Source organism: Actinopolyspora mortivallis DSM 44261 (genome assembly GCF_000384035.1).
Lineage (GTDB): Bacteria > Actinomycetota > Actinomycetes > Mycobacteriales > Pseudonocardiaceae > Actinopolyspora > Actinopolyspora mortivallis.
Genome location: NZ_KB913024.1, coordinates 201,088 through 316,430, shown reverse-complemented (window position 1 = coordinate 316,430; position 115,343 = coordinate 201,088). Strand labels below are relative to the sequence as shown.

Genomic DNA, 115,343 nt, shown 5'->3' with positions numbered 1-115,343 from the left:
TCGTTTCGGCCTATCCTGGCGCGGCAGTACCGCACCACCAAAGGACGGATTTCGGCGAGTAAGCGCTCGATCGACTGGCGGTCACCGTCGATGGAGGCGCTGACAAGCGCGTCCAGCCCGTCCCCCACGTTGCTCATCGCAGACGCCAGCCTCGGTGTTACGCGTTGACTCGAATCGAAGTTGCCCGGAACCGGCCGGCGCGTCGAGCACGCCGATCCCGTGGTCACACTACCGGCCGGGCGTAGTGACCCGTACACCGACTGGACATCACCCGGAGGGCGCGGAAGACCCCGCACGGCGGGGCGGCGACCGCGGTCGCGCTCGGTCCTCGCGGTGGCCCACAGCGGTGGGCAGTCGGCCCAGCTCCCCGCACGGAGCGGGGATGACCTGCTCGAACCACCGCGCGTACTCCATCGGACACGAAACGGGCAGTCGGGAGCCCACCTCGACACCCCCTCCCCCGAGGAGGCCCGGACGGCGGGCACACATCCCAATAAAAGTGAGTGATTTTCAACACATTTCGATTGTGGTGCGCGATCACACGCCGGAAAACTGGCCACAGGCTCGACGGGACGAAAACTCCGCCCGGACCGCGGAGCGCACCCCGGCGAGCCGGTGACGCGAATCGCACCCACGCACGTGGGACCCCGGCACGAAGGCGGACGTCGTTCGGCGCATCCGCCGCCCGTTCAGGCGACGAGCCCGCGGCGGAAACCGTGAGCGACGGCCTGGGCACGGTCCCGGACCCCGAGTTTGCGGAACAACCTCCGTGCGTGGGTCTTCACCGTGTCCTCGGACAGGTAGAGTTCACGCCCGATCTGACCGTTGCTCTTGCCCTGCGCCATCCCGCGCAGCACCTGGAGCTCGCGGTCGGTGAGCTGCACTCCGGGGTCGGAGGGCTGGCGCGGAGCGGGCACCGAGGTGCTCGCCAGGGTGTGTGCCAGTGCCGCCACCAGTTCGGGACGCGAGGCGTCCCAACGCAGATAGCCACGCGCCCCACCGGCGATGGCCGCGGCGATGCTCCCCGCGTCGTCCGGCGCCCCGAAGACGATCACATTGGCCTGCGGGTGCGCGGAGACGAGCCTGCGGGTGGCCTCCACTCCGTTGGGCACGGCACGCTGGGTCCCCACCAGAACGACATCGACCGCCTGCCGGGCAAACCGGGAAAGCAGCTCGTCACCGTGGGCCACGCAATCGATTCGACTCACTCCCGGTACGGCCGACATCACACGAGTGAGCCCCTCCCGGACGCTCCGTCGGTCATCGCAGATCAAGACCGTCGTCACGGGAACTCCCTTCCTACAGGCGAGTGAACGTTCCATCTCCCCCATCGGACACAACCGGACGGAGCTTGACCCACGCGACGAGCCGGCTCTCCACTTTCGGTGGACCGAGACCGCCTTCATACTTCACCGGAACGGAGTAATCGAGCCGTAAGAGTTTCACCCGTTTCGGGGTAAAAGACACAACACGCCCCTCACCTGCGGGATCGCCGCGCGCCGCCCGGAACGGAAGTCCTATCAGGACAAAACGGGCCACGCCGCACCACGGAGGAAAAAACAGTGTGATCTATACCACTAGATCGTCTCGCGCGGGGCGCACTCCGCGAGTCGGGCGAAGGCCTCCTCCCAGGAATCCAACCGGTCGACGTGCTCGGGCAGGCTCTCGGCGGACCATCCCGGCCCCCCGGCGAAAACCCGGACCCGCTGGCGGGGTCGCGGCAACCCCGTGACCAACTGGGGGTCGGCGAACAGGGAGTGCTCGGACCAGACGAGCACGGCGGCGGGGGCCGCCCGGCGGATGGCGGCCTCCAGCCCCTCCCGGGGCAGGGCCGAGGTGAACAGCCGGTGCCCCACCCCCTCCCCGGACAGGGCGGCGGCGAGGGCGACCAGGTCGAGCGAGTGCGCCTCTCCGGAAGGACTGGTCAACAACACGGGACGGGGGTTTCGCGGGGCCCGCGCCCCGGCGATCACGGCACGCAGCACGGTCAGGGCGGAGTCGGTCAGCAGACTGGGCATCTCCGCGCCACCGCCCGTGCGTTCCCGCAGCTCGGACAACGCCCTCAGCACCGGACACAGCACCCGGCGGCGCATCGCGGCCACCCCGTCCCGCTCGATGCTCTCCAGCATGATCCGCTGGGCCGCCGGAGCGTCCAGGGCGAGCACGGCCCGGCCCAGCCCGCGCGCGGCGGGAGCGGCTCCGCCCAGGCGCAGACCGCGTCCGCCGGTGTTGGCGGTGTCCACCCACTCCGTGGCACTCCCCTCGCTGTCGAGCACCCCGGAGACCAGCACCGCCCCGTCCGAACCCGGCCCGCAGGAGACAGCACCGGAGTCCGCGGCGGGACCCCCTCCGTCTGCCCGCTCCTCGGCCTCCCGACAACGCACGGAGGCGGCGTGGGCGTACCGGGCGGCTTCCGCCGGGGAGGCTCCGCGCAGCAGCGCGTGCTGCATCAGTTCGAGACGGGCTATGTCGTCCGGACCGTACTTCCGGTGTCGCCCGGAAGAGTGTTCCGTGGGTCCGAGTCCGTACCGCCGGTCCCAGGTACGCAACGTCGCGGGCGCCACTCCGAGCCGGCGGGCCACGGCGGCCACCGAGAGCTTCGGGGCGATCTCCCCGGCTTCCTCACCACCGACGCCCGTCCGTCCGTGACAGCCGTCGGACTCGTTCCTGTCGGGCTCGTGCGCTGCGACGGAGCCCGTTCCACCTACGGACGATTCGGCGTCCACAGCCGACCACCTCGTCACCTCGACCACATCATCACGGACATGTTCGTGGTAGCGCACGCGTCGAGGCAAGCCGGACTCGATCAGCACAGTGTCACTCCAACGTGCACCACCTTTACCAGCGACAAGGGTTGAACAAGCTTTGACTCGGTTTTAGTGTGATCCGTGCGAGGCTGCGGTGACACACCGTGGCAGGGAGGGGACCCACCGAATTGGAGGTGGTTGTCGCAATGGCGGACACACGACGTCTTCCGGGGCCGAACGCCGATATCTGGGACTGGCAGATACAGGGCCTGTGCCGGGGGATGGACAGCGCGTACTTCTTCCACCCGGACGGGGAACGCGGCCCGGCCCGGGCCAGGCGCGAGGCGAAGGCGAAGGAAGTGTGCCATCGCTGTCCGGTGCTGGAGCAGTGCCGTAGACACGCACTGACGGTGCAGGAGCCCTACGGAATCTGGGGCGGCCTGTCCGAGTCCGAACGCGAGGTCATCATCAAGAACCACCGCAAGGCGGACACACCGATACCCGTGTGATCGGACGGCGCCGGGCAGCGTGACCGCCGCGACCACCATCGGCCCGTTCGAGCACCGGGCCACCGGCGCGGCGACGGTCCCGCCCCGGTGGCACCACGAGACCGTGTCGTGGTGGGAGTCCTTCCGACGTGTCGGAGTCAACGGGGGGAGCGCGTCGCAGGACTCCAACGACCGCGACACGAAACCGGGGCGGCACCCAGCTGGGTGCCGCCCCGGTTCTCGTGGGCTTCACGCGTGCCACGCGGACGTGTCAGTGGCTGTGGCCTCCGGAGGAGTCCTCCTCCTCTTCGGGCTTGTCGACCACGGCACTCTCGGTGGTGAGCACCATCCGGGCGATGGAAGCCGCGTTGGACACCACGGAACGGGTGACCTTCAGCGGGTCCACGACGCCGGGGCCGGTCAGGTCGCCGAAGGTGAGGTCGGCGGCGTTGAAGCCCTCCCCCCACTTCATGTCGCGGACCTTGGAGACCACGACGGCGCCCTCCTCGCCCGCGTTGCTGGCGATCCAGAACAGCGGGGCCTCCAGCGCGCCGCGCACCAGCTGGACACCGGTGGCCTCGTCACCGGAGAGGCCGAGGTTGTTCTCCAGCACCTTGGAGGCGTGCACCAGGCTGGAACCACCGCCGGGGATGCTGCCCTCCTCGGCGGCGGCCTTGGCGGCGGCGACGGCGTCCTCGATGCGGGACTTGCGCTCCTTCATCTCGGTCTCGGTGGCGGCGCCCACCTTGAGCACCGCGACACCGCCCGCGAGCTTGGCCAGCCGCTCCTGCAGCTTCTCGCGGTCCCAGTCGGAGTCGCTGGCCTCGATCTCGTTGCGGATCTGCTTGACCCGCGCCTGGACGTCGTCCTTGTTGCCGCCACCGTCGACGATCGTGGTGTTGTCCTTGGTGACGGTCACCCGACGGACCGAGCCCAGCACCTCGGGGCCGACCTCGGAGAGCTTGAGTCCCACGTCGGGGGAGATGAGCTGGGCACCGGTCACGGCGGCCAGGTCCTGCAGGAAGGCCTTCCTGCGGTCACCGAAGTACGGCGCCTTGACGGCGACGACCTTGAAGGTCTTGCGCACGGCGTTGACCACCAGGGTGGACAGCGCCTCGCCCTCGACGTCCTCGGCCACGATCAGCAGCGGCTTGCCGTCGTTGGCCACGCGCTCCAGCAGCGGCAGCAGCTCCTGCATGTTGGAGATCTTGTCCTGGTGCAGCAGCACCTGGGCGTTCTCCAGCACGGCTTCCTGCCGCTCGGAGTCGGTGACGAAGTACGGCGAGACGTAGCCCTTGTCGAACTGGACGCCCTCGGTGACCTCCAGCTCGGTGGCCAGGGTCGAGGACTCCTCGACGGTGATCACGCCGTCGTCGCCGACACGCTCCATGGCCTCGCCGACCAGCGCGCCGATGTTCTCGTCCCGGGAGGAGACGGTCGCGATCTGGGCGATGTTGTCCCGCCCCTTGACCGGGGTGGACTGCTCCTTGAGCGACTCGATCACCGCGTCGGCGGCCTGCTGGATGCCGTTGCCGAGCGCGGAGGGGTTGGCACCGGCGGCGAGGTTGCGCAGTCCGCCGCTGACCAGCGCCTGGGCCAGCACGGTCGCGGTGGTGGTACCGTCACCGGCGACGTCGTTGGTCTTGGTCGCGACGCTCTTGGCGAGCTGGGCGCCCAGGTTCTCGTAGGGGTCGTCGAGCTCCACCTCACGAGCGATGGTGACACCGTCGTTCGTGATCTGCGGCCCGCCGAACTGCTTGTCCAGCACCACGTGGCGACCACGCGGGCCCAGGGTGACCTTCACGGAGTCGGCGAGCTGGTTCACACCACGCTCGAGGGCGCGGCGCGCCTCCTCCTCGAAGCTGATCTGCTTAGCCATTTCTCCACAGCCCTTCAGCGCGAATGCCGGGATGTCTGTTCACCGAACGGGCGCGCAGTCGTACACGAGCGCGCGGTCGGAGGGCCTCCGAACCGACTGCCTGCGTTCGGTGAAGGGGGTAGCAGGCGACCGCCCCGGGGTCCACGCTCTCGGGACCGCCGGGGCGGCAGTTGCCCGCGAGGACGGTCACGTCCCCGTTCCGCAGGCGGGGGCTCCCGCCGATGCGAACGAGCCGGTCGTTCAGTTGACGACGGCCAGCACGTCGCGGGCGGAGAGGACCAGGTACTCCTCGCCGTTGTACTTGACCTCGGTCCCGCCGTACTTGGAGTAGATGACGACGTCGCCTTCCTTGACGTCGAGCGGGATGCGGTTGCCCTTGTCGTCCACACGGCCCGGGCCGACAGCGAGGACCTTGCCCTCCTGCGGCTTCTCCTTGGCCGTGTCCGGGATCACGATGCCGGACGCCGTCGTCGTCTCGGCCTCACTTGCCTGGACAACAATCTTGTCCTCAAGCGGCTTGATGCTCGCCACGGTCTTGACCTCCACCTTCTGGGGCCTTCGAAGCGTTGGCTGGATGTCTGACGGCTCCGTGGCTCCCCGCCGTCGCGGGTGCCGGGGCGCTCCGGCGCCGTTCGTCTAGCACTCTACCGGTGCGAGTGCCAACGTTCAACACGGCCCCCTCCACCGTGGAGAAATTCGCCCCTCCGTGTTCGGCTCACCCGGATGCCGGTCGACAGCTCCCCGAACACTGTTCACGCTGTGATCACGCCATACACGAAAAATGCTCACTTCTGTGCGCGAGGATCCACGCGTGGAACGCACACGGCGAGAGGTGCCCATGAGCCGTCCCAGCGGAGAACACGCACGTCCCCTGAACCGCAGAACGCTCCTGGCCACGGGCGTGGGAGCCGCCGCGGCGCTCGGAGCCGGAACCGGCAGCGCCGCCACGTGGCACACCGGAACCCGCGACCGGGGCAACCCCTTCACCCTCGGAGTCGCCTCCGGCGACCCCACCCCCGACGGGTTCGTCCTGTGGACCCGACTGGCCCACGACCCCCTCGCCGAGGACGGGCGCGGAGCGATGCCGGACCGCGTGATCGACGTGGAATGGCAGGTGGCCGAGGACGAACGGTTCCGCAGAGTCGTACGCACCGGAACCACCCCGGCCCGCCCGGAGGGCGCGCACTCCGTCCACGTCGAGACCGCCGGACTGGAACCGGGCAGGGAGTACTACTACCGCTTCCGCGTCGGACGTCACACCACCGAGACCGCGCGGACCCGCACCGCGCCGTCCCCCGGCACGCTCCACAGCCCCCTCACCCTGTGCACGGCCTCCTGCGCGGCGTGGGAACACGGTTTCTTCACCGCCTACCGCCGGATCGCCGAGGAGGAACCCGACCTGGTGCTGCACCTCGGCGACTACATCTACGAACTCGGCCATCTGCAGTACCCCGTCCTGTCGGGAATCGCACGCCCGGTCGCGGGTGGGCAGGCCCGCACCCTGGCCGAGTACCGCCAACGGTACGCCCAGTACCGAACAGACCCCGACCTGCAACTGGCGCACCGCACGGCACCGTGGGTGGTGGTCTGGGACGACCACGAGCTGGACAACAACTGGGCCGGCGACGACCCCGAACTGCCCCAGCCGGACTTCGGAGCACGGCGGGCCGCCTCGTTCCGGGCCTACTACGAGAACATGCCGCTGCGCTCCTCCAGCAGACCACGCGGTGGTGACATGCGGCTCTACCGCCGGATCCGCTGGGGCGGGCTGGCCAACTTCCACATGCTCGACACCCGCCAGTACCGCGACGACCAGACCTGCGGCGGCCTGGTCGGCCCCTGCGGGCTGGAGGACGATCCGGACAGGTCCATAACCGGGCGGGAACAGGAGGAGTGGCTGCTGAACAACCTGCGTGCCTCCACCGCCCGCTGGGACTTCCTCGGCCAGCAGGTCATGTTCGCCCACCACGACACCCTCGGCGGACCGCTGACCATGACCAGTATGGACACCTGGGACGGCTACACGGCCTCACGGCGGCGGATCACCGAGGGGTGGATCTCGGCGGGAGTGCGTAACCCGGTGGTGCTCACCGGGGACATCCACGAGCACTACGCGGCCGAGCTGAAGACCGACTACTCCGACCCGGACTCCCCGCCGGTGGGCACCGAGTTGGTCACCACCTCGGTCACCTCCGGAGGCGACGCGGACCCCGACGAGTTCACCGGGGACCCGGACAACCCGCACATCCGTTTCCACAGCGGAATGCGCGGCTATCTGCGCACCCGGGTCGAGGCCGAGCGGGTGACCGCGGACTTCCGCGTGCTGCCCTACGTCTCCAGGGAAGGCGCCCCGGTGAGCACCAAGGCCTCCCTCACGATCGAGGACGGAGTCCCGGGGTTCCGCGGCACCGACGGCTGAGCGGTGGACACGCACCTCCGGCCACGGGGGTGCGTGCACCGTGATCAACCGTGTGCTCTAGGTTGCCCCCCATGACCACCCCGACGAGACCCACGAACCAACCGTGGAAACGTCACCCCCGGCCCTCCCGTCCTCCCGGGCCGCTCGGTCCTCCGCGACGTCCCGTCAACCGACGGGCCTGAAACGCCCGGAGCCCCGGAACCGGAGCGATCCACGAACCCACCCGCCGGGAGCCGTCCGCCCCGGCGGGAGAGACGGGGAACTCCACTGTGGCCCGCCCGTTGTCGGGAGTTCACCCGACGACCACCGAACACCGGTGGCGGGCGTACCCACCGGGCGAGAGGCTGTTCGGCGGTTGGTTCCCGAACATCTGTCAGGAGGAACGGGATGTCCGAATCCACCGGTTCGCACGGTTCTCTCGGCCGCCGTTCGGTGCTGCTCGGAGGGGCGGCCGCCCTCGGAGGCGCCGCTCTGGCGGGCACCGCGAACGGCATCGCCCACGCCACGGGAACTCCGGGAGCCGGAGTCGGCAGGCTGAAGCATCCGTTCAGCCTGGGCGTGGCCTCGGGAGAGCCGCTGCCCACCGGAATCGTGCTGTGGACCAGACTGGCTCCCGACCCGACCGCCCCGGACGGCGGCGGAGGCATGCCGAGCCGGAGCTACCCGGTGCTCTGGGAGATCTCCGAGGACGAGCGGTTCCGTCGTTCGGTTCGGCGCGGCCTGGCCTGGGCCAGGCCGGAGTACGCGCACAGCGTGCACGTCGAAGTGGACGGACTGCGGCCCGGAGCCGAGTACTTCTACCGCTTCCGCGTGGGCAACGAGGTCTCCCCCACCGGACGCACCCGCACCGCACCGCCGCCGGGACACCTGGGGGACCTGACCCTGTGCTTCGCCTCCTGTGCCCACTACGGACAGGGCTACTTCACCGCCTACCGCAGGATGGCCGAGGACGAGCCGGGGCTGATCCTGCACCTCGGCGACTACCAGTACGAGTATCCCGCCGCGGACGGTGACGTGCGCACCGTGCTCGGCCCGGAGACGAGGACGCTGGCCCAGTACCGCCAGCGCCACGCCCAGTACAAAACCGATCCCGACCTGCAACTGGCGCACGCGACCGCGCCCTGGCTGGTGGTCTGGGACGACCACGAGCTGGAGAACAACTGGGCCGACGAGGTCCCGGAGGAACCACAGGAGGAATTCCTCGCGCGCCGGGCGGCCGCCTTCCGGGCCTACTACGAGAACATGCCGCTGCGCTCCTCCAGCAGACCACGCGGCATCGACATGCGGCTCTACCGCCGGATCCGCTGGGGCGGGCTGGCCAACTTCCACATGCTCGACACCCGCCAGTACCGCGACGACCAGGCCTGCGGAGACGGGTTCAACGTGGAGTGCCCGGAGCGCTTCGATCCCGAGCGCAGCATCACCGGGCGGCGGCAGGAGGAGTGGATCCTCGACGGCTTCCGCACCACCCAGGCCCGCTGGGACGTGCTCGGCCAGCAGGTGTTCTTCTCCAAACTGGACCTCACCGCCGGCCCCGGCGAGGGGTACAACATGGACGCCTGGGACGGCTACGTCGCCAACCGCGACCGCATCGCCCACGCCATGGCCGACAGCAACGTCCGCAACGGCGTGGTGTTCACCGGTGACGTGCACCGGCACTGGGCGGCCGAGATCCGTGACTCCCACGAGCACCCGGACTCCCCGCCGGCGGGCACCGAATTCGTCACCACCTCGATCACCAGCGGCGGCGACGGCAGCGAGGACACCCAGCGGGGTGTGCTCGAGGACAACCCGCACGTGAAGTTCTACAAGGACCGGCGCGGCTACGTGCGCACCCGGTTCAGCGCGGACCAGCTGCGGGTGGACCACCGCGTCCTGGACCACGTGACCGAACGCGGAGCACCGGCCAGGACTGCGGCCAGTTTCGTCGTCGAGGACGGGGAACCCAGGCTGCACCGCAGGAGCTGAAGCCGTGTGGCCCGGTTCGGGGGAACCGGGCCACCACAGCGGGTCAGTACGCCACGACGGTGCTCACCGGCATACCGGGGTCCGCCGAGATACCCAGCGAGGAGGGCTCGACCCCGGTCGCCATCACGTGCGCCCCCACGGCGGCGATCATCGCGCCGTTGTCGGTGCACAGCCGGGGGCGCGGCACCCGCAGGGTGATTCCGGCCTCCGCGCACCGCTGCCTGGCCAGCGCGGACAGGCGGGAGTTCGCGGCCACACCGCCGGACAGCACCAGCGTGTCCAGACCGAGCTCGGTGGCCGCGCGCACCGCCTTGTCGGTGAGCACGTCGGCCACCGCCTCCTGGAACGAGGCGGCGATGTCGGCGATGGGCAGCTGGCGTCCCGCGTCCCTGGCCTGCTCCACCCACCGCGCCACGGCGGTCTTCAGCCCGGAGAAGGAGAAGTCGAACTTCGGGTCCCGCGGACCGGTCAACCCACGGGGGAAAGCGATCGCCTCCGGGTCCCCCTCGCGGGCGGCCCTGTCGATCGGCGGGCCACCCGGATAGGGCAGTTCCAGGATGCGTGCCACCTTGTCGTAGGCTTCACCGGCCGCGTCGTCGATCGTCGAGCCGATCTCGGTGACCTCCTCCGCGACACCGGAGACCGACAGCAGCTGGGTGTGTCCGCCGGAGACGAGCAGGGCCAGGCAGTGCCGCGGCAACGGCCCGTTCTCGAGCGTGTCCACGGCCACGTGACCGAGCAGATGGTTCACCCCGTACAGCGGGACGCCCAGCGCGGCGGCGTAGGCCTTCGCCGCCGACACGCCGACCATGAGCGCACCGGCGAGACCGGGGCCCGCCGTGACCGCGACGGCGTCCACGTCGGCCAGTCCGATCCCGGCCTCGTCCAGGGCCCGGCGCACCGTCGGCTCCATGGCCTCCAGATGCGCCCGGCTGGCGATCTCCGGAACCACTCCCCCGAACCGCGCGTGTTCGTCGACGCTGGAGGCGACCGCGTCGGCCAGCAGTCGCACCGAACCGTCCGGTTCGAGTCGCACCAGTCCCGCCCCGGTCTCGTCACACGAGGTTTCGATACCGAGCACGATCCGGCCGGGACCACCCTTCGCACTCATACCGCCTCACCTTCCTGCTCAGCCGTGCGGGGCGGACGTCGCATGGTGTAGGCGTCGGCCCCGGACGGCTGGTAGTAGCGCTTGCGCATCCCGACCACTTCGAAGTCGTGCCGCCGGTACAGCCCGATCGCGGGCTCGTTGTCCGTGCGCACCTCCAGGAACACCTGGGCACGTTCCTCGTCGGCACGAGCGAGCAACCTGCGCAGCAGCGCCCTGCCCACCCCCCGGCCCTGCGCCTGGGGGGCCACTGCGATCGTGTGCACCTCGGCCTCGGCTTTCGGCCCCCGTGCCACGAACGCCAGTCCGGCGTAGCCGATCAGCTGTTCCGCCCGGTCGTAAGCGCCGACGTAGAAGTCCCCACGGTCCAGTGCCGCCACGAACGCCCCCTCCGGCCAGGGGTCGTCGGTGGGGAACAGTTCGCGTTCCAGTTCCGCGCAGCGTGGGACGTCCCGCCTGCGGAGCTTGGCCACGAACGGAGCGGCGGCGCGTGTTTCCGTCTCCCCCGTTCCGGGGGATCCGGCGTGTCGGTGCTCCGTCACGTCCTCCCCCGCTCGGCCGTGACCGTCTTCGGGGGGCCGGGTGCTGCCGCGTCCGGTCTGCGCAGGTACATGGGCACCAGCGGGTGCGGCTCGGTGCCGGAACGCAGTTCCCGTCCGGCCGCACTCACCAGCCCCTCCGGGGAGGGATGAGCGGGATCGACCGCTTTCAGCCCCAGGTCCGGAGCGTGCGCGGCGGCCAGTTCCCCCGCCGCGGCGGCGACCGGGCTTCCCTCCAGTTTCGTGACGAGATCCCGGGGGCTGTCCACGGTGGGCGGGGTCAGCCGCCGCCGCGTTCCGAGTTCCGTGGGGGAGTCGTAGGTCGCCCAGTAGACCTCTCTGCGTCGGGCGTCGGTCAGCACCAGCACCGGGGAGTCCTCGACCACCCGGTTCGCTATGGCGTCCAGACTGCTGACGGGATACACCCTGATCCCCGCCGCGTGGCCGAGGGCGGCGGCGGTGACCATCCCCACCCGCAGTCCGGTGAACGGCCCGGGGCCGGCTCCGACGACGACGGCGTCGACCTCCCCCAGCTGGTGCCCGCTCTCCGCGAGCACGTCGAGCAGTTGGGGGGTGAGCAGTTCACCGTGGGCACGCGGATTGACCGTTGCCCGCTCGGCCAGGGACTGCGGCCGGGAGTTCGCGAACTCGACCAGTCCCGCGGTGACCGCGGGGGTCGAGGTGTCCAGCGCGATGACGAGCACGGTTGCCCAGAATACTCCCACCCCAGGTCACCGGGGGAACACGGGGGGAATTCGCCGGGTCACGCCGCCGCGCGCGGAAAGACCCGCGGCGGGGCGGGAGGGGTCCCCGCCCCGCCGGTTGCTCAGTGTGCGGTGGGCCGCAGCACCACCGAGTAGATGTGCGTGCGGTCAGGCCGCACCCGATAGCGGTCCCGCACCGGGTTCGGGGTGTCACCGAGGCCAGTGACGTCGGCGGAGACGTGCAGGGTCACGAAGGGGTCCTTCCGCAGCTGGTGGGCGAAGTCCGTGCGGTGCGCGGTGGAGTACCGGTCGGCGGAGACCGCCAGCCCGTCCCCGGCCACCGAGATCCCGGCTCGCTCACCGGACAGGTGCACCCACTCGGTGTCCACCTTCACCCCGTTGTCCTGCGGTGGCAGGAAGTCGAACCACTGCTCGTCCACGCTGCCCGACCAGCGCCCGACGTGCTGGGCGCTCCTGCGGTCGGGATAGGACTCGCCGGGACCGCGTCCGTACCAGCTCAGTTGCCCGAACGAGTCGGGCACGCGCAGCGACATCCCCACCCGGGGCAGCCACGGCAGCGAACGCATCCGCTCCCCGTAGGCCCGCACCCGGTGTTCGAGTTCGACCCGGCCACCGGCGTCGATCCGGTAGGTCCAGCGGCTGTCGAACCCGTTTCCGGAGACGTCGGGGGCCGAGGAGCGAGTGTGCACGACCACCCGGGCCCGTCCCGCTTCGTCCCGGTCCACCCGCACCGAGCGGACCTCGCTCTCCAGCCGGTCCAGTCCGACCGCGCGGAACTTCGCCTCGGCGTTCACCCCGCTCCAGTCGCTCCACTCGTTGCCGATCGGGGCACGGAATACGTCCAGTTCCGGGCCGGAGACCAACCGCCGGGCCCCGTCGGGGGACAGCGAGCTCAACGTCCCCTCGGCGCGGTCGAAGGTGTAGTCGAAGTCCGCGCCGCGGACGTGGATCTCCCGCCGCGTGCTCTCCACCGACAGTTGCCCGTCCGTCTCGGCCAGCGCGGTCGTGCCCGGTGCCGCCGGTGGCCTGCTGCCACCGGCGGCGAGCTGTTCGGAGGCCACGGGATGACCGGTCGGGATTCCCCGCGCGGCCTCGCGCAGCTCGGCCCGCAGCACCAGGAAGCGTTCCGTCCGCTCGGCCGGGGGCAGGTCGAGTTCGACCCGGCGGCTCTGCCCCGGCGGCACCGTCACGTCGATCGGACCCTCGGCCACGGTCCGGCCGTTCTCGCGCAGCTGCCAGGTCAGGTCGTAGACCGAGGTGCTCAACGTGTGGTTGAGGTTGCGCACCACGAACCGGCCGTCGGCGGCGTCGGGGGCCCCTTCGACGGTGTCGAACCGCACCGGCGCGTGGCTGTGGGCGAGTTGTTTCAGCTCCGGCTGGGGTTCGCGGTCGGCGTTCACCAGCCCGTTGGCCACGAAGGGCGAGGCTCCGTAGGTCCGGTAGCTGCCCCGCTCGCGCTGCCGGTCGAAGTTCAGCGCCAGCACCGCCCGTTCGGTCGGGTCCCTGCCCGCCACGAGCTGCCCGACGGGCAGCGCCCGGTCGTAGATCCGGGCGTTGTCGACCACGGCGTGGGCCGTGCGCCCGGCAAAGTTGTCCCGGTGTTTCTCCTGGTTGCGGCCTATGGTGACCGTGTACATGGTGTTCTGGGCGATCGTTCCGTCGTAGGGTTCGGAGGCCACCTGCTCACCGTCCAGGAACAGCCGCACCTCACTGCCGTCGTAGGTGCCGGTGACCCGGTGCCAGTTGCCCCACCAGTCCTCGGGGATCCGCACCCGCGCGGTGTGCCACTCCCCTTCGCCGTAGACGAAGAACTCGACGTGGTCCCGGTCGGGCATCTGCAACGCCCACTGCCTGTCGCCCTTGGCGAGGAAGGTGTTCGACCCCTTCCAGGAGAGCGGTTTCACCCGGATGTCCAGGGTCACTTCCCTGCCTGTGACGTCCAGTTCCGGGGCCCGGTAGGCCTGGGCCCAGTCGTCCAGACCGGACAGCTCCAGCCCCCGGCCACTCACTCCGTCCACAAGTGACGGGTTGCCGTTGACGTGGACGGGGATGTCGTTGCCCGAGGAGTCGGGCAGCACGCGCAGCGGGCGGGACAGTCCCTGGTCGACCCAGTCCCACACGAACCCGCCCCGCAGTGAGGGGTGGTTCCGGATGGTGCGCCACATGTCCTCGTAGTGGCCGAGGCTGTTGCCCATGGCGTGCAGCCACTCCCCCATCACCACGGGTTTGGTCGTGGTGCGAGCGATCTCCTCCAACGCCCCGGGCGAGGGGTAACGGGGTCCGGCCACGTCGGCGTAGGGGGCGTCGCCTCCGTGGTTGTTCGCCTGGTGGTAGAGCAGCCTGGTGGGGTCGGTGTTCCGGGCGTAGTCGGCCATGTCGTAGTGGGCCTGCCCGAGACCGGCCTCGTTGCCGGTGTCCCAGATGATCACGCTGGGATGGTTCTTGTCACGCTGGACCATCGCGGCGAACCGGTCGGCGAACGCCGCCTGCCACTCGGGGCGGTCGGCCAGGCAGTCACGTTCCGGTTCGGCCGAGCAGTCCTCCCGGTAGTGAGTCTCGATGTCGACCTCGTCGGCCAGCAGCAGCCCCTTGCGGTCGGCCAGCCGGTACCAGTAGGGGTCGTTGGGGTAGTGCGAGGTGCGCACGGCGTTGATGTTGTTGCGCCGTATCAGCTCGACGTCCTGCCGCTGGCGCCTCCTGTCGAGGGCGCGCCCGGTCTCGGGGTCGTGTTCGTGCCGGTTGACCCCCCGCAGGTGCACGGGCTCGCCGTTGAGCAGGATCCGCTCGTTCTCGGTGGTGACCTCCCGGAATCCCACCGGCTGCTGGGTGGTTTGCAGCACCGTCCCGTCGGGACCGAGCAGTTCCAGCACCACCGTGTGGAGGGCGGGGGTCTCGTCGCTCCACAGTCGGGGCGACTCCACCCTCCGGGAGAGTTCGAGCCGCGCCGAGTTCCCGTGGACCTCGGTGTCACCGGTGAACTCGGCGATCCGGGAGCCGTCGGGGTCGTACAGCTTCGCCCGGACCCGGTGGGGACCGCTGGTGCCACCGGCGACGCGGCTCAGCTCGACCCCGAGGTCGAGGGTGGCGTCGGTGTGGGAGTCGTCCAGGTCGGTGCGCACGGTCACGTCGGACATGTGGGTGCGCGGCAGGCTGTACATCCGGACGTCGCGGAAGATCCCGGACAGGTGCCAGAAGTCCATGTTCTCCAGGTAGCTGCCCGAGCCCCAGCGGTGCACGCGCACGGCGACGGTGTTCCGCTGCCCGGGGCGCAGGTGCTCGGTCACGTCGTACTCGGCCGGGGTGTAACCACCCTGGTCGTAGCCGACGTACTCGCCGTTGACCCAGACGAAGGTGCCGCTGGTGGAGCCTTCGAAACGCAGCAGTTGTCGTCTGCCGTCCCAGTCGTCGGGCACGCGGAACTCGCGGACGTAGGCCCCGGTGGGGTTGACGTCGTCGGGGACGTTCGGCGGATCGTAGGGGGCTATCTCCGAGGGGACGTTGCGGTATACCGGGTGTCCGTACCCCTGTTGTTGCCAGACTCCGGGCACGGAGATCCGGTCCCACTCCCGGGTGGAACGGCCCGTCTGCCACCTACCGTCGAGCTCCCGGTGGTGCTCGACGTAGCGGAACCGCCACTGTCCGTCCAGGGACCTGGTCCACCGCGTGGGGCGGTCCCGTTCGGCCGCGGTGTCCTGGCGGGCCGCGCGCAGCGCCTGTTCCGCGTTGTCGTAGGGACGCAGGTAGACGTGGTGGGGCTGCTGGTTCTCGCCCACCATGCCGGGGTTCTCCAGGTAGGACTCGGTCGTGACCGGGTCGGTGGGCCCGTCCGGTGGGCGTTGCGCCTGGGCCGTGGCGGGCAGCAGCGGGAGCACCACGGTCAGTACCGCCGCCGTGGCCAAACGGCCGGAGGGACGTAATCGACGTGCCCTGCCCATGGGACCTCCTGAACCAACACCGTGCGATCTTGTTTTTTCTTGTTTGACACTGTGTTTTCGGCAGGATCCTGGAGGGCGACACACGGGCGATCAAGAACTACCAGCCGGTAACCTCCGAACGGCGGAGCTCGCCGGGAAAACGGACGAACCAGACGGCCCCGGAGCGCCGGGGCGGCCGGTTTCACGCGAAACCGGCGCGTCACGGAAATCGAAAGCACAACGCCTCCGGAGCGCACTCCGGAGGCGTTGCCGCTGTGCCCGGCCCACGCCCGGCACGGGGCCCGCACAGGGTCATCGCGGATCTCACGTGCCCGGCCGCCGGGAGGCACCCGACGGCCGGGCCGACCACGAGGGACAGAGCGCGGGCACCGGTGACACAGTGGTTCCGCGAGAAACTACGGTTCCCACCGGTGCCCGCGACCGAGTGAGCCGTGGGCTCAGCTGTCCAGCAGCGCACGCAGCTGTTCGGGGAGCTCCTCCCCGAGCGGCAGCGGCCTGCGCGCGAGCAGTGCCTCGGCGGCCCCGTCGTCGAGTCCGCCGTCGGAGGTGAGCACTGCCCGCGCCTGTTCCGGCGGCATGGTGTTGAACCACCGTGCGGCCAGCTCGCGCGACCCGCTCTCGGCGGCGCGCCCGTACAACCGCAAACGGGCCATACCGCCGTCGGGGAACACGTCCAACCGCACATGGGTGACTTCCCTGCGCGCCGGAAGTCGGAAACGGTGCCGGGTGTCCGGCAGCAGCCGGGTGCGCGGCAGCAGCTCGGTCCACGCGGCGGGATCCTCCGGATCCTCCTCGCGGGCGTCGCACCCGGAGAGGGCCGCCCAGCCGGGAGCGTTGCCCTTGAAGTGGCTGGTGTCCAGCTCGGCACGGTCGACCACACCCACCGCGGCGAGTCGCACCGCGACCCAGTCGTTGCCGTCGTCCCTGCGCCGGGCCGTCTCCCAGCCCTCGCCCATCACGCGGGCCAGCCCCGGGGCCAGCAGGTTCGACGGGGAGGAGAAGAACATGTTGCTGCACCCGGTCACCGAGCCGCCGTTCTCCAGCGCGGCCAGGTCGAACCGGTCCGAGGTCCACCTCGGGTCGGCCACCGGCTCACCGTGCACCCGCAGCCGGGCCACACCCCCGTCGGGGTGCATGCACAGCCGGACGTGGGTGTAGCGGTGCGGTGGGTCCACATCGAAGACGTTCCTGGAGTGGCCCTCCACCGGGGTGGGCGGCAGGATCTCTTCCCAACCCCGCTCGTCCAGTTCGGCCGGGTCGGGATAGCCCTCCAGGGCACGCGCCTGCACCGAGACCTTCGGGGGGTAGTTGCCCTTGAAGAACGAGGTGTCCACCACGAGCCTGCGGATCAGGCCGGGCAGCCCGAGCGCGATCACCGCGTAGTCGAAGCCCGCCTCGCGTCGCCTGCGGGTCTCCCAGCCGTCGTAGATCTGTCCCTTGTGCCCGAAGCTGTAGGGCTGGTAGGTGGGCTCCTCGGGCTTGACGAGGTTCTCCCGCTCGGCGAACAGCTCGTCGTTGGCGTGTCCCACCGATCCCCCGAACACACGGGAGGCCAGGTCGGGCAGGGACGAGCGGTAGGCGTCGTTGTCGGCGGTCGCGGACCGCTGGTGCTGACTCATGCTTCTCCTCGTCTGAGCAACGTGCCCACAGGGGTGGTCTCGGCGTCCGGTCCCGCGATCCGAGTGCCGCGCAACCAGGTGGAACGCACCACCCCGGCCAGCGGGCGACCGTGGTAGGCGGTGACCGGGTTGCGGTGCCGCAGTTTCTCGGCCTCGACCACGAAGGCCTCGTCCGGCGCGAACACGCACAGGTCCGCGTCGGCTCCAACGGCGATGGCCCCCTTGGAGCGCAGCCCGGCGACCCGGGCCGGTCCGCTCGACATCCACGAGACGACGTCGGACAGCGTGAATCCGCGTGGCCGCGCCTGGGTCCAGACCGCGGAGAGTCCCAGCTGGAGGCTGGACACCCCGCCCCAGGCGACCCCGAAGTCCCCGATGTCCAGCCGTTTCAGCTCGGGCGTGCACGGCGAGTGGTCGCTGACCACGCAGTCGATCGTGCCGTCGGCCAGTCCCTTCCACAGCAGTTCGCGGTTGGTGGCCTCGCGGACCGGCGGGCAGCACTTGAACTGGGTGGCCCCGTCCGGGATCTCCTCGGAGACGAAGGACAGGTAGTGCGGGCAGGTCTCCACGGTCACCCGCACCCCGTCGGCCCGCGCGGAGGCGATCATCGGCAGTGCGTCGGAGGAGGACAGGTGCAGGATGTGCACCCGGGCGCCGGTGCGTCGGGCCAGTTCCAGCACCTGGGCGATCGCCATGTTCTCCGCCCCACGCGGTCGCGAGGCCAGAAAGTCCCGGTAGTTCTCCCCGTGGGCGCTCGGCGCGTGTTCGATCGCCGCGGAGTCCTCGGCGTGCACGATCATCATCGCGTCCAGGGCGGCCACCGTGCGCAGGGCCTGTTCCAGCTCGGTGGGGTCCAGTGGGGGGAACTCGTCCACCCCCGAGTGCAGCAGGAAGCACTTGAAGCCGTAGACCCCGCTCTCGTGCAGGCCGCGCAGTCTGTCGTGGTTGCCGTGCACCGCACCGCCCCAGAAGCCCACGTCGACGTGCACGTTGCCCTCGGCGACCTTGCGCTTGACCTCCAGCGACTCGGCGTCGATGGTGGGAGGCAGGCAGTTCAGCGGCATGTCCACGATCGTGGTGATGCCGCCCTCGGCCGCCGCGCGGGTGGCGGTGGGAAAGCCCTCCCACTCGGAACGGCCTGGGTCGTTGACGTGCACGTGGCTGTCGACCATGCCCGGCAGCAGCACCTCGTCCTCGGCGAGTTCGACCGTGCGGGCGCCGTTCATGGATGTCTCCAGGGACTCCACCGCGGCTATGCGGCCGTCGCGGACGCCCACGCTGCCGGAGGACTCCCCGTTCGGGCCGATCATCCTCCGCGCGCGGAACACGAGATCGTATTCCGGGCCGGAGGAACTGGCGGATTCGACCACCGCTGCAACCTCCCAACTAGATTTCAACAAAATGTTGAACCTCGGTGTGGCGTCCGGTCAACCCCCGTCTCCCTCGGCGAGCGCGCCGGGGACGGGACACCGCGAACGCCCCGTCGAGCAACAGGGCTCAGGACCGCCTCGTCAGCAGCGCGACCAGCTCACCGCGACTCATGCCCACTCGGGCCGCCTCGGCCAACAGTTCGTCGACCAGGTGGTTGAGCCGGGCCAGATCGGCCTCACCCACCACCACGGCGCCCCGCCCCCTGCGCAGTTCGATCAGTCCCTCACCGGAGAGCTGGCGATAGCCACGCAGCACGGTGTTGGTGTTGACGCCGAACCGGTCGGCGAGCTCACGCGCCGTCGGCAGTCGGGATCCCCTCACCAGCTCCCCGGTGGCGACGGCCCGACGCACGGCCGCCGCCACCCGCTCGTGCAACGGCCCGTCGACAGGATCTCCCAGCGAAAACTCCACAGCAGCAGTATATTTGTGCTACTTTAACTAGCACAAATAGTTATCCTCGCGTAGGAGGAACACATGGAGATCCTGGGCATCATCGGCTTCTCGATCGCGGTACTGGTGACCCCGATATACCTGGTGCTCGCCGTCAAGGGGGTGCGCTCGTTGAGTGACCTACGGGACCTGTTCGCCGGCACCCCCTACGACCGGGGAGATCAGGGCAACAGGCGGAGATGAGTGGAGGCGGCCGGGGTGGGAGGCCGTTCCCGCTCCGGCCGTGCCGCCCCACCTCCCGCACCGAGAACGGTCGTTCCCGCCCACGGTCACAGCCAGTCCTCGGCGATGTGCTCACCCAGACCGTGCAGCAACGTGGCCGCCCGCCGGATCGACAACCGCGTGTTCGGCTGCACGTGCGAGAGCGCGTACACGGCGGAGAAACCGCCCTCGCTCAGCCCGCTCGCCGACAGCGCGCACTGCCCCGCCACCGCCACGGCGGGCACCCCGGCCTTGACCGCGCGGGAGGCCACCACACCGGGCGCCTTGCCGCGCAGGGTCTGCTCGTCCAGCGCCCCCTCCCCGGTGACCACCAGAGCCGCCCCCTCCAGGTGCCGGTCGAAACCGGCCAGCTCCAGCACCACGTCACTGCCGGAACGGAACGTCGCCGACAGCACCGCCATCGCCCCGAATCCCACGCCGCCCGCGGCTCCGGCCCCGGGGCGTTCCGCGGGCGAGTGACCGCTGGCCCGTCCGACCAGCACGGCGAAGCGCTCCAGGGCGGTGTCGAGTCGGCGCACCTCCCGCTCACCGGCCCCCTTCTGGGGACCGTACACCCGGGCGGCACCGCCACTGCCGCACAACGGGTTGTCCACATCGGAGGCGAGAACGACGTCCACGGCGGACAGACGAGGGTCCAGACCGGACAGGTCCACCTCGGCCAGCCGGTCGAGCCCGCCCCCTCCCCGCGGTATCGGCACGCCCGAGCCGTCCAGGAAACGCGCTCCCAGGGCCGCGAGCATCCCGGCTCCCCCGTCGGTGGAGGCGCTGCCGCCGACACCGAGCACGACCGTACGCACTCCGCGGTCCAACGCCGCGGCGATCAGCTCACCGGTACCGAAGCTGGAGGCGGTCAACGGGTCGAACTCGCCCGGAGCCAGCAGCGCCAGCCCGGAGGCCGCGGCCAGCTCCACCACCGCGGTGTCCTCGTTGACCGCCATCTCGGCGCTCACCCGCCTGCCGGTCGGCCCGGTCACCCGCACCCGCGCGGGTTCGAACAGCCCGGTGGCCAGCGCGGCCCGCACCGTGCCGTCCCCACCGTCGGCGACGGGAACACACCGCGTCTCCACCCCCGGCACTCTGTCGCGCAGCCCGGAGGCGACCGCCTCGGCCACCTCCGGGGCGGTCAGCGATCCCTTGAACTTGTCCGGCGCGACGAGAACATGACCAGTCACAACACGCTCCGCACTCTCGGCTGGCGAGGACAGCGAAAAATCCGGGAACGGGTGCCCCCCGCCATTGAGCCCGGCACCGACGCGGGGGGCACCCGGGGCCACCCACCGTACGGCGGACGACCCGGTACGGACGCCCCGCGAACACGCGGGGCGACGACTCGGGGAGTCAGTCGAGGGGCTCGGGCTCCTTCATCGCGTCGATGCGCACGCCGTTGGCGGTGTTGGCCTCCCGCTCGATCATCACCTCGACCAGCACCGGCCTGCTCGTGGCCACGGCCTCCTTGCGGGCCCACTCGATGGTCTCGCGCAGATCACCGGGCTCGAACACCCGACGACCGGAGCAGCCGTAGGCCTCCATCACCTTGACGTTGTCGGTGCCGTGCTCGTCGTAGTGCAGGTCGACCTCGGTGTTCATCCCGTAGCCCTCCTCGGCCATCCGGATCAGACCGAGGTACTCGTTGTTCAGCATGATGATCACGAAGCCGATGTCGTACTGCGCGGCCACGGCGAGCTCCTCCACCAGGAACTGGAAGGAGTAGTCCCCGACCACCGAGACCACCTCGGCCTCCGGCCGGGCGGACTTGACCCCGATCGCGGCGGGGACCTCCCAGCCGAGCGGCCCGGCCTGCCCACACACCTGGTAGTGCCGGGGCTTGTGGGTGCGCTGGAACTGCCCGGACCAGATCTGGTACAGCCCGATGGCGGTGGTGAAGTAGGTGTCCGGCCCGAAGATCTCGTTGATCTCCTTGAACACCCGGGGTGCCTTGATGGGCACCGCGTCGTAGTCCTCGGGCCGGGTGTGGGTCTTCTTCAGCTCGTTGACGCGGTCCACCCAGGAGCGGTAGCGCGGCCCGGCCCCGCGAGCACGGGCCGTCTCCAGCACGGCGTCCAGGAAGGGGCCGGTGTCGGAGACCACGCCCAGGTCCGGCCCGAAGACCTTGCCGAGCTGGGTCGGATCGATGTCGACGTGGATGAACCGGCGCTGCCCCCGGTAGACGTCCAGCGCACCGGTGTGCCGGTCGCCGAAGCGCGCGCCCAGCGCCAGCACGAGGTCGGACTCCAGGAAGGACTGGTTGCCGTAGCGCTGACTGGTCTGGATACCGGTCATCCCCGCCCACAGCTCGTGGTCCTCGGGGAAGGAACCCTTACCCATCAGGGTGACCTGCACCGGGATCCCGAGCAGTTCGGCCACCTCACGCAGCTTCTCGTGGGCCTCGCCGAGCACCACACCCCCGCCGGCCAGGATCAACGGACGCTGGGCCTGCTCCAGCATGTCCAGGGCCCGCTCCACCCTCGGCTGGTGGGGCTCCACGCGCTGCACCGGCAGGGGCGCGTCGATGTCGGGGTCCCACTCGATCTCCTGCTGCTGGACGTCCAGCGGCAGGTCCACCAGCACCGGCCCCTGGCGTCCGGACCGGGCGGTCCGGAACGCCTCCCGGAAGATCCACGGCGCCTGGGCGGCCTCCTTGACCTGCACCGCCCACTTGGTGACCGGGCGGGCCACCTCGACGATGTCCACCGCCTGGAAGGCCTCCTGGTGGAGCTTGGTGGACACGGCCTGTCCGGTGATACACAGCATCGGGACCGAGTCGGCCTGGGCGGTGTAGAGCCCGGTGATCATGTTCGTGCCCGCGGGCCCGGAGGTCCCGATGGCGACACCGACCCTGCCGTTGGTGCGCGCCCAGCCGTCGGCCATGTGGGTCGCGCCCTCCTCGTGGCGCACGGTGCGGTGCCGGATCTGGCGGTGTTCCAGCGCCTGGTACAGCGGCAGGATCGCCGCTCCTGGACAACCGAAGGCGACGTCCACCCCCTCGGATTCGAGGACGTCGACGACGGCCTGCATGACGGGAACTTTCGGCATGGTGCAAACGACCTCTTTCGCGGCGAAAACCCGAGCCGGCGCGGTTGCCTTCCCCCACAGCCGGGTGCGAGGCTTTCGCGGTGACGCTCGGTGCGGTGATCCTTCGACGACACCGGCGCGTGTCCGCACGCACCGGTTCTGCTTGCTGACCGGGTGTCCGGTGGGCGGGTGGCCCGATGCTTGGCGGCGCTGAGCCACCCGCTCCACCGTGTTCCTCTCCGACCGGCCGCAGCCGGAGCCCGCGGCCGGATCCTCGGCACCCCGGGGGTGCCTGCGCTCACTCCGTTCCGTTGAGGCGGGCGATCTGCCGGAACAACCCGGAGTGGTCCAGCGAACCGTCGCCCTGGGCGACGGCGGCGGCCACCAGCTGCGCCACGAGGCTTGCCACCGGGGTGGAGACCCCGGACTCGCGGGCCGCGCTCTGCACGATGCCCAGGTCCTTGTTGTGCAGTTCGATCCGGAAGCCCGGTTTGAAGGTGCGTTCGCGCATCCCGCGGTTCTTGGCGTCGAGCACCTTGCTGCCCGCCAGACCTCCGCCGAGCACCTGGAAGGCGGACTCGGTGTCCACGCCGTGGGCCTCCAGGAAGACCAGCGCCTCGGCGACCAGGGCGATGTTTCCGGCCACGATCAGCTGGTTGGCGGCCTTGACGGTCTGTCCCGAACCGGCCGGTCCGACGTGCACCACGGTCTTGCCGACCACGTCGAACACCTCACCGGCGGCGGCGAAGGCCTCGGCCTCACCACCGACCATGATGGACAGGGCCCCGTCGATGGCTCCCTGTTCGCCACCACTGACCGGGGCGTCCAGCGCACGCACCCCACGCTGTGCCGCCCGCTCGGCGACGGTGCGGGAGACCTCGGGGCGGATGGTGCTGCAGTCGATCAGCAGGGCCCCGCTCCTGGCGTGGGCGAGCACTCCGTCCTCGCCGAGGACCACGTTCTCCACGTCCGGCGAGTCGGGCAGCATCGTGATGATCACGTCGGCGTCGGAGACCGCCTCGGCGACGTCCCGGGCGCCCTTGCCACCGGCGGCGACCAGCTTCTCCACCTTGGCGCTGCTGCGGTTGTAGCCGGTCACCTCGTAGCCCGCCTCGACGAGGTTGGCCGCCATCGGGCCACCCATGATGCCGAGTCCCACGAATCCGATCCTGGTCATCCTCGTTCCTTCCCTTGGGTCTCACAGTGTGTTCCCGCCGTGGTGAAGCGGCCTCCGGGCGGTCCGCACCCGGCGCCGCGTTCCCGTTCCCGCCGGGGCACGGGCTTTCCCGAGGCGTCCGTGCCCACCGGCCAGGGGACTCGGGGCTCACCTCATCCAGCCGAAGCTGTCGGCGCTGGCCCCGCTGGGCTTGTACTCGCAGGCGACGTAGCCGCGGTAGCCGGCCTTCTCCAGCCGGGCAAAGTAGTCGGCGAAGTCCACCTCGCCCGTCCCGGGCTCGTTGCGCCCCGGTGCGTCGGCGATCTGCACGTGTCCGATCCGGTCGGCGTAGCGGTCGATGGCCGCCGCCGGGTCGTCCCCGTTCGTGATCAGGTGGTAGAGGTCGAAGAGCAGCCGCAGGTTCTCGACCCCACCCGCCTGGTGCACCCGGTCGATGACGCTCACCGCGTCGGCCGCCGTCTTCAGCGGGTAGGTGGGGGTGCCGCTCACCGGCTCGATCAGCACGGTTCCGTCGACGCGGGCCGCCCCCTTCGCGGCGGTGATCAGGTTCTCCACGGCGGTGGTGTCCTGGTCGGCGGGCAGCATCCCCTCGATGCGGTTGCCGTAGAGGGCGTTGAACGCCCTGCACCCCAGCCGGGCTCCGATTCCCACCGCCACGTCGACGTTGTCGGCGAACTCGGAGGAGCGTTTCGGGTGCGAGAGCACCCCCCGGTCACCGGCGGGCATGTCCCCGGCGAAGAAGTTCAGCCCCACCAGGGAGACCCCGGCCTCGTCGACCGCCCGGACGAACCTGTCCACCTCGCCGTCGCTGGGAACGGCCTCGCTGAAGGGCCACCAGAACTCGATCGCGTCGAAACCGGCGGCCTTGGCCGCGGCCGGGCGGGACAGCACGTCGAGCTCGGTGAACAGGATCGAGGTGTTGACGGCGTACGGGAAGCGATGCATCCGTGCCCCCTACTTATTTCACGAAGTGAAACTTTTATTTCGTACAGCGATAGAATAATCAGCGTCCTCGGCAGGGTCAACACCGTTGCCGCCGGAGGGGCTACCGTGGCGCCCCGTACGAGAGAGTCCGACGAAGCGGCAGGTGCCCGATGAACCTCAGAGCCGAGTTCACGACGGAACCCTTCGAAGGGGAGGGCGAGCCACCCAGCCATGCCGCCATCGCGCGGGACGTCCTGCGCGAGTCCGGCCTCGATCCCGAGTTCGGACCGTTGGGCACCGCGATCAGCGGTGAACGGGGCGCCGTGCTGGCCGCGCTCTCCCGGGTGATGGAGCGGGCACTCGACGCGGGCGCCGACCGGATCACCATGCAGGTCACCGTCGAGGACGAATCCCAGGACAGTTGAGGTTATCCGCGTGCATCCGCTGACATCAGCGATTCAGCCCCTGCTCAGCCGAATCGGGGCCACCACCGTTCCCGTGGAGGAGCGCGAACCCGGCGACGTGCTGCTCTACTGGCAGGGCAGCCCGGTGGTGGCGGTCCGCCTGCCCGAGGAGGAGATCACCAGCGCCCTGGACAGGGTGATCGCCCAGGTCGAATCCGAACTCGGCGGCAAGCTGGCCGACCTCTCCCGGGCGGACAAACAGCGGGCGGTCCGCCTCCTGGAGGAGCGCGGAGCCTTCACCCTGCGCAAGTCGGCGGAGTCGGTGGCCAGGGCGCTGGGGGTCAGCCGCTTCACCGTGTACAACTACCTGAACCGCGAACGCTCCTGACCCGCGCGGCGGCGCCCCTTCCACGCTCCCGCCCGGAACACTCCGGCACACCCTGAGGCGCCCCGGCGGTGTTCTCCCGGGAGTCCACCCGCCCCGCCGGACCTCGCCCCTCGCTCGGAGCGGCACCGCTTCGCGCCTCAGCGGGACCGCGCTGCCGCCGAACGGAGCAGGAACAACGGAGCGTTCCGGACGAAGCACGTACCGGAACTGTGCGCCCGTTGTGCGGACGCACAGTTCTCCACCAGCAGATTTCAACAAAGTGTTGACACCCACGCGGGGGCGGACTTAGCTTTTGCCCTCAACCGCTCCGAGGGGACATTCAGGTGAACCCGAGGAGAACAACCACGCGAACCGTGGGGTTTTGCCAATGTCAGCACCATCTTCCACCGGAGCCGGGCCGGGGCTGGCCAGACTGAACAACCTGCCCCGTCCGGAGCTGGTCAAACAGCTGTTGGCGTGCCTGGACGTGCGACGCTGGGCCAACGAGATCGCCGACCGGCGGCCCTACCGGTCGGACGAGGAACTCTACGAGGTGGCCGACCGGGCCGCCTCCGACCTCACCGAGGACGAGATCCACTCCGCGCTGGCCGCCCACCCGCGCATCGGACAGCGTTCCACCGGCAAGGACACCGCGGCCTCCTGGTCCCGTCGCGAGCAGTCCGGGGTCGACGCGGACGACACCCAGCTCGCCGTGGAGCTGGCCGAGGCCAACGAGGAGTACGAACGCCGGTTCGGACACGTCTACCTGGTGTGCGCCAGCGGCCGCAGCGGGCGGGAACTGCTGGAGATCCTGCGTTCCCGACTGGACAACGACCCGGCTACCGAGATGCGCGTCGTCGCCGACGAACTGCGCAAGATCGCACGACTACGACTGGCGAGAGTGATCGAAGCGTGAGCGAGACAAGCACGAGTGCCGTCACCACACACGTCCTCGACTCCTCCCGGGGACTGCCCGCGGCGGGGGTGGCCGTCACGCTGGAGCAGGCCTCCGGACAGACGTGGAACCACCTCGGTGACTCGGTGACCAACGAGGACGGCAGGGTCAGGCGGCTCGGACCGAGCCGCCTGAGCGAGGGCACCTACAGGTTGACCTTCGAAACCGGAGCCTACTTCCGGGAACTGGGCGTCGACTCCTTCTACCCCCAGGTGCAGATCACCTTCCGCATCGCGGATGCGGAGCAGCACTACCACGTGCCGCTGTTGCTGAGCCCGTTCGCATATTCCACCTACCGAGGGAGCTGATCAGCTCATGGGCATCGTCATGGGCCCCAACCAGTACGGAAAGTCCGAGTGCCGCATCGTCACCGTCAACCGGGACAGCAGCAGGCACAGCATCAAGGACCTCAACGTGAGCACCTCGCTGCGCGGTGACTTCGACGACACCCACCACACCGGCGACAACGCCAAGGTGCTGCCCACCGACACCCAGAAGAACACGGTCTACGGCCTGGCGAAGGAACAGTCGGTCGGCGAGATCGAGGACTTCGCCATGCGGCTCGGACGGCACTTCGTCGACACCCAGCCGCCGGTGACCGGGGCGCGGATCCTCATCGACGAGTACTCCTGGGAACGCATCCCGGTCGGTGGGGCGGGACACGACCACTCCTTCGCCCGCTCCAGCGACGAGAAGCGCACCACCGCGGTGACCATCGACGGCTCGGAGACCCACGTCGTCTCCGGACTCAAGGACCTCGTGGTCCTCAAGTCCACGGGTTCGGAGTTCTGGGGCTACCCCAAGGACCGGTTCACCACGCTGGCCGAGACCGACGACCGCATCCTGGCCACGGCCGTGACCGCCCGCTGGCGTTACCTGAGCACCGACCTGGACTGGGCGAAGAGTTTCGAGGCTGTCCGCGAGATCCTGCTCGAAACCTTCGCCACCACGCACAGCTACGCGTTGCAGCAGAGCCTGTACGCCATGGGCAAGGCGGTGCTGGAGAAGCGCCCCGAGGTGGCCGAGGTGCGGATGTCCCTGCCGAACAAGCACCACTTCCTCGTCGACCTCGACAGGTTCGGACTGGACAACGACAACGAGGTCTTCTTCGCGGCGGACCGTCCCTACGGACTCATCGAGGGAACCGTCACCAGGGACGACGTGGACCCGGCCCCGGCGGCCTGGTACAGCCTCCCCGAATTCTGATCCGGTTCCCGGGGCCGTCGGAAAACCACCGACGGCCCTATTGTTTTCCTCCGAAACATTTCTTCGTTCCGGAAACAAGAAATTAACCGGAATCCGACCCTCGATCCGAGACCAAGAATCCAGAATTGATTTAGCAGCAGTATACTATCTTCTCCGCGCTCAGGAGTCCCCTATGCCACTGTTCCTCACCAGGCGCAATCGCGGCACCAGGAACGGAAGAGAGAACATCCATCCCGTGGACGAGATGCTGCCCGCCGGCAAACTGTTCGCCTACGGTGTGCAGCACATCGCCGCGATGTACGCGGGCGTGGTGGCACCCCCACTCATCATCGGCCAGGCTCTCGAACTCGACCCGCTGGACATGACCCTGCTGATCGGCGCGAGCCTGCTCACGGCCGGGCTGGCGACCCTGCTGCAGGCGATCGGCGTGTGGCGTATCGGGGCACGCATGCCGTTCGTCAACGGCGTCACCTTCGGCTCGGTGGCCCCCATCCTGGCCATCGTCGCCCAGCACGACCAGCAACAGGCCCTCTCCGTGGTGTACGGATCGGTGCTGATAGCGGGCATCCTCGCCTTCATCGCGGCTCCCTACTTCTCCCGGCTCGTCCGTTTCTTTCCCCCGCTGGTCAACGGAACCGTGATCACCCTGATCGGGTTGTCGCTGTTCCCGGTGGCCATCGGCTGGATCGCGGGACAGGACTCCGAGGCTGCGGACTTCGCCTCGCCCCTGCGCGTCGGTCTCGGAGCGGGCACCTTCCTGCTGGTGCTCGTGCTCAACAGGGTGCTGACCGGTTTCCTGAACCGGATCGCCCTGCTCATCGGACTGATCATCGGCACGCTCGTGGCCTGGCCCCTGGGAGCGGTGGACACCGGCACCTTCGCGAGTGCGCCGATCTTCGACGTGCCGATGCCCTTCGAAATGGCCTCCCCCGCCTTCAACCTCTCGGCCACCATCTCCATCTGCGTGGTGATGCTGGTCGCCATGATGGAGAGCACCGCGGACATGATCGCCCTCGGTGAGATCGTCGACCGCCCCGCGGGTGAGAAGACCATCGCGGCCGGGCTGCGCGCCGACGGCGCGGGCAGCGCGCTCAGTGCGGTGTTCGGCGGTTTCACCTGTAGCGCGTTCGCGCAGAACATCGGTCTGGTCGCGCTGACCAGGGTCAAGAGCCGCTTCGTGGTGGCCGCCGCCGGTGGTGTGCTGATCCTGCTGGGACTGTTCCCCATCGCGGGCGCGGTCGTCTCCCTGGTGCCCAAACCCGTGCTGGGCGGCGCCGCGCTGGTGCTGTTCGGGTCGGTCGCGGCCAGCGGCATGAAGACACTGGCCAAGGCCGACCTGGGCGACTCACTCAACGCGCTGGTGGTGGCCGGTTCTCTCGGGATCGGCATGATCCCGATCGTCTCCCCGAACTTCTACGAGCACTTCCCAGCGGCCCTGCGCACCGTTCTCGACTCGGGCATCAGCACCGGCTGCCTGGTGGCCCTGGCGCTGAACCTGCTGTTCAACGGCCTCCGCGGTTCGGAAACCTCCGAGGAGGAAAGCACCCCCGTCGGATCCGAGGAACCCGGCTCCCCCGGAACCGTCACCGCGGGAGCGTAACCCGCCGAGAAGCCGGACCTCCCGCCGTTCGGAGGCTCCGGGGTGTTTCCCACGGGCCCGGCCACGGCCGGGCCCGTCCTCGTGTCGTGTTCCCGGGACACCGCCGCTGGTCCGGAGGAGGCAACGCACTCGGCCGGACGTCCGAGAATTCGGCGGATTCCCGCCCATCGTCTTGTTGACCTCCTCCCGCTCCGGGAAGAATCCCCTTCGACGAACGCAGAACCGAAAATCGTCCACTCGCGAGCACCGTCGTCCGAGCCCGTTCCACCCGGCCCCTCGGCCGCGCTCGCCCGTTTCCGGTTCGTTGGAGGGGCAATGCCCGGTCCGTCCCACGGGGCGCACGGCCCGAACAGACGTGGCTTCCTGTACACGGCACTCGCCGGGATGGGGGTGCTGGCGCTGCCCGACACCGGCCTCGCCGCTGTCGACGGAACACCGGAGATCGCCGGCACCGAGGCATGGGGGGCCCGCCCGCCGAGCGCGGCGATCGAGACGCTCGGACACGCTCCCCGCAGGATCGTCATCCACCACACCGCCACCCCCAACAGCACCGACTACTCCCGACAGCACGCCTTCCGCCTGGCCCGGTCCATCCAGGACCACCACATGGACACCAACGGGTGGATCGACACCGGCCAGCACTTCACGCTCAGCCGGGGCGGCCACGTCACCGAGGGCAGACACCACAGCCTGTCCGCGCTCGGCCGGTCGCGGCACGTGGTCGGCGCCCACGCGTTCGGCCAGAACCGGCTCGCCCTGGGCATCGAGAACGAGGGCACCTACGACACCGTGGAACCACGACGGGAGCAGTACACGAGGCTGGTCGAGCTGTGTGTCCTGCTGTGCGGCGAGTACGGCATCGGAGCCCACGAGATCCACGGCCACCGGGACTTCAACGCCACCGGTTGCCCCGGAGACCGCCTCCACGCGCTGCTGCCCCGGCTGCGCCGGGACGTGGCCGCCGAGATCGGCGGGGATCCCACCGGGCTGAGCTGGCCGCTGGTGCGCCCCGACGACACCGGGGAACGGGTCCGAACCGTGCAGTACCTGATGAACGAGCACGGCGCCTCCCTGAGCACCGACGGCGTCTACGGGCCCGCCACGGAGAGCGCCGTGCGGGAGTTCCAACGCGCCGTCGGAGCCATCGTCGACGGGCTGGCGGGCCACCAGACGTGGAACCAGGCGATCCGCCGGCGGCGCGACGGCGACAGCGGATCCGCCGTGCGGGCGGTCCAGCACCGACTCTCGATCACCGTGGACGGCCTGTTCGGACCGGACACCACCACCGCCGTGCGGAGGTTCCAGTCCGAGCGCGGCCTGGTGGTCGACGGGATCGTGGGCAGCCGCACCTGGGAGGCGTTGGCCGGGTGAGCCCGGCACGGAAAGGACCACGACGGTCACACGAGGAGGCGAGTATGCGAGGAAGAGCTCGTGCCGCGCTCGGGTTGCTCGGCGCGTTCACCCTGGGCCTGGGGCTGCTCGGAGGTCTCGGGGCGGTGAACGCCCCCGAGGCGGCCGCCGACGGCTGTTACACGTGGGACCGCACCCTCAGCCGGGGCGACAGCGGTTCCGACGTCCGCGAACTCCAGGTCCGCGTGGCCGGCTGGGCCTCCTCCGGGGACCCGGTGGACGTCGACGGGGTCTACGGCCCGGAGACCGCGGCCGCGGTGCAGCGTTTCCAACGCGGCTACGGACTCTCCGTGGACGGGATCGCCGGACCCGAGACCTTCGGCAAGGTCTACGAACTCCAGGACGCCGACTGCACCCCGGCCCACTTCTCCTGGGGGGAGTTCACCTCCGGGGACGGCAGCGGGTTCTCCGGGGGCAACACCAGCACCTCGAACGTGCGCACGAACGTGCTGCGCACCATGTGGAAACTGGAGGCGCTGCGGCACAAGCTGGGGGACCGCCCGCTGTACGTCAGTTCCGGGTTCCGCAGCGTCTCGCACAACGACGACGTCGGCGGGGCCCCGAACAGCAAGCACACCTACGGAACCGCCGCCGACCTGACGGGAGCCCCGTCACTGTGCGAACTGGCCCGCCAGGCCCGTGACTCCGGCTTCAACGGCATCATCGGGCCGGGAGCGCCGGGACACGGTGACCACACCCACCTGGACACCCGGTCGAGTCGCTACTGGAACGCGCCGAGCTGCTTCTGACTCCGCCCGGAGCCCGCGGACACCGACGGGAGGACGACCGTGTCACGTTATGTGGCGCGGTCGTCACCACGCGGGAAGGCCGATAGGCTTCGCCCCGTGAGGGGCACCGGAGGAGGCCGCCACCACCTGCCGCACCGTCTGGCGCTGGTGTGGGCGCTGCTGTTCGCCGCGCTGAACGTGTTCTGGGCCTTCGGCGGGCGCACCGGAACGCACCCGCTGGAGACCTCCGATCCCGCCCCCGCCTTCGTGCTGGCCAACCTCGGGGCGGCACTGCTCAAAGGGGGAATCGGTGTCGTCGCGTGGCTGGCCACCCGCCGGTGGCGACGGCGCGTGGTGCGCGGGGGGCTCGCGCTGCTGCTCTGGATCTCCGGGGTGGTGTGCGCGCTGTACGGCCTGTTCGGGCTGGTGGGCAACGCTCTGGTGCTGGCCGGGATCCTGCCGGGCGGGGAGGGGGCCGGGCACTGGTACTGGTACTACGTGCTGCTCTGGGATCCCTACTGGGTGCTGGGCGGGGCGTTGCTGCTGGCCGCGGCCGTGCGCTCCGGCGAGCCCCGGGAAAGCGGTGAGGCGCTCGGGGGAAGGATGTTCTGACCGACCGGCGGTCCCGATCGGCCTGGGGCGGCGGTCCCGCGCGGCACTCCCACGGGCCGGTCGTGCCGGGAGCCGGGGAGCGCTTCCGAGAACAACCCGCACGGAAAGGAGCACGATGCTGGTCGCCGTCCCGCTGTTCGACCGGTTCACCGCCTTGGACGCGGTCGGGCCGTACGAGGTCCTCTCCCGACTGCCCGACACCGAGGTCGTGTTCGTCGGTCTGGACAGTGGCCCCGTGCGCACCGAAGGAGGCGGACTCGGGCTGGTCGCCGACGCCACCCTCGAACAGGTCCGCCGTCCGGACGTCGTGGTGGTCCCCGGGGGCCCCGGACAGAGCGAGCACATGTCCGAGGGCCCGCTGCACCGCTGGTTGCGCGCCGTCGACGAGACCACGGTCCGGACGACCGCGGTGTGCACCGGTTCGCTGATCCTCGCCGCTGCGGGGGTCCTCGCCGGCCGCACCGCCACCTCGCACTGGCTGGCCCTCGACCAGCTGTCCACCCTGGATGTGACTCCGAGCGGCGAACGCGTGGTCGTGGACGGCAAGTACGTCACCGCCGCCGGGGTGTCCTCCGGTATCGACATGGCGCTGGTCCTGGCCGGGGAGCTGGTGGGTGAGCAGACCGCCCAACGTGTCCAGCTCGGCATCGAGTACGACCCGCGGCCCCCGTACGACGCGGGCGCTCCGGACAAGGCACCCGCCGAGATCGTGGCGGCGCTGCGTGAGCGCAGCAGGTTCCCCCGGAACCGGGCCGTGTGAGCCACCGGTCCATGGGCGGCGCCCACCGGAGAACCGCGACGAACTCGGCGGACGCCGCCCGTCTCTGGCGGGTCGGCGCGCTTCCGGCCGGGTACGGCCGAGAAGCCGTGCGGACGTGCCGTGCGCGACTCCCGGGGAGTCCTACACCCGTCCGAGCTCGCGCAGTCGCGCCTCGGACAGCCCGGTCATCGCGGCCACCTCCTCGGCGTCGGTGGCCCCGTTGTCCAACGCCCGCACGAACGAGGCCGCCAGGGCCCGTGCGGTGGCGGGTTCGTCGAGCACCGCTCCCCCGGAGGCCGAGGCGTAGGCGGCCAGCCGGTCGGCGGCGGAGTCGGCGGAGTCGCGGAACTCGGCGAACACGGCCGCGTAGCGCGTGACCAGCTGCGCCGGGTGCAGGTCCCACCCCTGGTAGAAGCCGTGTTCCAGCGAGCGCCGCACCAACCCGTAGTGGGTCCGCCATCCGTGCCGCACCTGCTCGGCGTCGCCGACAGGCAGCACGTTGGTGGAGCCGTCGGACAGGAACACCCCGGTTCCCGCCGTGCAGACCTGCATGACGTGCCGGGCGAAGTCGCAGGCGCGGTGCGCCAGGTGCTGGTGGGCGGCGGTCAGTCCGCACCCGGCCGTGTAGTCGTAGGTTCCGAAGTGCAGCCCGGTGATCCTGTCGTCCCCCGCACCGAGGAAACGGGGCAGCGCCAGCCTCCCTTCGGTGTCTACGATGGACCGCGTCGTTTCCACCTGGATCTCGAAGCGCAGGGACCGTTCGGGCAGTCCGAGGGCGCGTTCCGTGCGCGCCAGGATCCCGACGAAGGCCTCCACCTGACGGACGTCGACCACCTTCGGGAAGGTCAGCAGGAACCCCGGGGGCAGCTCGCCGTGGGCGGCCAACAGCTCGGTGAGGAAGACGTCCAGTGTGCGCACCGAACGCTCCCGCAGGCTCGGGGAGTCGAAGGACTTCACCCGGAGGCCGACGTGTTCGGGGGCGGTTCCCTCCCTCAGCCACCCGGCGAACACTCCGGCGGTGCGTTCGGCGTCGGCGTCCTCCACCGCGTCCTCGGGGGTGCCGTAGCCGTCCTCGAAGTCGATCCGCAGATCCTCGATCGGCGACTCGGCCAGCTTGGCCCGCACCCGGGGGTGAATCGCCCTCGCCCGTTCGGGCGGCAGGTCGAGCACCTCGGCCATCCGCTCGGGGGTGGCTGCGTGCTCGTCGAGTGCGGCCAGGGCCCGTTCGCCCCAGTCCCGGACGGTGTCCGCCTCCACCCCGTCGGCGGGCACGTAGCAGGTGTGCACCGGCTGCCTGACAGCGGAACCTCCGGGAAACCGGTCCGCCGTGACCCTGTCCACATCGGCCAGCGGAGCCAGACACGCGTCGACGTCGGCCCGGTTCAACGAAGTCCTGGCCACATCTCCTCCTCACCGGATCACACGAGCGGTGGCCGCCCGAGCGGGACGGCCACCGCGGACGACACTCAGTCGATCTGCTCGTAGGCGGGCAGGGTCAGGAAGTCGACGAACTCCTCGGCCACGGCCACCCGCTCGAACAGTTCCACGGCACGGTCGAGGTTCTCGGTCGGGAAGCCCTCCTCGGCGCGGAGCTGCTTCTCGGTGTCACCCAGCACCTGGCGCACCAGGTCCTTGGTGACCCGCTGGCCGTCGGCGAGCACGATGTCGTTGTGCAGCCACTGCCAGATCTGCGAACGCGAGATCTCGGCGGTGGCCGCGTCCTCCATCATGTTGTGGATACCGGCCGCACCGTTGCCTCCGAGCCAGGACACGATGTAGCGCACTCCGACGTCCACGGCCGAACGCAGCCCCTCGATCGTCTTGTCGCCGGGGGTTTCGGCGGTGTTCAGCAGGTCGGCGGCCCCGACCGAGACGTCCTCGCGCTTGCGGTCGATCTGGTTGGGCTTGTCCCCGAGCACCGCGTCGAACTCCTCCCGGCACACCGACACGGTGTCCGGGTGGGCCACCCACGAGCCGTCGAAGCCGTCGTTGGCCTCGCGGCGCTTGTCGTCGTGGATCTTGGCCAGCGCCTTCTCCGTGACCTCGGGGTCACGTCGGTTGGGGATGAACGCGGCCATCCCGCCGATGGCGAACGCACCCCGCTTGTGGCAGGTGCGCACCAGCAGCTCGGTGTAGGCCCGCATGAACGGCGCGGTCATGGTGACGCTGTTGCGGTCAGGCAGGACGAACTCCGAACCGGCCGAGCGGAACGTCTTGATCACGCTGAACAGGTAGTCCCAGCGGCCCGCGTTGAGTCCGGCGCTGTGCTCCCTGAGCTCGTAGAGGATCTCCTCCATCTCGAAGGCCGCCGGGATCGTCTCGATCAGCACCGTGGCGCGCACCGACCCCTGGGGGATGCCGAGGTCCCGCTGGGCCTGCACGAACACGTCGTTCCAGAGGCGGGCCTCCAGGTGACTCTCCATCTTGGGCAGATAGAAGTACGGGCCGGTGCCGCGCCGCAGGCCCTCGGCGGCGTTGTGGAAGAAGTACAGCCCGAAGTCCACCAGCGCGGCCACGGCAGGCTGACCGTCGACCAGGATGTGCCGCTCGTCGAAGTGCCAGCCCCGGGGACGCACCAGCGGCACCGCGTGCTCGACGTCCTCGCGCAGCGTGTACTGCTTGCCGTTGGAGTGCAGTTCGATCTGCTTGCGGATCACGTCGTAGAGGTTGACCTGGCCGGAGACGACGTTGCTCCAGTGCGGGGTGTTGGCGTCCTCCAGGTCGGCCAGCCAGACCTTGGCCCCGGAGTTCAGCGCGTTGATGGCCATCTTGCGGTCGGTGGGGCCGGTGATCTCCACCCTGCGGTCCCGCAGCGCGGCGGGCGGCTCGGCCACCTGCCAGTCGGACTCGCGGATGTGGCTGGTCTCGGGGAGGAAGTCCAGCTTCCCGGTACGGGCGGCCTCGTCACGGCGCTGCTGCCTGCGGGCGAGCAGTTCGTCGCGCCGCGCGCCGAAGGAACGTTGCAGCCGAGCGACGAAGTCGAGGGCCTCGGGGGTGAGGATCTCGTCGCCGCGTTCCACGGGAGCGCCGAGGATCTCAACACCCTGTGCCGGGGTCGATTGGGACATGAGACGTCCACCTCTTTCTGATGCCGGGTTACAGACGGTGGCTGGTGAGACAGCTTGCCGCGCCGGTGGCGTTCTCGCACCCCTCGGAGCAAGTTCGCTACTGGCTCGCGGTACGCCCGTTATGTTTTTTGCATCGTGGAGGTTAGTTTCCGCATCCCGCTTCGGGCAAGATGAACTGAACCACCCCCGCCCACGGACGGGGAGCACGCCGCGCGGCGCGGTGTCAGTACGACATCCGCCGAACGGCGGACGGCTACACTGGTCCACCGCCGTACGGTGGGCGGGAGTCGGCTCACCGACGAGGGCCGAGCAGCACACGGGAAGAGGAACACTGGGATGGCGGCTGGACAGGACGCGAACGGCACGGGAACCGGTCGCGCCAAACCCACGCAGGGCGGCGTTCAGTCGGTCGAACGCACCTTCGAGTTACTGGAGCTCATGGCCGACGCGGGAGGCGAGGTGGCCCTCAGCGACCTCGCCGAGGCGTCCGCGCTCCCGCTGCCCACCATTCACCGCATCATGCGCACTCTGGTCCGGGCGGGGTACGCCCGCCAGCAGCCCTCCCGCCGGTACGCGCTGGGACCGAGCCTCATCCGGCTGGGGGAGACCGCCAGCCGCACCCTCGGGTCCTGGGCCCGGCCGTACCTCGCCGAACTGACCGAGGCCACCGGCGAGACCTCCAACATGGCCGTGCTGGACGGCGCCCAGATCGTCTACGTCTCCCAGGTTCCCTCGCAGCACTCCATGCGCATGTTCACCGAGGTGGGCAGGCGCGTGGACGCCCACGCCACGGCCGTGGGCAAGGCCGTGATGGCCACCATGCCCGAGGACAGCGTCCTCCAGGTGCTCAACCGCACCGGCATGCACCCGCAGACCGAACGCACCATCACCGACGTGGAGACGATGCGTGCGGAGCTCGCCCGCATCCGCGAACGCGGCTACGCCCTCGACGACGGTGAGCAGGAGGTCGGGGTGCGCTGCTACGCCGTGGCCGTCCCCGACGCCCCGGCCGCCGCGGCGATCTCGATCAGCGGGCCCGAGGCGCGGATGAAGCGGATCTCCACCGAGGAGGTCGTCCCGCTGATGCGTAGGCTGGCCACCGACCTCGGCAACGAACTCAGCTCGACGGGCGAGGCGGGCCAGTTTTAGGCAAAATCAGCCCCCGCCACACGCGGGGCATGACACGGAAACGGCGCCCCCGGAAACCTCCCGAGGGCGCCGTGCTGTCGCTACGGTCTCACTCGAAGCGGCCGATCTTCACCGCGTCGAGGAAGGCGGCCCACTGGTTGCGTGGGATGGCGAGCGTACCGCCGTCGCGATCCTTGGTGTCACGCACGCCCGTGAACCCAGGAACATGAGCAGCCTCGACGCAAGCGGCGTTCTGAGTGCTCCGAGTGCTTTTGAACCAGGACGCCCCCGTGAAGTCGGGCTGGTGCATGATCGGCGCCTCTCATTCGGTCGTTGTATATTGCGTCGCTACTGTCCGTATAAAGTCCAAAGACTCCTTGGGACCCAGAGCAGCAGCTTGTACCCGGCCCCACAGGTTACGGTACTCGCTGACGCTCTCCTTACTGTCCAGGTACCGAGCGTCGTCATAGCTCTCCACGTAGACAAACTCCAGATCAGGAGTCGCCCCCGGAGAAGGCACAGTCAGAAGCGTAAACTCGTGACTGATAGCTGCCGCGTATGTCTGAGCACTGAACGGCATCACCTGAAGGTGCACATGGTCCATCAAGGCCACCTGCTCCAGGTAACGGAGCTGGTCCAGCATCACGTCCGGTGTCCCGATCTGACGACGTAGGCATGACTCAGACAGGACGAACGACGAGGCGGGCGGAGAGTTCCTGGAGAAGATCGCCTGACGTTCTTGTCTGGCCTTGATGTTCGCGTCCACATCGTGATCATCGGGGCGTGGTGACGTGGTGTGAAGGGAGCGGATATACCCCTCCGTTTGCAAGATCCCGGGCACGATCTCGCTTTGCACTTGCCGGATTTCGCTGGCGTCGGTCTCCAGATCGACATACATGCGGAACCACTCAGGGAACACAGCCCGGTAGCCGCTCCAGCGCCCTCGCGAACTGCGTGTCCTAGCCAGCTCGAGCATCCATTCCTTGTGCTCCTGTGTGTCGCCGTACTCATCGAGCAGCAGCAAGAGGTCTCCCTTGCTTATGCCGCTCTGGCCGAGTTCGAGACGGCTGATCTTGGTTACGGCACAGTCCAGGATGCGTGCTGCATCTGCCTGCTCCAATCCTGCGGCCTGGCGCACATGCCTCAGCTCGTTACCAAGTTGCAACCGCCGGACGGTGTTCGTCGCCATAGCTCCTCCTGAGGTCCGCACTCCCCCGCGTGCCTGACGTGCTCATTATCGAGCAGTGCGCCGCATCCTGATGATCACCCGAAAGAAGTATTCCTAAATCTGCATTCCTATATTTAGGATCTCATATAAGAGATGGCCGATCATACAACGGGATGTTGATAATGCAGAGTAAGGATCACACTGAGGCGATCCCGCCCGACCTGAGCAGTTTGGTTTCCGCAGGCGAGCGATGTGCCGTGCCGTGGCCGGATGAACCCCGCTGCCGCTTCGTCATCGGCACCGACTCCTGGGTCATCCACGCCACCGGGGTGCAGCGTCGTATCGAGTGTGCTCGGGCTGGGCGTGGGCTGCTGGCCTGTTTCTGCGGAGCACGCATCCGGCTACCCGAACGTCCGCCGGTGCGGGTGGTGGGCGGGTGGCATCACTACTGCTCGGAATGCCTGTGCTTTCTGATCGGTGCCAGTGATCGTCCGTTGGCGAGTCCGCTGAATTCCTACGAGTCCTGGCTGTGGGAGCTGGTCGGGCTAGACGAAGCCGTTACCGCTTCCCCACCACTTCGGGAGGTCTCGTGATCGTGGCCGTGTGCGGGGTGCTGCTGCGGCTGCTGTGCGGCAGAGATCGTGGCCGAAACCGAGTTCACAGTCTTGCTGCTAGGCCGTCTGCTCCGGAGGTCAACCCAGGGAGCCAGCCTCGACGGTGGGGATGGTTCGCCAGCACGCATGAATCCCGATGGCATGCGTGTTCGGCCAACACCGAGGTCCGGCAGGACGGAGTGTGGGCGCTATGTGGGCACCTAGCCCGGCGAGGTCCGTTCCGCTGTCGAGCCGGAAGCGACCCACCGGAGGAGGGCGGTCGATGGGTCTGTGATGCCTGCCTGCACGTGGTCGGCTACCTGCCGCCGCGCGTGCCCCGCCTGAAACCGGTGTGCTTCGCCTCCGACGAACCAGACCCGGAACCAGACTGGCCCACCACCGACCCCGACGAAGGAGCCCCCGGTAGCTCGTACCTACCGGGGACCAATCACCAGCCTACCGAACTAGGACGCCACCACCGCGCGGCCCGAACGATCGAGGACACCCATGAGCGAACACCTGCCCACCACCTGGCGTGAACGCGGTCTGCACTGGCACGCCCACCTACGTCCCCCAGCACACCGAAACTCCGGCGCACCGAGACCCCGGATGCCGTGCTGTTGGACCCCGAAGCCGGGGCCGAATGGGTCGCCGACATGCTCACCCGCCACAACGTCACACCGATCACGATCCACTGGCACACCCCGTGGAACGTGACCCTCGACGAGCCCGAGGTGCGCGACGCCGCCCGCGACCGGCACGCCCTCGCGAAAGGACTGCCCGTGACCGCCACGGTGACCACCACCGCCGGGCGGGGATACCTCCACGTCGACCCCTACACCCCCCTGCAATGCCCCCACCACAGAGCCCAGGCCGCCACCACGGGCTGAACGAGCCCGCACCCCCGCCGTCGACACCCCGAACACCTGAGTCCGGCGGGCGTGCGCGGCGGCCCCGCCCCCACGGCACGGCGGGGCCGCCCCAAACCCGGTGCCACCTGAGCTCCCCTCCCCCTGAGGTGGCACCACCCCCGGCCGGGCAGCCGCACCCGGCCCGGCCGGGGGCAGCCCCACCGCAAGGAGTTCTCATGTCCCGACTCTCGCCGGTGACCACCATCCTGCTGCGCGAATGCGCCGGAATCGGCCTCGCCGTGGCCGGATTCGCCTACAGCATCTGGGTCACCGTGGTCATTCTCGTTGACCTGGTCCCCAACCTCGCCCACCCCGAACACATCCGACTCGGCCCACACACGCTGCTGGCCACCCTGGACTGCCTGAGCTGGTGGACCGGCATCGCCGGACTCCGACTCGGCGGATGGCACGCGAGAAAGGCGGCCACTTTCGGCCTGGCCCTCATCGCCGTCCACACGTTCGAGGTAACCGTTATGGGGGTGGTAGTCCGCTACGCATAACGGCATTCCCCGCAGACGCGGAGGCGGCCCCTGGCGGACCAGTCTCAGGCGAAATCACCTTCGCGGCGCTGACCGGAACGGAGCAGCCGGTTTCACCCGTTCGGCCGTTGTCACTTTCCGTACAATATTCAATACCCTGGGTATTGATCAATCGTGGGGGACATCAACCAGCGGATCACGCGCGCCGATTGTCACACCCGACCATGAATTGATCGCGTTCGGAAATTCGAACGAAACGGACAGACCACGACGACGTGTGCCGCGCCAGGGGCACACGACTCAGGAAGAGGATTCTCGTGCTCAAGAAATGTCTCGCGATCACGGCCGCGCTGGTAGCCACAGTGGCCGGCACGCAGTCCGCCGCAGCGAGCGCGGTGGCTCCGCACGACAGCAACCAGGACTTCGCCGCGCAGGGACGGGCAGCTGATCTTTCCACTGACCAGATCGAATTCCTCCAAGCCGAAGCGGACAGATACCTCGCCGAACACGGGGGCGAGCAGGTCGCGTTGAACCGGGTCGAACTCGACGGGGCCACCATCCGAATCGCGCTGCCGAACGAGCCACACCCCCGAAACCTCTCCTCCGAGGCCTCCTCCAAACAGCACCACTGCAACTACAAACGTTTTTGCGCGTACAGCGAAAGGAACTACTACGGCACGGAAATAGAAATGTACAGATGCGGGGTGTACAACATTCCCTGGACGAGCACGGGATCCTGGTACAACAACCAGCAGGGTGGCGCCCGGGCTGAGATGCTGAACGAACACGGCCAGGTCACCTTCCGCACCGGCGGCAGAGGAGCCCACGACCGCTCCGGTTCCTGGGCGAACGTGGCCGCTGTGCGGAACTGCTAGTGTTCCGGCCCTCCGGTCGGCTTCGGTGATCGCACGCTCTCGCTGTGCCCTCCCCCTCGATCTCGGACGAGGTGTGTCCACCGCACCGCTCATCCGAGATCAGGGGGCTGGTCTCGCGGGAACACGCGATTCCCGGCCCCGCACCTCACCCGAAGACCGGCGGCAACCGGTCCAACCAGCGCCGCCCCTGCGGACACAGCGTGACCTCGCGTGTCTCGTCGTCGCGACGCGCGATGCGCACCAGCAGATGGTCCTCGGCCAGCCGCTCGGCGAAACCCCCACCCCACTCGACCACCACGGCCGCCTCGGTCAGCTCGGTGTCCAGGTCCAGATCGTCGAGTTCGGCCAGTGAGGTGAGCCGGTAGGCGTCCACGTGCACCAGTGTGGTGCCGCCCCGGCGCTCGGGGTGGTGTTCGCGGGCCAGCACGAACGTGGGAGAGGTGATCCGCCCCCGTACCCCCATCCCGCTGGCCAAACCCCGGGTGAGTGCCGTCTTGCCCGCCCCGAGCGGACCGTCCAGCAACACGAGGTCACCCGCCCCGAGAACCGCGCCGAGCGCGGCGCCGAAACGCTCGGTGTCCTCGGTGCTCGCCAGCTCGAACGTCCAGACCGCCGAATCGGAAGTCACCTGCCGCTCACCTTCTCCGCGGAATCACTCGTACGTGTGCCGCGCACCACGCGCCGCACCAAACCTGTCAGACGAGCGGTGACCAGCTCGGCCCGCTCCAGAATCACCATATGCCCCGCCCCCGCGACACGGACGAGTTCGGCCTCGGGAAGCTCGGCCGCCATCGTCTCGGAGTGCGTGAACGGGGTGATCCTGTCGGCGTCACCACCCAGCACCAGCACCTCGCAGGAACGCAGCGCGGCCAACGCGGCCCTGCGGTCGTGCGCACCGAGCGTCTCCAGGAAACCGGTCACGGTCTCCACGCTGGTACCGGAGATCATCTCCTCGGTGAGCTCGACCAGCTCCGCGTCCACCCCCCGGTCCCCGAAAGCCAGTTCGCGGACCATGTTCCGAGTCACCCGCGCCCCGCCGCGCCGCACCAGCTCCACCAGACCCGGCTGCCACCCGGCCAACACCCCCAGCGCGGCGGTCAGCGGGTTGTGCCTGGACAGCCACGGCCTCGGCAGGCCGTGGGCCCCCACCTGTCCGGCCGAACTCGCCAACAGCGCGACCGCCCGCACCCGCGGGCCGAACAGCTCGGGACGCTGCTCTGCCAACGCCATGATCGTCATTCCGCCCATGGAGTGCCCGACCAGCACCACCGGTTCGCTTCCGGCCGTGGCGCGCAGCACCGCGTCGAGATCCGCGCCCAACTGCTCGATGGTGCCGCCCCCACGAGCGGGCCTGCCGGAACGGCCGTGGCCACGCTGGTCGTAGAGCACCAGCCGCACCCGGGGATCGACCAGCTCGGGCAGCTCGGCACACTGGAAGAGCCAGCACCGCGAATCCAGGCTGTAACCGTGCACCAGCACCACGGTCACCTCGGGCGCTCCGCCGTCGGCGGGGCCCACCTCCAGCACGGAAAGCGGCACCCCGTCGTCGGCGGCGACCGTGGACTCCCGGGCGTGTTCTCGCCCCCACACGGGATCCCCGCTTCCGTCGTCCCGGCGAGCCGAACGCGAGGCGTAGGAGAGCAGGCTCATCACGGCCCCGGTGACGGCCGCGCCGAGCACCCCGGCCGACCAGGCCACCACCCGCCGGGACCTCATCACGCCTCCTCCGAAACGGTCCTGCTCACCCGAGGCCGGGACATGCCGGTGACGATCTCGTAGTGGATCGTGCCCAGTTCCCGGGCCCACTCGTCCGCGGTGGGCTCGCCCCGGTCACCGGGGCCGAACAGCACGACCTCCGCACCCTCGCGCACCGGATCGTCACCACACCACACCACCAGCTGGTCCATGCACACCGTGCCGACCACGGGACGCCGCTTGCCGCCCAGCCACACCGACATGCGTCCGGACAGGGACCGGGGAACACCGTCGGCGTAGCCGACGGGGACCAGGGCCACGGTGGTCTCCTCGGGGGCCGTCCACGAGTGGCCGTAGGACACCGACTCCCCGGCGGCGATCCGTCTGGTCAGCACCACGGTGGAGCGGAACGTCATCGCCGGGCGCAGGTCGTGGGGACCCGCCTGCGGAACCGGGTCCAGCCCGTAGAGGGCGATGCCGGGCCGCACCATGTCGAAGTGCAGATCCGGCCTGGTGAGCAGCGCGGCGGAGTTCGCCAGGTGCCGCAGCGGACGCAGCCCGGCCTCCAGCGCCCGCAGGTAGGCCTCCCGGAAACGCCGCGCCTGCATCTCGACCGAGGGATGCCCCGGCTCGTCGGCGCAGGCCAGGTGCGACCAGACCGCGAAGACCTCCACGGCCCCGTCGGCGGCGGCCTTGGCCGCCTCGTCGACCAGTCTCCCCCAATCCTCGGGGGAAGCGCCGTTGCGGTGCAGGCCGGTGTCTATCTTGAGGTGGACGCGGGCGGTGACACCGGCCGAGGCGGCGGCCCGCGCCACCTCGCGCAGCTGGGCGACCGTGGACACCGACAGGTCCACCTCCGCCCGCACGGCGGCGGCGATCTCGTCCTCCGGGCGGTACAACCAGCACAGCACGGGGGCCCGCACGCCGTACTCACGCAGCCGGAGGGCCTCGGAGATCAGAGCCACCCCCAGCCAGTCCGCCCCGGAACGCAGCGCCGCCCGGGCCGTGGCCACGGCCCCGTGCCCGTAGCCGTCGGCCTTGACCACGGCCATCGTCCGCGCACCGGAACTCCGGGCGTGTGCGGACAACACCTCCACGTTGTGACGAACGGCGTCGAGATCGACGTAGACGTCGGCACGGTGCGCGGATTGCTCGTTCATCGCTGCTCATGGTCGCACAGGCCGGATGCGCTGTCGGGCCCGCGCGGGGGCTTTCAGCGCGGCGGACGTGGCACTCGCGGGTCACCGAGCGCGGCCGCGCGTGTCTCACGGATCGCGGCGGGCACGGCCTCCACCAGCGCCGAGGCCCCGATCGGGGCCCCCACCTCCTCGGAGGACGACTCCCCCGTCCCGGTGGCGCCTCCCGGGGCCGGGTCCGACCCCGTGGCGGCGATCTCGGCCGCCCTGGCGTGCACCAGCACGGCGCAGCCGCAGGCCCACAGCGGGTCCAGCCCGGCGGCCAGCAGCTTGCCGATCATCCCGGTGAGCACGTCCCCCGAACCCGCCGTGGCGGGCCAGGACTGTCCGCAGGGATACACCAGCACCCTCCCGTCGGGGGCGGCCACGACCGTGGAGTTCCCCTTCAGCAGCAGCACCACGTCGTAACGCCGCGCCGCCCGCACCGCCTCGGAGACCCGGTCCCGGGGAGCACTGCCGGTCAACCGGGCGAACTCCCCGTCGTGGGGGGTGAGCACCACGGGCACGTCCGGATCCCGCGCGTCCCACAGGGTGATGTCGGAGGCCAGCAGGGTGATCGCGTCCGCGTCGGCGACCACCGGACGTCCCTCCTCCAGCACGGCGGCCAGCACCTCGCGCCCGCTGCCGCCCGTGCCGATGCCCGGCCCCACCGACCAGGCCTGGACCCGTCCGGCGTCCCCGACGGATCCGGTGGCCACCACCTCCGGCCACCTCTCGCGCACCGCGTCGGCCGCCGGTCCCGCGTAACGCACCATGCCGGAGGCGGCCCGCACCGCCCCCGCCGAGGTCAGCATCGCCGCTCCCGGGAAACTGGCCGAGCCGGCGGCCACCCCGAGCACCCCCTGGGTGTACTTGTCGTCCTCGCGGTCGGGCACGGGCCACAGGGAGCCCACGTCGACGGCCTCCGGCACGGAGAAGTCGGGGGCCTCCAACCAGGGGTCCAGACCGATGTCGACCACCCGCACCCGGCCGGAACGCCGTGCCCCCTCCCCGAGCACGTGACAGGGGCGCAGACAACCGAACGTGACCGTGATCTCGGCGGAGACCGCCACGCCGTCCACCGCCCCCGTCACCGGATCCACCCCGCTGGGCAGGTCCACGGCCACCACCGGCCCGGCGATGTGGGCCACCGCCTCCGCCGCCAGTGGGCGAAGCCCTCCGCGCGCGGACAGACCGACCACCCCGTCCACGACCACGTCCCCCCGCCGCAGGGCCCCGGCTGCCTCGGGGGACAGTCCGGACTCCGTCTCGGCGGGCACCACGCGCCCACCGGCCGCGCGCAGCGCACGCAACCCCTCGGTGTGCGTGCGGTCCGGGGCCAGCAACACCGCCGTCACCCCGACACCACGACGCCGCAGCAACGCACCGGCCCACAGCGCGTCCCCGCCGTTGTTGCCCGCACCGACCAGCAGGGTGACGTGGCGTCCCGCCACACGGCCGTGACGTCGCCCGAGCAGTCGCCGCACGTGCAGGGCCACCCCGTTCGCGGCACGCCGCATGACCACCGGCTCCGGCACGGTGTCGAACAGGCGCTGTTCCGCCGCGCGTATCCGCTCCGGGGTCCACACTCCGCGCATGGGCACTTCCCTCCTGAGGTGCTTCGGACGAGACCGCCCGGCACCGCCTCGGAACCGGGCTCGCCGGGAAGTCTATGCGGCGGAACCGCGTTTACGGAGCACTTGGACGAGGGCGGGCGCTATTCGACGGTCACGGACTTGGCGAGGTTGCGCGGCTTGTCCACGTCGAAACCCCGGTTCCGGGCGACCTCGGCCGCCAACACCTGCAACGGGACCGTGGTGACCAGCGGTTGCAGCAGGGTGGGCACCACCGGGACCTCGATGAGTTCGTCGGCGAACGGGCGCACCGCGTCGTCGCCCTCCTCGGTGATGACCACGGTGTGCGCCCCACGGGCCTGGATCTCGCGGATGTTGGAGACGAGCTTGGCGTGCAACTGGGGGTGTCCCTTGAGCGAGGGCATGGTCACCACCACGGGGAGGTCGTTCTCGATCAGCGCGATCGGCCCGTGTTTGAGCTCGCCCGCGGCGAAGCCCTCCGCGTGCATGTAGGCCAGTTCCTTGAGCTTGAGCGCCCCCTCCAGCGCCACCGGATATCCCACGTGCCGCCCCAGGAACAGCACCGCCTTCGCGGAGCAGAGTCGCTCGGCCAGTCCGCGGGTCTGCTCCACCACGGACAGCGTGGAACGCACCGCCTCGGGCATGGCCTCCAGCTGGCCGAAGTCGTGTTCGATCTCGTCGGGGTACTTGGTCCCCCGGGCCTGGGCCAGCGCGAGCCCGACCAGGTAGCTGGCCGCGATCTGGGCCAGGAAGGTCTTGGTCGCGGCCACTCCGATCTCCGGACCGGCGTGGGTGTAGAGCACCGCGTCCGACTCGCGGGGGATCTGCGAACCGTTGGTGTTGCTGATGGCCAGCACCCGAGCGTGCTGGGTCCGCGCGTGTCGGACGGCCTCCAGGGTGTCGGCGGTCTCACCGGACTGCGAGATCGCCACCACCAGCGTGTCCCGCCCGAGCACCGGGTCGCGGTAGCGGAACTCGCTGGCCAGCTCCACCTCCACCGGAACGCGGCACCAGTGCTCGATCGCGTACTTGGCCAGCAGTCCGGCGTGGTAGGCGGTTCCGCAGGCCACCACGAACACCTTGTTGACGTCCCGCAGGTCCTGTTCGCTGAGCCGCTGCTCGTCCAGCACCACGCCCCCGGAGAAGTGCCCGCGCAGGGTGTTGGCCAGCGCCTCCGGCTGCTCCTCGATCTCCTTGAGCATGAAGTAGTCGTGGCCGCCCTTCTCCGCCGCCGAGAGGTCCCAGTCGACCGTGAACGGCTTGACCGCCACCTCCGTGCCGGCGAAGTCGGTCACCCGGTAGTGACCGCGTCCGATGGCGACCACCTGGTCCTGGCCGAGCTCCACGGCGTCGCGGGTGTGTTCGATGAAGGCGGCCACGTCCGAGGCCACGAAGGTCTCCTCCTCGCCGACCCCCACCACCAGCGGGGAGGAACGCCGGGCCGCGACGATCAGGTCCGGCTCGTCGGCGTGGGTGACCACCAGGGTGAAGGCTCCGGACAGCCGGGAGGCCACCTCACCGAGGCTGGCGGGCAGGTCCCCTGCGGTCCTTCCCGCGGAGTAGGCACGCGCGATCAGGTGGGCGACGATCTCGCTGTCGGTGTCGCTGCCCAGTTCCACCCCGTCGGATTCGAGCTCGGCACGCAGCGCGGCGAAGTTCTCGATGATCCCGTTGTGCACCACCGCGACCCGCCCCGAGGCGTCGCGGTGCGGATGCGCGTTGCGGTCGGTCGGGGCGCCGTGGGTGGCCCACCTGGTGTGCCCCATGCCGCCGGTGCCGCCGAACCGCTCGCGGTCACCGGTGGACAGCCGCTGCTCCAGGTTCGACAGCGCTCCCGCCGAACGCTCGACCGCCAACGAGCCGGATCCGTTCAGCAGGGCCACACCCGCCGAGTCGTAGCCGCGGTACTCCAGCCGCCGCAGGCCCTGAAGCACCACGTCGAGGGCCGGGCGATGTCCTAGGTAACCCACAATGCCGCACACGCGCCTCAGCATAGCCAGGGGAGGTGGTCTGAACCTGATACGCATCCACCACTCGGGTGACGTCCGGGCTGCTTCGACAGGTCACCGCCACCCACCCGCGAGCCGATCCGCTACCGTGACGGACCATGGCCCACAACGCCAAGAAGGTGCTGCACGAGCTCGCCCAACGCGGACCGCACGAGGTGTTGCACGGCGATCTCGCGTTGGTGGGGCTGCCCGGGATCGTGTGCACCCCGCGCAGTGGGCGGGGGCTGGCGGCCATCGCCTTCGGACACGGCTGGTTGCAGCCACCCCGGCGTTACACCCGGCTGCTGCGGCACCTGGCCTCCTGGGGATTCGTGGTCGCGGCCCCCGCCACCCACACCGGCCCGTTCGCCTCCCACCGACTGTTCGCGGCCGACCTGCGCACGGCGCTGGACCTCTGTGTCGGTGTCCGGCTCGGCGACGGCGGGATCAGCGTCGACGAGAACCGGCTGGGCGTGGCCGGGCACTCCATGGGCGGCGGCTGCGCGGTGCTGGCCGCCGCCGAGGACCCCCGCGTCCGGGCGGTGGCCGGGATGGCCACGACCGAGACCATGCCCTCGGCGATCGCGGCCGCCCGGCGGGTGTCGGTGCCCGGGCTGCAACTGAGCGCGGCGGCGGACCTGCTCGCCCCGGCCCGCGCCAACGCCGAACCCGTCGCCTCCGCCTGGGGCGGCCCCGTACAGCTGCGCACCCTGCGCAAGGCCGGGCACCTGGGATTCACCGAGGGACGGCACTGGAGCGAGCTGCTGTTGCAGGGCAAGTCGCACTACGGCACCCAACGGCTGGCCCGGGCGCTGCTGACGGCGTTCTTCCTGCGCACGCTCACCGGGGACAAGCGGGGCAGCCCGCTGCTCTCCTCCGACGTCGCCGGGTCGAGCATCGACGGAGCACACAGCACCGGAGCACTGGCCGCCGCCTGACCCCGGTGAACGTGGTTCCCGCGAAAAACCCCGGGCCTGCCGGAGCCGTGAGGGGACACGAGCGGGATCTCGACACGACCCGTGGTCACTGAAGCCAGCTGCGCTGGGAGAAGTCCTCCTCGTCGTCCCAGTCGTCCCCGACGGGACGACGCCGACGTCCGGGGGCGGCGGGAGGCGGAGCGGGAGACGGGGTGGAGGAGACCGGAGCGGATGCCGGCGCCGAAGTCCGTTCGTTCCCGCCGTTCCACGGGCCCGCGAGGTACTCCTCCTCGTCCTCCTCCCCCACACCGATCCGCAACTCGTTGTCGTCCGTCCTGGAAGCCGGTCCCCGGGGTCCGGCCCCCGTATCCCGCTCCGCCTCGGCTGCCGCCTGCCTGCTCTGCTCCAGCACCCGCTGCTTCCGCTCGGCCGCCTCGCGCTCTATCTCGTTCCGGGAGCGCTCGGACTCGGCTTCGGCGGCGCTGATCTCGTCCCTGCCGTCCGCGAGGCTGTAGCCCTGTCGGGTGACCAAAGTTTCGACTCCCTCGGCCACCCGTTCGTTGACGAGCACCATCCCAGAACTCACCTCTCCTCGGGGTCACCCAGCACCGCGCTGTACTTCCAGCTGGCCAAGGGGTCGGTGCCGTCGTCGAACAGATTCCCCTCGGTACGCCACGGGCTGTCGTTGCTGCGTTCCTCGTCGCCACCGCCCTGCTGACCGGCTCCGGCCATGCCGCCCATGGGCATCATGCCGCCACGCGCACCCGACTGGTCCTGCTGCCCTCCTCCGGACTCGCTCATCGAAGCCAGGCCGGTGAGTCCCTGCGAGTCGACGGGACCCGAGCTGTCCCCGAGGTCGGGCAGTCCCACCGAACCCCGCGTGTCCCCGGCCGCGTTGCCGGGCCGTTCGCCCCAGACGTCGCCGCCCGCGTTGTCGACGGAGCTGAACAGGTCTCCGGAGAAGGCGGTGAAGGTCGCACGTCCCCCGGGGGAGGAGGGTTCGTCGAACATGGCGGAGCCCGCCCACTGGGAGGTGGTCTGCGCCGGGGCCTCGGCCGGGTCGGTGCCCCGTCCCCCACTCGTGGTCTCCCCGGTCCCCGTACCACCGAGTCCGTCGGAGCCGACGGGAGCGGAGGTGCTCACCTGTTCGGCACTCGGAGGTCCGCCGGGAGGCGGATTCTGACCGAGCACGCCGATTCCGTCCCCACCCCCTGCCTGCGGGGTGGCGGCCGTCGCGGTCCGGGTCTCCTCCCCGGCGGGTGACCGCGGAGGGGTGTCCGGGGCGTCGGGAGATGCCGGGCCGGGCTGTCCCCCGCCGCCGGAGAACACCCGTGCGGTGTCGGAACCGGCGACCTGTCGGGAGTCCTGCCCGAAGTCCACGGTCCTGACCTCGGGAGACCGACCGTCGCCCTCGTCCACGGAGAGCCGTAGTTGACCGTCCGGTGTCCGCTCCACCTCGACGGTCCGGTCGCCCTGCTCGATGACGGCGATCCCGTCCTCGTCGGGACGAACCGTCGTCACCGGGCGAGCACCGTCGGCACCCGCACCGGTGGCGGACTCCCCGGCTGCCGAAGCACCGGGTGTGAGTCGTTCTCCCGCCGAGAACCCGCCGGCGGGAGAGGACCGCTCCGACTCCCCCCGCTGGGGGGCGCCCCCGTCCTGATCACCTCCGGAACCGCCGAAGGCGATCTCGTAGGTGTGCGGCCGGCCGTCCGGACCGATCAACGTGATCCGGGGGTTTCCGTGCTCGTCCGCCTCACGGACGGTGATCTTCTCCTCCCCCTCGCCCAGGGTGACCTCGTCCGGCTTCCGTGCGGAGGACTCACCGTCCCCCGGGCCCGGAAGGTCCTCCGTCTTCGGCCCGTCTCCCGGCACCCCGGGGGGCTGCTGGTCGGGCCCGGCCGGTCCGGAAGGTCCTCCGCCCGCACCCGCACCGGCCGCCGGCGCGCTTGCGGCTCCCGTGCCGGCGCCTCCGCCACCGGCACCACCGGCGAGACCGCCACCGCCGCCCGTTCCTCCGGAACCACCCCGGGCACCGGGGGAATCATCGCTTCCCGCCAGCACTCCCGTGAAGGGATCCTCGCTGCCCCCCGCGGCCTCCAACAGCCGCTGGTAGCACTGCTCCACGGTGCTGACCGTGTTCGAGGTCTGCTGGTCGAACTGGGTCAGTTTGCTCCGGAACTCCGGGACGAAGGAGGAGTCCAGCCATGTCTTGGCATCGTCCACGATGCCCTGGCGAATGCTCTCCACCGCCTCTTTCGCACCCGCCACGGAGCCGATGATGCCGAGGGGTCCTCCGAGGATCGCGCCTACGGCGGCGTGTTTCAGGTACTCCCAACCCCCGGAGAAAACATCGTCGACACCGACGTCGGCCAGATCCTCCATCCTGAGGTCGCCACGGGCCTTGCGAATCTCGTCAGCCGTTTCCGCCGGGGACTTCCCGGCGCACGTGAGATCCTCGCCCACGTCGAGCACGAACTTCGCGTACTCACGAACAGCCTTCTGGATACCGTCCATCACGGGGGTGATGGCACCCGCGGTGCTCTCGATCTCCGAGACAACCACGCTCGCGCTGCTCGTGTAGGCGTTCACCTGCCCGGCAGCCGTTTCCGCGGCCTCGCCCTCCCAGGTCTGCCGGAGGCTGCTGAACTCGTTCTTCATGCTGCTGCACTGGTCCAGCAGCACCGAGTGCACCTTTTCCAGCCGTTCGGCGTCCTCACGAAAAGCGGCGAAATCAACGCCACGCAGCTCGTCGTAGCGGCTCTTGATCTCGCCTTCGAAATCCGGACCGTCTCCCGTCCAGTCCCTGAAGTGCGGCAGGAACTCGGCGTAGTACTCCAGACCGAGCTTCCCGTCATCGAGCAGCTGGTCCGAGTTCGGGACCTGCGATCCACTGTCCAGGCTCTTCTTCGCCCTGTCGAACCTGTCGGCACGCTCGGCCCGCTGTTCGGCTCTCTCCTGGACACCGGACAGCCCTCCGGTGGTGGCGTCGAACACCGCGTAGGCAGGGCTGAGGGCGGAGAAGGCGCCGTCGGCGATGTGACCGGCGTTGTCCTGGAGGAATCCACCCACCTCCGAGGCGGCACCGGAGAGCGCGTCCCCCACGGAGGACAGCGCACTACCGACCGGGGTGAGAACGCCAGAGGCCGCTTCGTTGACCGACGAGACCGCGTCACCGAGGGAGCTCGTGCCGTCCGCGGCACCGGCCGTGGAACCGGACCCCGTGGTACCGGAGTCCGCGTTCGTCGAGGATCCGGTGGTCTCACCGGAAGAAGAACTCACACTCTCACCGGAGTGACCACCCGAGCCCCCCTGGTTCCCTCCGCTCTGGTGGTTCCCTCCACTGTGGTGGCTTCCACTGTCCTGGTGACTTGCCCCACTCTGCTCATGGTGCCGCTCGGTTCCCGTTGCGACACTCGAAGTACTACCCGACGAGCTCTCGGTTCCGTACCCACCCGAGGAGTCCGTCGAGTTCTCGCCCGAGCCGCTGCCGCGCCTCCGCGAAAAAGCCATTATCAGCTCCGAACCCGCTCGATGGTGTTGGCACCGGACCGATCACTGTCCTGGTACTGCTTACCGGACTCGTCGAACTTCTGCGCCAGTCGATCGCCGTGGTCGGCGAAAGCCTTGACGTTCGACCCGATCCTGTCGAGTGCTTGCCCGTACGCCTTCCCCTGCTCCTGGAATTTCCTACCTGCTTTGTCGGCGGTTACGTTACTGGCCGCGACTTCGTTCACCTGGGAACGTATTTTCTCCGCACTGTCCGAGAATGATTTGGCGACCCGAGGCAGATCACTCCCCGACGTGGTGAATCCCATTTTCCCCTCCCTCTCGAAAGAAACCTGCTCCCGTCGGAGCCGCTCGAACCACGGTGAATCGGCTTCGTGTCAATACGATGATCGCAGCCGGGGGACAGGCGGCGTGCGTGGTCGAACCAGACCGTTGCACAAGCAAACGCGCCTCGTATCGGACAAAACCCGCACGTCATACCGTCGCACACGCGAAGCCTTCGAAACGCGTCCCCGAGTCGACCCGAGCGTGAGAGGGGTACTGCCCGTACTGGGGGTTCGCCTGCCGGCAGGGCCACCGCAGCTGTTGGGCGGGCCGCCGAGACGGCGCCCGCCGGGGAACGTGGTCACCGGGGCGGTAGTACCCCGGTGGGTTGGCGAGAGGGGACGACTGAGGGTCGGTGCTCAGCGGCCTGCCTCGTCGCTCGATGCGGGCCGGGAGACGGGGGGGGGAGCACGGTCACCGTTGGCGGGATCGCCGGCAGCATCAGCACCGGCGTCCGAGCACCCGTCACACTCCCCTCCGCGGGCCTGCCACAGCACGCGACATCCTGTCGAAAGGGGAGCTGTTGGTGATCAGACGAGCGCGACCACGGCGAGCACACCGAGCGCCATGACCGCGAGCGGAAGAAAGAGTACGTAGATCAGGTCACCGAGGAAGTAACGCACGATGCTCGATCACCTCCGCTCGTGTGACGACCGACGTCGGAAACGACACGATCTCAGTGTTTCGCACGGCGCGGCCAGTGTTCAAGCACCCAGCTCCCGCCGTCCTGGGCCAACGTGGCCGCCTTGGCTCCCGCGACGGCGAACGTGGCCAGCACGACCAGCCCGAGGACCAGGCCAACGGCGAACAAAGCGATCAGAGCGGTAACAGCGATGGCACCCATGTGTGAATACTCTCACACACCGGGCGACAACGCGAGACTTTGATCACATTTTCATCTGATCGAGCCAACGATCTCGGCCAACTGCTCGGCCGTGACCCGGGCTCGATCAGCGGTGGGCGCCTCCACCATCACCCGGACGAGCTGCTCCGTTCCCGAGGGACGCAACAGCACCCTGCCCTGCTCACCCAGCTCGGCCTCGGCGTTGGCCACCGCCTCGGCCACGGCGGGCGCGTTGACCGCGGCCGTCTTGTCCGCCACGGACACGTTGACCAGGCTCTGCGGCATCCGCGTCATCACCGAGGCCAACTCCGCCAGCGAAGAGCCCGTCCGCACCATGCGGTCCATCAGCCGCAACGCCGTGAGCAGCCCGTCGCCCGTGGTCGCGTACTCCGGGAACACGATGTGACCGGACTGCTCCCCACCGAGCGCGAAGCCCCCGGAACGCAGCTCCTCCAACACGTACCGGTCACCGACCGCCGTGGTGCGTAGCTTCAGCCCGTGCTCGCGCATCGCCAGGTGCAGACCGAGGTTGCTCATGACCGTGGCCACCACGGTGTCCTCGGTCAGCTCCCCCGAGTCACGCATGGCCAGGGCCAGCACGGCCAGGATCCTGTCCCCGTCGACCAGCTCTCCCGTGGCGTCCACGGCCATGCAGCGGTCGGCGTCCCCGTCGTGGGCGACCCCCAGATCGGCCGCGTACTCGACCACGGCCCGCTGCAACAGCTCGGGGCGGGTGGAGCCCACGCCGTCGTTGATGTTCACCCCGTCCGGTTCGGCGTGCAGGGGGATCACCTCGGCACCGGCCCGACGGTACGCCTCCGGGGCGACCCCGGCGGCGGCGCCGTGCGCGCAGTCCACCACCACACGCAGGCCGTCCAACGAGGTACGAACCGCCCCGAGCAGATGCGTGACGTAACGGTCGAGCGCCTCGGGCATCTCCCGCACCCGTCCCACGTGCTCACCCGTGGGGCGTTCCGGGGTCTCGTCCAGCCGGGCGGCGATCTCGTCCTCGATCGCGTCGGCGAGCTTGTGCCCGCCGGCGGCGAAGAGCTTGATCCCGTTGTCCGGCATCGGATTGTGCGAGGCCGAGATCATCACGCCCAGGTCGGCACCGGTGTCGGCCACGAGCTGGGCCACGGCCGGGGTCGGCATCACCCCGACCCGCACCACGTCGGCACCGGCGGAGGTCAGCCCCGCGGTCACCGCCGCGTCCAGCATCTCCCCGCTCACCCGGGGGTCCCGTCCCACCAGGGCCACCCGCCGCCGGGAGTCGTCCCGCTCGTACAGCACCCGCGCGGCGGTGGCCGCCAGGGACATGGCCAGCTCCGGGCCGAGGTCCGCGTTGGCGAGACCACGCACCCCGTCGGTGCCGAACAGACGGGACAACCGAGTTCCTCCTGACGCTGGTGACACGTTCACACGGCCGACAGGCCGGACCAAACACTACGGGAGCAGCTCCACACCCCACGGGTGGGAACTGCTCCCACAGATGTTCTTCCCCACGCCCGGTGGCCGCAAGAACGACACGCCGACCACCGGCGGGGCCGGGGCCTCCCCCGTGGGGAGACCCCGGAGGGGTCACCGCTTGCTGTACTGCGGGGACTTACGCGCCTTCTTGAGGCTGTACTTCTTGCGTTCCTTGGCCCGGGGATCACGCGTGAGCATGCCGGCCTTCTTCAGCGTGGGCCGGTCCTCCGGCTGGTAGGCCACGAGAGCACGGGCGAGAGCCATCCGCAGCGCACCAGCCTGCCCGGAGGGGCCGCCGCCGCGCAGGTTGGCGTACACGTCGAAGTCCTCGGTGCGCTCCACCAGTTCCAGCGGCTCGCGAGCGATGTTCTGGTGCACGCGGTTGGGCATGTACTCGTCCATCGGCTTGCCGTTGAGGACGAACTTCCCGCTGCCGGGAACCAGCCGGACCCGCACCACGGCCTTCTTGCGACGCCCCACGGTCTGGATCGGCCTGCTGGACGGAATCGGAGCGATGTCCTCGGCGAAAGCCTCCGGGGCCTGCTCCTCCACCGGGACCTCGGCGTCGAGGACCTCGGGAGCCGGGGCTTCGTCGGTCTCTGGAGTGCTCACGTGCTCTTCCTCGTATCCCTCGGTCACTTCTTGGCCCTCGTTTCGATCGTGAAGGGCTGCGGCTGCTGCGAGTGGTGCGGGTGGTCCGGCCCGGCGTACACCCTGAGCTTCTTGCCCATCGCGCGGCCGAGCCTGCCCTTGGGCAGCATGCCCTTGATCGTCCTCTCCACGAGGCGCTCGGGCTTGGTGTCGAGCATCTCGCCGAAGGAGTGCTTCTTCAGGCCGCCGGGGTAACCACTGTGCCGATAGACGAAGGCCTGCTCACGCTTCTTGCCCGTGAGGACGACCTTGTCGGCGTTGACGATGACGACGAAGTCGCCGGTGTCCATGTGCGGGGTGTAGGTCGGCTTGTGCTTGCCACGCAGCAGCGTGGCAACCTGGGTGGCCAGCCGGCCGAGCACCACGTTCTCGGCGTCGATCACATGCCAGGCGTGGGTCACCTCGCCGGCCTTCGGGCTGTACGTGCGCACGGGTCTACCTCGTCGTCGTTCGCGTTGGAATCTCGGTGCGGCAGTCGTGTCCCGTCGCCCACTAACGCCGGGGCGGATCGCGATCCGATTCACCCCGTGGGAACCGGCACGTCCCACGAGTGACCGAGACCTCCGACGGGGCTCCCCGTCGGGCAGCGCATCGGCCGGTCACGAATCATCTCGCGGTCGTGCACACCCACCGCACAACAACGGATGAGAGTACTCGGTAGCTGACAAGAGGATCGAAACGGGGTCCCTCCGGCGCCCGAAACACGTGCGCGGCGGAGTGTGGGCGTGTCGATCCACCCGCAGTACCGACCTCATGGTAACGGACGGAGCGTCCGGACGGCGAAAGCCCCCTGGACCCCGTTGCCGGTCCAGGGGGCGCACAGGCCGCCGGGCGGGATCAGCCGCCGAACTTGGCGGCGTTGGCCCGCTCCCCGGCCTGGTAGGACTCGTTCGCCGCGTTGACGGCCATCCCCATCTTGGCCGCGATCTCACGCATGTTCTGCGCGGACTCGTTCCAGCGGCGCTGGGCCTCGAAGTACTGCTCCTTGGCATCACCGTCCCAGGTCTGGACCAGCGGCTTGAGCAGCTGCTCCAGCTCGTCCAGCTCGGCCTGGATCTTGGTGGCGGCCTGGTTCAGGCTCTCGGCTCCGGCGCTGAGCTGCCCGAAGTCAACCTTGATCATCTCGGACATGAGTACGTTTCCCCTCTGTGCGACTACCCGACGGTCGAAAGAAACACCACTGCGGAAAAGAGGAACAGATCAGCGATCTCAGCCGTTGAGCATGCCCTCGATCTTGGAGACCTCGGCGGCCTGCTCCTCGTCACGCCGGGCGTAGTCCTGACCGGAGGTCTTGATGTTGTCGCTGATCTCCTGCAACTGGGTGGTGATGACGTTCGCGTTCTCCTGGAACTGGTCCATGAGCTTGCGGAACGTCCGGCTGGCGTTACCGTGCCAGGAGGCGAGGACCGGCTCGATCTCGCTCTGCAGCCTGCCGACGGCCTGGTCGACGTTGTTGCGGACCTCCTCGACCTGCGCGGCCGAACGCTGCATCAACTCCGCATCGGTATTGAATCCACCGCCCATGTGGATAACCCCCTTCGGTTCGTGCTCGACGGCATCTCGACCCTACGACGCAAACACTGCCAGAAACGGTTCCACCGTGTCCCGGTTTCCGCGAATCACGTTGCGCTTGTAAACACCCGAGCACACGGGGAAACGGAAAACCCGCCTCCGTCCACCGTGTCCAGCCGTACGGTGAGCGGGATCTCAACGAACCGTCATGGTGCGCACGACCCGGGAACAGGCCCTCCGCACCCGACCATCCCCTTCGGACGGGTACCGGCAACCGACGCTGATCCGGAACTCGCCGTGGTGCAGCAGGTACCAGTCCACGGTCGAGCCGTTGACGTGTTCCACGTAGTGCACCACCCGCCTGCCCGCGAACTCCCCGTCGGCCTCGAACCCGGACAGGTCGTCCCCGGCGGCGACGCGGTCCCGGAACATCCTCCGCAGTTCCCGCACCGAACGCTCCCGCTGCTCGGCCACGTCGTAGCCGGGTTTGCCCGCCCGGACCGAGATCAGCCCACCGCCGTCCGGGGGATGGAGCCGCGTCTCCCACTCCGCGGGGTCTCCCCCACCCTGCCGCCAGCGAACGGGGTACTCGAACCGGTACCCGTAACGGGTCACCTCCCCCACCCCGGAAGCCTGGCGCCCGTCTCCCCGCGCGGAGTCCGTTCCGTCCCGGAACAACGGCAACCCGACCAGTACCGCCGCCGTTCCCAGCAGCACCGCGGCCGTCCCGCCGATCCAGCCGAGCGCCCGTCGCCCACCACGGCCGGAGGAGACGGGGACCTGTCTGGTGGGATCACTCCCCCCGATGACCACGGTTCGGGCTCTTCCGAGCGTGTCCTGCCCGGAAGGCCACGGCGTGGCCGATCCCCGTGACGGTGAACCACCGGGGGTCGAGGAGGCCGGTGGCCCGCTCGGCACGGAGGGAACCGGGGCGGCCGGTCCGACCGGAGGCGGTGAGCCCACCCCCCGGCCGGGAACGGAGCCGGGCGCGGGGGTGGGGATCCGCACCGTCCGTCGCGCCCCACGGTTCGGATCGGCGCGCACCGCGTGCAGCGCACCGCGAGCCACCACCGTCTCCGGCTGGTCCAGTGTGCCGGGCACGATCCCCGTGCGCTCGTGCACCAAACGCGCCACCAGGGGAATCCTGCTGGAGCCCCCGACCAGGAAGATCCCGGACACCTCCTCGGGGGAGACACCCCCCTCCCGCAGTACCTCGCCGACCAGCTCGGTCGCTCGCCCCAGCCGCTGCCCGACCAGCGACTCCAGGTCGGAACGGGTGACGTGCACGTCGGAGAAGGGAGCGGGCAACGGCACGTCGGTGTAGCTGTGCCGGGAGAGAGTCTCCTTGGCCCCCCGAACGTCCTGTCGCAGCACTCTGCGACGGCGCCGGTCGGCCAACTCCCTGCCTTCGACGAGCTGACGCCAGGAGTCCGGGTCGGACCGTTCGACCAGACTCCCGATGTGTTCCAGCAGAGCCTGGTCGATGTCGGCGCCCCCGAAATCGGGTTCGCCGCGTGTGGCCAGCACCCGGAACGTGTTGCCGGACCCCCGCACCAGACTGGCGTCCACGGTTCCCCCGCCCAGGTCGAGCACGGCCAGCGCCGCCCCCTCGACCGGGTCACCGGCGGAGTGGAACACCGCCGCCCCCACCGGTTCGGGCAGCAGCACCACCTCGGCGGCCAGGCCGTCGGCGGCCCGACGCAGTCGACCGGTGCGCACCGACCCCCAGTCCGCCGGATGGGTGAGTACCAGCAGGTCCACCCCAGCGCCCCCGGCCTGCTCGCGCGCCTCGGCCACGGCACGTCCCAGCACGGCCCGGACGACGTCCTCCACGTCGAAGACCCGTTCCCCGAGCAGCAACTCGCCCTCGTCGATCCGACGTTTCGGGTGCGGCTCGAAACGAGCCGGATCCACGGCGGCCTGGCGCTCCGCCTCCTGACCGACGAAGAGTGTGCCGTCGGTGGCCGCGAACACCGCGGAGGAGACCCACGGCAGGCCGTCCACGGCCACCACACGCGGTGGAGCGTCCCCGAAAGCCGCCACGGTGCAGGTGCTGGACGTTCCGAAGTCCACGGCGACGTGCAGGCTCACACACAACTCCTTCGGCCTCGCCCGGATACCGGGACGCGCTGGCGAGCTCTCCCGCACCCTAGTAGGGCCCCGTCACATCCGGAGTCCTCCGTCGGAGGTCATGACCGTCGACGCCCCCGCCCGTGGCGACGGAGCGGGGGCGGGAGCCCGATCGTTGCTACTCCGGTTCGATGTAGGCGGTCTGGATGAGCTGCGGCCCGTCCTTGAGGCTGCGGCTGACCAGCGTCCCCCGGCCCGGGGGCAGCTGACGGGACTTGATGTTGCCCACCAGCTGGCCGTCGTCCTTGTTCGCGCTCATCGCCAGACCGGGGGCGGAGGACTCGCGCATCTTGCCGATCACCGGTTCGAACAGCGCCCTGCTCGCCCCGCCGGAGTTGCGGGCGATGACCATGTGCAGACCGACGTCACTGGCCTGCGGGACGAAGTCGGCCAACGGTTGCAGGGGGTTGTTGCCCTGCGGGGCCACCAGGTCGTAGTCGTCGACCACCACGAACAGTTCCGGTCCGGACCACCAGGAGCGGTTCTTGAGCTGCTCCTGGGTGACGTCCGGGCCGGGCAGGCGTTTCTTCAACGCGTTGCACACGTCGTTGACGTTGCTGCGCAGCTGGTCGGCCGAGACCGCGTACTCCAGCAGGTGTCCCGAGTCCAGGAAACCGAGCATGGTGCGCCGGTAGTCCACCAGCAGGATCAGCGCCTCCTTCGGCGTGTAGCGGGCGGTGATCCCCCGCACGATGGTGCGCAGCAGCGAGGTCTTGCCCGCCTCCCGCTCGGCGAAGGCGTAGAAGTGCGGCTCGGCGTCGAAGTCCAGGTAGACGGGGTGCAGCCCGTCCTCGTTGATGCCGATCGGCACCAGTCGCTTCCTGGGCTGCCGCTCCGGGGCGGGCAGCTGCTCGTAAGGCAACAGCTCGGGCAGCAGCCGCACCTTGGGGGCCGGTTCGCCCTTCCAGGCGTTGCGCACCCTGGTGACCAGGTCCGCCACCCCGTCGGACAGGTCCTCGTTGTAGGCCTGCCAACCGACACGCTCGCCGAGGTTCTCGCTGTCCACCCGCGGGATCGCCGTGAGGAAGTGCAGCTTGCTCGGGTGAAGACCGCGCCCGGGGCGTCCCGAGGGCACGTTCAACGCGACCTTGCGGTCCACCTCGGACTCGCTCGGGTCACCGAGCCGGAGCTCGAAGCGGGTGCCGATCAGGTCCTTGAGCGCGGGCCGGATCTCGGCCCACCTGTTGGCCGAGACGAAGACGTGCACCCCGAAGGTCAGCCCCTGGGAGGCCAGGTCCAGCACGTCCTGTTCGAGGTTCTCGAAGTCGTTGCGGAACGCCCCCCAACCGTCGATCATCAGGAACACGTCGCCGTAGGCGTCGTCGGTGACCTCCCCACGCCGTTTCCGGTTGCGGAAGTCGCCCATCGAGTCGATGCCCAGTCGCTGGAAACGCTCCTCGCGCTCGGTGACCAGTTGCTTGAGCTCGGCGACGGTACGTCGCACCACGTCCTGGTCCCGACGACCGCCGAATCCGCCCACGTGGGGCAGGCCGCGCAGCGCGGCCATGGAACCGCCGCCCAGGTCGACGCAGTAGAACTGGGCCTCCTGGGGGGTGTGCGTCAGCGCCATCGAGGTGACCAGCGTCCGCATCAGGTTGGACTTGCCCGACTGCGGACCGCCGACCACGGCACCGTGCCCGTTGGCACCGCCCAGGTCGACGATCATGTGGTCCTGGCGCTGCTGGTAGGGCATGTCGATGATGCCGACCGGCACCTGCAACCTGCCGTTGCCCACGTTGCCCGCCGGGGTGTAGCCGCGGTCCTCGGTGACCGACAGCGGCGGCAACAGGCTGTCCAGTGTGGGCGGAGCGTCCAGCGGGGGCAGCCACACCTGGTGCGCGGGCGGGCCCTGCCCCTGCATCTTGTTGATCACGAGCTGGAAGTCGGTGTCCGCCAGACCGTCCCCGTCGTTGTCGACCCCGGCCTCCTCCGGTTCCGGTTCCGGCTCCGGCAGCTCCGGCTCGGCCGGGGGCTCGACGTAGTCCGAGACGAAGAAACGCGGACGCTTCTCCCCCGTGACCGGGGAGGCGGTCACCGTGCGACGCCGTCCGCCCCCCTGGTGCATGTGGCCGGACACGTAAGCGGCCCGGAAGCGTTCCATCCCACCGGGGTGCTTCAGATAACCGTGTCCACCCGTGGCCGGCAGGTCAGCCGCGTCCGGCACCCCGATCGCGGCCCGGGACTCGGCCGCGTTGAAGGTCTTCAACCCGATCCGGTAGGACAGGTGCGACTCCAGTCCCCGCAGCTTGCCCTCCTCCAGGCGCTGTGAGGCCAGCAGCAGGTGCACCTGCAACGAACGACCGAGCCTTCCGATCATGTTGAACAGCTCGGAGAACTCGGGTTTGGTGGACAACAGCTCGGAGAACTCGTCGATCACCACGAACAGCGCGGGCATCGGGGCGAGGTCCGCGCCGGCCTGCCGTGCCTCCTCGTAGTCCCAGACGTTCTTGACCTTGGCCTTGTTCAGCTCCTCCTGGCGACGGTTCATCTCCCCGGCCAGGGCGTCCTGCATCCGGTCCACCTGGGTGAGGTCGTCGGCCAGGTTGGTGATCGTCGCCGACACGTGCGGCGCCGCCTCGAAACCGTTGAAGGTGGCACCACCCTTGAAGTCGACCAACACGAAGTTCAACGCCGTCGAGGAGTGCGTGGCCATCAGCCCGAGCACGATCGTGCGCAGGAACTCGGACTTTCCGGAGCCCGTGGCGCCGATACACAGCCCGTGCGGACCCATGCCTCCCGAGGCCGTCTCCTTGATGTCCAGCGAGACGATCTGGCCGTCCTCGCCGGGACCGATCGCCACCCTGTAGCGCTCCGGGATGGGACGCGGCCGCCACGCCTCGTTGAGGTCGAAGGTGATCGGGTCCCCGCTCAACCCGAGCTGCTCGATGTAGTTCAGCGGAGTGGTCAGCGGTTCCTGACCACCGCTCTCCGCCTCAGCCTGGGTGCGGACCGCCATCCGGTACGGGGCCAGCTGCCGCGCCAGCGCGGTCGCCTCCTCCTTGCTCAGCGAGTCCGGCGCGCCGAACCACTCGACGTTGTTGCCGCTGCGGGCTCCGATCCGGTCCCGCTCGACGACCATGCGCATCCCGCGCTTCGTGGTGAGTGCTCCGAGCACGTCGGACAGATCGACGAGGGTCACCCCGGTCAGGCCGCCCTCCAGCATGATCTGCTCCTCGCGGCTGATCTCCGCGTCGTCGAGCACGATCACGATGTGCGGGCCGTCCGGAGGGGTGTTGTTCCTGTTGAACCGCGGACGACCTTCGAGCTGGTCGGCGAGCATCTCCTCGATCGCACGCAACGAGCCCGCCATCAGGCGCTGCTGGCCGATGCCGTCGGTCAGCATGGGGTGCTGGGCGTGCGGCAACCACTTGACCCAGTCCCACTCCACCCGGGAACGGCCTCCGCTGGCCACCGCGATCATCACGTCGTCCGGGGTGTGGAAGGTGGCCAGCTGCGCGATCATCGCGCGTGCCAGGGAGCGGGTCAGTTCCCGCTCCCCCTGCAGACCGATGGCGGCGAACCCGCGCAGCGAGGTGGCCACCGGAAGGTCCGAAACCAACGAGTGCGCCCGCACGAAACGCCGCAGCGCCAGCGTGCTGATCGGTTCCAGCTCGTCCACCGGACCGGTCTGCGGCGGAACCAGCCGCGTCTCCAGCCGCTGCGCCCCCAGACCGACGCGGATCTGGCCGAAGTCGCTGTCGCCGGCGCGACGTTCCCACATGCGACGGCTGGCCGCGATGGACCACAGCGTCGAGGGGTCGGGGTGAATCCAGGTCCGCGCCAGCCGCTGTTCGTCGGCGGCCTGCCTGGCCCGCTCCCGCATCTGGCCGAGATACCGCAGGTAGTCCTTGCGGTCCTCGTTCATCTCGGCCTTGCTCTGTCCACCGCCGCCCTGGTTCCCACCGGCCATCATGCCCACAGTGGACACCAGCATCATCATCGGCATCATCATCATCATGGGATTGCTTCGGGCCCGCTGAAGCATGAAGACCATCATTCCCAGTGATGCCACGATCATGACGGCCGGAAGGAGTTTCTGGACGATGTTGCCCGGCACCGTCCGCGGAATCTCCGGTGGTTGTTCGAGATGCACCTCTCCGCCCGGCGGCTTGGGAGCGGCCATACGTGGCGGTCGCTTGAACTGCAGCGTGCTCACCGGACGCAGCACCCTTCCATGTTGTCGGCGATCTGACGTCAACTGCGCAAGCAGCATTCTGTAACCGGCCGTGTCTCCGAACCGGCGGGGGTGGGAACCAGAAGGAACAACCGCGGACCGATCCGCCGCCCGCCCCAGGACAAACCCGTCTCGGACGAGTTCGTCCGAACCCACCCCGTGAACCGACCGATGGGGCCATACTAGGAGAACGCAACGGCGTGATGGGGCGATTCCGCCGAAACGAATCCCGCTTGGTTGGATCGGACCGCACACGCGCACAGACACTCGAACGACCGAACGGAACGGAAAACGAGGGAGTAGGGGGCCCAAGTGGCGACCGGGACCACGGTGTTCAGCCGCGTGACGGTGGTGGCGCCGAAGACTCGTATAGACCTCGCGCTGCCCGCTGACGTCTCGGTGGCGGACCTGCTGCCGATGCTGCTGGACATGGCGCACGAGGCCACACCGGACGGCGGAGCACGCCACGGAGGCTGGTGCCTGGCCAGGCTGGGCGACGCCCCGCTGGACACCAGCCAGACCCTGGCGTCGCTCGGGATCGTCGACGGGGACATGCTGCAACTGCGCCGCAAGTCGGACGATCCGCCGCCGCCGCTCTACGACGACGTGGTCGACGCGCTGGCGGAGGCCGAACCCGGCAGTTACCGCCCCTGGACGAAGGAGACCGCGGCCAAGACGGGACACGCCGCCGGAGCCCTGGCCATGATCGCCTCGGCGGTCGCACTGGGCATGGCGACCCTGCCCCAGGGGATGATCTTCCACGTCGTCGCGGCGGTGACCGGACTGGCCGTGGCGATCTTCGCGACGGGAACCGGCGCCCTCGTCACCCGCGCCTACGGGGCCGCCACCACGGGAACGGTGATCTCGGCCGCGGGCGGGCTGCCGATGGCCTTCGTGGCCGGGTTGAACATCGTTCCGGGCCAGGAAGTACGCCCCAAGTTACTGCTGGCCTCGGCGCTGGTGCTCATCTTCGCCTCGGTCTCGCTCATGGTGATCGGAGCCGGGATCATCACCTTCATCGCCGCGGCCACACTGGCGCTGTTCGCCGTGATCGGCTTCGTGGTCGCCACCCTGGTGCCGGCGGCGACGCTGCCCGGCATCGCCGCCGGAGCCGCCGCCGTGGGTCTGGCGGGGATATCGATGCTGCCCAGGATCACCATCCAGCTGGCCAAACTTCCGCTGCCCCACGTCCCCGGAAGCTCCGAGGACCTCAAGGAGGACGGCGGTTTCCCCGACTACCACGAGATCCAGCGCCAGTCCGGCCTGGCCCACCAGTACATGACGGGGCTGATCATCGGCTGCGGCACCACGGCCGCACTGGGCGCGATCTTCACGACCACCGCCTCCAACATCTGGGGTTTCCTGCTCGCCGTCGTGGTCGCCACCGTGCTGATGCTGCGCGGCCGCAACTACGCGAACGGCAGCCAGGCGATCGCGCTGCTGCTGAGCGGGCTGCTCGCCGCGCTCGGCGTCACCGTCGAACTGCTGCTTCCCACGGCCACCACCCCGCTGCAGAAGCTGACCTGGATCTTCTGGCCACTGCTGCTGCTCGGGATCGCCGCCATCGTGCTCGGCGTGGTCTTCCCGAACAAGCGCTTCTCCCCGGTGCAGCGTCGCAGCGTGGACATCATCGAGGCGGTGCTGATCGCGCTGGTACTCCCGCTGGCGCTGGGAGTCATGGACGTGTACATGACCATCCGCGACCTCAACATCGACTTCCTGTGACGTGGTCACGGCGGAACCGGGCGACTCCGGGCGACGAGCCACGGCCGGTCTTCCGGAACCGGCCGAGGGCGCCACGCGCCTGCCGTGCCGATCCCGGAGCCGTCGACGTCCGAACCACTCCCCGGAGGGGACAAGTGATGCGCTCAACCACATCCGTGCGTCGTGACGGACTGCGACGCGTACTGGCGGTCTCCGCCGCGTGCGGTGTTCTCCTGGTGGGCGGGACGGTGCCTCCGGCGGTGGCACAGGAGGAGACCGACACCGCGGACAGCCCCTTCTCCCCGCCCGCGCTGAACCCGGAGTTCACCGCCAACTCCGACAGACTGGCCCCCAACGGGGCCTTCGCCAAGCAGCAGGCCTGCATGAGCGCCAGCGAGTCCGGGCCCACGATCGAGGAACAACCCTGGAGTCAGCGACTGCTCGGATTCCGCCACGCCCACGAGCAGGGCCTGCTCGGCGGCGGGCAGAAAATCGCCGTGATCGACACGGGAGTCAACCCACACCCCCGGCTCACCCCGAGACTGGAGGACGGCGGTTCGCTCATCACCGGCGGAGCACTGAACGACTGCGACGGACACGGCACGATCGTGGCGGGCATCATCGCCGCGCGGCAGTCCGAACAGACGGGATTCGTCGGTGTCGCCCCCGAGAGCACCATCCTGTCCATCAGGCAGTCCTCCTCGGTCTACCAGGACAGGGACCGGGGAACCACCCCCGGCACCACGGCGAGCATGGCCCAGGCCATCAACAGCGCGGTGGCCCAGGGAGCCGACGTGATCAACGTCTCCCAGGCCTCGTGCCAGTCACTGGCCCGTGCGAGCAACCCGCTGGACGAAGGCAACCAGCAGCTGCACAACGCGGTCAGAAACGCCTACGCCAACGAGGTGGTCGTCGTCGCGGCGGCGGGCAACGCGGGCGGCAAGTGCGAGAAGAACGCCCCGGACGATCCCAGCACCGCGGTGCTGCCGGCCTGGTTCGACAGGTACGTGCTGACCGTGGCGGCGGTGAACCAGCACGGCGCCCCGTCCGAGTTCACCGTCCCCGGGCCGTGGGTCGACGTGGCCGCGCCCGGGGAGAACCTGATCGCCCTCGACCCCGGCGTCGGCGGCAGCGGTCTGGTCAACCGCGTGGTGCACGGCCCCGACAACGAGCCCCAGCCCATCCAGGGGACCAGCTTCGCCGCCCCCTACGTCTCCGGGCTCGCCGCCCTGATCAAGCAGAAGAACCCCCAGCTGTCCGCCGAGCAGGTGATGCGGCGCATCACGGAAACAGCCCAGCACAACGGCGGGGACAGCGACATCATCGGCCACGGCCTGATCAATCCGATGGCCGCGGTCAACGACGTCGTCCCCGCCGAGCACGGCGCCGCGCCCCCACCGGTGGAACCACGCCACCTACAGGCGCACGTGTTCCCGCAGCGCGACTGGGCGGCCATCGCGGTGGCGCTGGGCGGAACCATCGGCGGAGTCGCCACGGTGCTGTTCGTCGCGTTCCTCGTCAACGCGCTGCGCAGGATGCGCGGCAACACCGGAACCACCCCCGGCGACAGGCCCTGAAACCCTCCGGGCTCCGCTTCCGAGGCCGGAACGGGTCGGGTCCTGCTCGGGACCCGACCCGTTCTTTCGGGGGAAACCACGCGCGACGGTTCCCGAGGGCCGCCGAGGCACCCGGCCGCACGGAGAACGCGGCAGCGGAGCACCCCGGCAGGTCGTCCCGGAGCCCGCTACCTCAGCTTCCGGTCGAGGCCGAAACCCCCGGGCTGGACTCCGACTCCTCCTCCGGAGGACGGTTCACCCCGGCTTCGGAGTCCATCGGGATGGAGTCGTAGACGACACTGGCCTGGGCCGGATCCAGAAAACTCCCGGACGGCAGCGAACCGAGCACCGCCGCCGGAGCCGAGCCGATGTCGGAGGCCCCGTTGACGACCCCCAGCCCCTTTGCCGTGGCCAGGTCCTTGATGCCGTAGGTGACCCCGCGGTCGGAGACCAGGTAGAGCGGACCACCCTCCGCCGTGTCCGGGCCGGTGGTGCCACGCACCACGGCCGCCTCACCCGGAGGCATGTAGAAGTAGTCCACCCGTGGGCCCTGGCCGTCGTACTGCGCCAGCTTCACCGGGGCCTGCGGGGCGGGCGAGGACGAGCCCACCGTGACGGTCACCCGCTGTTCACCGGAGGTGTTGCTCCAGCTCAGGCAGGAGGTTTTCGCCTCGGAGAACGGGATCGGACCGGGAACGCCGGTGGGGAAGTGCCCCACGTCCAGCTCGTCGCCCTCGGAGGCGTCGTCCACATCGGTCAGCATCCCGGTGGCGTTGGGGATCTCCTGGGCGGAGTACCGCGCCGCGTGCAGCACCGCGGCCGCGCCACGGCTGATCCGCTGCTTGCCGCTGTCCAACAGGACGAAGTACTCGAAGTGCTCGCCGTCCGGACCGGGCACGGTGCGGGAGACCACGTCCCCGAGTCGGTAGGAACCACTGTCGTACTCCGGTGTGCCCTCCGGAAGCTCCGGAACGTCCAGGGAGTCGACCTCGGGAACGGCGTTGAGGGTGTTCGTGCTGATCCGCCTCGGCACCGCCCCGTTCAACTCGAACATCTCCGTCACGGCGGGATCGGCGTCGGTCACCTCCGCCTTGACCACCCGCGTACTCGGGCGTTCGGGAACATCGGCGCGATAGACCAGGTAGCGCTGCTCGGAGCTGTCGTCCTCGACGTAGAGGGCCCCGTCCACGGGCAGTTCACGCCCCCGGTTGTTCACACCACCGACCACCGTGGTCTCCACAGTGGCCGTGGCCTGCATCCGCTCCGGACTCAACGCGTTGTTCAGCCGGGCCACGTCACAGATCGCCCAGGAAGGCTCGGCGGACTGTTCCGGATCCGGCAGGAAGTTCGGCGCGTTGGGGATTCCCGTCTTCGGGCCACGCGGCAGCTCGGCCAACGCGGCCTCCTTGACCTTCGTCGGTTCGATCGCCTGCCCCTGAGCGTTTCCCTTGGCCATGACCAGCAACTTCGCCGAGGCCATGTTCAGCATCGGCACCAGTCGCTTGTCGGTCTCCTCGTCCGAGGTGACCACGTAGACGCTGCCGCTCTCCTTGGCGATGACCACCGAACCCGGTTTGGGAACGGTTCCCTGGCCACTGAACAGACCCCAGACCAGGAAACCGATCATCCCGATGCAGGAGATGATCGCGCCCGCGATCGTCGCGCGTTTGTGCGACCCCAGGGGATCGTGCAACATCACCGCGTCCTTACGGGCGAGCGCGGACTCCATGCGGCGTATGACGAACCTGTAAGCCTGGACTTGTGATTTCGTCGTGGGTGTTGATGCCATTCTTCGCCTAAAGCTCTCCCGTCCGAGGTACCGTTCAGCAGGGTAGCCGGGAAAGGGTGCCGCGTGGGTACGGTTCGACCGACTCGGCGCAGTATTCTCGTCGACCGGCTACCGGGACCCGCACGCGCCCGCACCCACAGTGGGCAGACGCATCTACCTGCGAGGGGGAGAGACCCAACGGATGTCCGTGACCACACAGCATCCGGCCCAGTCGAAAGCGTCCGGATCCTCCGGCGCCGGGCCCACGAACACGCCGCGGGCACGAGTTCAGGCGCGTCGGCGCACCACGGGAGCCAGCCTCGGCGCGATACCCGTGTCGAACATCGTCGTGCTGGAGATCGGCCTGGCGGCCGGTCTCGTCATCGTCGCCGTCAACCAGGCACTGTGGCCGGTCGCGGCGACAGTGGCCGGACTCGCCCTGATCCTGGCGCTGTTGCGCCGACGCGGACGATGGTTCACCCAGATGTTCGGGCTCGTGCTCGACTACAACTTCCGCAACCACACCAGCGTGGTGGAGCCGGTCACCCCCGGCCTGACCGACGGGGGAGACGAGAACGGCGACGGGGTCATCGGGCCGGACGAGAACCACCGCGTCTCCCTGCTGCGGCTGGTCGTCCCCGACCTGGTCGTCGCCCACGGACAGGACCACGACCGCAACCACGTGGGGATGGCGTTCAACGACGGGAAGTGGACGGCCGTGCTCATGGTGGAGCCGACGCCGTCGCTGGTCAACGAGATCGGCAAGTCCCCCAACCTCCCGCTGGGAACGCTGACTCCCTGCCTGGAGGACCGCGGTGTGGTGCTCGACGCGATCCAGGTGATCTGGCACTGCTACCCGGGCAGCGCCTCGCTTCCCTCCAACTCCCCCGCCCTGAACTCCTACCTGGAGGTGCTGGGCCCACTTCCCGCCGCGGCGCGCCGCACCACCTGGATCGCGGTGCGGCTGGACCCGAAACGCTGCGCCAAGGCCGTGGGGGAACGCGGCGGCGGAATCGTCGGGGCGCACCGGGCGCTGATCGGCGCGCTGTCCCGCGTGCGCAGCGCACTGGAACGGGAGTCCGTGCCCACCAGGCCGCTGGACCCCGACGAGCTCCTGCAGGCGGGGATCGCCTCGGCCGAGCTCCAGTCGGTGCTGGGATCGCAACGTCCCGTGGGCCTCAAGGAACGCTGGGACGGCGTCACCGCGGGGGGTGTGGGCCACTCCAGCTACGCCATCACCGCCTGGCCCGCCCGGATGAGTCACAGCCTCAACGCCCTCACCGGGGTGCGCGCGCTGTCCTCCACGGTCTCGATCTCCATCTCCCCCGCCGGTGAGGACAACGAGGTCGGGATGCGCGGACTGGTCCGGGTGAGCGCCCGCACCCCCGACGAGCTCGACGCCGCCGACGAACGACTGCGAACCATCAGCGACAAACTCGGAGTGACCTTGACGCCGCTGCGTGGACTGCAACTGGCCGGTTTCACCGCGACCCTGCCGTTCGGAGGTGCGGTATGAACCGCAGCAGGACCATCGACACCCCGGACGACCTGCGCGCCACCGTCCCGGAGTTCCTGGTTCCCCCGGAAACCCTCGACACGGTGAGTCCCTCCGGCGACCGCGGTGGAATGATCATCGGCTCCGGACCGCAGGGCGAGCCGATCTCGACGTCGATCCTGCGTCCCCAACCCACCCGCATGGTCACCGTCGGCGGGCTGTACCTGGCCCGCCAGATCGCGCTGCGTGCGATGGCGACCGGGGCCTGGGTGATCGTGGCGACCGGTCGTCCCGAGCCGTGGAAGATCCTGGAGCGAGCCGCCGGGGAGACCCCCGACGGTCACCCGGTTCCACTGGTGCAGATCAGACGGCTCACCCCCTTCGACCTGCCGCGCTCCAGCGAGGATGCCCCGCTGTTGGTCATCCACGACGGCGGCGCGGTCCCCCAGGAACTGTTCCCGCCGCGCTCGGCCTGGCAGACCACCATGTACGTGCTGCCCTACCTGCACCCGCAGGTGGGCAGCGGCACGGCGGCGAACACCGCCGACCTGGTGCTGCTGCAACGGCTTCCCGTGAACCAGGCGCAGCTGGCCGGGCGGATCTGGCACCTGCACCCGCCGCAGGTGCACCAGCTGACCATGATCAAGGACGACGCGCTCATCGCCCTCGGCAACATGGTCTGGACGCCCATCCAGCTGGTCACGAACAAGCGTGAGCAGGAGATCCTGGGGCCCATCCGCCGCGGGGACTGACCCCTGCCCGGCTTCCCGGTTTTGTCCAAAACCGGGGGCCGTCCCTGGGGCGCTCGTTTTTAGGCAGAACCGGCCCGCTAGAGGGAGCGACGCGCCCTGGTGGTGCGGGCCCGCTCGGCGAGTTCCCCGTCCGGCGGATAGTCGACTCCGACCAGAGTCAGTCCGTGCGCCGGGGCCACCGAGCTGGTCCGTGTCCCGGAACCCAGCATCTCGGCGGGCCAGTCCACGGAACGTCTCCCGTCACCGGCCATCAGCACCGAGCCCACCAGGCTGCGCACCATCGAATGGCAGAACGCGTCGGCGCTGACCCGCGCCACCAGGCAGTGCCGCTCCACCCGCTCCCAGGAGAAGGTCTGCAACCGACGCACGGTGGTGGCCCCCTCGCGCTTCTTGCAGAACGCCGCGAAGTCGTGCAGGCCCAGCAGCCCCTCCGAGGCCCGGTTCAACCGGTCCACGTCCAACGGGCGGTTCCAGGCCAGCGTGTCCCGCCGGCGCAGCGGATCCACCCCCCACGGCGCGTCGGAGACCCGATAGCGGTAGTGCCGCCGCAGCGCGGAGAAACGCGCGTCGAAACCGGGGGCGGCGGCAACGGCCCGCAGCACCCGCACGTCACCGGGCAGGATCCGGTTCCACCGGAAACACAACCTGTCCAGATCCGGCAGCCCGTGCTCGTCGACACCGAGCCGTCCCGCCTCCTCGGCAGCCAGGGGGACGACGTCGACGTGCACCACCTGCCGATCGGCGTGCACCCCGGCGTCGGTGCGCCCGGCGACCACCACGGGTCCCGCCAACCGCTTTCCCGGGGGTTGTTTGTGCAGGGCGTCCTCCAGCAGTTCCTGCACCGTCCGCAGCCCCGGCTGCCGCGCCCAGCCGGAGAAGTCCGTGCCGTCGTAGGCGAACTCGATCCGAACACGAACGAACCCGCCCTCCCCTTCGGGAGCGACGGGTTCGTCGACCACCTCGGCAGACACCGGTGTCAGGACTCCTTGTTCGTGGAGTCCTCGTCGCTGTCGCCGGCGGAGCCCTCGGAAACGGCCTCCGTGGCCGCCTCCTCGGCACCGGAGTTCTCCTCGGCGGCCTCCGCCGTGGCCTGCTCGGTGGACTGCCCGCTCTGCTGGTCCTTGGCGAAGGTGGTGCCCCGGGCGGCCTCGGCCTCGGTCGTGGCCATCTTCTCGTTGACGAGTTCGATGATCGCCATCGGCGCGTTGTCGCCCTTGCGCGGCATGGTCTTGACGACCCTGGTGTAACCACCCGGGCGGTCCGAGAAGAACGGACCGATCTCGGCGAAGAGCTTGTGCACGACGTCCTTGTCCCGGATCGTCTTCAGCACCTCGCGACGGTTGTGCAGGTCACCCTTGGTGGCCTTGGTGATGAGTCGCTCGGCGAGCGGCTGGACCCGCTTCGCCTTCGCCTCGGTGGTGGTGATCCGCCCGTGCTCGAACAGCGCGGTGGCGAGGTTCGCCAGGATATGCCGCTGGTGCGACGGCGACCCGCCAAGACGCGGACCCTTCGTTGGCCTGGGCATCGGTTGCTCCTCTCAAGGTGCGGCCGGAAACCAGTCCGCGAAGCGCGGTTACAGCTGCTCCGTCTCCGCGTAGTCCTGGCCGTCGTCGTCATAGCCGTTGTCGAAGCCGCTGTCGTAACCGCCACCGAAACCGGTGTCGAAACCACCGGGGGACGACATCCCCTGCGGCATGCTGGTTTCCTCCGACCAGCTCTCGGAGGGGTACTCGGCGGCCGCGGCCGACGGGTCGAATCCGGGCGGGCTGTCCTTCAGCGTCAGGCCCAGACCGACCAGTTTCATCTTGACTTCGTCGATGGACTTCGCACCGAAGTTACGAATGTCCAACAGATCCGCCTCGCTGCGCGAGACCAGTTCGCCGACGGTGTGGATGCCCTCGCGCTTGAGGCAGTTGTACGAGCGCACCGTCAGGTCGAGATCCTCGATGGGCATCGAGTAGGCGGCGATCGTGTCCGCCTCGGCCGGCGAGGGGCCGATCTCGATCCCTTCCGCGTCGACGTTGAGTTCCCGGGCCAGGCCGAACAGCTCGACCAGGGTGCGACCCGCCGAGGCCACCGCGTCCCGCGCGGTGATCGAGGGCTTGGTCTCCACGTCGAGCACGAGCTTGTTGAAGTCCGTGCGCTGTTCGACACGGGTCGAGGTGACGTCGAAGGAGACGTTGCGTACCGGCGAGTAGATCGAGTCCACGGGGATCCGGCCGATCTCGGCGCCGGACTCCTTGTTCTGCGCGGCGGGGACGTAACCGCGTCCGCGCTCCACCACGAGCTCGATCTCCAGCTTGCCCTTCGAGTTGAGCGTGGCGATGTGGAGATCGGGGTTGTGCACGGTCACACCGGCCGGGGGGACGATGTCGGCGGCGGTGACGTCACCGGGGCCCTGCTTGCGCAGGTACATGGTGACCGGCTCGTCGTCCTCGGAACTGACGACGAGCTCTTTGATATTCAGGATGATGTCGGTAACGTCTTCCTTGACCCCCGGAATCGTGGTGAATTCGTGGAGCACACCGTCGATACGCAGGCTGGTCACGGCCGCGCCCGGGATCGAGGACAGCAGGGCACGGCGGAGCGAATTGCCGAGGGTGTAACCGAAGCCGGGCTCCAGCGGCTCGAAAGTGAACCGGGAGCGCGTCTCCGAAATAGGCTCCTCGGACAGTGAGGGTCGCTGGGAGATGAGCACTGTCGTTTTTCCTTTCCACACGGCGCCCGCCATTTTACGCCGAAGGGATGGCGTGCCCGCTGCGAACAGTGGGCGGGGTGGGGGTGTGGCACACCCCCACCCGTACCGGACCGCGGAGCAGCCATCGGTGCGGTAGCCGCTCCGCCCAGTGTCACTTCGAGTAGAGCTCGACGATGAGCTGCTCGGTGACCGGCGTGTCGATCTGTGCCCGTTCCGGCAGCTGGTGCACCAGGATCCGCAGCGAAGACGGCACCACCTGCAGCCAGGCCGGAGCGGGCCGCTCGCCCAGGGTTTCCTTGGCGATGATGAACGGCGTCGTGTTCAGCGACTTCGGCTTGACGTCGATGATGTCGAACTTCGAGACCTGGTAGCTCGGGATGTCCACCTTCCGGCCGTTGACCAGGAAGTGTCCGTGGTTCACCAGTTGGCGGGCCTGCCTGCGGGTACGCGCGATTCCCGCGCGGTAGACCACGTTGTCCAGGCGGGCTTCCAGCAGCTGCAGCAGGTTGTCACCGGTCTTGCCGGGCCTGCGGTTGGCCTCCTCGTAGTAGGAGCGGAACTGCTTCTCCAGCACCCCGTACGTGTAGCGGGCCTTCTGCTTCTCCTGCAGCTGCAGGAGGTACTCGGTCTCCTTGATGCGCCCACGACCGTGCTGCCCCGGCGGGTACGGACGACGTTCGAACGACTGGTCGCCGCCGACGAGATCGACCTTCAACCGGCGGGACTTGCGGGTCGCGGGACCGGTGTAACGAGCCATTGGTGTCTACTCCTCTCCCGCTTCTCAGACCCGACGCCGCTTCGGCGGGCGGCAGCCGTTGTGCGGCTGCGGGGTCACGTCCTGGATGGTGCCCACTTCGAGACCCGCGGCCTGCAGCGAACGGATCGCCGTCTCCCGACCGGAACCGGGGCCCTTGACGAAGACGTCGACCTTCTTCATGCCGTGCTCGGCCGCCTTGCGGGCGGCGTTCTCCGCGGCCATCTGGGCCGCGAACGGAGTGGACTTGCGCGAGCCCTTGAAACCGACGTGCCCGGCGGAGGCCCAGCTGATCACCGAACCGACGGTGTCGGTGATCGACACGATCGTGTTGTTGAAGGTGCTCTTGATGTGCGCCTGTCCGTGCGCTACGTTCTTTTTCTCCTTGCGCCGGACCTTCTTGACGGCCCCGGCGCGTCCCTTCGGTGGCACTACTACTCAGCTCCTCGCGAGGTTTACTTCCTGGCCTTCTTCTTGCCCGCGACCGTCTTCTTCGGTCCCTTGCGAGTACGGGCGTTGGTCTTGGTCCGCTGCCCGTTCAGCGGCAGGTGGCGGCGGTGCCGCATCCCCGCGTAGGAACCGATCTCGATCTTCCGGCGAATATCGGCCTGGACCTCGCGGCGAAGGTCACCCTCGACCCGGTAGTTGTTCTCGACGTGCTCACGCAGCGCCGAGAGCTGGTCGTCGTCGAGGTCCTTCGCACGGGTGTCGAAGGGGATACCCGTGGTCTGCAGGATCGTCCTCGAACTGCTGCGGCCGATGCCGTAGATGTAGGTCAGCGCGACCTCGATGCGTTTGTCACGCGGGAGGTCGACACCAGCGAGCCTTGCCATCTGGCAGGTACTCCTCACTCGTCGTTCCAGGTCTTCTCCCCGACCGTCCCCGTGCCGGTGGCACGCCTGCCCGTGCGGGTCCCCGTGGGGCCGCCGGGACAACCACCGCCGTGCACGAAGCCCCGGCCTGGTTCCGGGGGTGGACCGACTCAACTCCCGAGCCGGCAGGTTCCGGGGAGGTCCCTTGTCGCTTGTTCTTCGTTGTGTCCGGCCGCTGCGACGACCGGCTGCCGGTCAGCCCTGACGCTGCTTGTGACGCCCGTTGTCACAGATCACAAGGACTCGTCCGTGCCGACGAATCACCTGGCACTTGTCGCAGATCCTCTTCACACTCGGTTTGACCTTCACGGCCGTGCTCCCCTGCTCGCCAAGCGTGTCCGTCAATCCCGGACACCGTGGAGGTCACTTGTAGCGGTAGACAATGCGCCCACGGGAGAGGTCGTAGGGAGACAGCTCCACGACGACCTTGTCCTCGGGCAGGATGCGGATGTAGTGCTGGCGCATCTTGCCACTGATGTGCGCGAGGACCTTGTGGCCGTTCTCCAGCTCGACCCGGAAGGTCGCGTTGGGGAGCGGCTCTATCACCCGACCCTCGACCTCAATGGCCCCGTCCTTTTTGCCCATGTCCTCCGCGTTTCGTGACGGTGACAGTTCATCTTCTCGGTATCGCGTACCGCTTTCTTCCCGCTGGACGCCGGAACCGGCACCAAGGGCAGGCTCACCCCTGCGCGGTCCGTGGGTTCCGCCGCCGTCGACGAGTTAGCCTCGACGACACACCGCAGGAACCGCGGTCGTCCCCGTACGGAAAGACCATGCCTTGACCCACCCGCTGGATCACGGCTGCTCCTGCGAGCAGAACGGCATGACGAACCGACGCCACGAGTGCGCCGGTCCTCCACTGTACGCGCACACGCGAATGCCACCCAAATCGGGGCTGGACATGGCGTGTCGACCGACATGGAGTGATTCCGTGAACACGAAAAGTATCAGTCGCACCGTCGGAGAACAGCCGACGGTAACAGCCCGCGCCGTCGTCGGCGGTCAACGGGGGGCGCTGCCACGCCCCCACCGGCAGGCACACGAGGAGAACAGGTGACAGCCCAACACCACGGCAAACACGTCCCGCGCCGGATGACCGACAGCCCCGCCCTCGCGGAGTACCGGCGTTTTTTCGCCACCGCCCTGCGCAACCCCACGACCGTCGGAGCGGCCACCCCGACGTCGAAGGCCGTGGCCAGAACGGTGGCCCGGTTCCTGCCCACCACCGGCTCCCCCACGGTGGTGGAGCTCGGCCCGGGAACAGGCTCGCTCAGCGACGAAATTCACACCAGGCTTCCGGCCACGGGCCGACACGTCGGCATCGAACTGAACGAGGACCTCGTCCGGCACCTGCGTGCCCGCATACCCGGTATGGAGAGCGTCCACGCGGACGCGCGCGAACTGCGGCACACCCTCACCCGGCTCGGCGTCGACTCCGCCGACGCGATCGTCAGCAGCATACCGTGGTCCCTGCTGGCCGCCGACGTCCAGCGCGACATCCTGGACCAGTGTCGTCGGGTGCTCACCCCCGAGGGGCGGTTCACCGCCCTCGCCTGTCTGCCGATGCAGCACAGCCCCGGGGGCAAGCGCTTCCGGGCGGAACTGCACTCGACCTTCGCCGAGGTCGGAACCCGGATCGTCTGGCGCAACCTCCCCCCACTGCTGCACTACGCCTGCACCGGACCGCTGCCCGAACGCGACTGACCCCGGCCCGGTCCACGGCGTGGCCCCGCGAGCGCCGCGGGGTGACCCCGGACGGCGGGGCACACCGCGGAGGCCCCGTGTGGTGTGCCCCGAACGGGCGATGCCCGGCTCGGGCCCGACGAGCACGTTCCGAAAGACTTTCTCAGAAGGCGGTCAGTACCCAGGGACCGTCGGCGGTGACCGCCACCGTGTGTTCCCAGTGCGCGGCGCGGGAACCGTCCAGCGTGACCACGGTCCACTCGTCGTCGAGCTCCTCGGTGTCCGGAGGACCGAGCGTGAGCATGGGCTCCACGGCCAGAGCCATGCCCTCCCGCAGCTTCGGCCCCTTGCCGGGCCTGCCGAGGTTGGGCAGGAACGGCTCCATGTGCATCCGCGTGCCGATCCCGTGCCCGCCGTACTCGGCGATGATCCCGTAGTCGGTCCCGTCGGAGGAGGCCGCCGCCCGCGCGGCGGACTCCACGGCGTGCGAGATGTCGGTCAGCCGGTTGCCCGCCACCATCTGGTCGATCCCCGCCCACATCGCGCGCTCGGTCGCCGCGGACAGGGCCCGGTCGCGGGCGCTGACCGAGCCCACCGGGATGGTCACGGCGGAGTCGCCGTGCCACCCGTCCAGGATCGCCCCGCAGTCCACCGAGATCAGGTCACCGTCGGCGAGCACCTCCTGTTCGGAGGGGATGCCGTGCACGACCTTCTCGTTGACCGAGGCACAGATCGACCCCGGAAAACCGTGGTATCCCTTGAAGGAGGGCACCGCCCCGGCCTCCCGGATGACGCTCTCGGCCACGGAGTCGAGTTCCGCGGTGCTGACGCCGGGCCGGGCCCGCTCGGTCACCGCGGCCAGCGCACGTGCCACCACGAGACCGGAGGCCCGCATGGCCTCGATCTCGCCCTTCGTCTTCACCTCGATGCCCTTGCCCCGCCGAAGCACTGTGTCCCCTCTCGTCCTGCTCGGCGGCCCCGAACTCCTCTCGGGCGACCACCGTGCGTTCCTCACCGGAGCACCCGACTGCCGTGCCCGGAAACAACGGAACGGGGCCGGCCGTGCCGTGGTGGGCACAGCCGGCCCCGTCCGACCGACCATAGTCGTTCTGCGCTGGGACGCGCGCACCGCCTCCGTACCGGGAGTCTCCCCACACCGGGGTCTCAGGTGCGGGTGCGCAGGGCCTCCAGCGCCCGGGAGGAGACCTCCTCCACCGGCCCGAACGCGTCGATCGTGATCAGCTTGTCCCGGTAGTAGTCCAACAGCGGCGCCGTCTCCGAGTCGTACACGTCCAGCCTGCGCCGGATGAGGTCCTCGGTGTCGTCGGAGCGTCCGCGCTCCAGCAGGCGGCGGACGAGCTCCTCGCGGGGGACCTCGAACTGCACGACGGCGGTGAGTTCCATGCCGTTCTCGGTGAGGATGCCGTTGAGCACGTCGGCCTGCGGCGTGGTGCGCGGGAATCCGTCGAGCAGAAAGCCCTCGGCCGCGTCGGCCGCCTTCAGGCGCTGGCGCACCATCTCGTTGGTGACCTCGTCCGGTACCAGTTCACCGGCGTCGAGATAGCTCTTGGCCTCCTTGCCCAGTGGCGTGGCGTTGTCGATGTTCTCCCGGAACAGATCGCCACTGGAGATGTGGGGGACCGCGAGATGTTCACTCAGCACGGCCGCTTGGGTGCCTTTGCCCGCACCGGGCGGGCCGACCAGAACCAATCGCACCAAGGGTCTGCCTCCGAATCCGTGATGGTGGCTTGGCCACCGTTTGGCGGGCGCTCGGGCCCGTCTGTCATCGCACGTCCGCGTCCTGTTCCGATCTCCCACGGACCTCTCCGCCGAGGTAACCGGCTGTGCGGACACCGAGCGATCGACACCGTAACCGAAGCCGCCGATTCCGCCATGGCTTACGCCTGAAGTGTGGGAAACCACTCCCGCCGGTACCCGCCCATCGGACGAACGCCACTCCGGAAGCGGACGGAAGCCACCGTCCGCGCGGACTTCGATCCTACCGGAGGAAACCCTCGTAACTGCGCTGCGTAAGCTGGCTCTCCACCTGTTTGACGGTGTCCAGACCCACGTTGACCATGATCAGCACCGCCGTCCCGCCGAACGGGAAGTTCTGTGCCCCGCTCTGGTCCCCGCCGGTGACACCGAGGAAGAAGTTCGGCAGCACCGCGATGATACCGAGGTAGAGCGCGCCGGGCAGCGTGATCCGGGAGAGCACGAACCCGAGGTACTCGGCGGTGGGCCGCCCGGGACGGATGCCGGGGATGAACCCGCCGAACTTCTTCATCTCGTCGGCACGTTCCTCCGGGTTGAACGTGATCGAGACGTAGAAGTAGGCGAAGAAGATGATCATCGCCATGTACAGCAGGATGTGCACCCAGCTGGAGGGATCCACGATGTAGTTCTGGATGAACCTGGCCCACCAGGTGTTCTGGTTGCCCGCCAGCTGGCCGAGCAGCTGGGGCAGGTACAGCAGCGAGGACCCGAAGATGACCGGGATGACACCGGCCTGGTTCACCTTCAGCGGCAGGTAGGTGGAGGTCCCGCCGTACATCCTGCGCCCGATCATGCGCTTGGCGTACTGCACCGGAATCCGCCGCTGGGCCTGCTCGACGAACACGACGCTGGCGATGATGACCAGACCGAAGGCGCAGATCACGGCGAACACGAAGCCGCCGCTGTTGGTCAGGATCTTGCCGCCCTCGGCGGGAATGCGGGCGGCGATCGAGGTGAAGATCAACAGCGACATGCCGTTGCCGACACCGCGCTCGGTGATCAGCTCGCCCATCCACATCAGCAGTGCCGCGCCCGCGGTCATCGTGACGACGATGACCACCATGTTCAGCACCGAGCCGTCCGGGATGACCTCCCGCTGGCAGCCCGGGAAGAGCTGCCCGCGCACGGCCAGCGCGACGATTCCCGTCGCCTGCAGCACGGCCAGCGCCACCGTGAGGTAGCGGGTGTACTGCGTCAGCTTGGCCTGGCCGGACTGACCCTCCTTCTTGAGCTGCTCGAACCGCGGGATCACCACCTGCAACAGCTGCACGATGATGCTGGCGGTGATGTAGGGCATGATGCCCAGCGACAACACCGACAGCTGGAGCAGGGCTCCGCCGCTGAAGAGGTTGAGCAGCGAGTACACGCTCTGGTTCTCGCCCTTCAGACCCTCAACACACTGTTGGATGTTCGGGTAGGAGACCCCGGGGGAGGGAATCGTGGCACCGAGCCGGTACAGCACGATGATCCCCAGTGTGAACAGGATCTTGCGGCGCAGATCCGGCGTTGTCAGAGCCGAGCGGAATGCGCCGAGCACGCAGACCTCCTGTGCGCGAGCCGGTAGTCACCGGCCGGTGTCGGTGGCCGACCCACGAGTCGCCCACGGCTGGATTCCGTCAACAGTGCCGTTCGTACACGGAACTGCCGCACGGACTCTAACAGCATCCTCCCGATCTTTCGTAGCCACCTGCGCACAGCGGCGACAAACGGACAGCCGACCGACGCGGAGGGTGAGCACCGACCGGCGCGACAGGTGCGCCGGCTCGAAGGTGCGCCCATCGGACGGGTGGCGGGAGTTCGGAAGCGGCGAGTGCGGCCTCCGGTCGAGTCCTCGCCGCCGCACGGACGATGCTGCGTCCCCCGATCAGAGGGCACACAAACGGGGTCGGCCTTCCGTGGAAGACCGACCCCGTTCTCGACCGGTGATCACATGCCGTAACCCGGGCGGCGAAAAACCACCCGAAGGAATACGGCGGATCCTCAGCGTTCCCGCTTGGTGGCGGTACCACCGGCGGCGGTGATCTTCTCCCTGGCGCTGGCGGTGAACGCGTGCGCGGTCACGTCCAGCTTCACGCCGTCGAGGTCACCGTCACCGAGGATCTTGACCAGCTGGCCCTTCTTCAGCAGCCCGGCACCGATCAGCTCCTCGACGCCGACCGTGCCTCCCCGCGGGAAGGCCTCGGCCAGCCTGCCGACGTTGACTCCCTTGTACTCGACCCGGTTCGGGTTCTTGAAGCCACGCAGCTTGGGCAGCCGCATCTGCAGCGGCATCTGCCCACCCTCGAAACCGGGCGGCACGGTCTTCCGGGCCTTCGTGCCCTTCGTGCCCCGGCCCGCGGTCTTGCCCTTGGAACCCTCACCACGACCGACACGGATCTTGCCGCGCTTGGCTCCCGGAGCGGGCCGCAGATCATGAATCTTGATGGTCATTACTCGACCTCCTCGACCGACACGAGATGGCCGACCGTGTGGATCTGGCCACGGACCATGGGATTGTCCGGGCGGATCACGGTCTGGCCGATCTTACGCAGCCCGAGGCTCCGCATCGTCTCGCGATGGTTCGGCTTCCGCCCGACCAGTCCACGCTTCTGGGTGATCTTCAGCTGACTCATCCGGTTCAGACCTCCTGACCCGCGCGCTGGCGCAGCATCCTGGCCGGAGCGACGTCCTCCAACGGAAGACCACGCCGAGCCGCGACCTCCTCGGGACGCTGGAGTTCCTTCAGCGCCGTGATGGTCGCCTGCACGATGTTGAGGGCGTTGCCGCTGCCCAACGACTTGCTCAGCACGTCGTGCACACCGGCGCACTCCAGCACCGCACGCACCGGGCCACCGGCGATGACCCCGGTACCCGGGCTCGCCGGACGCAGCAGCACCTTGCCGGCGGCGTCCTCACCCTGAACCGGGTGCGTGATCGTGCCTCCGACCCGCGGAACGCGGAAGTAGTTCTTCTTGGCTTCCTCGACCCCTTTGGCGATGGCGGAAGGCACTTCCTTGGCCTTGCCGTAGCCCACGCCGACGAGGCCGTCGCCGTCACCACAGACGACCAGGGCGGTGAAACTGAACCGCCGGCCACCCTTGACGACCTTCGCGACCCTGTTGATGGTCACGACACGCTCGAACTGCGGGGATTTTTCCTGGGCCGCCCCGCCACGGCCACCGTCGCGGCGGTCCTTGCGGTCCTTGCCGCCGGATTCCGAACCGCCTTCACGCCGAGTGCGTCCAGGCATCAGGCGTCCCTTCCGTTACGTGCTGTCATCCTTCGTACGACGGCGTAGTGGTTGCTGGGCACCGCTTCAGAACTCCAGACCGCCGCCGCGTGCGGCATCCGCGAGGGCGGCCACCCGACCGTGGTAGGCGTGCCCACCGCGGTCGAAAACCACCTTCTCGATTCCTGCCTTGCTCGCACGCTCCGCGACCAGCTCGCCGACCCGGGTTGCCTGGGCCTTCTTGTCGCCCTCGAACGTGCGCATGTCCGCTTCCAGCGTGGACGCCGATGCCAGGGTGTGCCCGATCGTGTCGTCGATGACCTGCGCGACGATGTGCCGCGTCGAACGACTGACGACCAGCCGGGGACGCTGGGGCGTGCCGCTGATCTTCTTGCGGATACGGGCGTGCCGCTGGGCCCGGGCGCGACGACGCTCACCCGCGACGCTCTTGCCCACCGGCTTGCGCTTCCTCGTGGCTGTGGTGGTCTCGCTCATGGTCACTTACCCGTCTTCCCGACCTTGCGGCGAATGTTCTCGCCCGCGTAGCGCACACCCTTCCCGTTGTAGGGCTCGGGCAGGCGCAGCTTGCGGATCCTGGCGGCTACCTCTCCGACGAGCTGCTTGTCGATTCCCTTGACCGACAGCTTCGCCGGACCGTCCGTGGCGAACTCGATGCCCTCCGGCGGTTCCATGACCACCGGGTGGCTGTAGCCCAGGGAGAACTCGAGGTTCTGACCCTTCTGCACCACACGGTAACCGACACCCTGGATCTCGAGGTCCTTCTGGAAACCCTGACTGACCCCGAGGACCATGTTGTTGATCAAGCTGCGCGACAGACCGTGCAACGAACGGCTGGCCCGCTCGTCGTCCGGACGCTTGACCAGGATCGAGCCGTCGGAGTCCTTCTCGACCCTGATCGGCTCGGAAATACGCTGGTGCAGTTTCCCCTTGGGGCCGCTCACCGTAACCGTCTGGCCGTCGATCTCCACCTCGACGCCGGAGGGAACGGTGATCGGCAACTTCCCGATGCGCGACATACCGTGGACTCCTCCTTCACCAGACGTAGGCGAGGACTTCCCCGCCCACACCATTACGCATCGCTTGCCGGTCCGTTTGCAGGCCGCTCGACGTCGAGATGATGGCGATGCCCAGTCCCCCCAGAACCTTCGGCAGGTTCGTGGACTTGGCATACACCCGCAGCCCGGGCTTGGAGACCCGGCGCAGCCCGGTGATGGACTTCTCGCGGTTGGGGCCGTACTTGAGCTCCACGACCAGTTCCTTGGTCTTGGTGCCCTGTTGCACGCGAGAGCCGGCCACGTAGCCCTCACGCTGAAGAATGTCGGCGATGTTCGCCTTGAGCTTGGAGTGCGGCATCACGACTTCGTCGTGGTAGGCGCGACTCCCGTTGCGCAGACGCGTCAGCATGTCTGCGATCGGATCGGTCATCGTCATGGTGACCCTGTCAACCTTTCTCGTTCGGTTCCCCGGACCCGGATACCGCGCGGGAGCACGGTCTGGATCCTGGCCTAAACGAAGTCGGGGTACTGGTTCCGCTCCACGACCCCGTCGGTCGGGGTGACGGAACTCCGTTCGTCGCGAGCCTCGTACCGGGCTGCAGCCACTGGCCCCGGTGACCGACGAGACCTCCCCCGTGGGGTCGTCCCGTCGAGAGCACCTCACCAGGAGGACTTGCTGATCCCCGGCAGCTCACCCGCGTGGGCCATCTCCCGGAAGCAAATCCGGCACAGGCCGAACTTGCGCAGGACGGCGCGGGCGCGCCCGCAACGCTGGCAACGAGTGTAGGCACGCACGCTGAACTTCGGCTTGCGCGCCGCCTTGTTGATCAGTGCTTTCTTGGCCATCGGCTCAGTTCTCCTCGTCTCGATCCGCAGCGACGGCCACGAGTCACTGTTCCCTGAACGGGAAGCCCAGATGCCGCAGCAGCGACCTGCCCTCTTCGTCGGTGGTGGCCGTTGTCACTACCGTGATGTCCATGCCGCGTGCCCGGTCGATCGAGTCCTGGTCGATCTCGTGGAACATCGACTGGTCGTTGAGCCCGAACGTGTAATTGCCGTTACCGTCGAACTGCTTCGGCGACAGGCCCCGGAAGTCCCGGATGCGCGGCAGGGAGATCGTGACCAGGCGGTCGATGAACTCCCACATGCGCGCCCCGCGCAGCGTCGCCCGCGCCCCGATCGGCATTCCCTCGCGGACCTTGAACTGCGCGATGGACTTGCGCGCCCTGCGCACCTCGGCCCGCTGACCGGTGATCGTCGCCAGGTCGCGAACGGCGCCCTCGATCAGCTTGCTGTCCCGCGCGGCATCGCCCACACCCATGTTGACGACGACCTTGACCACGCTGGGCACCTGCATCGGGTTGGAGTACCCGAACTCCTCCTTCAGCGCGGGGAAGATCTCGTCGCGGTAGCGGGTCTTCAGCCGCGGGACAATCCTCTCGGTGTTCTTCTCGGTGGTAGTCACGAGTCAGATGTCCTTACCGTTGCGGCGAGAGATCCGAACTTTCCTGCCGTCTTCGCCGGTGCGGTAACCGACGCGCGTGGGCTGGCCGTCCGAGTCCAGGACCATCACGTTGCTGACGTGGATCGGTGCTTCCTGCGTCACGATGCCGCCGGACTGCGCACCACGCTCGGTCCGCGAGACCCGGGTGTGCTTCTTGATCTGGTTGACACCCTCGACCAGCACACGCTCCCGCTTGGGAAAGGCCTGGATGACCTTGCCCCGGGCGCCCTTGTCCTTGCCGGCGATGACGACGACCGTGTCGCCCTTCTTCACCTTCATCACAGCACCTCCGGCGCGAGCGAGATGATCTTCATGAACTTCTTCTCACGCAGCTCACGCCCGACGGGCCCGAAGATACGGGTACCGCGCGGGTCCCCGCCCTGCTTGATCAGCACCGCCGCGTTCTCGTCGAACCGGATGTAGGAACCGTCCGGGCGACGCTTCTCCTTCTTCTGACGGACGATGACCGCCTTGACCACATCACCACGCTTGACACCGGCGGCGGGGATGGCCTCCTTGACCGTGGCCACCACCACGTCGCCGATACCCGCGTAGCGCCGACCGGAACCACCGAGGACGCGGATCGTGAGGATCTCCTTGGCCCCGGTGTTGTCGGCGACTCGCAGTCGCGACTCCTGTTGGATCACGTTTACTCCTGACCCTAAGTTTCCGCACCCGACGTGCGGAGACACTCTGGCATGTCCGATTTCCGACCCGACATGCGCGGTCACAACAACCTGCGGGGGGCTTGTCCCACCCCCCGCAGGTGGCGTTACTTGGCCTTTTCCTGGATCTTGACCAGTCGCCAGCGCTTGGTCGCCGACAACGGTCGCGTCTCCATCAGCAACACCCGGTCGCCGACACCCGCGTCGTTGTTCTCGTCGTGCGCCTTGACCTTGGTGGTCTTGCGCATGATCTTGCCGTAGAGCGGGTGCTTCTTGCGGTCCTCGAGAGCCACGACGATCGTCTTGTTCATCTTGTCCGAGACGACGTAGCCCTCACGGGTCTTGCGCTGGTTACGCTGTGCGTTCTGCTCGTGCGTCACTGTTTCGCTCATGCCGCGCCCTCCTCGGCGCCCTCAGGAGACACCGACAGGCCCAGCTCACGTTCACGCATGATCGTGTAGATCCGGGCGATGTCCCTGCGAACCACGCGCAACCGTCGGTTGTTCTGCAACTGCCCGGTGGCCATCTGGAACCGAAGGTTGAACAGCTCCTCCTTCGACTCCCGCAACCGGGAGACGAGTTCCTCGTCGTTGAGCTCCCGGAGTTCGGAAGCGGTGACACCAGCGGCCATCAGAAGTCACCACCCTCGCGGGACACGATCTTGCACTTCATCGGAAGCTTGTGGACCGCGCGCCTCAGTGCCTCGTAAGCGATTTTCTCGTTCGGGTAGTTCAGCTCGAACACGACCCGACCCGGCTTCACGTTGGCGATCCAGTACTCCGGCGAACCCTTACCGGAACCCATGCGGGTCTCGGCGGGCTTCTTCGTCAGCGGCCGGTCCGGGAAGATGTTGATCCAGACCTTGCCGCCACGCTTGACGTGCCGGGTGATCGCGATACGCGCCGACTCGATCTGCCGGTTGGTCACGTAGGCGTGTTCGAGCGCCTGGATGCCGTACTCGCCGAAGTTGATCCGGGTGCCGCCCTTGGCGAAGCCCTTACGCTTCGGCGCGTGGCTCTTGCGCCACCTGACCTTGCGTGGGACGAGCACGTCTCAGTCCTCCGTCTTCTGTTCAGCGTGCGGCTCGCTGACAGCCGGAGCGTTCTCGGCGGCGGCGTCCGTCGCCGTCTGCTCCTGCTGTGGGCTCTCCGCGGAGCCACCGGACTTCGGGCCCTTCGCGGAACGGCCGCCCTGGGTACCGGTGTTCGTGGTGCCGGAGGCACCCGAACGACGCTTGCCGCCGCGCTCGGAACGGCGGCCACCACCGCCACCGCCCTCGCCGCGCGGGGGGCGCACCTCGGACTCCTGCTGCTTCTGCTTCAGGCCCCCGATGAGCTCGCCCTTGTAGATCCAGACCTTCACACCGATGCGGCCGAAGGTCGTGCGGGCCTCGAAGAACCCGTAGTCCATGTCCGCACGCAGCGTGTGCAGCGGCACCTGGCCCTCACGGTAGAACTCCGAACGGGACATCTCGGCCCCACCGAGACGGCCGCTGCACTGCACCCGGATCCCCTTGACCTGGGACGAGCGCATGGCGGACTGGATGCCCTTGCGCATGGCCCGACGGAAGGACACACGGTTGGACAACTGCTCGGCGATGCCCTGGGCGACCAGCTGGGCATCGGCCTCGGAGTTCTTGACCTCGAGGATGTTGAGCTGGACCTGCTTACCGGTCAGCTTCTCCAGCGAACCGCGGATGCGGTCCGCCTCGGCACCCCGCCGGCCGATGACGATGCCCGGCCGGGCGGTGTGAATGTCCACCCTCACCCGCTCACGGGTGCGCTCGATCTCGACCTTGGAGATCCCGGCGCGCTCCATTCCCCGCGACAGGTGATTGCGGATCTTGACGTCCTCCGCGACGTACTCCGCGTACTGCTTGTCGGCGTACCAGCGAGACTTCCAGTCCGTGGTGATGCCGAGCCGGAAGCCGTGCGGGTTGATCTTCTGACCCACTACCGGGCACTCCCCTTCTGGCTGCGCTTACGAGACTTGCCCTGCCCCTTCGGCTGGCGCGACTCGACCTCGACCGTGATGTGGCTGGTCCGCTTCCGAATGCGGAAAGCACGTCCCTGGGCACGCGGGCGGAAGCGCTTCAGCGTCGGCCCCTCGTCCACGTACGCACGGTGCACCCACAGCGTGCTCGGATCGAGCGCGTTGTTGTTCTCCGCGTTGGCCATGGCACTGGCGAGCACCTTCGACACCGGACCGCTGGCGGCCTGCGGCGCGAACTTGAGCACGTCCAGGGCTTCGTTGGCGCTGCGGCCCCTGATGAGATCGACCACGCGCCGCGCCTTCATCGGCGACACGCGGACGAAGCGGGCCCGCGCCACCGCACGCGGATTCTCCTCCGCGGCACTGTCGTCGGTACGGGCATTCATCCTGCTACCCCTTTGCCCCGGGTCGCCGACGGAATCGGACGACCCGGCTCGTTCGTGTCACAAACCCGCTCAGCGGCGGCGAGACTTCCGGTCTTCTTTGACGTGACCCTTGAAAGTGCGGGTCGGGGCGAATTCGCCGAGCTTGTGCCCGACCATGTTCTCGCTGATGAACACCGGCACGTGCTTACGGCCGTCGTGAACGGCGATCGTGTGCCCCACCATGTCCGGGATGACCGTGGACCGGCGCGACCAGGTCTTGATCACCGTCTTCTTGCCGGACTCGTTGAGGGCGTCCACCTTCTTGAGCAGGTGGTCGTCCACGAACGGGCCCTTCTTCAGGCTACGTGGCATCGGTCGTTACCTCCCTGCTCAGCGCCGTTTCTTCTTGCCGGTGCGACGACGCCGAACGATGAGCTTGTCACTGGGCTTGCTGCGGCGGGTGCGGCCCTCGGGCTTGCCCTTCGGGTTGACCGGGTGGCGGCCACCGGAGGTGCGGCCCTCACCACCACCGTGCGGGTGGTCGATCGGGTTCATGACGACACCGCGGACTGTGGGGCGCTTGCCCCGCCAGCGGCTCCGTCCCGCCTTGCCCCAGTTGATGTTGGAGTGCTCGGAGTTGCCGACCTCGCCGACGGTGGCCCGGCAGCGCACGTCCACGTTGCGGATCTCGCCCGAGGGCATCCGCAGCTGGGCGTAGGGGCCTTCCTTGGCCACCAGCTGAACCCTGGTTCCGGCCGAACGCGCGATCTTCGCTCCGCCACCCGGACGCAGCTCGATCGCGTGGATCACGGTGCCGGTGGGGATGTTGCGCATCGGCAGGTTGTTACCCGGCTTGATGTCGGCCCGCGGCCCGCTCTCCACCATGTCGCCCTGCCGGACCTTGTTCGGGGCGATGATGTAGCGCTTCTCGCCGTCCCGGTAGTGCAGCAGCGCGATGCGCGCGCTGCGGTTGGGGTCGTACTCGATGTGCGCGACCTTGGCCGGCACACCGTCCTTGTCGTTGCGCCGGAAGTCGATCACGCGGTACGCACGCTTGTGGCCACCACCCTGGTGTCGGGTGGTGATCCTGCCGTGCCCGTTCCGGCCGCCCTTGCCGTGCAGCGGACGGACCAGCGACTTCTCCGGGTGGGATCGGGTGATCTCGGAGAAATCGGCCACGCTCGAACCGCGACGACCCGGTGTCGTCGGCTTGTACTTGCGAATGCCCATCTCTATCGCAGTCCTCAGTCTCCTTCGACGTGCCGTTCAGCGCCCTGCTCAGGCGGTTTGGCCGCCGAAGATCTCGATCGGCTTGCTATCGGGGGACAGCGTCACGATCGCCCGTTTGGTGTCCTTGCGCTTGCCGAACCCGTTGCGGGTGCGCTTGCGCTTGCCCTGGCGGTTGATCGTGTTGACGCTCTTGACCCGCACGCCGAAGATCTTCTCGACCGCGATCTTGATCTCGGTCTTGTTCGAGCTCGGGCGGACCAGGAACGTGTACTGGTTCTCCGACAGGAGCGAGTAGCTCTTCTCGGAGATCACCGGCGCGATGATGACGTCTCGCGGATCGGAAGTCACTGGTCTGCCTCCTCAGCCTGACTCGAAGTCGCGTCGGCAGTGACCGCGGTCCGGGCCGAACGCTTCGGCGACCGCTCGGTGACGAAGCGCTCGAAGGCCTGCTTGCTGAACACGACGTCGTCGTTGACCAGCACGTCGTAGGTGTTCAGCTGACCCGGTTCGATGATGTGCACGTGCGGCAGGTTCCGCAGGCTCAACCACGAGGTCTCCTCGCTGCGGTCGAGCACCACCAGCACGCGCCTGGCCTCGGTCACGGCCCGCAGCGCCGCCTTGGCCGCCTTGGTGGAGGGCCGCTCGCCCTCGACCACGTGCGTGACCACGTGGACCTGTCCCGCGCGGGCGCGGTCGGACAGGGCTCCGCGCAGCGCGGCCGCCTTCATCTTCTTCGGGGTGCGCTGCGAGTAGTCCCGCGGGGTGGGGCCGTGGACGGTGCCACCGCCGACGAACTGCGGGGCACGGATCGAACCCTGGCGGGCGTTGCCGGTGCCCTTCTGGCGGTACGGCTTCTTGCTGCCGCCGGAGACCTCGCCGCGGGTCTTGACGGAGTGCGTGCCCTGGCGCGCCGCGGCCAGCTGGGCCGTGACGACCTGGTGCATCAGCGGCACGTTCGCCTTCGCGTCGAACAGCTCCGCGGGCAGGTCGACCTGTCCGTCGGTGTTCCCGTCCGGTGTGCGGACGTCGAGCTTAGCGGCCATCACGCACCACCCTTCGTAGAGCTCTTGACCAGCACGAGGCCGCCGTTGGGGCCGGGGATGGCTCCCTTGATCAGCAGCATCCCGGACTCCTCGTCGACCCGGTGCACCTTGAGGTTCTGGGTGGTCACGCGCTTGCCGCCCATGCGGCCCGGCATCTTCTTGCCCTTGAACACCCGAGCGGGGTAAGCGCAGCCACCGATGGAGCCCGGCTTGCGGTGCACGGCCTGCGTACCGTGGCTCTGGCCCTGACGGGCGAAGCCGTAGCGCTTGACCGTACCGGCGAAGCCCTTGCCCTTGCTGGTGCCGACCACGTCCACGTGCGACCCGGCCTCGAACACGCTGCTGGCGGTCAGTTCCTGACCGAGCTCGTAGTTGGGGGCCTCCGCGGTGCGCAGCTCGACCAGATGACGGCGCGGCGTCACGCCCGCCTTGGTGAACTGGCCGCTGCGCGGCTTGTTCACCTTGCGGGGGTCGATGGCGCCGAACGCCAGCTGGACGGCCTGGTAACCGTCTTTCTCCTTGGTACGGATCTGGGTGACCAGGTTGGGCCCGGCTTCCACGACCGTCACCGGAACGACCCGGTTCTGGTCGTCGAAGACCTGGGTCATCCCGACCTTGGTGCCCAGAATCCCCTTCAACTGCCTTTCAGACATGGCTCTCGTTCTCTCCGCCGCCTGTCACTGAACCGAATGCGCGTCGACCGCTCACTGGATATTCACATCGACACTTGCCGGCAGGTCGATGCGCATGAGCGCATCCACCGTCTTCGGCGTCGGCTCGACGATGTCGATGAGCCGCTTGTGCGTGCGCATCTCGAAGTGCTCCCGCGAGTCCTTGTACTTGTGCGGGGAGCGGATGACGCAGTAGACGTTCTTCTCGGTGGGCAGCGGCACCGGCCCGACAACCGAAGCGCCGGTGCGCGTCACGGTCTCGACGATCTTGCGTGCGGACGCGTCGATCGCCTCGTGGTCGTAGGCCTTGAGCCGGATGCGGATCTTTTGTCCCGCCATAGTGGCTTGCCGTTCCTCTGTCTCGTGCCGCTAGTACCTAGCGCGGTGCGTAGACCCGACGTCGCCGGCTCCTTCGCGGTCACGTGTGGCACACGTGTCCCGCGAGCTCGCCGGCGCGGCGCCACGGTCCGCAGCCCGCCCCTGTTCAGGTGTCTGGGTGCCCGGCACACGCGGTCGGGCGTGTCGCCCGCGCGATACAGGCCGGTCCCATCGATCCACGCCGATGAGATGGATCCGCAGGGATCCGTACACCTCGGGTTGCCACCCATATCGGCCCCGGCCGGAACGTCTGTCCGGCGGCACCCGCGCAACCGGATACGCCGGTCCGCGAAGTGAATCACGGGCACGGCGCGCCCACATCAAGGCGGCCGGACCGAATCACGAGTCGACAGCGTCGCCTCTCGGCCCAGCCGCCTTGACAGGCAACCCATTCAGGGTGACACACCGGGTGCGCCACCCCGAACCGGGGGTGGGGTTCCCGCTCCGGAACGCCCCGGAGGGGAACCCCGCCCTCACTTGTTGATCTTGATGACGCGGCCCGCGCCGACCGTGCGGCCACCCTCACGGATCGCGAAACGCAGCCCTTCCTCCATCGCGATGGGCTGGATGAGCTGCACGGACATCTCCGTGTTGTCACCGGGCATGACCATCTCGGTGCCCTCGGGCAGGGTCACCACACCGGTCACGTCGGTGGTACGGAAGTAGAACTGCGGACGGTAGTTGTTGAAGAACGGCGTGTGCCTACCGCCCTCGTCCTTGGACAGGATGTAGACCTGAGCCTCGAACTCGGTGTGCGGGGTGGTCGTGCCCGGCTTGATGACGACCATGCCGCGCTCGACGTCCTCACGCTTGACACCACGCAGCAGCAGACCGACGTTGTCGCCGGCCTGACCCTGGTCGAGCAGCTTGCGGAACATCTCGACACCGGTGACCGTGGTCTTGATCGGCTTCTCCTTGATGCCGACCATCTCGACCTCCTCGTTCACCTTGATGACACCGCGCTCGACACGGCCGGTGACCACGGTCCCGCGACCGGTGATGGAGAAGACGTCCTCCACCGGCATCAGGAACGGCTGGTCGGTGGCACGCTGCGGGTCCGGCACGCTGGCGTCGACGGCGTTGAGCAGTTCCATGATCTTCTGGCCCCACTCGGCGTCGCCCTCCAGCGCCTTGAGCGCGGAGACGCGCACGATCGGCACGTCGTCGCCGGGGAAGTCCTGCTCGCTGAGCAGCTCACGGACCTCCATCTCGACCAGGTCCATGATCTCCTCGTCGTCGACCATGTCGGCCTTGTTCAGGGCGACGAGGATGTAGGGCACACCGACCTGCTTGGCGAGCAGCACGTGCTCACGGGTCTGCGGCATCGGACCGTCGGTCGCCGCCACCACCAGGATCGCACCGTCCATCTGGGCGGCACCGGTGATCATGTTCTTCACGTAGTCCGCGTGGCCCGGGGCGTCCACGTGGGCGTAGTGCCGCGCCTCGGTCTGGTACTCGACGTGCGCGATCTGGATGGTGATCCCGCGGTCCTTCTCCTCCGGAGCCTTGTCGATGTCCTCGAAAGGCGTGTAGGGGTTCAGGTCCGGGTGGTTGTCGTGCAGGACCTTGGTGATGGCCGCGGTCAGCGTGGTCTTGCCGTGGTCAACGTGACCGATGGTCCCGATGTTGACGTGGGGCTTGTCCCTCTCGAACTTCGCCTTCGCCACTGGAATGTCCTCCTGGACTTGTGATCGTTTCCGCCGTGCGACGAGCTCCGACCGCGCCTGCCGCGCGGGGACCACGTAACGGGCGGAGTCCTGTCGGGTTGTGTCCTCGCCCCGCTTCTGGAGCGCGGAAGCGGGGCGATGTCGACTACGCGGGTGTCACTCCCCCGTAGTCTTCGCGATGATCTCCTTGGCCACGTTCGCCGGAACCTCGCCGTAGGAGTCGAACACCATCGAGTAGTTCGCGCGCCCCTGCGTCTTGGAACGCAGGTCGCCCACGTACCCGAACATCTCGGACAGCGGCACCAGCGCCTTGACGACGCGGGAACCGCCACGCTCCTCCATGGCCTGGACGTGACCACGGCGGGAGTTGAGGTCGCCGATGACTTCACCCATGTACTCCTCGGGTGTCGTCGTCTCGACAGCCATCAACGGTTCGAGCAGCGTCGGACTGGCCTTGGCGGCCGCTTCCTTCATCGCCATCGAACCGGCGACCTTGAACGCCATCTCCGAGGAGTCGACCTCGTGGTACTGGCCGTCCACCAAGGTCATCTTGACACCGACCATCGGGTAGCCCGCCAGCACGCCGACCTGCATGGCGTCCTGGGCCCCTTCGTCCACCGAGGGAATGTACTCGCGGGGGATGCGTCCACCGGTGATCTGGTTGTCGAACTCGTAGGTCGGGCTGTCCGCCGTCTGCTCGATCGGGTCGAGGTTGATCACCACACGCGCGAACTGGCCGGAGCCACCGGTCTGCTTCTTGTGGGTGTACTCGTGCTTCTCGACACGCTTGCGGATCGTCTCGCGGTAGGCGACCTGCGGCTTGCCGATGTTGGCCTCGACCTTGAAGTCGGTCTTCATCCGGTTGACCAGGACCTCCAGGTGAAGCTCACCCATGCCCTTGACGATGGTCTGCCCGGTCTCCTCGTCGTACTTGACCTGGAAGGTCGGGTCCTCTTCGGCGAGCTTCTGGATGGAGGTGGACAGCTTCTCCTGGTCGGCCTTGGTCTTCGGCTCGATCGCCACCTCGATGACCGGGTCCGGGAAGCTCATCGACTCCAGAACGATCTGGTTCTGGGGGTCGCAGAGCGTGTCACCGGTGCTGGTGTCCTTCAGCCCGACCACCGCGTAGATGTGCCCGGCCTGGGCCTCGTCGACCGGGTTCTCCTTGTTGGAGTGCATCTGGAAGAGCTTGCCGATGCGCTCCTTGCGGTCCCGGGTCGGGTTCATCACCTGGGCGCCCTGCTCGATCCTCCCGGAGTAGACCCGGACGTAGGTGAGCTTGCCGTAGAAGGGGTGCACGGCGACCTTGAAGGCCAGCGCGGAGAACGGCTCCTTGGTGCTCGCCTCCCGCGAGGCGGCTTCCTCGGAACCGGGCAGCACACCCTGCACGGCGGGGATGTCCAGCGGCGAGGGCAGGTACTCCACCACGGCGTCCAGCATCGGCTGCACGCCCTTGTTCTTGAAGGCCGTGCCGCACAGCACCGGGAAGGCTTCCTGGTTCAGCGTGAGCGTGCGGATGCCCTGCTTGATCTGGTCGACGGTCAGTTCCTCACCGCCGAAGTAGGCCTCCATCAGCTCCTCGCTGGACTCCGCGACGGACTCCAGCAACTCGTTGCGGTACTCGTTGGCCGTCTCGACGAGGTCCTCGGGGATGTCCTCGATCTCGTACTTGGCGCCCTTGGCCACGTCACCGCGCCAGGTCAGCGCCTTCATGCTGACGAGGTCGACAACGCCCTCGAAGTCGGACTCGCTGCCGATGGGCAGCTGCAACACCAACGGTTTGGCCTCGAGCCGCTCCCGGATGGTGCCGAGGGTGAAGTAGAAGTCGGCGCCCATCTTGTCCATCTTGTTGACGAAGCAGATGCGCGGGACCCCGTACTTGTCGGCCTGCCGCCACACCTGCTCGGACTGGGGCTCGACTCCCTCCTTGCCGTCGAACACCGCGACGGCACCGTCGAGCACGCGCAGCGAACGCTCCACCTCGGCGGTGAAGTCGACGTGCCCGGGGGTGTCGATGAGGTTGATCTGGTGTTCCTGCCAGAACGTCGTGGTGGCAGCCGAGGTGATGGTGATACCCCGCTTCTGCTCCTCCGACATCCAGTCCATCGTCGCGGCGCCGTCGTGCACCTCACCGAGCTTGTAGTTGATGCCGGTGTAGTACAGCACCCGTTCGGTCGTGGTGGTCTTGCCCGCGTCGATGTGGGCCATGATGCCGATGTTGCGGACCTTGGTCAGGTCGGTCAGCACGTCGCGTGCCACGAGTTCGTCCCCGTTCCTACAGCAAGCCTGAAGCTGTCGAATCGGTGAGCCGAGGCGGGCAATACAGCCGACCCGGTCACCACCGGTAATGAGCGAAGGCCTTGTTGGACTCCGCCATCTTGTGCGTGTCTTCGCGCTTCTTGACACTCGCACCGAGACCGTTGCTGGCGTCGAGCAGCTCGTTCGTGAGGCGCTCGATCATGGTCTTCTCCCGACGCTGACGGGCGAACCGCACCACCCAGCGCAGAGCCAGCGTGGTCGAACGACCGGCACGCACCTCGACCGGAACCTGGTAGGTCGCGCCACCGACACGGCGGCTGCGTACCTCCAGCGAGGGCTTGACGTTGTCCAGGGCGCGCTTGAGCGTCACGATCGGATCGGTGCCGGTCTTCTCACGGCAGCCTTCCAGCGCCGAGTACACGACACGCTCGGCCAGCGAACGCTTCCCGTCGACGAGAACCTTGTTGATCAGCTGGGTGACCAGCGGGGAGTTGTAGACGGGATCAGAATCCACTGACCGCTTGGGGGCGGGACCCTTGCGGGGCATCAGCTCTTCTCCTTCTTCGCTCCGTACCGGCTGCGGGCCTGCTTGCGATTCTTCACACCCTGCGTGTCGAGCGAACCGCGGATGATCTTGTAGCGGACACCGGGGAGGTCCTTCACACGGCCGCCGCGGACGAGCACGATCGAGTGCTCCTGCAGGTTGTGACCCTCACCAGGGATGTAGGCGGTGATCTCCATACCGCTGGTGAGCTTGACACGAGCAACCTTGCGCAGTGCCGAGTTGGGCTTCTTCGGAGTAGTCGTGTACACGCGCGTGCACACTCCACGGCGCTGCGGACTTCCCTTGAGCGCCGCGGTGGTGACCTTCGAGGCCTTGTCGTGGCGGCCTTTTCGGACCAACTGCTGGATGGTGGGCATGGACCGGCTTTCTTCTCGAGCGTTCGTGTCTTGGTGGTACTCGCTTCACGGCAGCGCTCGTTCGAGCACCGTTCGCACCCCTGGCGCCGAGCACCGTGTACCCAGGTCTCTGTGTACTTGGGTCTCCTCACGCCCCACACCCCGCGACACGAGGTCGGGCGTGTCGCCCGTCCCTCAGCCGTGTGGCAGGGGCGGCGTCCCAGCGGGTGTGCACCCCGGAGGGCCGTCAGGAGAGTTCCGCACCATCCACGGGCGCTCCCCCGCCGACCACACGGGCGGTTCTCGCGCACGGACATGCGGAGTGACCCGAGGGGTTTCGGGTCCAAGTCATAAAGATACCTGCCCCGTTCTCAGGGGGTCAAAACGGGGGTACGCATGCGCGCCGCTACGTCTCTGCCGCGACTCTACCCACCGTGGCAAGAGTCCGCGACCTCCTCGCCCGCTCCGAACCACCCCTCCGGCTCCGTTCGGGCGGCGACTCCGTCCCCGCCCGAACGACCATCACACGATCAGGTGGGACATCAGTTCTCGACGGACTCCCCCGTCAGATCGAGTTCGCCGGTGCTGACACTGTTGATCCGCCGTGGCGCGGGCTTGGGGGGACGCCCTTCCCCGAGGGTCGCCGAACCCGCCTCCGCCGAGGCACCGTCCCCGCTGCCCACGGGAGCGACCGGTTCCGGGGTGGCCCGGGACCGCTCCGCCCCGGACGCGGACACCCCGTCCTCCTCCGCACCCGGGGACTCCGGGCCCGGCTCCGCGGCCTCGACGGGAGCGGGTGCGTCCCCGGCCGACTCCGGGACCACCGGGATGACGCTGGTCTCCCGCCCGTCCTCGGCCCCGGCACCGTCCCCTCCGGCCACGGGTGTCGCCGTCCCCTCCTCGCGGGTCCCGTCCACGGGGCCCTGCCCCGAGCCGACGAGAGGGTTCGGCTCCGCCTCCGTCGCCTCTCTGGGGGCGGTGTGGTGCGGAGCGCCCTCCTCAGCCTCCTCCGGCAGAGGCGCGCTCCACCGCTCCTGCCGTGGATCCCGCTCGTCCGGTTCCGGATTCCACCGCTCCTCGGATCCGTCCCGCTCCTGCGCGGCGCCGTGTTCGGCCTCCGGTTCGCAGTCGGGAAGGTCGAGTTCGGACTCCGGCCCGGTGTCCACCACGCTCGACGTCCCGACGGCCTCCGGCGCGGCGGGTTCGGTCCGCACCGGGTACCGACGACGCCAGTCACCGTCCTCCTCGACGGCAGCGGCGGGAGTCTCGGCACGCAGCCGCGCGTCGAAGGCGGCGACGCAGTCCATGGCCATCCGCTCCACCGTGTCCCGCAGTTCCAGCTCGGCCATCCAGTCCACGGGAAGGGCACCGACACCGAGCTGGGCCCCCACGATGCCACCGCACACCGCCGCCGCGGCGCTGCTGTTGCCCGAGTGGTGGACGGCCGTGCGCAGCGCCCCACGCACGTCCTCGGCGGTCAACGCCGCGCAGACCGCGATCCCCAGGACCTGGTCCGCGCGTGTGCCCCCGCCCAGTCGGGACTCCAGTTGGTGGGGCTCCGGCCTGCCGGCCGCGGCGAGCTCGGCCGCCTCGGACAGTGCCGCGCTGGTGTCCTCGTGGCCCTGCCAGGTCTCCAGCACCTGCAACGCCAGCCACACCCCGTCGTCCAGCCCCCTGCCGAGCACGGCCTGCTGCACGATCACCGCGAACGCCCCGGCGGGCAGATAGCCGCTCGGGTGACCGTGGGTGAGGCTCGCGATCCGCACCCCGAGGTCGAACACCTCGGCGGGCTCGGCCGACCAGAACGCGGCCGGCAGGGCACGCACCAGCCCTCCGCAGCCGGTGGAGTTGTCCACCGGCGCCGTCTGGTCGCCCTGCGCGGAGCGGTCCCCGAAGGCCTCCAGCTCGGCGTAGACCGAACCGCCCGGGGAGCGCACGGCGAAGAGTTCGGACACCCCGACCAGCCAGCCGTCCGGTTCCGGGAACCGCGTGACCAGGTCGCCCACCGCCCACGGCCAGGAGACCCCCTGGGTGTGCAGCCAGCGCTGACTCGCCAGCCGCACCTCGCGGAACGGGTCGGCGTCCCCGCCCGCCTGGGCCTCGCCCGCCCGGATCAGCCCCTCGCAGGTGAACAGCATGGTCTGGGTGGCCGCCGTGACCGCTCCCCTGCTGCCCGCGTACTCGGTCATCCCGCCGGGGCCGTGGGCGCCGTAGCGTGCGGTGAGTTCCTCCGCCGACATGGGGGTCGGTCCCGCCCCGAAGGCGTCGCCGGTGGCGCTGCCCAACAGGCAGCCCAGGATCCGTTCGGTGGTGGAGGGCACGGCCGCGTCCGGTTCCTCGACCACCGCGTGCTCCCCACCCGAGGAGGCCGTAGAGGGTTCCCCCGTCGACTCGGGCTCACCGGTCCGCCCGGCGGTGGACTCGTCCCCCCGCATGACCATGCTCTCCATGTAGGGCACCTCGACGGAACGCCCGGTGGACAGGCGGGAGACCAGCTCCTCCCAGGAGGGGTTCTCCTCGGAGTCACCGCCTTCCTCCCGTCGGGAGTGCTCGCCGTCGGCGGCCCCTCGGGGCGGGGTGCCCTCCCAGGGGTTCCGCGGGAGCGGAGGAAGCTGGTCCATGCCCGGAAGCCTGATCCGTGCTCCCCGCTGCTGGGTTCCCTCGTCCCGGGGGTTCTCCGGTGCGGAGACGACCCCGAAGGTGGTGTCCTGCCGGGGCCGCTCTGCCTCCGGCGTCGGCGTCCCCGCCTCCTCCGGGGTCTCCCCCGGGGTGGCTCCGAGTTCCGGGAAGCCCTCCTCGGGCGCGGGCTCAACCTCGCGGTCCGGGGACTCGGGGACCTCCTCGGTGTCCGGCTCCTCGTGCGCGGAGGAACGCGGCGTCCGCCGCTCCCCCGCTTCGGCGGTCTCGGGGTCGGCGGGGAGGGGTTCCTCCGCCACGGGCGGTTCCGGCGCGGAGACGGGCTCCTCCGGATCACGCACCGTCCCGGAGGGCGGCTCCTGCCGGTCGTCCCCCTCCGTCCACTCGGGCGCGCGCAGGAGGATCCGGTCGGTTCCCTGCCCGGAGCCGTCGGGGTGCGGCTCCGGACGCTCGGGGTCCGCACCCGCCGTGTCCCCCGGATCCCCCGGGTCCGTGGCGCTTCCTTCCGAGGTGGCCGGCACCGAGCTCTCCGCGTGGTCCCGCTCCCACGGCGCGCTGCGTCCCGCCGCGTGGGGCAGGCCGTGGGGGTCCGTGTCGGGTGCCTCCTCCCGTGCCGGGGGCGTGTCACCGCCCGGGTGCTCCCCTGCCGGCGGAGGAGCCGCTCCTTCCGGGGTTTCCTCCGGCGTGCCGGGCCGTTCCGCGGTGGACCGTTGCCCACCGGGGGCGGTTTCCGGGATCTCGTCGACCACGGGGGGAAGCACCTGGGTGGGCGGGGCCTGCTCCACGGGACCGGGGGGTTCGCCCCGGGTCGTCTCCACCGTCCAGCCGCCCCCTCCCAGCTCACGCGGGTCCTCGCCCTGGACGTAACGCCGCGCCCATTTCGGTGGCTCCGGAGGGGCGAAGGCCTCGGCGGCGTCGGAGGCCAGGGTCTCCAGGACCTCGCGGATGTCGAGTTCGGCCCTCCAGCGCGGCGGAATCGCCTCCGGCCCGTGGATCGCTCCCGCGAGCTGACCGGCCAGCGCACCGGCCACCGCGCTGTCCGCCGAGTGGTTCACCGCCGTGACCACGGCGTCGGTGAAGTTTCCCGCCGAGGCCACGGCCGCGACGGCGATGCCCAGTTCCCCCAGTCCCTCGGAGGGGCAGAACTCGATGTCCAACATGCGCGGATCCGGCTGTCGCCCCTGCTGGGCGATGAACATCGCCGAGTGCACGGTCCGCAGCACGGCGGCGGGTGGAACCCCCTGTTCCTGGTGGGAACGGTGGAGCTCCCAGGAACGCACCGCCTCCCACAGCGGGGTCCCGTTGAGCAGACCGCCCAGCACGTCGGCGTGCAGCGCGCTCGCGGCCCGCGTCTCGTAGTGCCCGGTCAACAGGCGGGGGACCCTGGAGGCTGTGGCGGCCACCCGGCGGGCGTCCGGGCTCCACACCATCAGCGGAGCCGTCCACACCAGACAGTCAGCGAAGGCCTCCTCCCCGGCGGGGGCGTCCCGGAGCGGACCGGAGGTCGGATCCGCCGGGAAACGGTCCACCAGGGCGGACAACAGGCGCAGCGCGTTGCCGCCCGGATTGCGCGTGGAGAACAGCTCGGGGCGCTTCAACAGCCAACCGGCCGGTTCGGGGTGACTGCGCCAGTACCCCGCCATGGCGTAGGCCCACGGCACCCCCTGGGTGTACAACCAGGCCAGGTGGTTCGAACGAACCACGGGCAGCGGATCCTGTTCACCGGTGGCCCGCGCCCGCAGCAGGGCGTCCACAGTGAACACGGTCAGTTGGGAGAGATCCGAGACCGCCCCCCTGCGACCGAAGACCGGCAGGAAGTCGACCGCACCACGACCACCGAGCCACTGGTGGATCGCGGGCAGGCTCCACCCCCGCACCCCGGAACCGAGCACGTCACCGACGGCCCCTCCGAGCAACGCGCCACGCAGCCGCTCGGACCAGCTCAACGGGCGCGTGGCGGCGAAATCCCCCGGACGGGATCGACTGTCACTCATCGGTGGTCTCTCCTGATCGCTCGGGACTACCGGATCATCCTCCGGAAGCGCCCCGTGCCGACCGGTCCCGGCACCGGTCTCCCCCGCCGAGCGGATGGCGAGGACCGTCCCTCTCCCGCGAAACCCCGACATCCGGCCACCGAGGCGTCCCCGTCGGACTCACCCTCACCCGTGGTTCGTTCCGTGCCAGCAGAGACTACCAACCCCCGCCCGGGGGCGGGGATCACTCGGCGGAGTCCCGGGCCGCCGAAGCCGGTTGGGAACGCGTGGTCACCGCCAACCTGTTCCAGGCGTTGATGGTCGTGGCGGCCCAGAGGAGCGCGGCCAGCTCGGCGGGGGAGAACCGCTTCTCCGCCTCGGCCCACACCTCCTCCGAGACCCCCTCCCGGTGGATCAGCGTGACCTCCTCGACCAGGGCCAGCGTCGCCCGCTCCCGGTCGGAGTACAGATCCACCTCCCGCCAGGCGGGCAGCACGTCGATACGCCGGTTGTCCACACCGGCCGCGCGGGCGTCGGTGATGTGCATGTCCAGGCAGAACCCGCACCCGTTGAGCTGCGAGGCACGGATCTTGAGCAGTTCGTGGAGCTCGGTCTCCACCCCGGCGTCCCGCAGCTCCCCGGCCACGGACTGCTCCAGAGCCCGCATCGCCCGGTAGGTGCGCGGAGTCAGCTCCGCCGGACTCATCCGTTGCTGTGTCATGCGTCCACGCTAGGGCGCGAACGGGTGGTTATATGGTCCAGTTCGATGCACGGGAACGAGTCCAGTTCACGCTCGGCACGCTCCCTCGGGCTGGATCTGCACCTGGACCGCCCCTCCGGGCCGAGCAGCCGGGCCCTGGCGGAGGCGATCCGGAAGGCCGTACGAACCGGCAGACTGCCCGTCCACAGTCGACTTCCCTCCACCAGGGAACTGGCCGCCGACCTCGGCGTCTCCCGGGGAACCGTCACCAGGGCCTACGAGCGGCTCTCGGCCGAGGGGCACCTGCTCCTCCGCCAGGGCACCGTCCCCCGGGTGGCCACGGCCCCGCCCAGCGGAACGAGTCCGACCGCGCTGCCGGTCACCCGGCGGCAAACCCGGCTGCGCTGGGACCTGCTCCCGGGCAAACCCGACCTGAGCGCCTTCCCCCGAACGGCCTGGGCCCGCGCTCAGCAGCGCGCGCTGCGCACCACCGCCGCGGCGGAACTCGACTACGGGGACCCCTGCGGTCACCCGGCGCTGCGCACGGCGCTCGCGGAGTACCTGGGCAGAACACGCGGTGTGCACGCCACGGCCGAACGGATCGTGGTCTGCGAGGGGCACCGCCACGCTCTCGCGGTGCTGAGCACCGTGCTGGGCGAGCTCGGAACCGAGTCGATCGACTTCGAGGATCCCTGCCTGCCACACCTGCGCGAGGTTCCCGCTCGCGGCGGACTGTGGGTGCGCGGCGTACCGGTCGACGGGGAGGGCCTCGACGTCACCGCCGTCCGCAGTCCCGCGGTGGTGGTCACCCCCGCCCACCAGTACCCCCTCGGCGCGACGATGTCCCAACGCCGCCGCCACGCGCTGTGTGCGGCGGCCGTGACCGACCAGCGCTGGATCGTCGAGGACGACTACGACGGCGAGTTCCGCTTCGACCGCGAACCGGTGGGAGCCCTGCAACGCCTCGCCCCCGACCACGTGGTCTACTCCGGAACGACGAGCAAGACGCTCGTCCCCGGTCTGGGGCTGTCCTGGCTGGTGCTGCCGCGCGGGCTGGTGCGTGCCGTGCGGGAGGTCAGAACACGGCTGAGGCTGGTCCCTCCGGTGTTCGAACAACTCACCCTGGCGGAGATGCTCCGTTCGGGAAGCTATGATCAACACGTGCGGCGCTGCCGTGCGAGCTACCGACGACGGAGGCTACGGATCGTTTCCGCCATTCGCGAGTCACGGACGCGGCACGAGCTCTACCCCGCCGGTATCGCGGCCGGTCTGCACCTGACGTTACGTCTGGACCCGGAGGGTCTTTCCGAGGAACGGATGTTGCAACGTATGCGACGGCATTCGGTGGCGGTGGAAGGACTGTCCGACCACTGGATGAACGAGCGAGAACGTCAGGCAGGCCTGGTGATCGGTTACGCCGCCCCACCGGGGCACGCCTTCGACAGTTCCCTGCGTGCGCTGATGCGGGCACTGTCCCCTTCCTGACCCCGCCGCCCGCGGGGGACGGCACCTCGTGCCCGTCTCCCGCCCGGAATTCCCGTGACACGAGCGGCCCCGGTTTCCCTTCCGCACCGGTGCGACCCGAGAGAGGAACAGTGGACGAACAACAGGACCTTCCCGCCGACCACGTGACCGAACAACCCGCACAACCCACCGAGGAGCCCTCGGCGACGCCCTCCCCGGACGAGCAGGAGTCCGGACAGAACCAACCCCGGAACACCGAGTCCGGCGGCACCGAGCAGAGCTCCGGCTCGAAGAAGAAGGGACGCAAGCAGAGCGGTGCCCGCAAGACCCGCTCGGTCGAACTCACCCTCACCGTCAGCGGTACCGCCGACGGGGAGTGGCAGGCCGATCTCACCCACGCGGGCAAGAAGATCGTCCAGGGGCTGCCGCTGACGGCCTCCTCGGTGTCGAAGGCGGCCGGGGAGCTGCACACCGACATCTCGGAGGCGATCGAGTCCGTGCTCGCCGAGGCCCGTCAGCAGCACGAGGCGCGGCTGGCCGAGCTGGAGGCGGAGTTGCAGCGGGTTCGCAAGACACTGGAGGAGCTGGAGAGCTGAGCTCCGAGGTGAGTGTTCCCGGCCCGGCCGCTTAGGGGCTCGCCCGGCGGAACCTCTCGGGGCTCGACGCCGTCCCCGCCCACAGCGTGGGGCCCGCGCGGGGTTCCGCCACCGCCCCGAGGAGTCTCCCGACGAAGAAGGGCTCCCCGCTCGGAGGAGACGAGCGGGGAGCCCGGAACGGGACGGCCGGGCGCGCACCGTGCCGCGGCGCGCGCCCCGCCGGTCAGCGGTAGTCGCGTCCGAAGTCGAAGTCGTCCAACGGCACCGCACCACCGGCCCCCGGACCGAAGACGTCCGGGGCGTAGTACCCGTCGTCGTAGGACGGGATCGCGTAGGCCGCCGCCCGAGCCTCCTCGGTCGGCTGCACCTGGATGTTGCGGTACTTGTTGATACCGGTACCGGCCGGGATCAACTTACCGATGATCACGTTCTCCTTCAGGCCGATCAGCTTGTCGCTGGCACCCTCGATCGCCGCGTTGGTCAGGATCCGGGTGGTCTCCTGGAAGGAGGCCGCCGACAGCCACGACTCGGTGGCCAGCGACGCCTTGGTGATGCCCATCAGCACCGGACGGCCGGAGGCGGGTTCGCCGCCCTCGGAGACCACCCGCCGGTTCTCGGCCTCGAACTGGGCCCGCTCCACGGGCGAGCCGGGCAGGAACTCGGTGGCCCCGGAGTCGATGATGATGACCCGCCGCAGCATCTGCCGGACGATGACCTCCACGTGCTTGTCGTGGATGCCCACACCCTGCGAGCGGTACACCTCCTGCACCTCGTGCACCAGGTGCAGCTGGGCCTCCCTCGGCCCGAGCACCCGCAGGATCTCGTGCGGGTCGACGGCGCCCTCCATGAGCCGCTGGCCCACCTCGACGTGGTCACCGTCCTCCAGCTGACGTTCGGTCCCGTCGACGTTGATCACGGCGAGCCGCTGCCGCTTGGACAGCTTGTCGTAGACGATCTCGTCGCTGCCGTCGTCCGGGATGATCGTCATCTTCCAGTAGCGGTCGTTGTCCTCCAGCCGGACCCGCCCGGAAGCGTCGGCGATCGGCGCCTTGCCCTTCGGCAGCCTGGCCTCGAACAGCTCCTGCACACGCGGCAGACCGGCGGTGATGTCGTCGTTGCCGACACCGCCCTGGTGGAAGGTACGCATGGTCAGCTGCGTGCCGGGCTCACCGATGGACTGCGCGGCGACGATGCCGACGGCCTCGCCGACGTCCACCAGCTTGCCGGTGGCCATGGAGCGGCCGTAGCAGTAGGAGCAGACCCCGGAACCGGACTCGCAGGTCAGCACGCTGCGCACCCGCACGGTGGTGACTCCGGCCGCCAGCAGGGTCTCGATGGCCGGGTCACCGAGGTCGGAACCGCGGGCGAACAGGATGTTGCCCTCGGAGTCGGTGACGTCCTCGGCGGTCATGCGGGCGTAGACGCTGGTCTCCACGTTCCGCTCGCGCACGAGTTTGCCGTCCGGGGTCCTCTCCGCGATCGGCATCCGGATACCGCGGTCGGTGCCGCAGTCCAGTTCGCGCACGATGACGTCCTGCGAGACGTCCACCAGACGTCGGGTCAGGTAGCCCGAGTCGGCGGTCCGCAGCGCGGTGTCGGCCAGACCCTTGCGGGCACCGTGGTTGGAGATGAAGTACTCCAGCACCGACAGACCCTCACGGAAGTTGGTCTTGATCGGCCGCGGGATGTACTCACCCTTCGGGTTGGACACCAGACCACGCATACCGGCGAGCTGGACGATCTGGGACATGTTCCCGGCCGCGCCGGAACGCACGATCATGCTGATCGAGTTGTCGTCCGGGAAGTTCTCCTCCATGGCCTCGGACACGTCGTCCTTGGCCGCGTTCCAGACCTTGACCAGCTCGGCGTTGCGCTCCTCGTGGGAGAGCGCACCACGGCGGTACCGCTTCTCGACCTGGTCGGCCTTCTCCTCGTAGGAGTCCAGGATCTCCTTCTTGTTCGGCGGAACGAGCACGTCCGAGATCGCGGTGGTCACACCGGAACGCGTCGCCCAGTAGAAGCCCGCGTCCTTGAGCTTGTCCAGGGTCTGGGCGACCGCGACCATCGGGTACCGCTCGGCGAGGTCGTTGACGATCGCACCCTGGGCCTTCTTGCCCAACATCTTGTTGACGAAGGGATAGTCGGACGGCAGCAGCTCGTTGAACATCACCCGTCCGAGGGTGGTTTCCAGGGTCAGCGGCTGGCCCGGCTCCCAGTCCTCCGGCGTCTCCTCCTTCGGAGGGACGATGTCGCGCATCCGGATCCTGACCTTGGCCTGCAGGTCCAGCGCCCCGAGGTCGTGGGCCATGATCGCCTCGTCGTAGGAGGAGTAGGCGTGCCCCTCACCGGTGGCACCCTCCTTCTCCCGCGTGAGGTAGTACAGCCCGGTGACCATGTCCAGTCGCGGCATCGCCAGCGGACGTCCGGAGGCGGGCGAGAGGATGTTGTTGCTGGACAGCATCAGCACCCTGGCCTCGGCCTGGGCCTCGGCCGACAGCGGCAGGTGCACCGCCATCTGGTCGCCGTCGAAGTCGGCGTTGAACGCCTCGCAGACCAGCGGGTGCAGCTGCACCGCCTTGCCCTCGACCAGCTGGGGCTCGAAGGCCTGGATACCCAGCCGGTGCAGCGTGGGCGCACGGTTGAGCAGCACCGGGTGCTCGGAGATGACCTCCTCCAGCACGTCCCAGACCTGCGGGCGCTGCCGCTCGACCATCCGCTTGGCGGACTTGATGTTCTGGGCGTGGTTGAGGTCGACCAGCCGTTTCATCACGAACGGCTTGAACAGCTCGACCGCCATCTCCTTCGGCAGCCCGCACTGGTGCAGCTTCAGCTGCGGGCCGACGATGATCACCGAACGGCCCGAGTAGTCCACACGCTTACCGAGCAGGTTCTGCCGGAACCGGCCCTGCTTGCCCTTGAGCAGGTCCGACAGCGACTTCAGCGGGCGGTTGCCCGGGCCGCTGACCGGGCGGCCGCGCCTGCCGTTGTCGAACAGCGCGTCCACCGACTCCTGGAGCATGCGCTTCTCGTTGTTGATGATGATCTCGGGAGCCCCGAGGTCGATCAGTCGCTTGAGCCGGTTGTTGCGGTTGATGACCCTGCGGTAGAGGTCGTTGAGGTCCGAGGTCGCGAAACGACCGCCGTCGAGCTGGACCATCGGACGCAGGTCGGGCGGGATGACCGGGATGGCGCCGAGCACCATGCCCTGCGGGCTGTTCTTGGTCGTCTGGAAGGCCGCGACGACCTTGAGCCGCTTGAGGGCACGCAGCTTCTTCTGGCCCTTGCCGTTGCGGATGACCTCGCGCAGCCCCTCGGCCTCGGCGTCGATGTCGAAGTTGGCCAGCAGCGCCTCGATGGCCTCGGCACCCATGCCGCCGGTGAAGTACTCGCCGTAGCGGTCGTAGAGCTCGCGGTACAGCGACTCGTCCGAGATCAGCTGCCTCGGTTCGAGCTTGGTGAAGGTCTCCCAGATCTCGTCGAGCTTGTCGATCTCCTTCTGGGCCCGCTCGCGGATCTGGCGCATCTCGCGCTCGCCGCTCTCCTTGACCTTGCGGCGGGCGTCGCTCTTGGCGCCCTCCGACTCCAGCTCGGCGAGGTCGGACTCCAGCTTCTGGGCGCGGGCCTCCAGGTCCGCGTCCCGCTGGTCGGCGATGTTCTTGCGCTCGACGCCGATCTCGCTCTCCAGCGTCGGCATGTCGTTGTGCCGCATCTCGGTGTTGACCGAGGTGATCACGTACGACGCGAAGTAGATGATCTTCTCGAGGTCCTTGGGCGCCAGGTCGAGCAGGTACCCCAGGCGGCTGGGTACGCCCTTGAAGTACCAGATGTGGGTGACCGGCGCGGCCAGCTCGATGTGGCCCATCCGCTCACGCCGCACCTTGGCGCGGGTGACCTCGACGCCGCAGCGCTCGCAGATGATGCCCTTGAAGCGGACCCGCTTGTACTTACCGCAGTAGCACTCCCAGTCGCGGGTGGGACCGAAGATCTTCTCGCAGAAGAGCCCGTCCTTCTCCGGCTTGAGGGTGCGGTAGTTGATCGTCTCTGGCTTTTTGACCTCGCCGTACGACCACTGGCGGATCTCGTCGGCAGTCGCCAGTCCGATACGGAGTTCGTCGAAGAAGTTGACGTCAAGCACGTCGGGTCTTCTCCCTTTGTTGGGGGTGTGCCGGGTGGACGTGGGGCCGGTTCGCGGGGACCGCGGCGGGCCCCCGCGAACCGGTGACGAGGTCAGTTGACAACGTCGTCGACCGAAGGAGTCTCGTTCTTGGACAGGTTGATGCCGAGGTTGGCAGCGGCCCGTTCGAGGTCCTCGTCGTCACCGTCACGCATCTCGATGGCGGCGCCGTCGCTGGAAAGCACCTCGACGTTCAGGCACAGCGACTGCAGCTCCTTGAGCAACACCTTGAACGACTCCGGGATACCCGGTTCAGGAATGTTCTCGCCCTTGACGACCGCCTCGTAGACCTTGACGCGCCCGAGCACGTCGTCGGACTTGATCGTGAGCAGCTCCTGCAGCGTGTAGGCGGCGCCGTAGGCCTGCATGGCCCAGCACTCCATCTCACCGAAGCGCTGGCCGCCGAACTGGGCCTTACCACCCAGCGGCTGCTGGGTGATCATCGAGTAGGGCCCGGTCGACCGAGCGTGGATCTTGTCATCCACCAGGTGCAGCAGCTTGAGGATGTACATGTACCCGACCGCCACGCGGTGCGGGTAGGGCTCCCCACTGCGTCCGTCGATCAGCATCGCCTTGCCGTCGCCGTCCACGATCCGCTCACCGTCGCGGTTCGGCTTCGTGGAGGCCAACAGGCCGGTGATCTCCTCCTCCCGGGCACCGTCGAACACGGGGCTGGCCGTCTTGGTCCCCGGCTCCACCTCGTAGAGCTCCTCGGGAATCTTCTGGGCCCACTCCGGATCCCCGTCTATGGACCATCCCTGGGAGGCTATCCAGCCCAGGTGGGTCTCCAGCACCTGTCCGATGTTCATACGGCGCGGCACACCGTGGGTGTTGAGGATGATGTCCAACGGGGTGCCGTCCTTGGTGAACGGCATGTCCTCGATGGGCAGGATCTTGCCGATCACACCCTTGTTGCCGTGCCGACCCGCGAGCTTGTCGCCGTCCTGGATCTTGCCCTTCTGGGCCACGTAGACCCGGACGAGCTCGTTGACTCCGGGCGGGAGCTCGTCGTCCTCCTCGCGGTTGAACACGCGCACGCCGATGACCTTTCCGGTCTCGCCGTGCGGCACCTTCAGCGAGGTGTCCCGAACCTCCCTGGCCTTCTCGCCGAAGATCGCGCGGAGCAGGCGCTCCTCGGGGGTCAGCTCGGTCTCACCCTTGGGGGTGACCTTGCCGACCAGGATGTCCCCGCCCTGCACCTCGGCACCGATCCGGATGATGCCGCGCTCGTCGAGGTCGGAGAGCACGTCCTCGGAGACGTTCGGGATGTCGCGGGTGATCTCCTCGGAGCCCAGCTTGGTGTCGCGGGCGTCGACCTCGTGTTCCTCGATGTGGATCGAGGTGAGCACGTCGTCGCGCACCAGCCGCTCGGAGAGGATGATCGCGTCCTCGTAGTTGTGCCCCTCCCAGGGCATGATGCCGACCATGAGGTTCTTGCCCAACGCCATCTCACCGTTCTCGGTGGAGGGGCCGTCGGCGATGACCTGTCCGGCCTCCACACGCTGGCCCTCGTCGACGATGGGCTTCTGGTTGATGCAGGTGCCGTGGTTGGACCGGGCGAACTTCTGCAACCGGTAGGTGCGCCGGTTGCCGTCGTCGGCCATGACGGTGACGTAGTCGGCGCTGACCTCCTCGATCACCCCGGAGTTCTCCGCGGTGATCACCATTCCCGCGTCCACGGCGGCACGCAGCTCCATGCCGGTACCGACCAGCGGGGCCTCGCTGCGCAGCAGCGGCACCGCCTGCCGCTGCATGTTGGCACCCATCAGGGCGCGGTTGGCGTCGTCGTGCTCCAAAAACGGCAGCATGGCCGTGGCGGCCGAGACCATCTGGCGCGGCGAGACGTCCATGTACTCGATCTCGGTGGGGGCGAGCAGCTCGACCTCGCCGCCCTTCCTCCGGCCGAGCACCCGCTCCTCGAGGAAGTTGCCGTTCTCGTCGATCGGCGTGTTCGCCTGCGCCTTGACGTAACGGTCCTCCTCGTCGGCGGTCAGGTAGTCGACCTGGTCGGTGACCACACCGTCGACCACCCGCCGGTACGGGGTCTCGATGAACCCGAAGGGATTGACCCGCCCGAAGGTGGCCAGCGAGCCGATGAGACCGATGTTCGGCCCCTCCGGGGTCTCGATCGGGCACATCCGACCGTAGTGCGAGGGGTGGACGTCACGGACCTCGACACCGGCCCGCTCCCGGGACAGCCCGCCGGGGCCGAGCGCGGAGAGCCTGCGCTTGTGCGTCAGACCGGCCAGCGGGTTGGTCTGGTCCATGAACTGGGACAGCTGCGAGGTCCCGAAGAACTCCTTGATCGCGGCGACCACCGGCCGGATGTTGATCAGGGTCTGCGGGGTGATGGCCTCCACGTCCTGGGTGGTCATGCGTTCCCGGACGACCCGCTCCATGCGGGAGAGGCCCACGCGCACCTGGTTCTGGATCAGCTCTCCGACGGTGCGCAGCCTGCGGTTGCCGAAGTGGTCGATGTCGTCGAGCTCGACCGGGACCCGGTTGTCCTCCGGACCCATCCACTTCTCGCCCGCGTGCAGGCGCACCAGGTACTCGATGGTGGTGGCGATGTCCTCCTCGGTGAGCACACCGCTGGAGAAGGGCAGGTCCAGCCCGAGCTTCTTGTTGACCTTGTAGCGGCCGACCCGGGCCATGTCGTAGCGCTTCTCCTTGAAGAAGAGGTTCTCCAGGAGGGTCTGCGCGCTCTCCTTGGTCGGCGGTTCACCCGGACGAAGCTTGCGGTAGATGTCCAGCAGGGCCTCGTCCTGGCCGGCGGTGTGGTCCTTCTCCAGGGTCGACAGCATCGTCTCGGAGAAGCTGAACCGCTCGCGGATCGCCTCGGCCGTCCAGCCCAGGGCCTTGAGCAGCACGGTCACCGGCTGCCTGCGCTTGCGGTCGATACGCACACCGACGGTGTCGCGCTTGTCGACGTCGAACTCCAGCCAGGCTCCCCGGCTGGGAATGATCTTCGCGCTGTATACGTCCTTGTCCGTCGTCTTGTCGACGGTCTGGTCGAAGTACACGCCCGGCGAGCGGACCAGCTGGGAGACCACGACACGCTCGGTGCCGTTGATGATGAACGTCCCCTTGTCGCTCATCACGGGGAAGTCCCCCATGAAGACCGTCTGGCTCTTGATCTCGCCGGTCGTCTGGTTGATGAACTCCGCCGTGACGAACAGCGGAGCCGCGTAGGTCATGTCCTTGTCCTTGCACTCCTCGATGGAGGCCTTGACCTCGTCGAAGCGCGGGTCGGAAAAGGACAGCGACATGGACCCCGAGAAGTCCTCGATCGGGGAGATCTCGTTCAGAACCTCTTCCAGACCGCCGACTGGGGCTTCCTCGCCGGCATCGACCCGGCGCTGGAACCAGGCCTCGTCACCGACGAGCCATTCGAAGGATTGAACCTGCAGATCCAGCAGGTCGGGTACTTCCAGCGGCTCACGGATCTTCTCGAAAGAGACCCGCCGGGGGGCCCCAGGGATCCCCCTCGTGAAGTTGGAAGCTGCAGAGACCTTGGTCGCGCGGGAGACTGCCAAGATGCGTCCTTCCGGGACTCTGAACTGGCTGCAACCGTATTCGGACGCGGCGGACCGAATAGCACGGCTGTCAAGTGTGCAATGGCGCCCACGTTCCGATGCCCCAGCTCAGGGCTACCTGTGAAGAGTCCTCGGCCGGGGAACAGGGGAAGCGGGCAGCGCAACGTAGTAGTCTAGCTCGCGTACCGCTCGCTGTCGAGAGGGGGATGCCGACACCCTCTGCTACAGCGGTCCACGCCTCGCCCGCTCGATCTTCCGCTCCGGCTGTGCTCCCGGTGTGTGCCGTGAACAAGCGTGGCCTTCCACGGCCCGTCAGTCAAGAGCCGACCTCCGCTTCACCCCCACGGGGGAGAAGATCATCACTCGATGTGACCCCCCACCACGTGTCGACCTCCCCCCGTTACTCTGAGTACCACAACGACGCGCCCGTGAACTCGATAACGCCGACGGCTCCCTCGGAGATCCTCCCCGGTGAGATCTCCATCCCTCGGGGAAGAACGCGGGTTCTTCCCACAGTCCGGACGATCGGCATCCGTTTTCCACCGATACCCCGGCGGAACCACGAAGCTCCCTCGTATCGTCTCCTCCAAGTCGGTGGAGATCCACGAGCGGGGCCCGAACGTGCGTGAGCCACGATCTTACGGGATATCCGGCCGCCACCCTCGAAGACCCACAGCCTCGGTTCCACACCAGCGGTGACACGGGAGAACAGGATGGACAACCAGCGGCACCAGCGGAATCAGCCGTTCCACGAGAACAGCCGGTCACCAGCGACGCCCCCCGAACGCCCCACGGACACCGGAAACAGCTGGTTCACCACCGCCGACGAACCGGCCGAGACCACCACACGGCCCTCCCGCGCGGGCGGCGAGGAACAGACGCCCCAGCAGCGCTACGCCGAGGCCCTCACCGCGCTCAACCACATGATGGCCAGCTTCGACTTCCAGGCGCTGTCCTGGGTGACCGAGGTGCTGCGCGCCACGGTCAACGCCCTGCCGGAGAACGACCCCTCCCGCCCCAGTGTCCTCAACAACCTGGGCAGCGCCGCACAGCTGGCCCACCTGGCCTCGGGCGACCCGGCCCACCTGGAGGAGGCGATCACCTACTACCGCTCGGCGGCGAACTCGGCCCACCCCGACGACCCGGACGCGGTGCTCTACCTGAGCAACCTCGCCCTGGCCCGCACGGACTGCGCCAACCGGAAGGACTCCGCGCAGCTGGCCGCCGACGCCGTGCGCGCGGGCCGCCGCGCCGTGGAACGAGTGGGCGACGCCGACGCGGCCACCGACCCCGAGGGACGGGGCAAGCACCGCGCGACGGCGCTGCTGCGCCTGGGCAACGCCCTGAAGTCCCACGCGCGGCTGGCCACCGACAACGAGTCGGACGACGAGTCGATCGACGTCTTCCGGGCCGCCCTGCGCGCCTCCTCCGGCGGAGACGATCCGGACCTGCTGACCAGCCTGGGGCTGGCCCTGCTGCGCAGGCACGAACGCAACGCCGAAGCCAGCGACCTGGACGAGGGGATCACGTACCTGGGCAAGGGGGTGGGGCTGCTGCCGGAGGGCCAGCACCGACGTTCCGTGCTGGTGCGCCTGGCCGAGGCGCTGCGGCTGCGCTACCGGCAGCGTGGCGACCTGAACGACCTACAGTCGGCGATCGACGAGCTGTTCGGGATGCTCGACAACCTCGACCAGGGCAACCTGCTGCTGGGCAGACTGGTCTGGAACCTCACCTCCACCACGGTGGAACACCTGGACAGCAGCGGGGAGCAGCACAACCTGTACCGGGCGCTGCGGTCGGTCAGCCCGATGATGCGCGACCTCGCCGCCGACGACCCGAACCGCGCCGTGGCCCTGGCCAGCTACGGCGCCCTGGCCCGCAGGCACTACCTGCACGGCGGCAACACGGCGGCCCTGGACACGGCCGTGGCCGCCGGGGAGGCCGCCGTGGAGGCCGAGGCCCCGCCGAGGCAGCGGTGCGCGGTGCTGAACTCGCTGGTCTCCACGCTCATCACCAGGTTCGAACGGGCCGAGGACCGGGGCGATCTGGACCGGGCTGCGGAACTGGCCGACGAGGCGTTGCGGTCCTCGGAGGTCCGCACCGCCCCGCAGTACACCTCCTACGCCCAGCTGGGTGTGATCGCGGCCCACCGCCACCGCATCACCGGGTCCCCCGAGGAGCTGGAGACGGCGATCGAGATGTTCGACCGGGCGCTGATCGCCATGCCGGACTCCGCCCCCGAGCGGGTGGCGGTGGCCACGCATCTCGGTCGCGCCCTACAGACCCTCTACCGCAGGACCGGCCGGAAGAAGACCTACCGCTGGGCTCGCCGGACGCTGACCGAAGCCGCCACCCTGCCCACCGGGCCCGCCGACCAGCGGCTCAGGGCGGCCAACCTCTGCGGCAGGCTGGCCGCCCACGCCCACCGGTGGTCGGAGGCACTCGACTCGTTCACCCTCGCGGTGGAGCTGCTGCCGCTGGTCACCCAGGGCAAACGGGCGGTGGCGAGTTCGGCGGTGCAGCGTCGCTGGGCCCACGTGACCGCCGACGCGGCGGCCTGCGCCCTGGAGGTCGGCAAACCGGAACGGGCGGTGGAGCTGCTGGAGCACGGGCGCGCCGCGTTGTTCTCCGAGCTGCTGCCGGGCGGCGGCGAGCTGGGGCGGCTGAACCGTACCCACCCCGAGCTGGCCACCGCCGCCGTGCGGCTGCGGCGCCTGCTGGACCGGCCGGGCGAGGAGCCCGTGCTCAGCGACACCGACCTCGGCACCGAGGTGGAGGAACGCCGCTGGTTGGCCACCACCTGGCAGGAGCTGTTGGAGGAGATCCGCGCCGAGGACGGCCACGGGCGGACCATGGTGCCCCTGGAGTTCGCCCGCCTGGCCGAGGCCAACGACCAGGGCGCGGTGGTGCTGGTCAACCTCAGCAGGTACCGCTCGGACGCGATCATCGTGTTCGGTGGGCGTGCCATGGTGGTCAACCTGCCTACGGCCTCCCCCGAGTCGGCGCAGCGGCACGCGGAGACGGCGCTGGAGGCCGCCCAGCGGAGCCAGCGCACCGCGGAGAGCGAACACGCCCTGGCCGAGACCCTCGACTGGGTGTGGCACAGCATCACCCGCCCCGTGCTCGACCGCATGGGCTACACCCGCACCCCGGCGCAGGGGGTGCGCTGGCCCCGCCTCTGGTGGAGCTGCCAGGGCCCCTGTTCCTTCCTGCCGCTGCACGCGGCCACCTCGGCGGAGGGGGACTCGGCCCTGGACCGGGTGGTGTCCTCCTACACTCCCGGCCTGCGCACCCTGCTGGAGAGCGCCTCCCGTGGCGACCCCGCCGCCGGGGGCTCGCTCGTGGTGGGCCCGCCGGACCAGCAGCACACCGAGCATCCCGCGCGGATCCCGGCACGGCACTGGCCGTCGGCGACGATGCTGGCCAACGGGGAGCACACCGCCGAGGACGTGGTCGCCGCGCTGCGCCGCCACGCCTCGGTGCACATCTGCGAACCCAGCACGCAGAACGCGGCCCGGCCGGCGGCGAGCCTGGTGCTGGACCGGGAGGAACGCGAACTGGCGCTGAACCTGCTGGAGCTGGGCCAGTACGATTTCGGCAACGCCCGCTTCGCCTGTCTGGCGCGGTGTCGCACCAGGGAGAACCCCTCGGCCGCCGCGTTCACCCTGGCCGACGCGTTCGCCTTCCTCGGGGTCGTGCACGTGATCGGCACCCTGTGGGTGATCAACCGGGGCGCTGCCGAGGACGTGCTCTCGGCCGTGTACGCGGAACTGTCCCAGGACGGGGAGTTCCGCGGCGGGTGGAGCCCGACCGTGCTCAGCGGGGTGGTGCGCAGGCTACGCCGCCGCTATCCGGACACCCCCTCGCTCTGGGCGGGCTACGTCCACGCGGGACGCTGACCCCGCCACGCACGTTTCCGACGGAGTCGACGGAGGGATTCTGTGAACACACACGATCGGGCCGACCGGGCACGCGGGCTGCTGCTCGGGGCAGCGTTGGGGGACGCGCTGGGGGCTCCCTTCGAGGGCAGGTCCCATGTTCCCGAGGACCTGCTGGACGAGCTGGAGGAGGACACCGGGCAGCTGCCCTACACCGACGACACCGTGTTGACGCTCGTGCTCGCCGAGCACCTGCTCGAACGGGGTCCCGACGGCGATCTCGACGAGGACACGCTGGCCACCGGTTTCGCCCGGGCCTGGGAGGCCGAGCCGGGACGCGGCTGGGGCGGGGCCGTGCGGGACGTCTTCGGGGAGATCCTGGCCGGGGGGCACTGGCAGCGGGCGGCGGCTCGCCTGTTCGGCGGGGCGGGTTCCTTCGGCAACGGAGGGGCGATGCGGGTGGCTCCGGTGGCCCTGGTCGCCTCCGACTCGGGTGAGGCGGCCGAGCTCGGCCGCCGGAGCGCTCGGATCACCCACGCCCACCCGGACGGTTTCCACGGGGCGGCGGTGCAGGCCTGCGCCGCGTGGCTGGCGCTGTCCGGATTCCCCGACCCGAGCACCGAGCGGCGGCGTTTCCTGGACGTGGTGGCCGGTGGCTGCGGGGATCAGCGCTGGTTCTCCCTGCTGGAACAGGTGGACTCGGCCACCGGGGCCGCCACGCCCGAGCGGGCCGGGGAGCTGCTCGGCAACGACGTGAGCGCGGTTGGTTCCGTGCCGCTGGCCCTGCTGGCCTTCCTACTGCATCCGGACTCCCCCAGGGAGGCGATGCGTTTCGCGATCAGGGCCGGTGGGGACACCGACACCGTGGCGAGCATGGCCGGGGCGCTGGCGGGGGCGCGCTGTGGTGCCGCCGCGCTGCCGGAGGGGCAGCTGCGGCGTCTGGAGGGGTGTTCGCGACTGTACGAGCTGGGCACGGCACTGGCCCAGTGAGCGGCTGAGCCCGCTCGGCCGGTTCGGGCGGAGCTTCAGCGGGCCGGTTCCAGCGCCCGGACGAGCTGCTCGACCGTGGGAACCCCGGCCGGGCCGTCGGGGGTGTGGTAGATCCGGCAGCTCAGCCCGCCCACGGTCTCCTCGGCGGGGAAGGGGTCGTGGCCGTCGACGCGGAAGGTGGGGGATCCCGGAAACCCCAGGGCCTCGGCGTCCTCGTGCGTGGCCACGGAGCGGGCCTCGACCACGGCGTCGGTGGCTCCCAGGGCGACGAGGGCCTCGTCGAGGCGTTGCCGGGCGGGTTGCCGGTTCGGGCAGTCCGGGCTACAGAGCAGTTCCACACGCACACCCTCAGGATGCCCGCGAGGTGCGGCCGAGGGAAGCGAGAGGTGTGATCCTCGCCAGCCCCGAAGGGCTGGCGCCACCTGGCCCGTGGCGGCCATCTCGGTCATCCACTCTCCGTTGCGATCCTCGCCAGCCCCGAAGGGCTGGCGCCACTCGGCGTGCTCCTCACGGGGCCCGGTTGCTGTGGGTTGCGATCCTCGCCAGCCCC

Annotated in this window: 108 protein-coding genes (1 of these 108 running past the window's edge); 30 read left to right on the top strand and 78 right to left on the bottom strand. The window is 69.1% G+C overall.

Annotated features, from left to right (window positions below; genetic code table 11):
* The 3 genes from ACTMO_RS0101635 to ACTMO_RS0101625 all read right to left on the bottom strand — a co-directional run.
* Positions 1 to 137: the start of a sigma-70 family RNA polymerase sigma factor gene (locus ACTMO_RS0101635; RefSeq protein ID WP_019852908.1), read on the bottom strand. 436 nt of this gene lie to the left of the window's left edge; 137 of the gene's 573 nt are visible here — the first part of the coding sequence; it begins with the start codon at positions 135 to 137; its stop codon lies off the left edge, out of view.
* A 552-nt stretch (positions 138 to 689) separates the two neighbouring features.
* On the bottom strand, positions 690 to 1,286 hold the full coding sequence (locus ACTMO_RS0101630; protein ID WP_026152733.1) for a response regulator transcription factor: 597 nt from the start codon (positions 1,284 to 1,286) through the stop codon (positions 690 to 692).
* 291 nt (positions 1,287 to 1,577) lie between these two features.
* Complete coding sequence (locus ACTMO_RS0101625) at positions 1,578 to 2,726, bottom strand: MerR family transcriptional regulator (protein ID WP_019852906.1); 1,149 nt, start codon at positions 2,724 to 2,726, stop codon at positions 1,578 to 1,580.
* A 227-nt stretch (positions 2,727 to 2,953) separates the two neighbouring features.
* On the opposite strand from ACTMO_RS0101625, the gene ACTMO_RS0101620 reads away from it, so the two are divergent.
* Positions 2,954 to 3,256 (top strand): WhiB family transcriptional regulator, encoded by a 303-nt coding sequence (locus ACTMO_RS0101620; protein ID WP_019852905.1) that lies wholly within the window; start codon positions 2,954 to 2,956, stop codon positions 3,254 to 3,256.
* 250 nt (positions 3,257 to 3,506) lie between these two features.
* Here ACTMO_RS0101620 and groL read toward each other — a convergent pair whose 3' ends face one another.
* Both groL and groES read right to left on the bottom strand, forming a co-directional pair.
* Complete coding sequence (groL, locus tag ACTMO_RS0101615; RefSeq protein WP_019852904.1) at positions 3,507 to 5,114, bottom strand: chaperonin GroEL; 1,608 nt, start codon at positions 5,112 to 5,114, stop codon at positions 3,507 to 3,509.
* 240 nt (positions 5,115 to 5,354) lie between these two features.
* Entirely contained in the window at positions 5,355 to 5,645 is a 291-nt protein-coding gene (groES, locus tag ACTMO_RS0101610) for a co-chaperone GroES (RefSeq protein ID WP_374957085.1), read from the bottom strand.
* A gap of 307 nt (positions 5,646 to 5,952) precedes the next feature.
* On the opposite strand from groES, the gene ACTMO_RS0101605 reads away from it, so the two are divergent.
* The gene (locus tag ACTMO_RS0101605) at positions 5,953 to 7,533 is read left to right on the top strand and encodes an alkaline phosphatase D family protein (RefSeq protein ID WP_026448763.1); all 1,581 of its coding nucleotides are present in this window, start codon (positions 5,953 to 5,955) and stop codon (positions 7,531 to 7,533) included.
* Positions 7,534 to 7,920: 387 nt separating this feature from the next.
* The gene (locus ACTMO_RS0101600) at positions 7,921 to 9,501 is read left to right on the top strand and encodes an alkaline phosphatase D family protein (protein WP_019852901.1); all 1,581 of its coding nucleotides are present in this window, start codon (positions 7,921 to 7,923) and stop codon (positions 9,499 to 9,501) included.
* 43 nt (positions 9,502 to 9,544) lie between these two features.
* On the opposite strand, the gene tsaD is transcribed toward ACTMO_RS0101600, so the two are convergent.
* The 7 genes from tsaD to ACTMO_RS0101565 form a co-directional block, all read right to left on the bottom strand.
* Positions 9,545 to 10,612: a tRNA (adenosine(37)-N6)-threonylcarbamoyltransferase complex transferase subunit TsaD gene (gene tsaD / locus ACTMO_RS0101595; protein ID WP_019852900.1), complete on the bottom strand. Its 1,068-nt coding sequence runs from the start codon at positions 10,610 to 10,612 to the stop codon at positions 9,545 to 9,547.
* Positions 10,609 to 11,151, bottom strand: coding sequence for a ribosomal protein S18-alanine N-acetyltransferase (rimI, locus tag ACTMO_RS0101590; RefSeq protein WP_019852899.1), 543 nt, complete (start codon positions 11,149 to 11,151; stop codon positions 10,609 to 10,611). Before rimI ends, tsaD begins: the two co-directional genes overlap by 4 nt.
* Positions 11,148 to 11,852: a tRNA (adenosine(37)-N6)-threonylcarbamoyltransferase complex dimerization subunit type 1 TsaB gene (gene tsaB / locus ACTMO_RS0101585; protein ID WP_019852898.1), complete on the bottom strand. Its 705-nt coding sequence runs from the start codon at positions 11,850 to 11,852 to the stop codon at positions 11,148 to 11,150. The genes rimI and tsaB overlap by 4 nt, the downstream gene beginning before the upstream one ends.
* A 122-nt stretch (positions 11,853 to 11,974) precedes the next feature.
* Positions 11,975 to 15,808 carry a glycoside hydrolase family 2 TIM barrel-domain containing protein gene (locus tag ACTMO_RS0101580; protein ID WP_019852897.1) on the bottom strand — a complete coding sequence of 1,278 codons (3,834 nt, stop codon included), beginning with the start codon at positions 15,806 to 15,808 and terminating at the stop codon, positions 11,975 to 11,977.
* Between the two features lie 437 nt (positions 15,809 to 16,245).
* Entirely contained in the window at positions 16,246 to 17,427 is a 1,182-nt protein-coding gene (gene alc, locus ACTMO_RS0101575) for an allantoicase (RefSeq protein WP_019852896.1), read from the bottom strand.
* The gene (gene allB, locus ACTMO_RS0101570) at positions 17,424 to 18,797 is read right to left on the bottom strand and encodes an allantoinase AllB (protein ID WP_019852895.1); all 1,374 of its coding nucleotides are present in this window, start codon (positions 18,795 to 18,797) and stop codon (positions 17,424 to 17,426) included. Before allB ends, alc begins: the two co-directional genes overlap by 4 nt.
* A 127-nt stretch (positions 18,798 to 18,924) precedes the next feature.
* Positions 18,925 to 19,269, bottom strand: coding sequence for a GntR family transcriptional regulator (locus ACTMO_RS0101565; protein ID WP_033401480.1), 345 nt, complete (start codon positions 19,267 to 19,269; stop codon positions 18,925 to 18,927).
* 63 nt (positions 19,270 to 19,332) lie between these two features.
* Here ACTMO_RS0101565 and ACTMO_RS22735 point away from each other — a divergent pair, with 63 nt between their 5' ends.
* On the top strand, positions 19,333 to 19,491 hold the full coding sequence (locus tag ACTMO_RS22735; protein ID WP_019852893.1) for a hypothetical protein: 159 nt from the start codon (positions 19,333 to 19,335) through the stop codon (positions 19,489 to 19,491).
* A gap of 86 nt (positions 19,492 to 19,577) precedes the next feature.
* Here the strand turns inward: ACTMO_RS22735 and ACTMO_RS0101555 are convergent, their stop codons facing one another.
* The 4 genes from ACTMO_RS0101555 to ACTMO_RS0101540 form a co-directional block, all read right to left on the bottom strand.
* Positions 19,578 to 20,702 carry a glycerate kinase gene (locus ACTMO_RS0101555; protein WP_019852892.1) on the bottom strand — a complete coding sequence of 375 codons (1,125 nt, stop codon included), beginning with the start codon at positions 20,700 to 20,702 and terminating at the stop codon, positions 19,578 to 19,580.
* A gap of 166 nt (positions 20,703 to 20,868) precedes the next feature.
* A complete protein-coding gene (gene gcl / locus ACTMO_RS0101550; RefSeq protein WP_084791997.1) occupies positions 20,869 to 22,563 on the bottom strand; it encodes a glyoxylate carboligase in 1,695 nt (564 codons plus the stop codon).
* 277 nt (positions 22,564 to 22,840) lie between these two features.
* On the bottom strand, positions 22,841 to 23,719 hold the full coding sequence (locus tag ACTMO_RS0101545) for a 2-hydroxy-3-oxopropionate reductase (RefSeq protein WP_019852890.1): 879 nt from the start codon (positions 23,717 to 23,719) through the stop codon (positions 22,841 to 22,843).
* A 147-nt stretch (positions 23,720 to 23,866) separates the two neighbouring features.
* Positions 23,867 to 24,664: a hydroxypyruvate isomerase family protein gene (locus ACTMO_RS0101540; RefSeq protein ID WP_019852889.1), complete on the bottom strand. Its 798-nt coding sequence runs from the start codon at positions 24,662 to 24,664 to the stop codon at positions 23,867 to 23,869.
* A gap of 149 nt (positions 24,665 to 24,813) precedes the next feature.
* Here ACTMO_RS0101540 and ACTMO_RS0101535 point away from each other — a divergent pair, with 149 nt between their 5' ends.
* From ACTMO_RS0101535 to ACTMO_RS0101490, 10 genes are all read left to right on the top strand, one after another.
* On the top strand, positions 24,814 to 25,068 hold the full coding sequence (locus ACTMO_RS0101535; RefSeq protein WP_019852888.1) for a thiamine-binding protein: 255 nt from the start codon (positions 24,814 to 24,816) through the stop codon (positions 25,066 to 25,068).
* A gap of 10 nt (positions 25,069 to 25,078) precedes the next feature.
* On the top strand, positions 25,079 to 25,435 hold the full coding sequence (locus ACTMO_RS0101530; protein WP_019852887.1) for a helix-turn-helix domain-containing protein: 357 nt from the start codon (positions 25,079 to 25,081) through the stop codon (positions 25,433 to 25,435).
* 367 nt (positions 25,436 to 25,802) lie between these two features.
* Positions 25,803 to 26,330 carry a 2-oxo-4-hydroxy-4-carboxy-5-ureidoimidazoline decarboxylase gene (uraD, locus tag ACTMO_RS0101525; protein ID WP_019852886.1) on the top strand — a complete coding sequence of 176 codons (528 nt, stop codon included), beginning with the start codon at positions 25,803 to 25,805 and terminating at the stop codon, positions 26,328 to 26,330.
* Positions 26,327 to 26,677, top strand: coding sequence for a hydroxyisourate hydrolase (gene uraH / locus ACTMO_RS0101520; protein ID WP_019852885.1), 351 nt, complete (start codon positions 26,327 to 26,329; stop codon positions 26,675 to 26,677). The genes uraD and uraH overlap by 4 nt, the downstream gene beginning before the upstream one ends.
* Before the next feature lie 7 nt (positions 26,678 to 26,684).
* Positions 26,685 to 27,575 carry a factor-independent urate hydroxylase gene (gene pucL / locus ACTMO_RS0101515; protein WP_019852884.1) on the top strand — a complete coding sequence of 297 codons (891 nt, stop codon included), beginning with the start codon at positions 26,685 to 26,687 and terminating at the stop codon, positions 27,573 to 27,575.
* A gap of 172 nt (positions 27,576 to 27,747) precedes the next feature.
* Positions 27,748 to 29,175 (top strand): nucleobase:cation symporter-2 family protein, encoded by a 1,428-nt coding sequence (locus tag ACTMO_RS0101510; protein ID WP_019852883.1) that lies wholly within the window; start codon positions 27,748 to 27,750, stop codon positions 29,173 to 29,175.
* A gap of 315 nt (positions 29,176 to 29,490) precedes the next feature.
* Complete coding sequence (locus ACTMO_RS0101505) at positions 29,491 to 30,546, top strand: peptidoglycan recognition protein family protein (RefSeq protein ID WP_019852882.1); 1,056 nt, start codon at positions 29,491 to 29,493, stop codon at positions 30,544 to 30,546.
* A 44-nt stretch (positions 30,547 to 30,590) separates the two neighbouring features.
* Positions 30,591 to 31,334, top strand: a complete 744-nt coding sequence (locus ACTMO_RS23850; RefSeq protein ID WP_019852881.1) for a M15 family metallopeptidase — start codon at positions 30,591 to 30,593, stop codon at positions 31,332 to 31,334.
* 96 nt (positions 31,335 to 31,430) lie between these two features.
* Positions 31,431 to 31,925, top strand: coding sequence for a DUF3995 domain-containing protein (locus ACTMO_RS0101495; RefSeq protein WP_019852880.1), 495 nt, complete (start codon positions 31,431 to 31,433; stop codon positions 31,923 to 31,925).
* A 115-nt stretch (positions 31,926 to 32,040) separates the two neighbouring features.
* Entirely contained in the window at positions 32,041 to 32,685 is a 645-nt protein-coding gene (locus ACTMO_RS0101490; RefSeq protein WP_019852879.1) for a DJ-1/PfpI family protein, read from the top strand.
* 141 nt (positions 32,686 to 32,826) lie between these two features.
* On the opposite strand, the gene ACTMO_RS0101485 is transcribed toward ACTMO_RS0101490, so the two are convergent.
* Both ACTMO_RS0101485 and aceB read right to left on the bottom strand, forming a co-directional pair.
* Positions 32,827 to 34,086, bottom strand: a complete 1,260-nt coding sequence (locus tag ACTMO_RS0101485) for a DUF6986 family protein (RefSeq protein ID WP_019852878.1) — start codon at positions 34,084 to 34,086, stop codon at positions 32,827 to 32,829.
* Between the two features lie 65 nt (positions 34,087 to 34,151).
* Positions 34,152 to 35,753: a malate synthase A gene (aceB, locus tag ACTMO_RS0101480; RefSeq protein ID WP_019852877.1), complete on the bottom strand. Its 1,602-nt coding sequence runs from the start codon at positions 35,751 to 35,753 to the stop codon at positions 34,152 to 34,154.
* Positions 35,754 to 36,089: 336 nt separating this feature from the next.
* Here aceB and ACTMO_RS0101475 point away from each other — a divergent pair, with 336 nt between their 5' ends.
* The gene (locus ACTMO_RS0101475) at positions 36,090 to 36,902 is read left to right on the top strand and encodes an IclR family transcriptional regulator (protein ID WP_019852876.1); all 813 of its coding nucleotides are present in this window, start codon (positions 36,090 to 36,092) and stop codon (positions 36,900 to 36,902) included.
* Positions 36,903 to 36,990: 88 nt separating this feature from the next.
* Here ACTMO_RS0101475 and ACTMO_RS0101470 read toward each other — a convergent pair whose 3' ends face one another.
* A complete protein-coding gene (locus tag ACTMO_RS0101470) occupies positions 36,991 to 37,191 on the bottom strand; it encodes a DUF397 domain-containing protein (protein WP_026448759.1) in 201 nt (66 codons plus the stop codon).
* A 12-nt stretch (positions 37,192 to 37,203) separates the two neighbouring features.
* Positions 37,204 to 38,070, bottom strand: coding sequence for a helix-turn-helix domain-containing protein (locus ACTMO_RS0101465; protein WP_019852874.1), 867 nt, complete (start codon positions 38,068 to 38,070; stop codon positions 37,204 to 37,206).
* 236 nt (positions 38,071 to 38,306) lie between these two features.
* Between ACTMO_RS0101465 and ACTMO_RS0101460 the strand changes: the two genes are divergently transcribed.
* The 4 genes from ACTMO_RS0101460 to ACTMO_RS20035 all read left to right on the top strand — a co-directional run bounded on the left by ACTMO_RS0101460 (position 38,307) and on the right by ACTMO_RS20035 (position 40,907).
* Positions 38,307 to 38,642, top strand: a complete 336-nt coding sequence (locus ACTMO_RS0101460; protein WP_019852873.1) for a hypothetical protein — start codon at positions 38,307 to 38,309, stop codon at positions 38,640 to 38,642.
* Positions 38,643 to 39,256: 614 nt separating this feature from the next.
* Positions 39,257 to 39,532 carry a hypothetical protein gene (locus ACTMO_RS0101455; protein ID WP_019852872.1) on the top strand — a complete coding sequence of 92 codons (276 nt, stop codon included), beginning with the start codon at positions 39,257 to 39,259 and terminating at the stop codon, positions 39,530 to 39,532.
* 197 nt (positions 39,533 to 39,729) lie between these two features.
* Positions 39,730 to 40,053: a hypothetical protein gene (locus tag ACTMO_RS0101450; protein WP_019852871.1), complete on the top strand. Its 324-nt coding sequence runs from the start codon at positions 39,730 to 39,732 to the stop codon at positions 40,051 to 40,053.
* 296 nt (positions 40,054 to 40,349) lie between these two features.
* On the top strand, positions 40,350 to 40,907 hold the full coding sequence (locus ACTMO_RS20035) for a hypothetical protein (RefSeq protein WP_019852870.1): 558 nt from the start codon (positions 40,350 to 40,352) through the stop codon (positions 40,905 to 40,907).
* 145 nt (positions 40,908 to 41,052) lie between these two features.
* On the opposite strand, the gene tsaE is transcribed toward ACTMO_RS20035, so the two are convergent.
* From tsaE to glmS, 5 genes are all read right to left on the bottom strand, one after another.
* Positions 41,053 to 41,535 (bottom strand): tRNA (adenosine(37)-N6)-threonylcarbamoyltransferase complex ATPase subunit type 1 TsaE, encoded by a 483-nt coding sequence (gene tsaE / locus ACTMO_RS0101440; protein WP_019852869.1) that lies wholly within the window; start codon positions 41,533 to 41,535, stop codon positions 41,053 to 41,055.
* Complete coding sequence (locus tag ACTMO_RS0101435; RefSeq protein WP_019852868.1) at positions 41,532 to 42,623, bottom strand: alpha/beta fold hydrolase; 1,092 nt, start codon at positions 42,621 to 42,623, stop codon at positions 41,532 to 41,534. Before ACTMO_RS0101435 ends, tsaE begins: the two co-directional genes overlap by 4 nt.
* Positions 42,623 to 43,762 (bottom strand): alanine racemase, encoded by a 1,140-nt coding sequence (gene alr, locus ACTMO_RS0101430; RefSeq protein ID WP_019852867.1) that lies wholly within the window; start codon positions 43,760 to 43,762, stop codon positions 42,623 to 42,625. Before alr ends, ACTMO_RS0101435 begins: the two co-directional genes overlap by 1 nt.
* 53 nt (positions 43,763 to 43,815) lie before the next feature.
* Positions 43,816 to 45,375, bottom strand: a complete 1,560-nt coding sequence (locus ACTMO_RS0101425) for an NAD(P)H-hydrate dehydratase (RefSeq protein WP_019852866.1) — start codon at positions 45,373 to 45,375, stop codon at positions 43,816 to 43,818.
* A gap of 119 nt (positions 45,376 to 45,494) precedes the next feature.
* A complete protein-coding gene (gene glmS, locus ACTMO_RS0101420) occupies positions 45,495 to 47,354 on the bottom strand; it encodes a glutamine--fructose-6-phosphate transaminase (isomerizing) (RefSeq protein WP_026448758.1) in 1,860 nt (619 codons plus the stop codon).
* 125 nt (positions 47,355 to 47,479) lie between these two features.
* Here glmS and ACTMO_RS0101415 point away from each other — a divergent pair, with 125 nt between their 5' ends.
* Entirely contained in the window at positions 47,480 to 48,298 is an 819-nt protein-coding gene (locus tag ACTMO_RS0101415; protein WP_019852864.1) for a dienelactone hydrolase family protein, read from the top strand.
* A gap of 85 nt (positions 48,299 to 48,383) precedes the next feature.
* On the opposite strand, the gene ACTMO_RS0101410 is transcribed toward ACTMO_RS0101415, so the two are convergent.
* The 11 genes from ACTMO_RS0101410 to ACTMO_RS0101355 form a co-directional block, all read right to left on the bottom strand.
* A complete protein-coding gene (locus tag ACTMO_RS0101410; protein ID WP_245555992.1) occupies positions 48,384 to 48,863 on the bottom strand; it encodes a hypothetical protein in 480 nt (159 codons plus the stop codon).
* On the bottom strand, positions 48,860 to 51,559 hold the full coding sequence (locus tag ACTMO_RS0101405; RefSeq protein WP_019852862.1) for a WXG100 family type VII secretion target: 2,700 nt from the start codon (positions 51,557 to 51,559) through the stop codon (positions 48,860 to 48,862). Before ACTMO_RS0101405 ends, ACTMO_RS0101410 begins: the two co-directional genes overlap by 4 nt.
* A 233-nt stretch (positions 51,560 to 51,792) precedes the next feature.
* Complete coding sequence (locus tag ACTMO_RS0101400) at positions 51,793 to 52,095, bottom strand: hypothetical protein (RefSeq protein ID WP_245555991.1); 303 nt, start codon at positions 52,093 to 52,095, stop codon at positions 51,793 to 51,795.
* A 692-nt stretch (positions 52,096 to 52,787) separates the two neighbouring features.
* Positions 52,788 to 52,955 carry a hypothetical protein gene (locus tag ACTMO_RS23210; protein WP_019852859.1) on the bottom strand — a complete coding sequence of 56 codons (168 nt, stop codon included), beginning with the start codon at positions 52,953 to 52,955 and terminating at the stop codon, positions 52,788 to 52,790.
* 51 nt (positions 52,956 to 53,006) lie between these two features.
* Positions 53,007 to 54,341 (bottom strand): phosphoglucosamine mutase, encoded by a 1,335-nt coding sequence (glmM, locus tag ACTMO_RS0101385; protein ID WP_019852858.1) that lies wholly within the window; start codon positions 54,339 to 54,341, stop codon positions 53,007 to 53,009.
* 192 nt (positions 54,342 to 54,533) lie between these two features.
* Positions 54,534 to 55,061 carry a 30S ribosomal protein S9 gene (rpsI, locus tag ACTMO_RS0101380; RefSeq protein ID WP_019852857.1) on the bottom strand — a complete coding sequence of 176 codons (528 nt, stop codon included), beginning with the start codon at positions 55,059 to 55,061 and terminating at the stop codon, positions 54,534 to 54,536.
* On the bottom strand, positions 55,058 to 55,504 hold the full coding sequence (gene rplM, locus ACTMO_RS0101375; RefSeq protein WP_019852856.1) for a 50S ribosomal protein L13: 447 nt from the start codon (positions 55,502 to 55,504) through the stop codon (positions 55,058 to 55,060). The genes rpsI and rplM overlap by 4 nt, the downstream gene beginning before the upstream one ends.
* Positions 55,505 to 55,910: 406 nt before the next feature.
* Complete coding sequence (locus ACTMO_RS0101370; RefSeq protein WP_157062973.1) at positions 55,911 to 56,195, bottom strand: WXG100 family type VII secretion target; 285 nt, start codon at positions 56,193 to 56,195, stop codon at positions 55,911 to 55,913.
* 87 nt (positions 56,196 to 56,282) lie between these two features.
* On the bottom strand, positions 56,283 to 56,597 hold the full coding sequence (locus ACTMO_RS0101365) for a WXG100 family type VII secretion target (protein WP_019852854.1): 315 nt from the start codon (positions 56,595 to 56,597) through the stop codon (positions 56,283 to 56,285).
* A gap of 183 nt (positions 56,598 to 56,780) precedes the next feature.
* Entirely contained in the window at positions 56,781 to 58,676 is a 1,896-nt protein-coding gene (locus ACTMO_RS0101360) for a type VII secretion-associated protein (protein WP_019852853.1), read from the bottom strand.
* A gap of 157 nt (positions 58,677 to 58,833) precedes the next feature.
* Positions 58,834 to 62,871, bottom strand: a complete 4,038-nt coding sequence (locus tag ACTMO_RS0101355) for a type VII secretion protein EccC (protein ID WP_026448757.1) — start codon at positions 62,869 to 62,871, stop codon at positions 58,834 to 58,836.
* Between the two features lie 330 nt (positions 62,872 to 63,201).
* Between ACTMO_RS0101355 and eccD the strand changes: the two genes are divergently transcribed.
* Both eccD and mycP read left to right on the top strand, forming a co-directional pair.
* Positions 63,202 to 64,614, top strand: coding sequence for a type VII secretion integral membrane protein EccD (eccD, locus tag ACTMO_RS0101350; RefSeq protein WP_019852851.1), 1,413 nt, complete (start codon positions 63,202 to 63,204; stop codon positions 64,612 to 64,614).
* A gap of 137 nt (positions 64,615 to 64,751) precedes the next feature.
* Positions 64,752 to 66,170 (top strand): type VII secretion-associated serine protease mycosin, encoded by a 1,419-nt coding sequence (gene mycP / locus ACTMO_RS0101345; RefSeq protein ID WP_051099005.1) that lies wholly within the window; start codon positions 64,752 to 64,754, stop codon positions 66,168 to 66,170.
* 172 nt (positions 66,171 to 66,342) lie between these two features.
* Here the strand turns inward: mycP and eccB are convergent, their stop codons facing one another.
* Entirely contained in the window at positions 66,343 to 67,938 is a 1,596-nt protein-coding gene (eccB, locus tag ACTMO_RS0101340; protein WP_084791995.1) for a type VII secretion protein EccB, read from the bottom strand.
* Positions 67,939 to 68,251: 313 nt separating this feature from the next.
* On the opposite strand from eccB, the gene eccE reads away from it, so the two are divergent.
* Together eccE and ACTMO_RS0101330 are read left to right on the top strand one after the other, a co-directional pair.
* A complete protein-coding gene (gene eccE, locus ACTMO_RS0101335; protein ID WP_026448756.1) occupies positions 68,252 to 69,433 on the top strand; it encodes a type VII secretion protein EccE in 1,182 nt (393 codons plus the stop codon).
* Entirely contained in the window at positions 69,430 to 70,164 is a 735-nt protein-coding gene (locus ACTMO_RS0101330; RefSeq protein ID WP_019852847.1) for a hypothetical protein, read from the top strand. Before eccE ends, ACTMO_RS0101330 begins: the two co-directional genes overlap by 4 nt.
* A 77-nt stretch (positions 70,165 to 70,241) precedes the next feature.
* Here the strand turns inward: ACTMO_RS0101330 and truA are convergent, their stop codons facing one another.
* The 8 genes from truA to infA form a co-directional block, all read right to left on the bottom strand.
* Positions 70,242 to 71,144 (bottom strand): tRNA pseudouridine(38-40) synthase TruA, encoded by a 903-nt coding sequence (truA, locus tag ACTMO_RS0101325; protein ID WP_425394328.1) that lies wholly within the window; start codon positions 71,142 to 71,144, stop codon positions 70,242 to 70,244.
* Positions 71,141 to 71,689, bottom strand: a complete 549-nt coding sequence (gene rplQ, locus ACTMO_RS0101320; protein ID WP_019852845.1) for a 50S ribosomal protein L17 — start codon at positions 71,687 to 71,689, stop codon at positions 71,141 to 71,143. The genes truA and rplQ overlap by 4 nt, the downstream gene beginning before the upstream one ends.
* Positions 71,690 to 71,737: 48 nt before the next feature.
* Entirely contained in the window at positions 71,738 to 72,862 is a 1,125-nt protein-coding gene (locus ACTMO_RS0101315) for a DNA-directed RNA polymerase subunit alpha (RefSeq protein WP_019852844.1), read from the bottom strand.
* A gap of 151 nt (positions 72,863 to 73,013) precedes the next feature.
* Complete coding sequence (rpsD, locus tag ACTMO_RS0101310; protein WP_019852843.1) at positions 73,014 to 73,619, bottom strand: 30S ribosomal protein S4; 606 nt, start codon at positions 73,617 to 73,619, stop codon at positions 73,014 to 73,016.
* Positions 73,620 to 73,643: 24 nt separating this feature from the next.
* Entirely contained in the window at positions 73,644 to 74,048 is a 405-nt protein-coding gene (gene rpsK, locus ACTMO_RS0101305) for a 30S ribosomal protein S11 (protein ID WP_019852842.1), read from the bottom strand.
* 23 nt (positions 74,049 to 74,071) lie between these two features.
* On the bottom strand, positions 74,072 to 74,449 hold the full coding sequence (gene rpsM, locus ACTMO_RS0101300) for a 30S ribosomal protein S13 (protein WP_019852841.1): 378 nt from the start codon (positions 74,447 to 74,449) through the stop codon (positions 74,072 to 74,074).
* 234 nt (positions 74,450 to 74,683) lie between these two features.
* A complete protein-coding gene (gene rpmJ / locus ACTMO_RS22155; protein WP_084791993.1) occupies positions 74,684 to 74,797 on the bottom strand; it encodes a 50S ribosomal protein L36 in 114 nt (37 codons plus the stop codon).
* Positions 74,798 to 74,851: 54 nt separating this feature from the next.
* Positions 74,852 to 75,073, bottom strand: coding sequence for a translation initiation factor IF-1 (infA, locus tag ACTMO_RS0101295; protein WP_017976785.1), 222 nt, complete (start codon positions 75,071 to 75,073; stop codon positions 74,852 to 74,854).
* A 346-nt stretch (positions 75,074 to 75,419) separates the two neighbouring features.
* Here infA and ACTMO_RS23845 point away from each other — a divergent pair, with 346 nt between their 5' ends.
* Positions 75,420 to 75,545: a hypothetical protein gene (locus ACTMO_RS23845; protein WP_281167478.1), complete on the top strand. Its 126-nt coding sequence runs from the start codon at positions 75,420 to 75,422 to the stop codon at positions 75,543 to 75,545.
* Positions 75,542 to 76,192 (top strand): class I SAM-dependent methyltransferase, encoded by a 651-nt coding sequence (locus ACTMO_RS0101290; RefSeq protein WP_019852840.1) that lies wholly within the window; start codon positions 75,542 to 75,544, stop codon positions 76,190 to 76,192. Before ACTMO_RS23845 ends, ACTMO_RS0101290 begins: the two co-directional genes overlap by 4 nt.
* Positions 76,193 to 76,334: 142 nt before the next feature.
* Here the strand turns inward: ACTMO_RS0101290 and map are convergent, their stop codons facing one another.
* The 30 genes from map to ACTMO_RS0101135 form a co-directional block, all read right to left on the bottom strand.
* Positions 76,335 to 77,120, bottom strand: coding sequence for a type I methionyl aminopeptidase (gene map, locus ACTMO_RS0101285; protein ID WP_019852839.1), 786 nt, complete (start codon positions 77,118 to 77,120; stop codon positions 76,335 to 76,337).
* A 215-nt stretch (positions 77,121 to 77,335) separates the two neighbouring features.
* On the bottom strand, positions 77,336 to 77,890 hold the full coding sequence (locus ACTMO_RS0101280) for an adenylate kinase (protein WP_019852838.1): 555 nt from the start codon (positions 77,888 to 77,890) through the stop codon (positions 77,336 to 77,338).
* Between the two features lie 280 nt (positions 77,891 to 78,170).
* Entirely contained in the window at positions 78,171 to 79,484 is a 1,314-nt protein-coding gene (gene secY, locus ACTMO_RS0101275; RefSeq protein ID WP_019852837.1) for a preprotein translocase subunit SecY, read from the bottom strand.
* Between the two features lie 443 nt (positions 79,485 to 79,927).
* Positions 79,928 to 80,377 carry a 50S ribosomal protein L15 gene (gene rplO / locus ACTMO_RS0101270; RefSeq protein WP_019852836.1) on the bottom strand — a complete coding sequence of 150 codons (450 nt, stop codon included), beginning with the start codon at positions 80,375 to 80,377 and terminating at the stop codon, positions 79,928 to 79,930.
* The gene (gene rpmD, locus ACTMO_RS0101265) at positions 80,377 to 80,559 is read right to left on the bottom strand and encodes a 50S ribosomal protein L30 (protein ID WP_019852835.1); all 183 of its coding nucleotides are present in this window, start codon (positions 80,557 to 80,559) and stop codon (positions 80,377 to 80,379) included. Before rpmD ends, rplO begins: the two co-directional genes overlap by 1 nt.
* Positions 80,560 to 80,564: 5 nt before the next feature.
* Positions 80,565 to 81,176: a 30S ribosomal protein S5 gene (gene rpsE, locus ACTMO_RS0101260; RefSeq protein WP_019852834.1), complete on the bottom strand. Its 612-nt coding sequence runs from the start codon at positions 81,174 to 81,176 to the stop codon at positions 80,565 to 80,567.
* Positions 81,177 to 81,242: 66 nt separating this feature from the next.
* Positions 81,243 to 81,656: a 50S ribosomal protein L18 gene (rplR, locus tag ACTMO_RS0101255; protein WP_019852833.1), complete on the bottom strand. Its 414-nt coding sequence runs from the start codon at positions 81,654 to 81,656 to the stop codon at positions 81,243 to 81,245.
* Positions 81,653 to 82,192, bottom strand: a complete 540-nt coding sequence (gene rplF, locus ACTMO_RS0101250; RefSeq protein ID WP_019852832.1) for a 50S ribosomal protein L6 — start codon at positions 82,190 to 82,192, stop codon at positions 81,653 to 81,655. The genes rplR and rplF overlap by 4 nt, the downstream gene beginning before the upstream one ends.
* Positions 82,193 to 82,208: 16 nt before the next feature.
* Positions 82,209 to 82,607 carry a 30S ribosomal protein S8 gene (gene rpsH / locus ACTMO_RS0101245; protein ID WP_019852831.1) on the bottom strand — a complete coding sequence of 133 codons (399 nt, stop codon included), beginning with the start codon at positions 82,605 to 82,607 and terminating at the stop codon, positions 82,209 to 82,211.
* A gap of 224 nt (positions 82,608 to 82,831) precedes the next feature.
* Positions 82,832 to 83,017, bottom strand: coding sequence for a type Z 30S ribosomal protein S14 (locus ACTMO_RS0101235; RefSeq protein WP_019852829.1), 186 nt, complete (start codon positions 83,015 to 83,017; stop codon positions 82,832 to 82,834).
* A gap of 43 nt (positions 83,018 to 83,060) precedes the next feature.
* Entirely contained in the window at positions 83,061 to 83,636 is a 576-nt protein-coding gene (rplE, locus tag ACTMO_RS0101230; RefSeq protein WP_019852828.1) for a 50S ribosomal protein L5, read from the bottom strand.
* A 3-nt stretch (positions 83,637 to 83,639) separates the two neighbouring features.
* Entirely contained in the window at positions 83,640 to 83,954 is a 315-nt protein-coding gene (gene rplX, locus ACTMO_RS0101225; protein ID WP_019852827.1) for a 50S ribosomal protein L24, read from the bottom strand.
* A complete protein-coding gene (gene rplN / locus ACTMO_RS0101220) occupies positions 83,954 to 84,322 on the bottom strand; it encodes a 50S ribosomal protein L14 (protein ID WP_019852826.1) in 369 nt (122 codons plus the stop codon). Before rplN ends, rplX begins: the two co-directional genes overlap by 1 nt.
* A 125-nt stretch (positions 84,323 to 84,447) precedes the next feature.
* Positions 84,448 to 84,732 carry a 30S ribosomal protein S17 gene (rpsQ, locus tag ACTMO_RS0101215; RefSeq protein ID WP_019852825.1) on the bottom strand — a complete coding sequence of 95 codons (285 nt, stop codon included), beginning with the start codon at positions 84,730 to 84,732 and terminating at the stop codon, positions 84,448 to 84,450.
* Positions 84,729 to 84,971: a 50S ribosomal protein L29 gene (rpmC, locus tag ACTMO_RS0101210; protein WP_019852824.1), complete on the bottom strand. Its 243-nt coding sequence runs from the start codon at positions 84,969 to 84,971 to the stop codon at positions 84,729 to 84,731. The genes rpsQ and rpmC overlap by 4 nt, the downstream gene beginning before the upstream one ends.
* Positions 84,971 to 85,390 carry a 50S ribosomal protein L16 gene (gene rplP, locus ACTMO_RS0101205; protein WP_019852823.1) on the bottom strand — a complete coding sequence of 140 codons (420 nt, stop codon included), beginning with the start codon at positions 85,388 to 85,390 and terminating at the stop codon, positions 84,971 to 84,973. Before rplP ends, rpmC begins: the two co-directional genes overlap by 1 nt.
* Before the next feature lie 3 nt (positions 85,391 to 85,393).
* Positions 85,394 to 86,293 carry a 30S ribosomal protein S3 gene (gene rpsC / locus ACTMO_RS0101200; RefSeq protein ID WP_019852822.1) on the bottom strand — a complete coding sequence of 300 codons (900 nt, stop codon included), beginning with the start codon at positions 86,291 to 86,293 and terminating at the stop codon, positions 85,394 to 85,396.
* Positions 86,293 to 86,718 carry a 50S ribosomal protein L22 gene (gene rplV / locus ACTMO_RS0101195; protein WP_026448754.1) on the bottom strand — a complete coding sequence of 142 codons (426 nt, stop codon included), beginning with the start codon at positions 86,716 to 86,718 and terminating at the stop codon, positions 86,293 to 86,295. The genes rpsC and rplV overlap by 1 nt, the downstream gene beginning before the upstream one ends.
* 69 nt (positions 86,719 to 86,787) lie before the next feature.
* Entirely contained in the window at positions 86,788 to 87,069 is a 282-nt protein-coding gene (rpsS, locus tag ACTMO_RS0101190) for a 30S ribosomal protein S19 (RefSeq protein ID WP_019852820.1), read from the bottom strand.
* Between the two features lie 18 nt (positions 87,070 to 87,087).
* A complete protein-coding gene (gene rplB, locus ACTMO_RS0101185) occupies positions 87,088 to 87,927 on the bottom strand; it encodes a 50S ribosomal protein L2 (protein ID WP_019852819.1) in 840 nt (279 codons plus the stop codon).
* A 48-nt stretch (positions 87,928 to 87,975) separates the two neighbouring features.
* Positions 87,976 to 88,275: a 50S ribosomal protein L23 gene (gene rplW, locus ACTMO_RS0101180; RefSeq protein WP_019852818.1), complete on the bottom strand. Its 300-nt coding sequence runs from the start codon at positions 88,273 to 88,275 to the stop codon at positions 87,976 to 87,978.
* Entirely contained in the window at positions 88,272 to 88,970 is a 699-nt protein-coding gene (rplD, locus tag ACTMO_RS0101175; protein WP_019852817.1) for a 50S ribosomal protein L4, read from the bottom strand. Before rplD ends, rplW begins: the two co-directional genes overlap by 4 nt.
* Positions 88,970 to 89,623, bottom strand: coding sequence for a 50S ribosomal protein L3 (gene rplC / locus ACTMO_RS0101170; RefSeq protein ID WP_026448753.1), 654 nt, complete (start codon positions 89,621 to 89,623; stop codon positions 88,970 to 88,972). Before rplC ends, rplD begins: the two co-directional genes overlap by 1 nt.
* Positions 89,624 to 89,674: 51 nt before the next feature.
* Positions 89,675 to 89,980, bottom strand: coding sequence for a 30S ribosomal protein S10 (rpsJ, locus tag ACTMO_RS0101165; protein WP_017976809.1), 306 nt, complete (start codon positions 89,978 to 89,980; stop codon positions 89,675 to 89,677).
* A gap of 512 nt (positions 89,981 to 90,492) precedes the next feature.
* Complete coding sequence (gene tuf, locus ACTMO_RS0101160; RefSeq protein WP_019852815.1) at positions 90,493 to 91,686, bottom strand: elongation factor Tu; 1,194 nt, start codon at positions 91,684 to 91,686, stop codon at positions 90,493 to 90,495.
* Between the two features lie 156 nt (positions 91,687 to 91,842).
* Positions 91,843 to 93,945 (bottom strand): elongation factor G, encoded by a 2,103-nt coding sequence (gene fusA, locus ACTMO_RS0101155; protein ID WP_019852814.1) that lies wholly within the window; start codon positions 93,943 to 93,945, stop codon positions 91,843 to 91,845.
* Between the two features lie 76 nt (positions 93,946 to 94,021).
* On the bottom strand, positions 94,022 to 94,492 hold the full coding sequence (rpsG, locus tag ACTMO_RS0101150) for a 30S ribosomal protein S7 (protein ID WP_019852813.1): 471 nt from the start codon (positions 94,490 to 94,492) through the stop codon (positions 94,022 to 94,024).
* The gene (gene rpsL, locus ACTMO_RS0101145) at positions 94,492 to 94,866 is read right to left on the bottom strand and encodes a 30S ribosomal protein S12 (protein ID WP_019852812.1); all 375 of its coding nucleotides are present in this window, start codon (positions 94,864 to 94,866) and stop codon (positions 94,492 to 94,494) included. Before rpsL ends, rpsG begins: the two co-directional genes overlap by 1 nt.
* A gap of 521 nt (positions 94,867 to 95,387) precedes the next feature.
* Entirely contained in the window at positions 95,388 to 99,476 is a 4,089-nt protein-coding gene (locus tag ACTMO_RS20030) for an ADP-ribosylglycohydrolase family protein (protein WP_019852811.1), read from the bottom strand.
* Between the two features lie 223 nt (positions 99,477 to 99,699).
* Positions 99,700 to 100,176 carry a carboxymuconolactone decarboxylase family protein gene (locus ACTMO_RS0101135; protein ID WP_019852810.1) on the bottom strand — a complete coding sequence of 159 codons (477 nt, stop codon included), beginning with the start codon at positions 100,174 to 100,176 and terminating at the stop codon, positions 99,700 to 99,702.
* A 45-nt stretch (positions 100,177 to 100,221) separates the two neighbouring features.
* On the opposite strand from ACTMO_RS0101135, the gene pdxR reads away from it, so the two are divergent.
* On the top strand, positions 100,222 to 101,640 hold the full coding sequence (gene pdxR, locus ACTMO_RS0101130; RefSeq protein ID WP_019852809.1) for a MocR-like pyridoxine biosynthesis transcription factor PdxR: 1,419 nt from the start codon (positions 100,222 to 100,224) through the stop codon (positions 101,638 to 101,640).
* 110 nt (positions 101,641 to 101,750) lie between these two features.
* Positions 101,751 to 102,215, top strand: coding sequence for a DUF6319 family protein (locus tag ACTMO_RS0101125; RefSeq protein WP_019852808.1), 465 nt, complete (start codon positions 101,751 to 101,753; stop codon positions 102,213 to 102,215).
* Positions 102,216 to 102,438: 223 nt separating this feature from the next.
* Here the strand turns inward: ACTMO_RS0101125 and ACTMO_RS0101120 are convergent, their stop codons facing one another.
* Both ACTMO_RS0101120 and rpoB read right to left on the bottom strand, forming a co-directional pair.
* On the bottom strand, positions 102,439 to 106,350 hold the full coding sequence (locus ACTMO_RS0101120; RefSeq protein WP_019852807.1) for a DNA-directed RNA polymerase subunit beta': 3,912 nt from the start codon (positions 106,348 to 106,350) through the stop codon (positions 102,439 to 102,441).
* A 92-nt stretch (positions 106,351 to 106,442) separates the two neighbouring features.
* On the bottom strand, positions 106,443 to 109,925 hold the full coding sequence (gene rpoB / locus ACTMO_RS0101115; RefSeq protein ID WP_019852806.1) for a DNA-directed RNA polymerase subunit beta: 3,483 nt from the start codon (positions 109,923 to 109,925) through the stop codon (positions 106,443 to 106,445).
* A gap of 713 nt (positions 109,926 to 110,638) precedes the next feature.
* On the opposite strand from rpoB, the gene ACTMO_RS0101105 reads away from it, so the two are divergent.
* Positions 110,639 to 113,824, top strand: a complete 3,186-nt coding sequence (locus ACTMO_RS0101105) for a CHAT domain-containing protein (protein ID WP_019852805.1) — start codon at positions 110,639 to 110,641, stop codon at positions 113,822 to 113,824.
* A gap of 42 nt (positions 113,825 to 113,866) precedes the next feature.
* The gene (locus ACTMO_RS0101100) at positions 113,867 to 114,793 is read left to right on the top strand and encodes an ADP-ribosylglycohydrolase family protein (RefSeq protein ID WP_019852804.1); all 927 of its coding nucleotides are present in this window, start codon (positions 113,867 to 113,869) and stop codon (positions 114,791 to 114,793) included.
* 35 nt (positions 114,794 to 114,828) lie between these two features.
* Here ACTMO_RS0101100 and ACTMO_RS0101095 read toward each other — a convergent pair whose 3' ends face one another.
* Complete coding sequence (locus ACTMO_RS0101095) at positions 114,829 to 115,137, bottom strand: thioredoxin domain-containing protein (protein ID WP_026448751.1); 309 nt, start codon at positions 115,135 to 115,137, stop codon at positions 114,829 to 114,831.
* Positions 115,138 to 115,343 lie beyond the last annotated feature (206 nt).

What these genes read in the sequence shown, in the direction of transcription:
- ACTMO_RS0101620 (WP_019852905.1), top strand. Translation starts at nt 2,954, where the DNA reads ATGGCGGACACACGACGTCTTCCGGGGCCGAACGCCGATATCTGGGAC.
- groL (WP_019852904.1), bottom strand. Translation starts at nt 5,114, where the DNA reads ATGGCTAAGCAGATCAGCTTCGAGGAGGAGGCGCGCCGCGCCCTCGAG.
- ACTMO_RS0101605 (WP_026448763.1), top strand. Translation starts at nt 5,953, where the DNA reads ATGAGCCGTCCCAGCGGAGAACACGCACGTCCCCTGAACCGCAGAACG.
- ACTMO_RS0101600 (WP_019852901.1), top strand. Translation starts at nt 7,921, where the DNA reads ATGTCCGAATCCACCGGTTCGCACGGTTCTCTCGGCCGCCGTTCGGTG.
- tsaD (WP_019852900.1), bottom strand. Translation starts at nt 10,612, where the DNA reads ATGAGTGCGAAGGGTGGTCCCGGCCGGATCGTGCTCGGTATCGAAACC.
- ACTMO_RS0101580 (WP_019852897.1), bottom strand. Translation starts at nt 15,808, where the DNA reads ATGGGCAGGGCACGTCGATTACGTCCCTCCGGCCGTTTGGCCACGGCG.
- alc (WP_019852896.1), bottom strand. Translation starts at nt 17,427, where the DNA reads ATGAGTCAGCACCAGCGGTCCGCGACCGCCGACAACGACGCCTACCGC.
- ACTMO_RS22735 (WP_019852893.1), top strand. Translation starts at nt 19,333, where the DNA reads ATGGAGATCCTGGGCATCATCGGCTTCTCGATCGCGGTACTGGTGACC.
- gcl (WP_084791997.1), bottom strand. Translation starts at nt 22,563, where the DNA reads ATGCCGAAAGTTCCCGTCATGCAGGCCGTCGTCGACGTCCTCGAATCC.
- ACTMO_RS0101545 (WP_019852890.1), bottom strand. Translation starts at nt 23,719, where the DNA reads ATGACCAGGATCGGATTCGTGGGACTCGGCATCATGGGTGGCCCGATG.
- ACTMO_RS0101540 (WP_019852889.1), bottom strand. Translation starts at nt 24,664, where the DNA reads ATGCATCGCTTCCCGTACGCCGTCAACACCTCGATCCTGTTCACCGAG.
- ACTMO_RS0101535 (WP_019852888.1), top strand. Translation starts at nt 24,814, where the DNA reads ATGAACCTCAGAGCCGAGTTCACGACGGAACCCTTCGAAGGGGAGGGC.
- uraD (WP_019852886.1), top strand. Translation starts at nt 25,803, where the DNA reads ATGTCAGCACCATCTTCCACCGGAGCCGGGCCGGGGCTGGCCAGACTG.
- pucL (WP_019852884.1), top strand. Translation starts at nt 26,685, where the DNA reads ATGGGCATCGTCATGGGCCCCAACCAGTACGGAAAGTCCGAGTGCCGC.
- ACTMO_RS0101510 (WP_019852883.1), top strand. Translation starts at nt 27,748, where the DNA reads ATGCCACTGTTCCTCACCAGGCGCAATCGCGGCACCAGGAACGGAAGA.
- ACTMO_RS0101505 (WP_019852882.1), top strand. Translation starts at nt 29,491, where the DNA reads ATGCCCGGTCCGTCCCACGGGGCGCACGGCCCGAACAGACGTGGCTTC.
- ACTMO_RS23850 (WP_019852881.1), top strand. Translation starts at nt 30,591, where the DNA reads ATGCGAGGAAGAGCTCGTGCCGCGCTCGGGTTGCTCGGCGCGTTCACC.
- ACTMO_RS0101490 (WP_019852879.1), top strand. Translation starts at nt 32,041, where the DNA reads ATGCTGGTCGCCGTCCCGCTGTTCGACCGGTTCACCGCCTTGGACGCG.
- aceB (WP_019852877.1), bottom strand. Translation starts at nt 35,753, where the DNA reads ATGTCCCAATCGACCCCGGCACAGGGTGTTGAGATCCTCGGCGCTCCC.
- ACTMO_RS0101475 (WP_019852876.1), top strand. Translation starts at nt 36,090, where the DNA reads ATGGCGGCTGGACAGGACGCGAACGGCACGGGAACCGGTCGCGCCAAA.
- ACTMO_RS0101470 (WP_026448759.1), bottom strand. Translation starts at nt 37,191, where the DNA reads ATGCACCAGCCCGACTTCACGGGGGCGTCCTGGTTCAAAAGCACTCGG.
- ACTMO_RS0101465 (WP_019852874.1), bottom strand. Translation starts at nt 38,070, where the DNA reads ATGGCGACGAACACCGTCCGGCGGTTGCAACTTGGTAACGAGCTGAGG.
- ACTMO_RS0101450 (WP_019852871.1), top strand. Translation starts at nt 39,730, where the DNA reads ATGTCCCGACTCTCGCCGGTGACCACCATCCTGCTGCGCGAATGCGCC.
- ACTMO_RS0101435 (WP_019852868.1), bottom strand. Translation starts at nt 42,623, where the DNA reads ATGAGGTCCCGGCGGGTGGTGGCCTGGTCGGCCGGGGTGCTCGGCGCG.
- alr (WP_019852867.1), bottom strand. Translation starts at nt 43,762, where the DNA reads ATGAACGAGCAATCCGCGCACCGTGCCGACGTCTACGTCGATCTCGAC.
- ACTMO_RS0101425 (WP_019852866.1), bottom strand. Translation starts at nt 45,375, where the DNA reads ATGCGCGGAGTGTGGACCCCGGAGCGGATACGCGCGGCGGAACAGCGC.
- ACTMO_RS0101415 (WP_019852864.1), top strand. Translation starts at nt 47,480, where the DNA reads ATGGCCCACAACGCCAAGAAGGTGCTGCACGAGCTCGCCCAACGCGGA.
- ACTMO_RS0101400 (WP_245555991.1), bottom strand. Translation starts at nt 52,095, where the DNA reads ATGGGATTCACCACGTCGGGGAGTGATCTGCCTCGGGTCGCCAAATCA.
- ACTMO_RS23210 (WP_019852859.1), bottom strand. Translation starts at nt 52,955, where the DNA reads ATGGGTGCCATCGCTGTTACCGCTCTGATCGCTTTGTTCGCCGTTGGC.
- ACTMO_RS0101370 (WP_157062973.1), bottom strand. Translation starts at nt 56,195, where the DNA reads ATGATCAAGGTTGACTTCGGGCAGCTCAGCGCCGGAGCCGAGAGCCTG.
- ACTMO_RS0101365 (WP_019852854.1), bottom strand. Translation starts at nt 56,597, where the DNA reads ATGGGCGGTGGATTCAATACCGATGCGGAGTTGATGCAGCGTTCGGCC.
- mycP (WP_051099005.1), top strand. Translation starts at nt 64,752, where the DNA reads ATGCGCTCAACCACATCCGTGCGTCGTGACGGACTGCGACGCGTACTG.
- eccB (WP_084791995.1), bottom strand. Translation starts at nt 67,938, where the DNA reads ATGGCATCAACACCCACGACGAAATCACAAGTCCAGGCTTACAGGTTC.
- ACTMO_RS0101330 (WP_019852847.1), top strand. Translation starts at nt 69,430, where the DNA reads ATGAACCGCAGCAGGACCATCGACACCCCGGACGACCTGCGCGCCACC.
- rplQ (WP_019852845.1), bottom strand. Translation starts at nt 71,689, where the DNA reads ATGCCCAGGCCAACGAAGGGTCCGCGTCTTGGCGGGTCGCCGTCGCAC.
- rpsD (WP_019852843.1), bottom strand. Translation starts at nt 73,619, where the DNA reads ATGGCTCGTTACACCGGTCCCGCGACCCGCAAGTCCCGCCGGTTGAAG.
- rpsM (WP_019852841.1), bottom strand. Translation starts at nt 74,449, where the DNA reads ATGGCAAGGCTCGCTGGTGTCGACCTCCCGCGTGACAAACGCATCGAG.
- infA (WP_017976785.1), bottom strand. Translation starts at nt 75,073, where the DNA reads ATGGGCAAAAAGGACGGGGCCATTGAGGTCGAGGGTCGGGTGATAGAG.
- rplO (WP_019852836.1), bottom strand. Translation starts at nt 80,377, where the DNA reads ATGACCATCAAGATTCATGATCTGCGGCCCGCTCCGGGAGCCAAGCGC.
- rpmD (WP_019852835.1), bottom strand. Translation starts at nt 80,559, where the DNA reads ATGAGTCAGCTGAAGATCACCCAGAAGCGTGGACTGGTCGGGCGGAAG.
- rpsE (WP_019852834.1), bottom strand. Translation starts at nt 81,176, where the DNA reads ATGCCTGGACGCACTCGGCGTGAAGGCGGTTCGGAATCCGGCGGCAAG.
- rplF (WP_019852832.1), bottom strand. Translation starts at nt 82,192, where the DNA reads ATGTCGCGCATCGGGAAGTTGCCGATCACCGTTCCCTCCGGCGTCGAG.
- rpsH (WP_019852831.1), bottom strand. Translation starts at nt 82,607, where the DNA reads ATGACGATGACCGATCCGATCGCAGACATGCTGACGCGTCTGCGCAAC.
- ACTMO_RS0101235 (WP_019852829.1), bottom strand. Translation starts at nt 83,017, where the DNA reads ATGGCCAAGAAAGCACTGATCAACAAGGCGGCGCGCAAGCCGAAGTTC.
- rplX (WP_019852827.1), bottom strand. Translation starts at nt 83,954, where the DNA reads ATGAAGGTGAAGAAGGGCGACACGGTCGTCGTCATCGCCGGCAAGGAC.
- rpsQ (WP_019852825.1), bottom strand. Translation starts at nt 84,732, where the DNA reads ATGAGCGAAACAGTGACGCACGAGCAGAACGCACAGCGTAACCAGCGC.
- rpmC (WP_019852824.1), bottom strand. Translation starts at nt 84,971, where the DNA reads ATGGCCGCTGGTGTCACCGCTTCCGAACTCCGGGAGCTCAACGACGAG.
- rplV (WP_026448754.1), bottom strand. Translation starts at nt 86,718, where the DNA reads ATGAATGCCCGTACCGACGACAGTGCCGCGGAGGAGAATCCGCGTGCG.
- rpsS (WP_019852820.1), bottom strand. Translation starts at nt 87,069, where the DNA reads ATGCCACGTAGCCTGAAGAAGGGCCCGTTCGTGGACGACCACCTGCTC.
- rplB (WP_019852819.1), bottom strand. Translation starts at nt 87,927, where the DNA reads ATGGGCATTCGCAAGTACAAGCCGACGACACCGGGTCGTCGCGGTTCG.
- rplD (WP_019852817.1), bottom strand. Translation starts at nt 88,970, where the DNA reads ATGGCCGCTAAGCTCGACGTCCGCACACCGGACGGGAACACCGACGGA.
- rplC (WP_026448753.1), bottom strand. Translation starts at nt 89,623, where the DNA reads ATGTCTGAAAGGCAGTTGAAGGGGATTCTGGGCACCAAGGTCGGGATG.
- rpsJ (WP_017976809.1), bottom strand. Translation starts at nt 89,980, where the DNA reads ATGGCGGGACAAAAGATCCGCATCCGGCTCAAGGCCTACGACCACGAG.
- rpsG (WP_019852813.1), bottom strand. Translation starts at nt 94,492, where the DNA reads ATGCCCCGCAAGGGTCCCGCCCCCAAGCGGTCAGTGGATTCTGATCCC.
- rpsL (WP_019852812.1), bottom strand. Translation starts at nt 94,866, where the DNA reads ATGCCCACCATCCAGCAGTTGGTCCGAAAAGGCCGCCACGACAAGGCC.
- ACTMO_RS20030 (WP_019852811.1), bottom strand. Translation starts at nt 99,476, where the DNA reads ATGAGTGACAGTCGATCCCGTCCGGGGGATTTCGCCGCCACGCGCCCG.
- ACTMO_RS0101135 (WP_019852810.1), bottom strand. Translation starts at nt 100,176, where the DNA reads ATGACACAGCAACGGATGAGTCCGGCGGAGCTGACTCCGCGCACCTAC.
- pdxR (WP_019852809.1), top strand. Translation starts at nt 100,222, where the DNA reads ATGCACGGGAACGAGTCCAGTTCACGCTCGGCACGCTCCCTCGGGCTG.
- ACTMO_RS0101105 (WP_019852805.1), top strand. Translation starts at nt 110,639, where the DNA reads ATGGACAACCAGCGGCACCAGCGGAATCAGCCGTTCCACGAGAACAGC.